At 64.1% G+C, this 114,589-nt stretch carries 102 protein-coding genes (2 of these 102 only partly in view); 50 read left to right on the forward strand and 52 right to left on the reverse strand.

Going from position 1 to position 114,589, the window contains the following annotated elements:
- The 13 genes in view from GCM43_RS17230 to GCM43_RS17290 are tightly spaced (at most 40 nt apart) and all read left to right on the forward strand, a layout consistent with a single transcriptional unit that may run on beyond the window.
- Positions 1-1,079, forward strand: the 3' portion of a protein-coding gene (locus GCM43_RS17230; protein WP_152246504.1) for an XrtA system polysaccharide chain length determinant. Its footprint begins 451 nt before the window's first position; only the last 1,079 of its 1,530 coding nucleotides appear in the window; the start codon falls outside the window, past its left edge; its stop codon occupies positions 1,077-1,079.
- Between the two features lie 15 nt (positions 1,080-1,094).
- A complete protein-coding gene (locus tag GCM43_RS17235) occupies positions 1,095-1,937 on the forward strand; it encodes an XrtA-associated tyrosine autokinase (protein ID WP_152246506.1) in 843 nt (280 codons plus the stop codon).
- Positions 1,938-1,977: 40 nt separating this feature from the next.
- The gene (locus GCM43_RS17240; RefSeq protein WP_193315656.1) at positions 1,978-3,462 is read left to right on the forward strand and encodes a TIGR03016 family PEP-CTERM system-associated outer membrane protein; all 1,485 of its coding nucleotides are present in this window, start codon (positions 1,978-1,980) and stop codon (positions 3,460-3,462) included.
- Between the two features lie 8 nt (positions 3,463-3,470).
- Positions 3,471-4,622: a non-hydrolyzing UDP-N-acetylglucosamine 2-epimerase gene (wecB, locus tag GCM43_RS17245; protein WP_152246510.1), complete on the forward strand. Its 1,152-nt coding sequence runs from the start codon at positions 3,471-3,473 to the stop codon at positions 4,620-4,622.
- Position 4,623: 1 nt separating this feature from the next.
- Positions 4,624-5,487 carry an XrtA system polysaccharide deacetylase gene (locus GCM43_RS17250; protein ID WP_152246512.1) on the forward strand — a complete coding sequence of 288 codons (864 nt, stop codon included), beginning with the start codon at positions 4,624-4,626 and terminating at the stop codon, positions 5,485-5,487.
- Positions 5,480-6,562 carry a FemAB family XrtA/PEP-CTERM system-associated protein gene (locus tag GCM43_RS17255; RefSeq protein ID WP_152246514.1) on the forward strand — a complete coding sequence of 361 codons (1,083 nt, stop codon included), beginning with the start codon at positions 5,480-5,482 and terminating at the stop codon, positions 6,560-6,562. The genes GCM43_RS17250 and GCM43_RS17255 overlap by 8 nt, the downstream gene beginning before the upstream one ends.
- A gap of 2 nt (positions 6,563-6,564) precedes the next feature.
- On the forward strand, positions 6,565-7,812 hold the full coding sequence (locus GCM43_RS17260) for a TIGR03087 family PEP-CTERM/XrtA system glycosyltransferase (RefSeq protein ID WP_152246516.1): 1,248 nt from the start codon (positions 6,565-6,567) through the stop codon (positions 7,810-7,812).
- The gene (gene xrtA, locus GCM43_RS17265) at positions 7,809-9,380 is read left to right on the forward strand and encodes an exosortase A (RefSeq protein ID WP_152246518.1); all 1,572 of its coding nucleotides are present in this window, start codon (positions 7,809-7,811) and stop codon (positions 9,378-9,380) included. Before GCM43_RS17260 ends, xrtA begins: the two co-directional genes overlap by 4 nt.
- Positions 9,373-10,557 (forward strand): TIGR03088 family PEP-CTERM/XrtA system glycosyltransferase, encoded by a 1,185-nt coding sequence (locus GCM43_RS17270; RefSeq protein ID WP_152246520.1) that lies wholly within the window; start codon positions 9,373-9,375, stop codon positions 10,555-10,557. Before xrtA ends, GCM43_RS17270 begins: the two co-directional genes overlap by 8 nt.
- Positions 10,558-10,566: 9 nt before the next feature.
- Positions 10,567-12,525: an XrtA/PEP-CTERM system amidotransferase gene (locus tag GCM43_RS17275; protein WP_152246522.1), complete on the forward strand. Its 1,959-nt coding sequence runs from the start codon at positions 10,567-10,569 to the stop codon at positions 12,523-12,525.
- A gap of 3 nt (positions 12,526-12,528) precedes the next feature.
- The gene (locus GCM43_RS17280; RefSeq protein ID WP_152246524.1) at positions 12,529-13,791 is read left to right on the forward strand and encodes a TIGR04063 family PEP-CTERM/XrtA system glycosyltransferase; all 1,263 of its coding nucleotides are present in this window, start codon (positions 12,529-12,531) and stop codon (positions 13,789-13,791) included.
- A complete protein-coding gene (locus GCM43_RS17285; RefSeq protein ID WP_226929533.1) occupies positions 13,692-16,229 on the forward strand; it encodes a glycosyltransferase in 2,538 nt (845 codons plus the stop codon). Before GCM43_RS17280 ends, GCM43_RS17285 begins: the two co-directional genes overlap by 100 nt.
- A 10-nt stretch (positions 16,230-16,239) precedes the next feature.
- A complete protein-coding gene (locus GCM43_RS17290; protein ID WP_152246526.1) occupies positions 16,240-16,998 on the forward strand; it encodes a class I SAM-dependent methyltransferase in 759 nt (252 codons plus the stop codon).
- On the opposite strand, the gene GCM43_RS17295 is transcribed toward GCM43_RS17290, so the two are convergent.
- The 6 genes from GCM43_RS17295 to GCM43_RS17320 form a co-directional block, all read right to left on the reverse strand.
- Positions 16,991-17,461 carry a MaoC family dehydratase gene (locus GCM43_RS17295; RefSeq protein WP_152246528.1) on the reverse strand — a complete coding sequence of 157 codons (471 nt, stop codon included), beginning with the start codon at positions 17,459-17,461 and terminating at the stop codon, positions 16,991-16,993. The two genes, GCM43_RS17290 and GCM43_RS17295, sit on opposite strands and share 8 nt — an antisense overlap.
- Positions 17,462-17,609: 148 nt before the next feature.
- Positions 17,610-18,818 (reverse strand): hypothetical protein, encoded by a 1,209-nt coding sequence (locus tag GCM43_RS17300; protein ID WP_152246530.1) that lies wholly within the window; start codon positions 18,816-18,818, stop codon positions 17,610-17,612.
- Between the two features lie 2 nt (positions 18,819-18,820).
- Positions 18,821-20,380, reverse strand: a complete 1,560-nt coding sequence (locus GCM43_RS17305) for an MBOAT family O-acyltransferase (protein WP_152246532.1) — start codon at positions 20,378-20,380, stop codon at positions 18,821-18,823.
- A 9-nt stretch (positions 20,381-20,389) separates the two neighbouring features.
- Positions 20,390-21,526, reverse strand: a complete 1,137-nt coding sequence (locus GCM43_RS17310; RefSeq protein ID WP_152246534.1) for a glycosyltransferase — start codon at positions 21,524-21,526, stop codon at positions 20,390-20,392.
- Positions 21,517-22,998 carry an oligosaccharide flippase family protein gene (locus GCM43_RS17315; protein ID WP_152246536.1) on the reverse strand — a complete coding sequence of 494 codons (1,482 nt, stop codon included), beginning with the start codon at positions 22,996-22,998 and terminating at the stop codon, positions 21,517-21,519. The genes GCM43_RS17310 and GCM43_RS17315 overlap by 10 nt, the downstream gene beginning before the upstream one ends.
- Before the next feature lie 4 nt (positions 22,999-23,002).
- The gene (locus tag GCM43_RS17320) at positions 23,003-25,087 is read right to left on the reverse strand and encodes a glycosyltransferase (protein WP_226929534.1); all 2,085 of its coding nucleotides are present in this window, start codon (positions 25,085-25,087) and stop codon (positions 23,003-23,005) included.
- Positions 25,088-25,185: 98 nt separating this feature from the next.
- Here GCM43_RS17320 and GCM43_RS17325 point away from each other — a divergent pair, with 98 nt between their 5' ends.
- Positions 25,186-26,484 carry a putative O-glycosylation ligase, exosortase A system-associated gene (locus GCM43_RS17325; protein WP_152246538.1) on the forward strand — a complete coding sequence of 433 codons (1,299 nt, stop codon included), beginning with the start codon at positions 25,186-25,188 and terminating at the stop codon, positions 26,482-26,484.
- Positions 26,481-27,416: a polysaccharide deacetylase family protein gene (locus tag GCM43_RS17330; protein ID WP_152246540.1), complete on the forward strand. Its 936-nt coding sequence runs from the start codon at positions 26,481-26,483 to the stop codon at positions 27,414-27,416. The genes GCM43_RS17325 and GCM43_RS17330 overlap by 4 nt, the downstream gene beginning before the upstream one ends.
- Here GCM43_RS17330 and GCM43_RS17335 read toward each other — a convergent pair.
- Genes GCM43_RS17335 through GCM43_RS17345 form a run of 3 tightly spaced genes read right to left on the reverse strand, consistent with a single transcriptional unit; the run spans position 27,352 to position 32,269 of the window.
- Positions 27,352-29,328: an asparagine synthetase B family protein gene (locus GCM43_RS17335; protein ID WP_226929535.1), complete on the reverse strand. Its 1,977-nt coding sequence runs from the start codon at positions 29,326-29,328 to the stop codon at positions 27,352-27,354. The two genes, GCM43_RS17330 and GCM43_RS17335, sit on opposite strands and share 65 nt — an antisense overlap.
- Positions 29,325-30,602 carry a pyridoxal-dependent decarboxylase, exosortase A system-associated gene (locus GCM43_RS17340; protein WP_413770960.1) on the reverse strand — a complete coding sequence of 426 codons (1,278 nt, stop codon included), beginning with the start codon at positions 30,600-30,602 and terminating at the stop codon, positions 29,325-29,327. Before GCM43_RS17340 ends, GCM43_RS17335 begins: the two co-directional genes overlap by 4 nt.
- Positions 30,599-32,269: an acyl-CoA ligase (AMP-forming), exosortase A system-associated gene (locus GCM43_RS17345; RefSeq protein ID WP_152246542.1), complete on the reverse strand. Its 1,671-nt coding sequence runs from the start codon at positions 32,267-32,269 to the stop codon at positions 30,599-30,601. Before GCM43_RS17345 ends, GCM43_RS17340 begins: the two co-directional genes overlap by 4 nt.
- A 154-nt stretch (positions 32,270-32,423) precedes the next feature.
- On the opposite strand from GCM43_RS17345, the gene GCM43_RS17350 reads away from it, so the two are divergent.
- Genes GCM43_RS17350 through GCM43_RS17375 form a run of 6 tightly spaced genes read left to right on the forward strand, consistent with a single transcriptional unit; the run spans position 32,424 to position 37,140 of the window.
- A complete protein-coding gene (locus GCM43_RS17350) occupies positions 32,424-33,197 on the forward strand; it encodes a hypothetical protein (RefSeq protein ID WP_152246544.1) in 774 nt (257 codons plus the stop codon).
- A complete protein-coding gene (locus GCM43_RS17355) occupies positions 33,152-33,421 on the forward strand; it encodes an acyl carrier protein (protein WP_152246546.1) in 270 nt (89 codons plus the stop codon). The genes GCM43_RS17350 and GCM43_RS17355 overlap by 46 nt, the downstream gene beginning before the upstream one ends.
- Entirely contained in the window at positions 33,418-34,326 is a 909-nt protein-coding gene (locus tag GCM43_RS17360) for a hydrolase 2, exosortase A system-associated (protein WP_152246547.1), read from the forward strand. The genes GCM43_RS17355 and GCM43_RS17360 overlap by 4 nt, the downstream gene beginning before the upstream one ends.
- Positions 34,323-35,198, forward strand: a complete 876-nt coding sequence (locus GCM43_RS17365) for a hydrolase 1, exosortase A system-associated (protein ID WP_152246548.1) — start codon at positions 34,323-34,325, stop codon at positions 35,196-35,198. Before GCM43_RS17360 ends, GCM43_RS17365 begins: the two co-directional genes overlap by 4 nt.
- Positions 35,192-36,502 carry a glycosyltransferase family protein gene (locus GCM43_RS17370; RefSeq protein WP_226929536.1) on the forward strand — a complete coding sequence of 437 codons (1,311 nt, stop codon included), beginning with the start codon at positions 35,192-35,194 and terminating at the stop codon, positions 36,500-36,502. The genes GCM43_RS17365 and GCM43_RS17370 overlap by 7 nt, the downstream gene beginning before the upstream one ends.
- Positions 36,499-37,140 (forward strand): tetratricopeptide repeat protein, encoded by a 642-nt coding sequence (locus GCM43_RS17375; RefSeq protein ID WP_193315657.1) that lies wholly within the window; start codon positions 36,499-36,501, stop codon positions 37,138-37,140. The genes GCM43_RS17370 and GCM43_RS17375 overlap by 4 nt, the downstream gene beginning before the upstream one ends.
- A gap of 22 nt (positions 37,141-37,162) precedes the next feature.
- Here the strand turns inward: GCM43_RS17375 and GCM43_RS17380 are convergent, their stop codons facing one another.
- The 4 genes from GCM43_RS17380 to GCM43_RS17395 all read right to left on the reverse strand — a co-directional run bounded on the left by GCM43_RS17380 (position 37,163) and on the right by GCM43_RS17395 (position 41,516).
- A complete protein-coding gene (locus GCM43_RS17380) occupies positions 37,163-37,939 on the reverse strand; it encodes a hypothetical protein (protein WP_152246549.1) in 777 nt (258 codons plus the stop codon).
- 47 nt (positions 37,940-37,986) lie between these two features.
- A complete protein-coding gene (gene purT, locus GCM43_RS17385) occupies positions 37,987-39,228 on the reverse strand; it encodes a formate-dependent phosphoribosylglycinamide formyltransferase (protein WP_152246550.1) in 1,242 nt (413 codons plus the stop codon).
- 47 nt (positions 39,229-39,275) lie between these two features.
- A complete protein-coding gene (locus GCM43_RS17390) occupies positions 39,276-39,815 on the reverse strand; it encodes a CPBP family intramembrane metalloprotease (RefSeq protein ID WP_152246551.1) in 540 nt (179 codons plus the stop codon).
- 123 nt (positions 39,816-39,938) lie between these two features.
- Entirely contained in the window at positions 39,939-41,516 is a 1,578-nt protein-coding gene (locus tag GCM43_RS17395; protein ID WP_152246552.1) for a methyl-accepting chemotaxis protein, read from the reverse strand.
- Positions 41,517-41,783: 267 nt separating this feature from the next.
- Here GCM43_RS17395 and GCM43_RS17400 point away from each other — a divergent pair, with 267 nt between their 5' ends.
- Both GCM43_RS17400 and lpxO read left to right on the forward strand, forming a co-directional pair.
- A complete protein-coding gene (locus GCM43_RS17400) occupies positions 41,784-42,626 on the forward strand; it encodes a helix-turn-helix transcriptional regulator (RefSeq protein WP_152246553.1) in 843 nt (280 codons plus the stop codon).
- A 94-nt stretch (positions 42,627-42,720) separates the two neighbouring features.
- Positions 42,721-43,620, forward strand: coding sequence for a lipid A hydroxylase LpxO (gene lpxO / locus GCM43_RS17405; RefSeq protein WP_152246555.1), 900 nt, complete (start codon positions 42,721-42,723; stop codon positions 43,618-43,620).
- A gap of 1 nt (position 43,621) precedes the next feature.
- Here the strand turns inward: lpxO and GCM43_RS17410 are convergent, their stop codons facing one another.
- The 5 genes from GCM43_RS17410 to GCM43_RS17430 all read right to left on the reverse strand — a co-directional run bounded on the left by GCM43_RS17410 (position 43,622) and on the right by GCM43_RS17430 (position 50,302).
- The gene (locus GCM43_RS17410) at positions 43,622-44,185 is read right to left on the reverse strand and encodes a DUF1439 domain-containing protein (RefSeq protein WP_152246557.1); all 564 of its coding nucleotides are present in this window, start codon (positions 44,183-44,185) and stop codon (positions 43,622-43,624) included.
- A gap of 203 nt (positions 44,186-44,388) precedes the next feature.
- Positions 44,389-45,363: a hypothetical protein gene (locus tag GCM43_RS17415; RefSeq protein ID WP_152246559.1), complete on the reverse strand. Its 975-nt coding sequence runs from the start codon at positions 45,361-45,363 to the stop codon at positions 44,389-44,391.
- 117 nt (positions 45,364-45,480) lie between these two features.
- The gene (prsR, locus tag GCM43_RS17420) at positions 45,481-46,833 is read right to left on the reverse strand and encodes a PEP-CTERM-box response regulator transcription factor (protein ID WP_152246561.1); all 1,353 of its coding nucleotides are present in this window, start codon (positions 46,831-46,833) and stop codon (positions 45,481-45,483) included.
- 32 nt (positions 46,834-46,865) lie between these two features.
- Positions 46,866-48,905, reverse strand: coding sequence for an XrtA/PEP-CTERM system histidine kinase PrsK (gene prsK, locus GCM43_RS17425; RefSeq protein ID WP_226929537.1), 2,040 nt, complete (start codon positions 48,903-48,905; stop codon positions 46,866-46,868).
- Positions 48,902-50,302 (reverse strand): TIGR03013 family XrtA/PEP-CTERM system glycosyltransferase, encoded by a 1,401-nt coding sequence (locus tag GCM43_RS17430; RefSeq protein WP_152246563.1) that lies wholly within the window; start codon positions 50,300-50,302, stop codon positions 48,902-48,904. Before GCM43_RS17430 ends, prsK begins: the two co-directional genes overlap by 4 nt.
- 176 nt (positions 50,303-50,478) lie before the next feature.
- On the opposite strand from GCM43_RS17430, the gene nadB reads away from it, so the two are divergent.
- On the forward strand, positions 50,479-52,092 hold the full coding sequence (gene nadB / locus GCM43_RS17435) for an L-aspartate oxidase (protein ID WP_152246565.1): 1,614 nt from the start codon (positions 50,479-50,481) through the stop codon (positions 52,090-52,092).
- A 153-nt stretch (positions 52,093-52,245) separates the two neighbouring features.
- On the opposite strand, the gene GCM43_RS17440 is transcribed toward nadB, so the two are convergent.
- On the reverse strand, positions 52,246-53,895 hold the full coding sequence (locus tag GCM43_RS17440; RefSeq protein WP_152246567.1) for a 3-(methylthio)propionyl-CoA ligase: 1,650 nt from the start codon (positions 53,893-53,895) through the stop codon (positions 52,246-52,248).
- Between the two features lie 188 nt (positions 53,896-54,083).
- Between GCM43_RS17440 and GCM43_RS17445 the strand changes: the two genes are divergently transcribed.
- The 6 genes from GCM43_RS17445 to GCM43_RS17470 all read left to right on the forward strand — a co-directional run bounded on the left by GCM43_RS17445 (position 54,084) and on the right by GCM43_RS17470 (position 58,752).
- A complete protein-coding gene (locus GCM43_RS17445) occupies positions 54,084-55,562 on the forward strand; it encodes a protein adenylyltransferase SelO (protein WP_152246569.1) in 1,479 nt (492 codons plus the stop codon).
- A gap of 9 nt (positions 55,563-55,571) precedes the next feature.
- Positions 55,572-55,973 carry a peptide-methionine (R)-S-oxide reductase MsrB gene (gene msrB, locus GCM43_RS17450; protein WP_152246571.1) on the forward strand — a complete coding sequence of 134 codons (402 nt, stop codon included), beginning with the start codon at positions 55,572-55,574 and terminating at the stop codon, positions 55,971-55,973.
- A gap of 82 nt (positions 55,974-56,055) precedes the next feature.
- Positions 56,056-56,688: a septation protein A gene (locus tag GCM43_RS17455; RefSeq protein ID WP_152246573.1), complete on the forward strand. Its 633-nt coding sequence runs from the start codon at positions 56,056-56,058 to the stop codon at positions 56,686-56,688.
- Positions 56,685-56,966 carry a BolA family protein gene (locus tag GCM43_RS17460; protein WP_152246575.1) on the forward strand — a complete coding sequence of 94 codons (282 nt, stop codon included), beginning with the start codon at positions 56,685-56,687 and terminating at the stop codon, positions 56,964-56,966. Before GCM43_RS17455 ends, GCM43_RS17460 begins: the two co-directional genes overlap by 4 nt.
- A gap of 108 nt (positions 56,967-57,074) precedes the next feature.
- The gene (locus tag GCM43_RS17465) at positions 57,075-57,854 is read left to right on the forward strand and encodes a peptidylprolyl isomerase (protein WP_152246577.1); all 780 of its coding nucleotides are present in this window, start codon (positions 57,075-57,077) and stop codon (positions 57,852-57,854) included.
- A 121-nt stretch (positions 57,855-57,975) separates the two neighbouring features.
- On the forward strand, positions 57,976-58,752 hold the full coding sequence (locus GCM43_RS17470; protein WP_152246579.1) for a peptidylprolyl isomerase: 777 nt from the start codon (positions 57,976-57,978) through the stop codon (positions 58,750-58,752).
- A 176-nt stretch (positions 58,753-58,928) separates the two neighbouring features.
- On the opposite strand, the gene GCM43_RS17475 is transcribed toward GCM43_RS17470, so the two are convergent.
- A complete protein-coding gene (locus tag GCM43_RS17475; RefSeq protein WP_152246581.1) occupies positions 58,929-59,273 on the reverse strand; it encodes a nuclear transport factor 2 family protein in 345 nt (114 codons plus the stop codon).
- 105 nt (positions 59,274-59,378) lie between these two features.
- Here GCM43_RS17475 and GCM43_RS17480 point away from each other — a divergent pair, with 105 nt between their 5' ends.
- The 3 genes from GCM43_RS17480 to GCM43_RS17490 all read left to right on the forward strand — a co-directional run bounded on the left by GCM43_RS17480 (position 59,379) and on the right by GCM43_RS17490 (position 63,293).
- The gene (locus GCM43_RS17480; RefSeq protein WP_152246583.1) at positions 59,379-61,928 is read left to right on the forward strand and encodes an excinuclease ABC subunit UvrA; all 2,550 of its coding nucleotides are present in this window, start codon (positions 59,379-59,381) and stop codon (positions 61,926-61,928) included.
- A 28-nt stretch (positions 61,929-61,956) separates the two neighbouring features.
- A complete protein-coding gene (gene ypfJ / locus GCM43_RS17485) occupies positions 61,957-62,844 on the forward strand; it encodes a KPN_02809 family neutral zinc metallopeptidase (protein ID WP_152246585.1) in 888 nt (295 codons plus the stop codon).
- A gap of 71 nt (positions 62,845-62,915) precedes the next feature.
- On the forward strand, positions 62,916-63,293 hold the full coding sequence (locus GCM43_RS17490) for a hypothetical protein (RefSeq protein WP_152246587.1): 378 nt from the start codon (positions 62,916-62,918) through the stop codon (positions 63,291-63,293).
- A gap of 27 nt (positions 63,294-63,320) precedes the next feature.
- On the opposite strand, the gene GCM43_RS17495 is transcribed toward GCM43_RS17490, so the two are convergent.
- The 4 genes from GCM43_RS17495 to GCM43_RS17510 all read right to left on the reverse strand — a co-directional run bounded on the left by GCM43_RS17495 (position 63,321) and on the right by GCM43_RS17510 (position 67,897).
- On the reverse strand, positions 63,321-64,100 hold the full coding sequence (locus GCM43_RS17495) for a substrate-binding periplasmic protein (protein WP_226929538.1): 780 nt from the start codon (positions 64,098-64,100) through the stop codon (positions 63,321-63,323).
- Entirely contained in the window at positions 64,100-64,966 is an 867-nt protein-coding gene (nadC, locus tag GCM43_RS17500) for a carboxylating nicotinate-nucleotide diphosphorylase (protein ID WP_152246589.1), read from the reverse strand. The genes GCM43_RS17495 and nadC overlap by 1 nt, the downstream gene beginning before the upstream one ends.
- Entirely contained in the window at positions 64,963-66,096 is a 1,134-nt protein-coding gene (gene nadA / locus GCM43_RS17505; RefSeq protein ID WP_152246591.1) for a quinolinate synthase NadA, read from the reverse strand. Before nadA ends, nadC begins: the two co-directional genes overlap by 4 nt.
- A gap of 202 nt (positions 66,097-66,298) precedes the next feature.
- Complete coding sequence (locus GCM43_RS17510; protein ID WP_152246593.1) at positions 66,299-67,897, reverse strand: ABC-F family ATPase; 1,599 nt, start codon at positions 67,895-67,897, stop codon at positions 66,299-66,301.
- A gap of 173 nt (positions 67,898-68,070) precedes the next feature.
- On the opposite strand from GCM43_RS17510, the gene GCM43_RS17515 reads away from it, so the two are divergent.
- A complete protein-coding gene (locus GCM43_RS17515; protein ID WP_193315658.1) occupies positions 68,071-68,616 on the forward strand; it encodes a DUF2939 domain-containing protein in 546 nt (181 codons plus the stop codon).
- Positions 68,617-68,654: 38 nt separating this feature from the next.
- Here the strand turns inward: GCM43_RS17515 and GCM43_RS17520 are convergent, their stop codons facing one another.
- Positions 68,655-69,296: a DUF3334 family protein gene (locus GCM43_RS17520; RefSeq protein WP_413770963.1), complete on the reverse strand. Its 642-nt coding sequence runs from the start codon at positions 69,294-69,296 to the stop codon at positions 68,655-68,657.
- Between the two features lie 298 nt (positions 69,297-69,594).
- Between GCM43_RS17520 and GCM43_RS17525 the strand changes: the two genes are divergently transcribed.
- A complete protein-coding gene (locus tag GCM43_RS17525) occupies positions 69,595-71,253 on the forward strand; it encodes a DUF6138 family protein (protein WP_152246599.1) in 1,659 nt (552 codons plus the stop codon).
- A gap of 7 nt (positions 71,254-71,260) precedes the next feature.
- On the opposite strand, the gene GCM43_RS17530 is transcribed toward GCM43_RS17525, so the two are convergent.
- Positions 71,261-71,635 (reverse strand): response regulator, encoded by a 375-nt coding sequence (locus GCM43_RS17530; RefSeq protein ID WP_193315659.1) that lies wholly within the window; start codon positions 71,633-71,635, stop codon positions 71,261-71,263.
- Between the two features lie 283 nt (positions 71,636-71,918).
- Entirely contained in the window at positions 71,919-73,538 is a 1,620-nt protein-coding gene (locus GCM43_RS17535; RefSeq protein WP_152246603.1) for a methyl-accepting chemotaxis protein, read from the reverse strand.
- Between the two features lie 143 nt (positions 73,539-73,681).
- Between GCM43_RS17535 and GCM43_RS17540 the strand changes: the two genes are divergently transcribed.
- On the forward strand, positions 73,682-74,524 hold the full coding sequence (locus GCM43_RS17540; RefSeq protein ID WP_152246605.1) for an AraC family transcriptional regulator: 843 nt from the start codon (positions 73,682-73,684) through the stop codon (positions 74,522-74,524).
- Here the strand turns inward: GCM43_RS17540 and GCM43_RS17545 are convergent.
- Positions 74,499-74,759 carry a DUF1488 family protein gene (locus tag GCM43_RS17545; protein WP_152246607.1) on the reverse strand — a complete coding sequence of 87 codons (261 nt, stop codon included), beginning with the start codon at positions 74,757-74,759 and terminating at the stop codon, positions 74,499-74,501. The genes GCM43_RS17540 and GCM43_RS17545 overlap by 26 nt on opposite strands.
- Positions 74,760-75,074: 315 nt before the next feature.
- On the opposite strand from GCM43_RS17545, the gene GCM43_RS17550 reads away from it, so the two are divergent.
- From GCM43_RS17550 to GCM43_RS17560, 3 genes are all read left to right on the forward strand, one after another.
- Positions 75,075-75,974: an alpha/beta hydrolase gene (locus GCM43_RS17550; protein ID WP_226929539.1), complete on the forward strand. Its 900-nt coding sequence runs from the start codon at positions 75,075-75,077 to the stop codon at positions 75,972-75,974.
- 114 nt (positions 75,975-76,088) lie between these two features.
- The gene (locus GCM43_RS17555) at positions 76,089-76,937 is read left to right on the forward strand and encodes an undecaprenyl-diphosphate phosphatase (RefSeq protein ID WP_152246609.1); all 849 of its coding nucleotides are present in this window, start codon (positions 76,089-76,091) and stop codon (positions 76,935-76,937) included.
- A 113-nt stretch (positions 76,938-77,050) separates the two neighbouring features.
- Complete coding sequence (locus GCM43_RS17560; RefSeq protein ID WP_152246611.1) at positions 77,051-77,320, forward strand: hypothetical protein; 270 nt, start codon at positions 77,051-77,053, stop codon at positions 77,318-77,320.
- Between the two features lie 24 nt (positions 77,321-77,344).
- Here the strand turns inward: GCM43_RS17560 and GCM43_RS17565 are convergent, their stop codons facing one another.
- Positions 77,345-77,575 (reverse strand): hypothetical protein, encoded by a 231-nt coding sequence (locus GCM43_RS17565; protein WP_152246613.1) that lies wholly within the window; start codon positions 77,573-77,575, stop codon positions 77,345-77,347.
- A 159-nt stretch (positions 77,576-77,734) separates the two neighbouring features.
- On the opposite strand from GCM43_RS17565, the gene GCM43_RS17570 reads away from it, so the two are divergent.
- On the forward strand, positions 77,735-78,475 hold the full coding sequence (locus tag GCM43_RS17570; RefSeq protein ID WP_264372660.1) for an SOS response-associated peptidase family protein: 741 nt from the start codon (positions 77,735-77,737) through the stop codon (positions 78,473-78,475).
- Here GCM43_RS17570 and GCM43_RS17575 read toward each other — a convergent pair.
- The 8 genes from GCM43_RS17575 to queE all read right to left on the reverse strand — a co-directional run bounded on the left by GCM43_RS17575 (position 78,472) and on the right by queE (position 87,081).
- The gene (locus GCM43_RS17575; RefSeq protein ID WP_152246617.1) at positions 78,472-79,644 is read right to left on the reverse strand and encodes a DUF418 domain-containing protein; all 1,173 of its coding nucleotides are present in this window, start codon (positions 79,642-79,644) and stop codon (positions 78,472-78,474) included. The genes GCM43_RS17570 and GCM43_RS17575 overlap by 4 nt on opposite strands.
- Entirely contained in the window at positions 79,644-80,561 is a 918-nt protein-coding gene (ldcA, locus tag GCM43_RS17580) for a muramoyltetrapeptide carboxypeptidase (RefSeq protein ID WP_152246619.1), read from the reverse strand. The genes GCM43_RS17575 and ldcA overlap by 1 nt, the downstream gene beginning before the upstream one ends.
- Positions 80,562-80,590: 29 nt before the next feature.
- Positions 80,591-81,511: an alpha/beta fold hydrolase gene (locus tag GCM43_RS17585; protein WP_152246621.1), complete on the reverse strand. Its 921-nt coding sequence runs from the start codon at positions 81,509-81,511 to the stop codon at positions 80,591-80,593.
- 128 nt (positions 81,512-81,639) lie between these two features.
- Entirely contained in the window at positions 81,640-82,800 is a 1,161-nt protein-coding gene (locus GCM43_RS17590) for a hemin-degrading factor (RefSeq protein WP_152246623.1), read from the reverse strand.
- 47 nt (positions 82,801-82,847) lie between these two features.
- Positions 82,848-85,208, reverse strand: a complete 2,361-nt coding sequence (locus tag GCM43_RS17595) for a TonB-dependent hemoglobin/transferrin/lactoferrin family receptor (RefSeq protein ID WP_152246625.1) — start codon at positions 85,206-85,208, stop codon at positions 82,848-82,850.
- A gap of 263 nt (positions 85,209-85,471) precedes the next feature.
- Positions 85,472-85,999 (reverse strand): tRNA adenosine(34) deaminase TadA, encoded by a 528-nt coding sequence (gene tadA / locus GCM43_RS17600; RefSeq protein ID WP_152246627.1) that lies wholly within the window; start codon positions 85,997-85,999, stop codon positions 85,472-85,474.
- Positions 85,992-86,438, reverse strand: a complete 447-nt coding sequence (gene queD, locus GCM43_RS17605; RefSeq protein ID WP_152246629.1) for a 6-carboxytetrahydropterin synthase QueD — start codon at positions 86,436-86,438, stop codon at positions 85,992-85,994. The genes tadA and queD overlap by 8 nt, the downstream gene beginning before the upstream one ends.
- A gap of 7 nt (positions 86,439-86,445) precedes the next feature.
- Complete coding sequence (queE, locus tag GCM43_RS17610; protein WP_152246631.1) at positions 86,446-87,081, reverse strand: 7-carboxy-7-deazaguanine synthase; 636 nt, start codon at positions 87,079-87,081, stop codon at positions 86,446-86,448.
- A gap of 202 nt (positions 87,082-87,283) precedes the next feature.
- Between queE and GCM43_RS17615 the strand changes: the two genes are divergently transcribed.
- Positions 87,284-90,172, forward strand: coding sequence for a M16 family metallopeptidase (locus GCM43_RS17615; protein ID WP_226929540.1), 2,889 nt, complete (start codon positions 87,284-87,286; stop codon positions 90,170-90,172).
- 58 nt (positions 90,173-90,230) lie between these two features.
- Here GCM43_RS17615 and GCM43_RS17620 read toward each other — a convergent pair whose 3' ends face one another.
- Both GCM43_RS17620 and GCM43_RS17625 read right to left on the reverse strand, forming a co-directional pair.
- Entirely contained in the window at positions 90,231-90,485 is a 255-nt protein-coding gene (locus GCM43_RS17620; RefSeq protein WP_152246633.1) for a hypothetical protein, read from the reverse strand.
- 9 nt (positions 90,486-90,494) lie between these two features.
- Positions 90,495-91,280, reverse strand: coding sequence for a DNA/RNA non-specific endonuclease (locus GCM43_RS17625; protein WP_152246635.1), 786 nt, complete (start codon positions 91,278-91,280; stop codon positions 90,495-90,497).
- Between the two features lie 159 nt (positions 91,281-91,439).
- Here GCM43_RS17625 and GCM43_RS17630 point away from each other — a divergent pair, with 159 nt between their 5' ends.
- Entirely contained in the window at positions 91,440-91,970 is a 531-nt protein-coding gene (locus tag GCM43_RS17630) for an SRPBCC family protein (protein ID WP_152246637.1), read from the forward strand.
- Positions 91,971-91,984: 14 nt separating this feature from the next.
- On the opposite strand, the gene GCM43_RS17635 is transcribed toward GCM43_RS17630, so the two are convergent.
- The 6 genes from GCM43_RS17635 to GCM43_RS17660 all read right to left on the reverse strand — a co-directional run bounded on the left by GCM43_RS17635 (position 91,985) and on the right by GCM43_RS17660 (position 99,063).
- Positions 91,985-92,998, reverse strand: a complete 1,014-nt coding sequence (locus GCM43_RS17635) for a response regulator (protein WP_152246639.1) — start codon at positions 92,996-92,998, stop codon at positions 91,985-91,987.
- Positions 92,991-94,172, reverse strand: coding sequence for a response regulator (locus GCM43_RS17640; protein WP_152246641.1), 1,182 nt, complete (start codon positions 94,170-94,172; stop codon positions 92,991-92,993). The genes GCM43_RS17635 and GCM43_RS17640 overlap by 8 nt, the downstream gene beginning before the upstream one ends.
- On the reverse strand, positions 94,159-95,526 hold the full coding sequence (locus tag GCM43_RS17645) for a sensor histidine kinase (protein ID WP_152246643.1): 1,368 nt from the start codon (positions 95,524-95,526) through the stop codon (positions 94,159-94,161). The genes GCM43_RS17640 and GCM43_RS17645 overlap by 14 nt, the downstream gene beginning before the upstream one ends.
- Complete coding sequence (locus tag GCM43_RS17650; RefSeq protein WP_152246645.1) at positions 95,526-96,932, reverse strand: class I SAM-dependent methyltransferase; 1,407 nt, start codon at positions 96,930-96,932, stop codon at positions 95,526-95,528. Before GCM43_RS17650 ends, GCM43_RS17645 begins: the two co-directional genes overlap by 1 nt.
- 196 nt (positions 96,933-97,128) lie before the next feature.
- Positions 97,129-98,151, reverse strand: a complete 1,023-nt coding sequence (locus tag GCM43_RS17655; RefSeq protein WP_152246647.1) for an AraC family transcriptional regulator — start codon at positions 98,149-98,151, stop codon at positions 97,129-97,131.
- A gap of 3 nt (positions 98,152-98,154) precedes the next feature.
- Complete coding sequence (locus GCM43_RS17660; RefSeq protein ID WP_152246649.1) at positions 98,155-99,063, reverse strand: GGDEF domain-containing protein; 909 nt, start codon at positions 99,061-99,063, stop codon at positions 98,155-98,157.
- Positions 99,064-99,377: 314 nt separating this feature from the next.
- Here GCM43_RS17660 and GCM43_RS17665 point away from each other — a divergent pair, with 314 nt between their 5' ends.
- Both GCM43_RS17665 and GCM43_RS17670 read left to right on the forward strand, forming a co-directional pair.
- Positions 99,378-101,930, forward strand: coding sequence for a TonB-dependent receptor (locus tag GCM43_RS17665; RefSeq protein ID WP_226929541.1), 2,553 nt, complete (start codon positions 99,378-99,380; stop codon positions 101,928-101,930).
- Positions 101,930-103,783, forward strand: coding sequence for a phytase (locus GCM43_RS17670; RefSeq protein WP_152246651.1), 1,854 nt, complete (start codon positions 101,930-101,932; stop codon positions 103,781-103,783). Before GCM43_RS17665 ends, GCM43_RS17670 begins: the two co-directional genes overlap by 1 nt.
- Positions 103,784-103,821: 38 nt before the next feature.
- Here the strand turns inward: GCM43_RS17670 and GCM43_RS17675 are convergent, their stop codons facing one another.
- Positions 103,822-104,361: a hypothetical protein gene (locus GCM43_RS17675; protein WP_152246653.1), complete on the reverse strand. Its 540-nt coding sequence runs from the start codon at positions 104,359-104,361 to the stop codon at positions 103,822-103,824.
- Positions 104,362-104,863: 502 nt separating this feature from the next.
- On the opposite strand from GCM43_RS17675, the gene GCM43_RS17680 reads away from it, so the two are divergent.
- Together GCM43_RS17680 and GCM43_RS17685 are read left to right on the forward strand one after the other, a co-directional pair.
- Positions 104,864-105,733, forward strand: a complete 870-nt coding sequence (locus GCM43_RS17680; RefSeq protein ID WP_193315660.1) for an EamA family transporter — start codon at positions 104,864-104,866, stop codon at positions 105,731-105,733.
- 84 nt (positions 105,734-105,817) lie between these two features.
- Positions 105,818-106,282 (forward strand): c-type cytochrome, encoded by a 465-nt coding sequence (locus tag GCM43_RS17685; RefSeq protein ID WP_152246655.1) that lies wholly within the window; start codon positions 105,818-105,820, stop codon positions 106,280-106,282.
- A 305-nt stretch (positions 106,283-106,587) separates the two neighbouring features.
- On the opposite strand, the gene GCM43_RS17690 is transcribed toward GCM43_RS17685, so the two are convergent.
- The 3 genes from GCM43_RS17690 to GCM43_RS17700 form a co-directional block, all read right to left on the reverse strand.
- Complete coding sequence (locus GCM43_RS17690; protein WP_152246657.1) at positions 106,588-106,851, reverse strand: DUF378 domain-containing protein; 264 nt, start codon at positions 106,849-106,851, stop codon at positions 106,588-106,590.
- Positions 106,852-107,013: 162 nt separating this feature from the next.
- Entirely contained in the window at positions 107,014-107,535 is a 522-nt protein-coding gene (locus tag GCM43_RS17695; RefSeq protein ID WP_319636964.1) for a GNAT family N-acetyltransferase, read from the reverse strand.
- 17 nt (positions 107,536-107,552) lie between these two features.
- Entirely contained in the window at positions 107,553-108,116 is a 564-nt protein-coding gene (locus GCM43_RS17700; protein ID WP_152246659.1) for a helix-turn-helix domain-containing protein, read from the reverse strand.
- A gap of 133 nt (positions 108,117-108,249) precedes the next feature.
- Between GCM43_RS17700 and GCM43_RS17705 the strand changes: the two genes are divergently transcribed.
- The 3 genes from GCM43_RS17705 to GCM43_RS17715 all read left to right on the forward strand — a co-directional run bounded on the left by GCM43_RS17705 (position 108,250) and on the right by GCM43_RS17715 (position 111,117).
- Positions 108,250-109,335: a flavodoxin family protein gene (locus GCM43_RS17705; RefSeq protein WP_152246661.1), complete on the forward strand. Its 1,086-nt coding sequence runs from the start codon at positions 108,250-108,252 to the stop codon at positions 109,333-109,335.
- Positions 109,336-109,449: 114 nt separating this feature from the next.
- Positions 109,450-110,418 carry a MerR family transcriptional regulator gene (locus GCM43_RS17710; protein WP_152246663.1) on the forward strand — a complete coding sequence of 323 codons (969 nt, stop codon included), beginning with the start codon at positions 109,450-109,452 and terminating at the stop codon, positions 110,416-110,418.
- Between the two features lie 57 nt (positions 110,419-110,475).
- Positions 110,476-111,117 (forward strand): LysE family translocator, encoded by a 642-nt coding sequence (locus tag GCM43_RS17715; protein ID WP_152246665.1) that lies wholly within the window; start codon positions 110,476-110,478, stop codon positions 111,115-111,117.
- 13 nt (positions 111,118-111,130) lie between these two features.
- Here GCM43_RS17715 and GCM43_RS17720 read toward each other — a convergent pair whose 3' ends face one another.
- Positions 111,131-111,889, reverse strand: a complete 759-nt coding sequence (locus GCM43_RS17720) for an alpha/beta fold hydrolase (RefSeq protein ID WP_152246667.1) — start codon at positions 111,887-111,889, stop codon at positions 111,131-111,133.
- Positions 111,890-111,974: 85 nt separating this feature from the next.
- Between GCM43_RS17720 and GCM43_RS17725 the strand changes: the two genes are divergently transcribed.
- Positions 111,975-112,742, forward strand: a complete 768-nt coding sequence (locus tag GCM43_RS17725) for an AraC family transcriptional regulator (protein WP_152246669.1) — start codon at positions 111,975-111,977, stop codon at positions 112,740-112,742.
- 19 nt (positions 112,743-112,761) lie between these two features.
- On the opposite strand, the gene GCM43_RS17730 is transcribed toward GCM43_RS17725, so the two are convergent.
- Positions 112,762-113,967, reverse strand: a complete 1,206-nt coding sequence (locus GCM43_RS17730) for an MFS transporter (RefSeq protein ID WP_152246671.1) — start codon at positions 113,965-113,967, stop codon at positions 112,762-112,764.
- Positions 113,964-114,589: the 3' portion of a cupin-like domain-containing protein gene (locus GCM43_RS17735; RefSeq protein ID WP_152246673.1), read on the reverse strand. The gene runs 328 nt beyond the window's last position; the window shows 626 of its 954 coding nt (coding positions 329-954); its start codon lies beyond the right edge, outside the window; it ends in the stop codon at positions 113,964-113,966. Before GCM43_RS17735 ends, GCM43_RS17730 begins: the two co-directional genes overlap by 4 nt.

The following is a 114,589-nucleotide window of genomic DNA, read 5'->3' on the forward strand; positions in this document are numbered from 1 at the left end:
TTTTTGTCGAAGGCAGCTTCCAGGGCAAGAAAGGCGATACCGAAAAAGCCGTGCAGTTTATTGACGAGCAGATCAAGAATTACGAAGACAAGCTCAGTGCGGCGGAAAACCTGCTGAAAGAGTTCAAGATCCGCAACAATATGCTGCTGCCGCGCCAGGGCATCGACTATGGCAGCCAGTTGCTGATGATGTCCGACAGCCTCAACAATGCCAAGCTGGAATTGCTGGAAGCGGAGCAATCGCGACGCGCCATCGCAGCCCAGATCGAAGGCGACGAGCCGGTGCTCGACCTCGAACCAAGCGCGGCTGCCATCAGCAACCCGGAACTCGACGAGCGTATTGCCACCATCAACAAGAACCTCGACAGCCTGCGCCTGCAATACACGGAATTGCATCCCGATATCGTGGCCTCGAAGCGCCTGATCACCCAGCTTGAAGAGCGCAAGGTGGCCGATAGCAAGCTGCGCGCCGCCTCAGGCGACCCGGGCAGGAACTACAGCCCGATGCTGCAGCAGCTCAAAGTTGCCTTGACCGAGGCCGACGCGCGCGTGGCCGCCATCAAGGCGCGCGTGGCTGAATTCCAGGTGCGCAACGAGCGCCTGCTGGCCCACAGCAACGCCGTGCCCGAGATCGAATCGCAACTGGCCCAGCTCAATCGCGACTACGTGATTAACAAGGAAAACTATGAAAAGCTGATCGGCCGGCGCGAAGCGGCCAAGCTGTCGGGCGAACTCAGTTCCACCACCGACATGATGGCCTTCAAGATTATCGATCCGCCCACCGTGCCGTTGACGCCGGTCGGCCCCAACCGTCCGCTGCTGTTCAGCGCGGCGCTGGCCGCAGCGCTGGGTGCCGGCGTGGCCGCAGCGCTGCTGGTAAGCCAGATCCGTCCGACCTTTCTCAGCCCGGGCGAACTGCGCGACGCTACCGGCCTGGCGGTGCTGGGCACGGTGGCCATGAACTGGACCGCGCAACAGCAGGTGCGCCGCCGGCGCGACCGCTACGGCTTCGGCTTGTGCCTGGGCAGCCTGGCGCTGCTGTACGGCGGCGTGCTGGGCGCGGCCCTGTTCAAATTCTAACCACGGGAGCACGGCATGGCACAGGACAGCCAGGGCGCAGGCAACCCTTCCCCCCATCCCTTGGGCGTGGCCGAGGCGGCTCAGCCGTATAGCGTGGAGGCCGGCGCCGGCAGCGAGGCCGACAGCACTTCGCCGCACTATCGCCAGCTCAACCTGGCCAGGCTGCAGACGCAAGGCATGGTGGTGCATGACGGCGGGCGCACCTCCGTGGCCGAGGATTTTCGCATTATCAAACGGCCCCTGCTGCGCAATGCGCGCGCCAGCGGCGCCGAGGCCATCCGTCATGGCAACCTGATCGTTGTCACCAGCGCCCTGCCCGGTGAAGGCAAGACCTACTGCGCCGTCAACCTGGCCATGAGCATCGCCATGGAGATGGACATGACGGTGCTGCTGGTCGACGCCGATGTGGCGCGGCCATCGGTGCTCAAGGTGCTGGGCCTGCCGCCCGAACCGGGGCTGATGGATGTGCTGCTCGACGAACAGGTGGCCATGTCGGATGTGATCCTGAAAACCAATATCCCGGCACTGAGCATTTTGCCGGCCGGGCGCAGCAACCGGCACGCCACCGAACTGCTGGCCAGCCGCGCCATGAGCCGGCTGCTTAGTGAAATTGCCAGCCGCTACGCCGACCGCATCGTCGTGTTCGACTCGCCGCCGCTGTTAATTACCAGCGAAGCGCATGCGCTGGTAGGGCAAATGGGACAAGTGGTAATGGTGGTCGAAGCCGAAACCACCACCCAGCACGCGGTCAAGGAAGCGCTGCGCCAGATCGAAGCTTGCGAACACATCCACCTGATCTACAACAAAACGCGCGCCTTTCCCGGCAACGACTACTATGGTTACGGCGATTACGACTAGCCAGCGCACCCCTTTTTGCCGGGGCTGCTGGTGGCCCTGGTTGCCGCTGCTGATATTGCCGGCGCCGGCCTGCGCACTGGAATGGCTGGTGCAGCCCTCGCTGCGCCTGCGTGAAAGCTATACCGACAATGCCTTGCTGGCCCCGTCCGGCCAGCAGCAATCCGATTTCATTACTGAAATTGCCCCCGGCCTCGCCTTGCTGGGCAACGGGCCGCGCCTGCAGGTGCACCTGGACGCCAGCTGGCGCAAACTCGTGTCGCAGCGCAGCGCCGACAGCAGCCGCCAGCAGTTGCAAGGGGCCGGCCATGCCGACCTGATCGGCGATTGGCTGCAGCTCGATGCGCGCGCCAGCATCAGCCAGCACAGCATCTCGCCGTTTGGCGCGCCGGCCATTGGCGACCTGCCATCGTCGGCCAATCACAGCACGGTGCGCGTCGCCAGTATCAGCCCGGTGCTGCGCCATGCCTTTCGGGCGCTCGGTACAGCCGAACTGCGCTATACGCGCAGCCAGGTCAGCAGCGACGACGCGCTGCTGTCCAGCCATGGCGACGAACTGGCGCTGCAACTGGCGGGTGCACCGCGCGGAGGCGGCTGGAACTGGAACGCCGGCTATGAAGTGCGCCGCACGCAGGACAGCCGGCTGGCCGCGCAGAGCATGGAACGCGCCAGCGCCGGGCTGCGCTACCCGTTCAACCGCAGCTGGGCCGGCACCGCCAGCGCCGGCACGGAAAAGGAAAGCTATGAAAGCGGCAGCGGCAGCCATCCGCGCGGACGCTTCTGGTCGGTAGGCGCAGTCTGGACGCCTTCCGCGCGCACCAGCGTGGCGCTCAGCACCGGCCGGCGTTTCTTCGGGCGCACCTACAGCCTCGACGCTCGCCTGCTGCAACGCCATACCAATTGGTCGCTGCAGTACAGCGAAGACATCACCACCATGCCGGCGCAGTTTCTACGCCTGGGCAACCGCGACGCCGCCAGCCTGCTCGACCAGCTGTGGCGCGGCGCCTACCCCGATGCGCAGGAGCGGCGCCTGCGCATCGACGCCTTTTTGCGCGACGCCGGCAGTCTCGGTGGCGAGCTGGGCGCGCTCAATTATTTCAGCCGCCGCTATTTCCTGCAAAAGCAGCTGAGCCTGAACATGGCGCGCGCCACGCCGAAAACCACCTGGCTGGCCAGCTTGCACGCCACCGACCGCACGGCCCAGACCGCCAGCGGGGTCGACAGCGGCATATTGCCCGATATCGATCTGGCCAGCCTTGAGCGCACGCGCCAGCTCGGCGCCAATAGCAGCTGGCAATGGCGCGCCTCGCCGCGCGACAGCCTGCGCCTCGACGCCGGCTACGCCAGCGTCCGTTCGCTGAGCGCACTGCGGCGCGACGATAACCTCACTTTGACCGCGGGCTTTAACCGCGTGGTGCAAAAAAACATGACGGCGTCGATCGACGTGCGCCACACGCGCCACCACAGCAACCGTGGCGGCAGTTTTCGTGAAAACGGCATGGTGGCCACCTTGACCATGCAATTTTAGGAGCGAATATGCAACAGGACAACGCCGCCAGCCCTCGCCCACACCTGCTGTGCGTGGTCGCAGCCAGGCCCAACCTGATGAAAATGGCGCCACTGCTGGCCGCTTTTGCCTGCAGCGCGCCGCAAGTGCGTATCAGCCTGGTCCATACCGGCCAGCATTATGACGTGGCCATGGACGCGCAGCTATTTGCCGAGCTGGGCCTGCGCGCGCCCGATATCAACCTTGGCGTCGGCTCGGCCAGCCATGCGCGCCAGACGGCCGAGATCATGCTGCGCTTCGAGCCGGTGATGCGCGAGCTGCAGCCGACGGCAGTGCTGGTGGTGGGCGACGTCAACTCCACCCTGGCCTGCGCGCTGGTGGCAGCCAAGCTGGCCGTGCCGGTTATCCATGTCGAGGCCGGGCTGCGCAGCGGCGAGCGCGACATGCCCGAGGAAATCAACCGCGTGCTGACCGACCAGTTATCCAGCCTGCTGTTTACCAGCGAAGCGGGCGCGGCCGACAATTTGCTGCGCGAAGGCATCGCTGCCGAACGCATCCATTTTGCCGGCAATGTCATGATCGACGCGCTGTTGCAGCAACTGCCCAGGGCCGTGCCGCCAGCACAGACCTTGCGCACCCATGGCCACGACTGCCCACCCGCTTTTGCCTTGCTGACCCTGCACCGCGCCAGCAATGTCGACGATCCGCTGCGCCTGGCTGCCCTGCTGCGTACCATGGCCACGCTGTCGCGCCAGTTGCCGCTGCTGTTTGCCATCCATCCGCGCACGCTGGCCGCGCTGCAGCGCGCCCGGCTGGCGCCCTTATTGGCGGACGCGGCCATCGTGCCGCTGCCGCCGCTGGGCTACCTGGAAATGCTGGGCCTGATGCAGGCGGCGCGCCTGGTGCTGACCGACTCGGGCGGGGTGCAGGAGGAAACCACGGTACTGGGTGTACCCTGCCTGACCCTGCGCGAGGCCACCGAACGCCCGGTGACGGTGACGACCGGCAGCAATACCCTGGCCGGCACCGAGCCGGAGACCATCCTGGCGCTGGCGCGCGCACAACTGGCTACCGGCGGCAAGCCCGGCGGCCGGCCGCAATACTGGGACGGCCACGCCGCCGGGCGCATGGTGTCCATCTGCGCCGGCTGGCTGGCGCAGCAGGCAGGACCAGGCGGCTGAGATGGCCAGGCATCTCAGTGAACGTTTGAGCAATGCCTTGACCATTGATGTCGAGGATTACTTCCAGGTCTCGGCCTTTGCGCCGCTGATCGCGCGCGACAGCTGGCCGTCGCGCCCGTGCCGCATCGAAGCCAATATCGAGCGTATCTTGCTGTTGCTGGAAACACGCCACATCCACGCCACCTTCTTTACGCTGGGCTGGATCGCCGAACGCTACCCGGTCATGCTGCGCCGCATCGCCGCTGCCGGGCATGAAATTGCCAGCCACGGCTATGGCCATCTGCGTGCCTGGGAGCAGGACGCCGACGCCTTCCGCAACGATGTGGTGCTGAGCAAGACCATCCTCGAGCAGCTGGGTGGCCAGACCGTGGCCGGTTACCGCGCGCCCAGCTTCTCCATTGGCGCGGCCAATCTGTGGGCGTTTGATGTCTTGCAGGAAGCCGGCTACCGCTACAGTTCCAGCATCTATCCGATCCGCCATGACCACTACGGCATGCCCGAGGCGCCGCGTTTTGCCTGGCGCCCGCGCGGCGCCAGCGGCCTGCTCGAGCTGCCGATCAGCACCGTGCGGCTGGGGCGTCGCAATATGCCGGCCGGCGGCGGCGGCTACTTTCGGCTGCTGCCGTATGCGCTGTCGCGCCAGCTTTTGCGGCGCATCAATGCGCGCGATGGCCAGGCTGGCATATTCTATTTTCATCCTTGGGAACTCGATCCCGGACAACCGCGCCCGCCCGGCCTGCCACTGAAAACGCGCTTTCGCCACTATCTGAACCTGGGGCGCATGCAGGCGCGGCTGGAGCGCCTGACGGCCGACTTTGCCTGGGACCGCATGGACCGCATCTTCCTGAAAGCCGACTATGCCTGACGCACCCAGCCAATATGCACCGCCCTCGCACCAGCGCAGCGACACTGCGGTCGCGGTGCATGCGCTGCAGTTGCATGAGCATGCGCGCTGGGATGACTTCGTGCAGGCATGTCCCGAGGCCACCTTCTTCCACCGCGCCGGCTGGCGCACGGTGCTTGAGCAAGGCTTTGGCCATCGCTGCCATTTCCTGTACGCCGAGCAGCAGGGCGACATCTGCGGCGTGCTGCCGCTGGCCCATATGCGCGGCGTCCTGTCGGGCAAGGCACTGGTCTCACTGCCGTTCTGCGTATATGGCGGCGTAGCTGCCGCCAACGGTACCGCGCGCCAGGCGCTGCTGGCGGCAGCGCAGGCGCTGGCGCGCCAGTTGCAGGTGGGCCACCTCGAGTTGCGCCAGCGCGATGGCGTGGTCGGGAGCGGCTGGCTGGCCAGGCCGCTGTACGCCACCTTTCGCCAGCCATTACCGGACGACGACGATGCAGCGCTGCTGGCCATTCCGCGCAAGCAGCGCGCCGTGCTGCGCAAGGCCATGGCCAGCGGCCTGCACAGCCGCCTCGAAGACGGTCTCGAGCATTTTTTCCCGCTGTACGCGGCCAGCGTGCACCGGCTCGGCACACCGGTGTTTGCGCGCCGCCATTTTGCGCTGCTGCGCAGCACCTTTGGCGACGATTGCGACGTGCTGACCGTGTTTCAGGGTGAGCAGGTACAAGCAAGCGTGCTGCAATTTTATTTCCGCGACGAAGTACTACCCTATTACGGCGCTGGCAGCGTGCTGGCGCGCAGTACCGGCGCCAATGACTTCCTGTACTGGGAAGCGATGCGCCGCGCCCGCGCGCGCGGCGTTCGCCGTTTTGACTTTGGCCGCAGCAAGGCCGGCACCGGCGCCTTTGACTTCAAGAAAAACTGGGGCTTTGCGCCGCAGCCGCTACCCTACGCCTACCAGTTGATCCGGGCCGCCTCGCTACCGGAAGTAAACCCGCTCAACCCGAAATACGCGCTACTGATACGCGCCTGGCGCCGCCTGCCGCTGCCGCTGGCCAATCTGCTGGGGCCGCATATCGTGCGGCAGTTGGGCTAGCCATGCGCGAACTGCTGTTTCTTACCCATCGCCTGCCGTATCCGCCCAACAAGGGCGACAAGATACGCTCATGGCATATGCTGCAATACCTGAGCCGGCATTTCCACGTGCACCTGGGCTGCTTTATCGATCAGGAAAGCGACTGGCGACACACGCACGCAGTCAGCGCGCTGTGCGCCAGCAGCCGCTTTGTCCAACTGCACCCCATCCAGGCCAGATGGCGTGCCGCGTGCGCCTTACTGGGGCACCAGGCCATGAGCGTGCATTATTACCGCGATGTCCGCCTGCAGGCCTGGGTCGATGGCGTGCTTGCTGGCGCACGCGTGCACCACGGCCTGGCCTTTTCCGGCGCGATGGCGCAATACCTGGACAGCGGCGCCGCCTGCGCGCTGACGCGGGTGATCGATTTTGTCGATGTCGATTCCGATAAATGGCGCCAGTACGCGAGCAGCAAGGCGTGGCCGCTGTCGCTGCTGTACCGGCGCGAGGCGCAGTCGCTCTTGCAGTACGAGCGCCATATTGCGCGTCAATTTACAGCCAGCTGCCTGGTGTCGCCAGCCGAAGCCGAACTGTTGCGTCAGTGCGCGCCGATGGCGCGGCGCAAGATTCACCATGTCAGCAATGGCGTTGACGCCAGCCACTTTGCGCCACAGCCCACGCTGGTCTCGCCTTACCCGGCCGGCGCGCAGGTGATGGTATTTACCGGCGCCATGGATTACTGGCCCAATATCGACGCCGTGCAATGGCTGGTGCGCCATGCCTGGCCGGCGCTGCGGCGCCAGTTTCCCGCGCTGCAGCTGTATATCGTCGGCAGCCGGCCGACCGCCGCAGTGCGTGCGCTGGCGCGCAGCGCCGGCGTGGTCGTGACCGGTACGGTCGACGATGTGCGTCCCTACCTGGCCGGCGCGGCGCTGGCCGTCGCCCCCTTGCGCATTGCGCGCGGGGTGCAGAACAAGGTACTCGAAGCCATGGCTATGGGCAAGATCGTGCTGGCCTCGCCGCAGGCGCTCGAAGGCATCGCAGCCCAGCCCGGACGCGAACTGCTGCTGGCGCGCGACGAGGCCGAATTTATCCACCAGGCAACACTGGTTTTGAACCAGACAGTCTTGCGCGACGACTTGCGCGCGATCGGCGCACGCGCGCGCCAGTTGGTGCTGCGCGAGCACGACTGGCAGCGCAACCTGCAGGCGCTGGGCGGCCTGCTCGATGTGAGCGCTGCTGCGGGTGCGTTGGCGGAGCCGCAGGCATGAAGCGCGAACCCCAGGTCCTGCTGACCGCGCAAGGCGCAACGACGCCAGCGCGCATGCCGCCGGCCCTGGGTGCGCTGCTGCTGGCCCTGGCCGCCGTGCTGACCCTGCACCACGCGACCTTGCTGAGCATGCTGCATATCTGGTGGCGCTCGCCGACTTTTGCGCATGGCTTCCTGATCCTGCCTGTCAGCGCCTGGCTGGCCTGGCGCCGGCGCGCGGCGCTGCGGCATCTGGCCGAGGCCGACCAGGCGGCCCGGCCCAGCGGCGCCGGCTTGCTGCTGCTCGCTGCGCTGGGCGCGGCCTGGCTGCTGGCCGAACTGGCCCATGTGCAGGTGATGCAGCAACTGCTGGTTGTCACCATGCTGCCCGCTTGCGTGCTGGCCGTGCTGGGCTGGCGCGCCCTGGCGCTGCTGGCTTTTCCGCTCGCCTACCTGTTTTTGTGCGTGCCGTTCGGCGCAGTGCTGATTACACCGCTGATCGACTTTACGGCCGGCTTTACCGTGACCGCCTTGCAATGGTCGGGCGTACCGGTGTATCGCGAAGGCAGCTATTTTTCCCTGCCCAGCGGCAACTGGTCGGTGGTGGAAGCGTGCAGCGGCCTGCGCTATCTGATCGCCTCGCTGGCCTTGGGCGTGCTGTTTGCCCATCTGCACTTCCAGCATGCGGGCAAGCGCGCAGCCATCGTGGCCGCTGCGCTGCTGCTGCCGATCCTGGCCAATGGCGTGCGCGCCTACCTGATCGTGATGCTCGGTCATTACAGCGATATGCGCGTGGCAGTCGGTGTCGACCACCTGATCTACGGTTGGTTGTTCTTTGGCCTGGTGGCGCTGCTGCTGTTTCTGGCCAGCCGCCGCTGGCGCGCGGCGCCCGGGCCAGTGTGTCCATTGTCGGTGGCGCCGGCCGCAGGTCTGCCGCGGGCCAGCAAGGCGAACACGCTGGCGGCGCTGCTGTGCCTGCCACTGTGCGCCCTGTGGCCGGCGCTGGCGCAGGCCATCGAGCAAGAACAGCAGGCAGGCTTCACCACCACCCTGCCGGCGCTGCAGGTACGTCAGATTTCCGGCTGGCAGCGTGTGCCGCCCCAATCCTGGGCCTGGCGCGCGCCGCTGGCCGGTGCGCCGCGCGAATTGATCGCCAGCCAGGCCGGGGAGGATGGTGCAGTGCAGTTGCAACTGGCCTGGTATCGGCGCCAGGCGCGCGCCAGCGAGCTGCTCAGCCACCTCGACCAGCCATACGGCCCGCACAGCCTGCTACTGGACAGCCGCACACGGCGCGTAGCGCTGCCCGCCGGCAGCCTGCAGGTACGCGAAAGCCTGCTGGCGCGGCCTTCACACCGGCTGCTGGTGTGGCGCTTCTATCGGCAAAGCGGCGTGACGACGGCCAACGGCGCGCTGGTCAAGCTGCTGCTGGCGCGCGGCAAGCTGCTGCACAGCCGCCAGGACGGCACGCTTATTATCGTGTCAGCGCCCTACGAAGAGCTCGGCGCGCCGCCGCGCGCGCTGCTGCAGGCCTACCTGCGCGCGGCGCTGCCGTCCATCGAGCAGGCCATCGAGGAGATGCCGCATGACTGAACAGTTGGTATCGAGGGCGCCATTGATCGTGCATGTGATCGACCAGCTGGAGATGGGCGGGTTGGAAAACGGCCTGCTCAACCTGCTCAACCATATGCCGCCCGGCCGCTACCGGCACGCCATCGTCTGCCTGAAAAACGCCAGCGCCTTTGCCGACCGGCTGAGCGCGCCCGGCGTGCAGGTGCTCAGCCTGTACAAGCGCGCAGGCAAGGACCCGGCCCATTACCTGCGCCTGTACCGCACCTTGCGCCAGTTACGGCCCAGCCTGGTGCACACGCGCAACCTGGCCTGTATCGAGGCGCAATTGCTGGCGGCGATAGCCGGCGTGCGCCTGCGCGTGCATGGCGAACATGGGCGCGATATCGGCGACCTCGACGGCAAGAACCGCAAATACCGCTGCCTGCGCAAGCTGATGCGTCCACTGGTCCAGCACTTTATTGCCGTCAGCGACGACCTGCGGCGCTGGCTGGTCGAGGCGATTGGCGCTGCGCCGGCCACGGTGACGCAGATCGGCAACGGTGTCGACAGCCTGCGCTTTCATCCGCGCATCGCCTCAGCCAGCAGCGCGCCAGTCGGCCCGCCCGGTTTCTCGTGCGCAGGCGCTTTTGTCATCGGCAGCGTGGGCCGCATGGCCGAGGTCAAGGATTATCCGACGCTGGTGCAGGCCTTTTTGCTGCTGTTGCAGCAGGCCGGACGGGGCGTGCCGCTGCGCCTGATGCTGATCGGCGACGGCCCTGCCCGCCAGCAATGCCTGGGCCTGCTGCAAGCTGCCGGCGCGGCGCACCTGGCCTGGTTGCCGGGCGCACGCGACGACGTGGCGCAACTGCTGCGCGCCATGGACGTCTTCGTGCTGCCGTCGCTGGCCGAAGGCAGCTCCAACACCATCCTGGAGGCCATGGCCAGCGGCCTGCCGGTGGTGGCCACGTGCGTGGGCGGCAATGGCGAGCTGGTGCAATCGGGCTGGAACGGCACGCTGGTGCCGCCGCGCGCACCGGCCTTGCTGGCCGACGCGCTGCTGGAATACGTCAAGTTGCCCGAACTGGGCCTGCGCCAGGGCGCGCGCGGACGACGCCGGGTGCTGGCCGGGCACAGCCTGGCCGCGATGGCCGGCGCCTACCTGGCCGTCTACGACAGGCTGACCGGTACGCCGGGCGCCAGTTTTCATCCACCGACCTGAGAGGCAACCATGTGCGGCATCGTCGGCATTTTTGACCTGCAAGGCCAGCGCGATATCGATGCGGCGCTGCTGGCGCGCCTGAACCATAGCCTGCGCCATCGCGGCCCGGACGAGGACGGGCTGCACCGTGAACCGGGCGTGGGCGTGGGCCACCGGCGCCTGTCGGTAATCGACCTGGCCAGCGGCCAGCAGCCGCTGTACAACGCCGACCGCAGCGTGGTGATTGTCTTCAATGGTGAAATCTATAACTACCGCAGCCTGATGGCCGAGCTACGCCGGTTTGGCCACCAGTTCCGCACCCAGAGCGACACCGAAGTGATCGTCCATGCCTGGGAACAATGGGGCGAACAGTGCGTACAACGCCTGCGCGGCATGTTCGCCTTTGCCATCTGGGACCGGCGCCGCCATCTGCTGTTCCTGGCGCGCGACCGGCTCGGCGTCAAGCCGCTGTACTACGGCCAGGCCGGCGACGGCACGCTGCTGTTCGGCTCCGAACTCAAGGCGCTGCTGGCGCACCCGGCCATGCCGCGCGAACTCGATCCGCTGGCGGTGGAAGAGTATTTTGCCTATGGCTACGTGCCCGAGCCGCGCAGCATCATGCGCCACGCCGCCAAGCTGCCGCCGGGCCATACCCTGTGCGTACGGGCCGGCCAGCCGCTGCCGGCGCCGCGCCAGTACTGGGATATTCCGTTTGCGCCGCACCCGCCACTCAAGCAGAAGCAGGCGGCCGACGAGCTGCTGGCGCGCCTGCGCGAGGCGGTGCAGATCCGCATGGTGGCGGAGGTGCCGTTGGGCGCATTCCTATCCGGGGGCGTCGATTCGAGCGCGGTGGTGGCGCTGATGGCGGGGCTGCAGAGCCGGCCCGTCAATACCTGCTCGATCGCCTTTGCCGACCCGGCCTACGATGAAGCGCCGTACGCGGCCATGGTGGCGCGTCGCTACGCCACCGCGCACCATGTGCAGCAGGCGCAGCACGACGATTTCGAGTTGATCGATCATCTGGCCACGCTGTATGACGAACCGTTTGCCGACAGTTCGGCCATGCCCACCTACCGCGTGTGCCAGCTGGCGCGCCAGCGCGTGACTGTAGCGCTGTCCGGCGACGGTGGCGACGAGAATCTGGCCGGCTACCGGCGTTACCGTTTGCAGGTACGCGAAGACAAGGTGCGCGCGCTGCTGCCGGCCGGCCTGCGCCAGTCGCTGTTCGGTGCGCTGGGCCGCCTCTATCCCAAGGCTGACCGGGCGCCGCGCTTCCTGCGCGCGCGCACCACCTTCGAAGGACTGGCGCGTGACAGCACCGACGCCTATTTTCACGCCGTCTCCATTGTGCCCGACGACATGCGCGCGCGCCTGTTCAGCCTGGAAATGCGGCGCAGCCTGCAAGGCTACCGCGCCGTCGACGTGCTGCGCCGCCATGCGCAGGCGAGCCCGGCGCAAGATGCGCTGTCGCAGCTGCAATACCTGGACCTGAAGACCTATTTGCCCGGCGATATACTGACCAAGGTCGACCGCGCCAGCATGGCCCACGCGCTCGAGGTGCGCTCGCCGCTGCTCGACCATGAACTGGTGGCGTGGATCTCGGGCCTGCCGCCGCATTTCAAGCTGCAGCGTGGAGTCGGCAAGTACCTGCTGAAGCAGGCGCTGCAGCCGCTGCTGCCGGGCGAGGTGCTGAACCGGCGCAAGATGGGCTTTTCGGTGCCGCTGGCCGACTGGCTGCGTGGCCCCTTGCGCGGCCGGCTGCAGCAGCGCCTGTTGGGGCCGACGCTGGCGCAATGCGGCCTGTTCGACATGGACTATATCGGCCAGTTGATCGAACAACACGGCTCCGGCCGGCGCGACTACAGCGCGCCGCTATGGTCGCTGCTGATGTTCGAGTCCTTCCTGCGCCAGGTACTGCCGGCCCCGGCCTTCGCTGCGGCGCCCACCAGCGCAGCAAAAAGCGTTGCACCGGCCAATATAAGTGCATAAGCCATGCGCATCCTGCATATTTTTGATCATTCGCTGCCGCTCCATAGCGGCTATGCGTTTCGCAGCGCCGCCATCCTGGCGCAACAGCTCGCGCTGGGCTGGCAAACGCTGCACCTGACCGGCGCCAAACAGGGCTGGCCTGCCGACGCCACGCATTCAGCTACGGCTGAGGCCAACGAGGGCGACGAGGGCGACGAGGCCGACGGCTGGCAGTTCCATCGCACCGCACCCGCGCGCCAGTGGTGGGCGCGCCTGCCGCTGCTGCGCCAGTATGCGGTGATCGATGGCTTGGCGCGGCGCCTGCTGCCGCTGGCACGCGACTGGCGTCCCGACGTGCTGCATGCGCATTCACCGGTGCTCAACGCCGTGGCGGCGCTGCGCGTGGGGCGCCAACTGGGTATCCCCGTGGTCTACGAAGTGCGTGCGCCGTGGGAAGATGCGGCGGCCGACCACGGCAGCAGCCGGCCCGGCGGCCTGCGCTACCGCCTGACGCGCGCGCTGGAAACCTGGGCCCTGCGCCGGGCCGACGCCGTCACCACCATCTGCGAGGGGCTGCGGCGCGAACTGGCGATGCGCGCGCCAGCGGCGCACATTACCGTGATTCCCAATGCGGTCGACCCGCTGCTGCTGGCGCAGAGAACTCAAGCAAATGGCCTGGAGCGCCCGCCCACCATCGGCTTTATCGGTTCCTTCTATGCCTACGAAGGCCTGGCACTGCTGCTGCAGGCCATGCCGCGCCTGCTGGCGGTGCGGCCGATGCTGCGCCTGCTGCTGGCCGGCGGCGGGCCGCAGGAAGACGCCTTGAAAGCACTGGCGCAGCAGCTCGGCGTTGCTGGCCAGGTGACGTTTGCCGGGCGCGTGCCGCACGCCCAGGTGGCGCAGCTTTACCAGCAGATCGATGTTTTGGTCTATCCGCGCCTGCCGATGCGCCTGACCGAACTGGTCACGCCCTTGAAACCGCTCGAAGCCATGGCGCAGGGCCGGCTGGTGCTGGCTTCGGACGTGGGCGGACACCGCGAACTGATCATCGACGGCCAGACCGGCGTGCTGTTTCGCGCCGGCCACACCGATGCACTGGTCGCCGCGCTGCTGGCCTTGCTCGATGCGCCGCACAGCTGGCCGCGCCTGCGCGAGCAGGCGCGATTGTGGGTGGAACAGGAGCGCCTGTGGCCGCACAGCGTGGCGCGCTATGCCAGCGTGTACGGCCCACTCACGGTGCGCAGCGCCGGCGCACCGTCATCGCCGGCTGCAGGCCTGCAGCCATGAAGCTGGCCGGCCTGCGCATCGTGCTGGTGGGGCCGCTGGCGCCGCCCGCCGGCGGCATGGCCAACCAGTGCGCGCAACTGGCCGCGCTGCTGCGCGCGGAGGGCGCCAGCGTGCAGCAGCTGTCGCTGCACGGCTGCCACCTGCCGCACTGGCTGGCGCGCGTGCGCTATCTGCGCGCCGTGCTGCGCCTGCCCGTCTATCTGTGGCGGCTAAGGTGCGCGGCGCGCACCGCCGACCTGTTTCATGTGCTGGCCAATTCGGGCTGGTCCTGGCATATGCAGGCCGCGCCGGCGCTGTGGCTGGCCAGCATGGCTGGCAAGCCGGCGCTGCTCAACTACCGTGGCGGCGAGGCCGGCGCGTTCTTTGCGCGCAGCGCGCGCCTCATTGGCTGGAGCCTGCGCCGCGCCAGCGCCATCACGGTGCCGTCCGGTTTTCTGGCCGAGCTGTTCGCCCGCTACGGCCATGTGGCCCATATCGTGCCCAATGTGATCGACCTGCAACGCTTTGCGCCTACCAGCCACCGCGTCGATCCGCACGCGCCCGTGATCCTGGTGGCGCGCCATCTGCAGGCGCTGTACGACAACGCCAGCGCCGTGCGTGCGTTTGCCATCGTGCGCGCCAGCGTGCCGGGCGCGCAGCTGGTGCTGGCCGGCGACGGCCCCGAACGCGGTGCGCTGGCACAATTGGCGCAGCAACTGGGCGTGGCCGACGGCGTGCGCTTTGCCGGCCATGTCGACAACGCCGCCATGCCGGCCCTGTATGGCGCCTGCACGATCGCGCTCAATCCCAGCCTGGCCGACAATATGCCGATTTCGGTACTCGAGGCGCTGGCCAGCGGCGTGCCGGTGGTCAGCACCGATGTCGGTGGCATTGCCGCGCTGCTGCAGCATGGCGTGACGGCGCTGCTGGTGCCGCCCGGCGATGCGCCAGCCATGGCGCGCGCGCTGCTGTCGCTGCTGCGCCAGCCGCAGCGCGCACAAGCGCTGGCGCACAACGGCCTGGCGCATGTGGCGCAGTTCGACTGGCGCCATGTGGCGCCGCTGCTGCTGCGCCATTACCGGCGTATCCTGCGCGCGCCGCGTCCGCGCGGCTATACGCGGCTGGTGGCGCACTGGCTGTTTCCGCTGCACGAGCGGCTCAAGCGGCACAACAGCGTGCGCCTGCTGCGTCGCCTGGAGCGCTCGCAATGGTGGAGCGCGGCGCAGCTGCAAGCCTGGCAGATGCAGCGCCTGCGCGCACTGCTGGCGCATGCGGCGCGACACGTGCCGCATTACCGCGCCCTGTTCGCGCGCCTGCAGCTCGATCCGGCCGCCTTTCGCCAGCCGGCCGACCTGGCGCGCCTGCCGCTCTTGCATAAAGCCGATATCGCTGCTGCGCGCACCAGCTTTGTCTCGGAACGCGCGATCGGCCTGCGCGCGTTTGCCACCGGCGGCTCCAGCGGCGAACCGCTGCAGTTCATGCTGGGCCGGCGCCGCATCAGCCACGATATTGCCGCCAAATGGCGCGCCACGCGCTGGTGGGGCGTCGATATCGGCGACCGCGAAGCCGTGCTGTGGGGTTCCCCCATCGAACTGGGCGCGCAGGACCTGCTGCGGCGCTGGCGCGACCGCCTGCTGCGCTCGACCCTGCTGCCCGCCTTTGCCATGTCGTCGGCGCGCCTCGACGGCTTTATCGCGCAATTGCGTCGGCTGCGTCCGCGCATGCTGTTTGGCTATCCGTCGGCGCTGTGCCGTATCGCTGCACAGGCCGGCGCAGGCGGCGTGGCGCTCGACGGCCTGGGCATCAAGGTGGCGTTTGTGACGTCCGAGCGGCTGTACGACGAGCAGCGCGCGCAGATTGCTGCCAGCTTCGGCTGCCCGGTGGCCAATGGCTATGGCGGGCGCGACGCTGGTTTTATCGCCCACGAATGCCCGGAAGGCGGCATGCACGTAACGGCCGAAGACGTAATCGTGGAAATCGTCGATGCACAGGGCCGGCCGCTGCCCGCCGGCAGCAGCGGCGAAATCGTGGTCACCCACCTGGCCACGCGCGACTTTCCGTTTATCCGCTACGCCACCGGCGACATGGGCGCACTGGGCCAGTCGCCGTGCCCCTGCGGACGCGGCCTGCCGCTGCTGCAGCACATTGAGGGCCGCAGCACCGATTTCGTCACCGCCACCGACGGCACCGTGATGCACGGCCTGGCGCTGATCTATATCGTGCGCGAGTTGGCCGGCGTGCAAAGCTTCAAGATTGTCCAGGAAAGCCTGCTGCGAACGCGCGTGCTGCTGGTGTGCCGCAGCCCGCTGGAGACGGCCGCGCGCGCCGGCCTGGCCGAGGCATTCCGGGCGCGTCTGGGGCGTGATGTGGCGATCGATATCGAAGAAGTGGCCGAGATTGCCGCCGAAGCATCGGGCAAATACCGCTATGTGGTCAGCAAAGTCCCACTCTTGCCCTGAAAGGCGCGCCATGCATGTCACTGTCCTCCTCGTTTTGCTGCTGAGCTTGTTATTGGTGTCAGCCACGCTGGCCTTGCTGCTGCACAAAACGCGCCGCATGCACCTGATGCTGTATTCGCTGCAGAACCGGGCCGACAGTGCGCCGGCACAGCTGTACCGCCAGCTCGAAGCACTAACCGGCCTGCAGCAGGAACTGCAACTGGCGCGCAGCCTGCCGCCCACGCGCGGCTGGGCGGCTTCGCCCGACTTCCTGCTGGCGCTGGTACACGAGGTGCAGGCCAGCAAACCGCGCACGGTACTCGAATGCAGCAGCGGCGCCTCGACCGTGGTGCTGGCGCGCTGCCTGCAGCAGCTGGGTGCCGGCCGTGTGCTGAGCCTGGAACATGATGTCCATTTTGGCGCGCAGACACGGCGTGAACTGGCACGCCACGGCCTGTCGGACTGGGCCCAGGTGATCGACGCGCCACTGTGCGAACACGCGCTCGACGGAGAAAGCTGGGCCTGGTACGACATTAAAAACCTGCCGGCTGACCTGGTGATCGACCTGCTGGTGATCGACGGCCCGCCGCAGTCCACGCGCAGCCTGGCGCGCTATCCGGCCGGCCCTCTGCTGTTCCCGCTGCTCGCAGCCGGCGCCGCTGTCTACCTGGACGATGCGGCGCGCGCCGACGAACAGACCATCGTGCGCCGCTGGCGCGCTGCCTTTGCGCCGCTGCAACTGACCATGCTGGCCTGCGAAAAAGGCTGCGCGGTCATGCGCCTCAATTAACGCCCGGCGCTGATGCTGGCCGGCGCTGCACCACCAGGCTGCCGACCGACACTTGTACCAATTCATTGTGCTGGTTATACGTGCTGGTGCGCAGCCTGACCAGTCCCTGCTGCGGCCGCGACCTGGACGCACGCACTTCCAGCACCTCGCTTTCAACGCGCAGTTCGTCACCCGGACGCACCGGCAGCGGCCAGCGCAGCTCCTCGAAACCGGCGCCCACGATGCCACCGGCCGGCTTGAAGTCGCTGTCAACCAGCAAACGCATGGTGGCCGCCGCCGTATGCCAGCCACTGGCCGCCAGCCCGCCAAACAGCGTCTGCGTGGCCGCCTGCGCATCGAGGTGGAAAGGCTGCGGATCGAATTCCGTGGCAAAACTGGCGACACGCTCGGGTTCGATCCGAATCCGGGCAGCGCCGCCAAAACACTGGCCTGGTGCCAGATCATCGAGGTAAAGTACGGTCATGGCGGTCTCCTAGTCGTCCGTTACACACCAGTGTAACTCAGCGATGCACCGATGGCCCCAACCTGGCGCGCACGGCAACGATATCGAAAAACGCAGCAGACAGCGCAGTGCTTGTCGGCCGCTGCACCCGCTGCCAAAGGTTGTGCGCCTACGGCTCCTGCCTGGGTATAGTCAGCAAGTGCTGCACGAACGCCGTTTCCTCAGGGTGGCTGGCATGATAGCGGTCGCGTGCGGCGCGCATGGCCTGGTGGTGCGCGGCGATTGTGTGCGGCGTGAGTTCGATGCCGAAATCGTCGGGTACGGCAGCCTCGCCGCCAAACAGGCGCGCCAGGATCATGCGGCCGACATTGTCGCGGTAGTGCGATGCTTCCCAGTAATAGCGCATTTCGCGCGTGCCGCCAAATTGCGGAATGGCTTCGCTGGTAATGCTGTTAAAGCCGGAAAAATCATAGACGCGCACATTGCAGCCCTGCTGCCGGTAGCGTTCGGCCAGCGCCGCCAGGTCGCCCTGCCAGCGTTCCATGTCGGCCCAGCGATGGCGCCGGTGCAGCACGTCCATGGTCATCGCGTGGGTGGGATTGATATAGAGACGCAGGCGCAGGCGCGAGCTGCTGCGGCACAGTTCGTCTACGGTGGCGTCGAACGTCTGCAGCGCCTCGGGCGTGGGACCGACGCCGGCGCCAAATTCCTGCAGCCGCGGGATCATGGCCTTGGCCGTGCCGCCCCAGCCGTGGATACGGTCGCTGACGCAGCGCTGGTCGCGCTGGCCATAGAGGGCCAGGCTGGAACGGCACACCTGGCCATAGCTGCCGTTCAGCAGGCGCAGGGTGTCCTGCGTCATGTCGAGCGTCAGGCCGCGCTTGATGTTGAGCAAGGCACGGCGCGCGAAAAAGGCCGGGCCGGCCTCGAGCAGGCCCGGCTCGATGCCGGCCGAGCCCTGCTCCATTGAAAACGACGGCGCATCGATGCCCCATATCATGGTGTCAACCCGGCTGACGCGGGCCGCGTGGCGCGCCAGCTGCATGGCGTCGCCGATGGACGCGCCCGACACTGCGCTGTTGAACACGCTCATGCCCGGAAAAAGCTCGTGCGCCTCAGCCGACAAGCCCATTTCCGTGCGCGAATTGCCGATATAGACAACTGCCGGCCGGTAGCGCGCCACCGCATAGGTCTTGCCCCAGACGCTCAGTTTTTCATGCGTTGGGCGCAGGCGCTGCAGCAAGGGACTGTCCCACTGGTGCAGCAGGTACGGGTCGACCAGGTAATTGAGGGTCGCCACGATGACCAGCGCGGCGGCGGCGCTGGCGCAAAACAGCGCGACGTAACTGCGCGCCTGAGGCTGTGCAAGGTTGTCCATGGCTAGAATTGAAAGTAGAGAAATTCGGTGACGCGGTTCATGCCGAAGATGCACAGTACGAACAGCGCGGCAAAGCCCATGCTCCAGCGCCGCGTCGGACGCCATTGCCAGCGTTGGCCCTGCACTATTTTTTCAATGCAAGGCGCGTAGTGCGAGAATATTTGCTGCGTATTCGGTGCATAAAAAGCCAGCAGCATGGCCAGCAACAGCACCGGCAGGCCTGGCCCGGCCAGCTGTATCCAGCGTACGCCGTCAAACGCCGGCTGCCAGCCCAGTTCGCCAAACAGCGCAGCCAGGCCGGCTGTCTGGCGCGGCAGGCTGACGCCGTTGGCGCCAAACAGCGCGCCCACGATATTGCAGGCGGTGGCCAGGTCGGGCGCGCGAAAAAAAATCCAGCCCAGCATCACGGCAAAAAATGTCAGCGCCTGTGGCCACCAGCGCGCCTGCGAGCTGCCGGCCAAGCGCTGCCAGAGCAAATGCAGCACCAGATAAGCGCCATGCAGCGCGCCCCACATGACAAAGGTCCAGCCGGCGCCATGCCACAGGCCGCCCAGCAGCATGGTCAGCAGCAGGTTGCGGTAGCGCCTGGCCTCGCCATGGCGGCTGCCGCCCAGTGCAATATATAAGTAGTCGCGCAAGAAGCGCGACAGCGTCATGTGCCAGCAGCGCCAGAATTGGGCGATATTGGCGGCCTTGTAGGGCGAATTGAAATTGAGCGGCAGCTTGACGCCAAACAGGCGCGACAGGCCGATGGCCATGTCGCAGTAGCCGGAGAAGTCGAAATACAGCTGGAATGTGTAGGCCAGCACGCCGATCCACGCCTCGATCAGCGTCGGCTCGGCGCCGGAGGCAAATACCGGCACGGCCAGCGGGGACAGAGAATCGGCAATCAGCACCTTCTTGGCCAGGCCGACCACGAAGATCGACAGGCCGATGGCAAAGTTGGACGCCTGCGGCCGATGGCTGGCGGGATCGGCAAACTGCGGCATCATATCGCGGTGATGCAATACCGGCCCGGCGATCAGGTGGGGAAAATAGCTGACAAACAGCAGATAGTGGATAAAGCGGTATTCGCGCACCTCGCCCCGGTAGCAGTCGACCAGAAAAGCGATCTGGGTAAAGGTGAAAAAGGAGATGCCGATCGGCAGGATAATATCGAGGCCGGGCCATGGCTGACTGCCCCGCTCGGTCATGACGGCCAACGCATTGACGCTGTCGACAAAGAAATTGGCGTATTTATACCAGGTCAGCAAGGCCAGATTCAGTATCAGCGCGGCCACCAGCACGCGCCGGCGCGCAGTCCCGGTGCAAGCACCGATCAGGCGCCCGCCGGCATAATTGATGCTGATCGAGGCCAGCAGCAGCGGCAGGTAGCGCGCATCCCACCAGCCATAGAAAAACAGCGAGGCGCAGGCCAGCCAGGTCGCTGGAGCCAAGCGGAGCCAGGCAACAGGCTGGTTGACAGCGTTGGCGCCGGCCAGCGCCAGCCGTCCCAGCAAAAAATAGCCCGCCAGCACGATGGGCAGATAGAAAAACAGAAAACTGAAGGAATTGAACAGCATGCGCGCTCCTTATGCAGGCATGCTGTCGGTATCGCGCAGGGCGCCGCCGTAATGCAAGCGGACAGCCCCGGCATGCACCTGCAGGTAAGCCTGGGCTATCTGCGCCGCGACATTGTCCCAGCTGAACTGGCGCACCAGCGCCTGCACTCGACTGCGCGCCGGCGGCTGCGCCAGCAGCCCCATAATGGCCGCGCGCAGGCCGGCACCGTCGTCCCAGCGCACCTGGCGCAGCGCAAAGCCGGCATCGGGCAGCTGCAGCGCGCTTTGCTGCGACATCACCACCGGCGTGCCGGCGGCCAGCGCTTCGAGCACTGCCAGCGGAAAGACCTCGCCCTGGCTGGGCAGCGCCAGCACGCTGGCCGCATGATAGGCGCTGGCCAGCAGCGGATCGGCGTGCTCAAGCGCACCGAGCCAGCGCACATGCGGCATGGCCTGCAGTTGCTGCAGATACGGCTCTTGCTCGCGCGCTGCGGCGCCCACCAGCACCAGTGGAATATCCTGCCCGGCGTCGCAGGCCAGCGCCTGCGCCAATCCCAGCTGGTTCTTGTACGGCGAAATGGCGCCCACCATCAGCACGAAAGGCTGCCTGAGGCCAATCTCGCGTGCAAACAGGTCGCCGTTGGCGCTGAAAAAATGCGGATTGATACCGTTCGGGAACACGCGTATCTTGTCGCGCACGGTGCCGAAACCGTGCACGATGGCGTCACGTTCGCGCTCGCCCAGCGCAATGACCAGGCTGGCCAACTGCAATGCCCGCTTGGTCTGCGCATAACTGGTTTGCACCATCCAGTCGGTCATGCGCCCGGCCAGACGGTCGGCCAGCTGGGCGCGCAGACCGGCGCTGCGGGTCCAGCCAGGAGAAATCAGCGGCGACAGGACGACCGGCACCCCGAGCTCGCAGGCCGCCTCGACAATGCGCACATTGCCATTAATCGCAGAAAATACATGGATCAGGTCGTAGTCGTCCAGCCGGTCGTGGTTAGCGTCCACCAGGCGTACCTGCACGCCGCGCGGACCCGTGCCGACAGGCAGCATGTTGGGGAACAAGGACAGCCGGTTCATCGCCGCCACCGTTTCGCGCACCTGCACCTGCAGGCCGCCGTCGCGCTGGAACAGCATGGGATAAGACAGGATACCTACACGCATGACTCTCCTTTCGATGCCGGCGCTATGCGGCCGAACAACCGTTGCTGCAACAACAGCAGCTCCCCTTTCAGTTCGTGCTGCAAACAGACGATGGCGCCCAGCCAGCACAGCAAGCTGGCCAGCCCCGCCGCCGCCAGCGCCAGCAGGCACCACAGCGCCGGCAGATCGGCGGGCAGCCACAGCATGGCCAGCGGCGCCGGACTGGCCAGCAGGCACACGCCGAGGCTTTTTCGCACGCTGGCCAGCGTGGCACTCGCGTCGATACCATGCACCTGACGCAGACAGCGATAGCTGAGCCAACTACGCCACAGCAAGGCCAGCCCCGCCGCACCGGCCAACGCCATCAGGCCGAATGGCGCGGCAGCGAGCACCAGCGCCACCTTGACCAGCGCCGACCAGCCGTCGATACGGACCTGTAAGCGCAGCTGGCCGCCAGCGACCAGCAGATAGCGTCCCATGCTGAACATGCTATAGACAGCGCAAGGCAGGCACATGATGCGGATCAAGGGTGCGCACGGCGTCCATTGGGCGCCGTACAGCAGTTTGACCAGCGGCAAAGCCAGGCAGCCCAGAAACAGGAAGAACGGCCAGGCCAGCGCCGTCATGTAACTGATGGTGCGCAGATACAGGGCCTTGCTGTTGCCCTGCCCGCCTTCGCGTTCGCAGGCGGCAAACAGCGGAAAGATCACCGGCGAGACGGCGCTGGTAATGGCCTGGTTGAACAGATTGAGCACGCTTTGCGCCTTGCCGTACAGCGCCAGGCTTTGCAGATCGAGCAGCTTGCCGATAATCAGCTCGGGCGCGGCCACGCCGGCTTCGTCAAACAGACCGCCGCCGGTCGCCAGAGCGCCGAAGCCCAGCACCGTGCGCAGGCCTTTCAGCGAGGGCAGCCACGGCAGGCCACGCGGACGCAGCAGCAGCCCCGTCAGCAGCGAGGCCAGGTTGCCGGCCAGCGCTGCCCATACCAGGCTCAGGGCGCCGTATCCCAGCAGCGCCAGGCCGGCCGCCACCAGCAGATTGACCACGGCGTTGCTGACATTGATGGCGAAAATGGCGCGAAACCGCAACTGCCGGCGCAATACGGCCAGCGTCAGGGAGCCGAGCGGTAACAAGACAAAATTGATCGACAGCAATTGCAGCACCTGCTGCAAACGCGCCTCCCGATACCAGACGGCCAAGGGAAAGCCCAGCAGCCAGACCAGCAGCGCCAGCGACCAGGCCACCAGCATGCTGGCCGCCAGTGCAGCGCGCAGTTTCTGGCGCTCCAGCACTTTTTCCTGGATCAGATATTGACCTACGCCAAAATCGCGCAGCACCTGGGCCAGCGACACCAGCACCGCGCCCAGCGCATACAATCCGACCTCGGCCGGTGACAGCAGCCGCGACAGCACGATGCTGCCTGTCACGCCCAACAGCAGCACCGTATACTTCTCGGCAAACGACATCAGGAACGGGGAACGCGGCGCAGCCATATAGTTACATCAGTGAGGCATAGAACTGGCGCAGCTGGCTGGCCAGACGCGTCATGGAATAACGCTGTTCTGCCTCCGCGCGCGCCGCCAGCGCCATGCGGGCGCGCCGGGGTGCGTCGCGCAGCAGCGCCGCCACGGTGTCGCAGGCGGCCCCTTCATCGTCCACCGGCAGCAGCAGGCCGCCCTGGCTGGCGCCCAGGATATCGGCCGTGCCCGGCACATCGGTGCCCAGCGCCGGCACGCCGCAGGCCATCGCCTCGATGGTGGCAATGCCAAAGCCTTCGTTGCGACTGAGCAGCAGATGCAGGTCAAACGCCGGCATCAGCAATTCGACCTGTGCCTGGAAGCCGGCAAAGATCACGCGCTGTGCCATGCCGGCCGCTTGCACCTGTTCGTGCAACATCGCTTCCAGCGGCCCGGCGCCGGCCAGCACCAGATAGAGATTGGGAAACTGCGGCTGCAGGCGCAGGAACAAGGCCAGCAAGGCCAGCGGACGTTTTTGCACGGCCAAGCGCGCCACCGCGCCAAGTACCAGCGCGTCCTGCGGCAGGCCCAGCTTCACGCGCGCCTGCATGCGGCGGTCGGCCGAGACGATAAAGCGCGCCGTATCGACGCCGTTGGCAATGACCGCCAGCCGCGTGCCGGGCGCCAACAGCGGCTGGTACAGTGCCAGGAAATGCTGCAGCGCCGAGGGCGAGACGGCATAGACGCCTTTCACGGCGCGAAACGCCTGCGCCAGCAAAGGCTGCTGCCAGCGGCTGAACGGCGCAGCGGGAAAGGCGTTGTGTACGCTGATTACCACTGGTATGCGGCAGCGCTGCGCCAGCCAGACCAGCGAGGCGCCATAGGTGGTCCAGCAGAACGCCACATGCAGCAGATCGGGCCGCAAACGGCGCAAGCGCCAGGCCCCTGTCAGCCTGGCGCGCAGCAAATTGCAGCGGCGCCAGGCCCAGTGCTCGATAAACAGTGGCGGCTCGTAGATCTGTACGGCCAGGCCTTCGGTTCGCAGCCGCTCGCGCCAGTGTTCAAACCCGGGAAAGCGCCGCAGCGCCAGCGTGCTGCGGTAGCCGGCGGCATCGAGCAGCTGCGCTTCCTGCGCCATGCGCAACTCCATGCCACCGAGCTCGCCCGAATAACTGCTGATCAGCACGCGCGTTTGCCGCTTGCGCTGGCCGCGCCAGGCTTCATGCAGATAGCCGCGCAGATAAGCCAATTGCCAGCGCCGCAAAAAAAACTGCTGGCGATCGCGCCGCAGCCATGCCGCCATGGCGCCGATAGCGTCGCGCAGCAGGCGCGCCAGCATCCAGCGCGGCACGCCCAGCCATTCCGGTGCGCCGCCGACGAGCTGCTGGCGGCACTGTCCGCGTCCGAACAACCAGGCCCGGCGCAGAACCCAGGCTGGCTGGACCTGCGCCGGCCGTATGATGTGCGCCACCTGGGCTGCGCGGCAAAACAATGCCCGGTGGCCGGCCTGCGCCAGCTGCAGATTGAAGCTCACTTCGCTGCCCATGGCGTAACTGGCGCCGCGCGGCCCCACGCTGTCGTCAAAGCGCCAGCCTTGCGCAAAGATGCGCCGCCGCACGGCCATATTGGCGCCCCAGACCAGCCCCGGGTAGACCGGCCCGTCGGGCAAGCTTATATCGGTCGCGCCCCAGGTGAGTCCGTGCGGCGCCAGCGCCAGCAGCCAGGGTTCAGGGGCCTGCCGCCAGGCCGGCACGATGGCACCGCCAAACACTGCATGGCCGGGCTGGCTGCGCGCGCACGCCTCCAGCCGCAGCAGCCAGTCCGGGCGCGGCACGGCGTCGTCGTCGCTGAACACAAACAACTCGGCGCCGTCGCCGCCGGTTTGCAAGGCCAGCGCCAGCGCCCGGTTCAGCGCGGCGTTCTTGCCTGGCTGCGCCAGCAGCAGATGCTGCAATGGCAAGCGCCCGCGGAAAGCCGCGATCACCTGCGCGGTGGCGTCAGTGCTGGCGTTGTCGGCAATAATCAGGCGCCAGCCGCCATGGGGAACCTGCAAGTGCGTATAAGCGAGCAGTACCGCCGGCAAGGTGCTGGCGCCATTGCAGCTTGCCATGAGAACGGTCAACAAGCGCGCCTCTCCTGTGTTTTATCATCGAACGATAGGGCCAGCGTCCAGTCTAGCGGGACGAGCCACCAGGATTTTGAGCGGAATCAACCGAAGCGGCCATGCGTGACATACTGATTACCCTGATCATTTTCGGCTCGCTGCCCTTTATCCTGAAGGAGCCTGCCATCGGCGCGCTGATGTGGGTCTGGGTCAGCGTAATGAACCCGCATACGCAAGGCTGGGGCTTTGCCACGCAACTGCCGTTCGCCTACATCATTGCGCTGGCCACGATGTTGAGCATGCTGATGTCGCGCGGCCCCAGGAATCTGCCGCTTACGCCGGTCAGCCTGTTGCTGCTGCTGTTCGTGCTGTGGATGAATATCACCACCCCGTTTGCGCTGCTGCCGGGGCCGTCCTGGATACAGTGGCAAAAAGTCATGAAGATCATGCTGATGAGCTTTGTGGTCATGATGCTGATCCGCAGCCAGCGCGATATTGTGCGCCTGGTATGGGTGCTGGTCGCCTCGATCGGCTATTACGGCGTCAAGGGCGGCGTGTTTACCATCCGCAGCGGCGGCACCGAGCGCGTCTGGGGCCCGACTGCCACGTTTATCGGCGACAACAATGCGCTGGCGCTGGCCCTGATCATCACCATTCCGCTGATGTATTACTTGCAGCAGGGTAGCGACAAGCGCTGGCTGCGCCACGGCCTGACCTGCGCGATGGTGTTGAGCGCCCTGGCCGCGCTGGGCTCCTACTCGCGCGGCGCCCTGCTGGCGATCGCCGCCATGGGGCTTTTCATGTGGATCAAAAGCGGTCGCAAGGTCGTGCTGGGGTCTCTGCTGTGTCTGCTGGCACCGCTGCTGCTGGCTTTTATGCCGGAACGCTGGGGCGAGCGCATGGATACCATCCACAGCTACCAGGACGACAGCTCGGCCCAGGGCCGTCTCAATGCCTGGCGCATGGCCTATAACCTGGCCTGCAACCGTTTTATCGGCGGCGGCTTCGAAGTGTCCGATGGAGCCATCTTTGCCCAGTACGCGCCCAACCCGCTGGCCGTGCACGCCGCGCACAGCATTTATTTCCAGGCCCTGGGTGAGCACGGCTTTGTCGGCCTGGCCATCTATCTGGCGCTGGGCCTGGCCACCTGGCGCACCGCCAGCGCGATTATCCGCCTGGCGCGCGGGCGGGCCGAGCTGCGCTGGGCGCTGGAATTGGCCACCATGAGCCAGGCCAGCATGGTCGGCTTTGCCGTTGGTGGCGCCTTTTTAAGCCTGCTGTATTTCGATATGCCCTACTACCTGATGGCGGCGCTGATCGCTACCCGTATCCTGGTCGAGCAACATGTGCGGAAAACTCAACCACAAACCCCGGCGGCGCGCATCAGGCAACCGCCATCGGCACGGCACCTGCAATGAAGCCCGCCGTCGCCTCCAGCTTGTCCATCCTGATCTACCACCGTGTGCTGGCGCGGCCCGACCCGCTGTTTCCCGGCGAAGTCGACGCGCGGCGCTTTGCGCAACACCTGCGCCTGCTCAAGCGCTTTTATACGGTATTACCATTATCACATGCCGTGCAAGGCTTGCAGGACGGCAGCCTGCCGCCACGCGCAGCCTGCATCAGTTTTGACGACGGCTATGCCGACAATGCGCAGCTGGCTTTGCCGCTATTGCAACAATATGGCCTGCATGCAACCTTTTTTATTGCCTCGGACTACCTCGATGGCGGGCAAATGTGGAACGACCGGTTGATCGACTGCGTACGCCAGGCCAGCGGTGACGCGATCGATCTGCGGCGCCTCAATCCTGAGCTGAACTTGGACTTGGGCAGGCTGCCAATTGCCAGCCTGGCACAGCGCCGCGCCGCCATCGGCAAGCTGCTGAGCCAACTCAAGTACCTGCCATTCGGGCAGCGCCAGCACCTGGCCGATGCCATCGCCAGATTGATACCGGTCAGGCCGGATCACAGCGCCTTGATGCTGAGCACGGCGCAATTGCGCCAGTTGCAGCACGCGGGCATGGCTATCGGTGCGCATACGGCCCGCCATCCGATTCTGGCGAACCTGTCCGACGATGCGGCAGCGCAGGAAATCGTCCAGGGCCGCAGCGCGCTGGAGCAGTTGCTGCAGGCACCGGTCGACCTGTTTGCTTATCCAAATGGCAAATTTGGCCAGGATTATGGCGCGCGCGACGCGGCGCTGGTGCGCACGCTGGGATTCAAGGCAGCGCTGGCTACCGATCCTGGTGCGGCCAGGCCGGGCGACGACCCGTACCGCCTGCCGCGCTTTACGCCGTGGCGCCCAGGCGCACCTGGCTTTCTGTGGCAGCTGTGGCAGAACCGGCGCCGCTGATGTTGCCGTCGATGGTGCCGCTGACATCTACCGTGCGCACGGTGCCTGCCATCGGTGCAGGATGCGCCTGCAGCCATTGTTCGAGCATCATCAAGATCCACACCATGGTGCCGTGGTAGGCCGGATGCTCGCGCAGCAGTGGCCCCTGCAGCATCTCGATAAAGTCCGCGCGCACGATGCCGCGCCGGCGCAACGCACTCAGGCTGTCAAAGGCAAACGCACGCAAGGGAGCATGCTGCGTCAGCCACAGCCCGAACGGCAGGCCAAAGCCATGCTTTTGCTTGCGCACGATCGCCGGCGGCAAGACGCCAAGCAGCGCGCGCTTGAAAAACGGCCGCAACTGGCGGCCATGCAATTTGTCGCGCGGCGACAGGCAGGCGGCAAACGCCATGAGCTCATCGTCAAGCATGGGAAAGGCCGCCTCCACGCCGGCCAGCTCGCACGCCTGGCGCACCTTGGGCAAGTCGTTGTCGGCCAGTGTAAAGCGCATGTCGAGCGCCAGCAGCGCATTGATCTGGCTCAGTTGCCCTGGCTGCCTTTCCGGCCGCTGCCACCAGGCGCCGGACAGGCTGGCCAGCGCCCCGTCCGGATCGATACTGGCCAGAAAAGCCGGATCGAGCACCGTGCGCGGCCCATGGTGCAGCAGCAGGTTATGGCTTTCCAGCCGCCTTGGCAAAGGCGTGGTAGCCAGTTCGATATAACGGCGCGCCTTGGCGAACAGTCGCCAGGGTCCGGCAAAACCGCGGCAAAAGCGCTGCTGAAACAGCAATGGCTCGATGCAACCCTGGCGCAGCAGCGCCGGCACACGCTCGTACAGCGACAGCAAGGCCTGGTGCGCATAGCGCGTGTTGCCGCCAAACAGTTCATCGCCGCCATCGCCGCCGAGCATGCGCGTCACGCCGTCTTCGCTTGCCATGCGCGCGCAATAATAGGCCGCCACGGCCGAAGCGTTGCCGAACGGCTGGTCAAAAGCGGCCGCCATGGCCGGTATCGCCGCCAGCACATCGCCGGGCGTCACATAGTATTCATGGTGAACACTGCCGACATGGCGTGCTGCCAGGCGCGCATAAGCCATCTCGTCGTAGCCGGGCGCATCGAAACCGATCGAGTAGCTGCGCGCCGGCTGGCCGCTTGCCTGGCGCACCATGGCGGCAATGGTGGTGCTGTCGGTGCCGCCGCTGAGAAATACGCCGCAGGGCGCGGGATCATTACCCAGGCTGCGCTCGACCGCCTGGCGCAGCAGGCGCAAGAAGCTCTGCTGCCGGCTGGCAAACGAGTCGCTCTGATGCTCCTGGAAGCGCAAGGCCCAGTAGCTGCCGATGCAGACGTTGCCATCGCGGCAATGCAAATATTGCCCCGGTAGCAGGCGCTGCCAGCCACGGTAGATGCTGGCAGGCGCCGGCACCATATGGAAAAACAGGTAGCTGTACAGGGCCTGCGGCTCGATTACGGCGTGGACCTCGCTCTGGGCCAGCAAGGCTTCAGGCGAGGAGGCAAAATACAGCGCCGGCCCCTGTCGTACATGGTGCAGCGGCAGGCTGCCGGCCCGGTCAACGGCCAGCAGCGCTTCGCCGGCCGTACTGTCGAGAATGGCCAGCGCAAACGACCCGGACAATGCCTGGCAGGCCTGTGGCCCGCGCGCGCGCCACAGCAGGGCCAGACGCTGCGCCACGCCCTGGTCGTCCTCCTGTTCCGTGCAGCCCTCGATACGGGGATGGCCCCATAACGCCACCAGCAAGCCGTCGTGCCGGTAAATATGGTGCACGCCGCCCGCCTGCGCTACCGCCACCGCGCAGCCATCGGCCAACAGCAGTTGCACTGGAGCCCGGTCAAAGCGCGACAGCAGCGCGACCATGGCCGACAGCGCAGCCTGGTCGTGATCGCTGCCCCACCAGCCGCACAGGCCGCTCACAGCAGCACCTCGGCAGGCAGTGGATGGCCGAGAAACGCGGTCGGACTGGCGCTCAGGCCGTAGGCGCCCGACTGCAGCACCACCACCAGGTCGCCTGCCTGCGCCCGCGCCAGCATCATCTGGTCGGCCAGCAGGTCCAGCGGCGTGCACAGCGGACCGACCACGGAGGCGATTTCGCGTTCGCCATGCATGCGGTTGCCGATTATCACCGGATAATTCTTGCGCACGCGCTGGCCGAAATTGCCGGACGCCGCCAGGTGATGGTGCAGGCCGCCGTCAGTAATCAGGAATACCTGTCCATGCGACAGCTTGCGCTCGAGCACGCGGCAGACATAAATACCGGCCTCGGCCACCAGATAGCGGCCCAGTTCGAGCTGCAGCCGCGCGCCGGGCGCAGCCAGCGCCAGGCGGCCCAGCTGGCGTTGCAGGCTGTCGGCCAAAGGCGCCAGCGCCAGCGGCTGCTCGCCTGGAAAATACGGTACGCCCAGGCCGCCGCCGATATTGAGCGAGCGCAGGGGCGCCGGCGCCACCTCGGCCAGGCGCAAGGCCAGCGTCATGCAGCTTTCCTGCGTTTCGGCCAGGGCGCTGGCCGACAGGTTTTGCGAACCGGCAAACAGATGCAGGCCCTCGAACGCCAGCCCCAATTGCCCGATGCGCGCCAGCAGCGCCGGCGCCTGCTGCGCGTCCACGCCGAACGGCTGGGCGCCGCCGCCCATGCGCATGCCAGCCCGGCGCAGCGCGAAATCGGGATTGATGCGCAGCGCCACCCGTGCCGGCAGGCCCTGGCGTTCGCAAGCTTGCGCCAGCTGTTCGAGTTGGTTGCCGGACTCTACACTGACCAGCACGCCGGCGGCCACTGCCTGCGCCAGCTCAGCGGCGCGCTTGCCCGGGCCGGCAAAACTGATCTGCTGGGGCGCCATGCCGGTATCGAGCGCAACGGCCATCTCGCCGGCCGAAGCGACATCGAGTCCATCGGCCAGTCCGGCCAGGCACTGCACCACGGCCGGCATGGGGTTGGCCTTGATGGCATAGTGGACCTGTACGCCAGCGGGCAGCGCCGCGCGCAACTGCGCCACCCGCGCAGCGATCCGCGCGCGGTCATAGGCGTAGAACGGCGTGCCGCCTACGCGCGCCGCCAGCCGGTCCAGGCGCATGCCGCCAAACAGCAGCATCGCGCCATCGCAGGCGCAGTCGGCCAGCGCAGCATGGACAGGCGCAGAAGCAGGCTTGGTTGGCGCAGGAGCGGCATGCACGCTGGCGTCGGGCGCGTTCATGCCGGCTCTCCCGCCACGCCGACGGCACTCGCCTGGCCATGATCGTCACCACGCAATTCGGCGCGCAGTTCTCCGCGCAGTTCAGTGCGGCCATACGCTTGCGCCAGTTCCTGCGCCAGCAGCGCCCGGTCGATCTTGCCGTTCGGATTGCGCGGCAGCAGATCGCCGCGCAGTATGATCCACAGCGGCACCATGTAATTGGGCAACCGCTCACGGCATGCCGCCAGCAGCGCCTCGCGCGACAGCTCCACGCCAGGCGCGGCCGTCACCAGCAACGCGATGGCCTGGCCCAGCACCGCATGCGGCACGCCCAGCGCCACCGCTTCGCCGACCAGCGCACTGGCGTAAGCTACTTCTTCCACCTCGGCCGGGCTGACCCGGTAGCCGGAGGTCTTGATCATTTCGTCGTTGCGGCCAATATAATAAAGATAGCCTTGCGCATCGCGGCGCACGATGTCGCCCGACCAGACCGCCAGTTCCGGCAGCACCAGCCCATCCTGGCGTGGCGGCAAGGGTCTGAAACGTTCGGCCGTGCGCACCGCATCGTTCCAGTAACCCTGGGCGACGAGCGCGCCACGATGCACGAGCTCGCCCGGCTCATCGGCGCCACACTCGCTGCCGTCTGGCCGCAGCACCAGGATTTCCGCATTCGGAATCGCCTTGCCGATCGAATCGGGGCGCGCTGCCAGGTCCTGCGGCGGCAGATAGGTCGAGCGAAACGCTTCCGTCAGTCCGTACATCAAAAATATCTGCGTGCACGGCAAGGCTGTTTGCAGGCGTTTGAGCGTGCCCGGCTGCATCACACCGCCGGAATTGGTGATGTAGCGCAGCGTGGTGGCTGCCGGCCAGTGCAGCTGCGACAGCTGTATCCACAACGGCGGCACGCACGCCAGGCCCGTAATGGCTTCCTGCACGACCGTTTCGATCATGTCGCGCAGCAGCAGGTAATTCATCAGCACCGCACAGGCGCCGCTGGCAAAAGCGGTGGTCAGCTGGCTCAGGCCGTAATCAAAACTGAGCGGCAGCACGCACAGGATGCGGTCCTGCGGCGTATTGTGCAGATAGCCGGCTACGCTGAGCGCACCGGCCAGCAAGTTGCGATGCGACAGCACCACGCCCTTGGGCCTTCCGGTACTGCCCGATGTATACAGGATGGCCGCCATGTCGGTATCGACCAGCACCTGCGCAAATGCCGGCTGATCGGCGCCGAGCGCCATCACCGAAGGCCAGCTCAGCACGTCGGCGCCATCGGGCCGGATCTCCTGCAGGCGTTCACCGGCAACGATCACCGTGTGCAGTTGCGGGCAGCCGGCCAGCGCCACCGCCAGCTGCGCCAGGCGCTCGCGCGACGTTACCAGCACGGACACGGCGCAGTCGGCCAGGATATACGCCACCTGTTCGGGCTTGAGCAGCGGGTTGACCGGCACAAAAGCGCCGCCGGCAGCGGCAGCGCCAAACATGGCGATGACGTTTTCCTCGCGCTTTTCCAGGTAGACGGCGACCCGTTGGCCCCGTTGCAGCCCCAACGTCAGCAAGGCGCCGGCAAAATCGCGCACGGCCCGTGCCAGTGCGCGATAGCTGAGCGTGGCCCCCTGATACGACAAGGCCGGCGCCAGCGGCGCGCGGGAAGCAGACTCGAAAATCAGATCGTGTATCAGTATCGGCATGGCGTCTCCCTGGTCATCCTGCATGATTGGGATATTTGCCGCTGGTGATATTGAGATGGATCAAACAAGCGCATGCGAATGCTTTATTTGATACGCCGCAAAGCCGCACGCCGGCGCTGCGCTCTAATGGACGCACTGCCTTGATTGTGACGCCATGATGCCAACCTTCCTTGCCCGCCTGCGCAGCAGCATCTCCCGCCTCGGCTGGCGCGCCAGCGCCTGGCTGGCCGTGGCGCGCCTGTTGCAGGCACTGCCAGCAGGCACAGCTTGCCTGCAGAGCTACCGTTTCGTGGCGCAAGCGGTGACGCCCGGTTCCTTGTGCCACGGCCATGGCCAGGCCATCACTGTTGCGCCGTGCACCACGCCGCATGCACTGGCGGGGCGTCCGCCGCGACCGCCAGCGGTACTCGCACAGCGGCAGGCACAGGGCGCAATGTGCCTGGCCGCGCACAAGGGCGCAGGCAGGCCGCTTGCCGGCTGGCTGTGGCTGCTGCGCGACGGCTGCCTGGAAGACGAAGTCAGGGTGCGCTATGTGCTGGCATCAAAACAATCATCATGGGATATCGATGTCTGGGTCGATCCCGAACAGCGCACTGGACTGGTGTTTGCGCGCCTGTGGGAGTCAGCCAATACCTTGTTGCATGCGCAAGGCGTGCGCTGGTCGTGCAGCCGTATTTCGCGCTTTAACGCCGGCTCGCTGGCTGCCCATGCGCGACTGGGCACGGTCAGCCTGGGTACGGCCACCTTCCTGCGCTGGGGCAACTGGCAATGGATGCTGGCCAGCCTGCCGCCGTATCTGCATCTGTCGCGCCATGCCGGCAGCGTGCCGGAACTGCATTTCGATACCAGTCAATTGCCCTACTTTCCTTCCCTGGAGCTTACATGCCGCCTGTTGAAACCGACCACACAGCCGTCGCCCAAGCCGTAAAGACCATCCTGGCGCGCACGCTGGGTCTGGGCCAGCGCGCGCTCGAGGCCAACACGCCCTTGCTGGGCAGCTTGCCGGAACTCGATTCCATGGCCGTGATTGCCGTGATCACCGCGCTGGAAGAACACTTCGGCATTACCATCGACGATGATGACATTCATGCGCGCCATTTCACCACGCTCGGCGCGCTGCAGGCCTTCGTGGAGCAGGTGCTGGCGCCATGAACGGCACCAGCCGCGCCACGGTTGAAGTCGAGGCCGGGGCCGAAGCGGGAGTGGGGGCCGGGAAAGCGCCTGGCCTGCTGCCGTTTTACCTGCCCACCGGCGACGGTCAGCGCTTTTGCCTGCTGCACCTGCCTGCGCCAGGCGAGGCGCCGCGCGGCGGTATTGTCTACCTGCATCCGCTGGCCGAGGAAATGAACAAGAGCCGCCATATCGCAGCGGCCCAGGCGCGCGCGTTTGCGCAGGCGGGCTACAGCGTGCTGCAGTTTGACCTGTATGGCTGCGGCGACAGCAGCGGCGACTTTGCCGAAGCGCGCTGGGCCATCTGGCGCAACGATGTGCAACTGGCCTGCGCCTGGCTGGCGGCGCGCGTGGGCGGGCCGCTAACGTTGTGGGGCTTGCGCCTGGGCGCCCTGCTGGCGCTGGATCTGGCGGCGCAGTTGCCAACGTCATCGCAAATAAACCGGCTGCTGCTATGGCAGCCTGAACTGGACGGCCGGCGCTGCCTCGCGCGCTTCCTGCGCCTGCACCTGGCAGCCGGCATGCTGCAATCTGCCGACGCGCGCGCTGATGCGCGCCAGGAGCTGGCGGCAGGACGAGCGGTCGAGGTAGCTGGCTACTGCCTGTCCGCCGCGCTGGCGCACGATCTTGAGATGATCGCGCCGGCGGCCCCGCGCGTGCCGGTCTACTGGCTGCAACAAGAAAACGGTGGCAGCTTGCCGCCGGTAATCGTCAGGCAGGCGGCAAGCTGGCGCGACGCCGGCGCCACGGTACACTTGGCCGGCTTTGACGACGGCGCCTTCTGGCAAAGCGGCGAACTGCTGGCTTGTCCGCACCTGTTTGAGGCCACGCGCAAGCTGTGCGCCGACTGGCTGGCCACCAAGCTTGACGACGAAGGCTGTCCATGAACGCCAGCGCAGACTTTCCCAGCCACCTCGCCGCGCCTGTGGTCACGGAACGCGCGCTGTGTTTTGCCTGCCCACCGCCGCAGGGCGCCGAACGCCTGGTCGGCGTGCTGAGCTTGCCGGCTGTGCCTGGCCCACGCGGCGTGCTGATCGTTACCGGCGGGCCGCAATACCGTGCCGGCAGCCACCGCCAGTTCGTGCTGCTGGCGCGCACCTTGGCGGCGCGCGGCGTACCGGTGCTGCGTTTTGACTACCGCGGCATGGGCGACAGCGAGGGGGCCATGCGCGACTATCGCGCCATCGGCGATGATATCGACAGCGCGCTGGCACAGTTTTTCAAGAGCGTGCCGACCCTGCGCGAGGTGGTGCTGTGGGGCCTGTGCGACGGCGCCACAGCCGCCGCCTGCCACGCGCCGCGCGACGATCGCATTGCCGGCCTGATCTTGCTCAACCCCTGGGTGCGCAGCAATAACGGCCTGGCGCGCGCCACTTTGCGCCACTATTATCTGCCGCGCCTGCTGGAGGTTGCATTTTGGCGCAAGCTTGCTGGCGGCTGCGTGCGGCTGCAGGCCAGCCTGGCCTCGCTGCGCCAGACGGCCAATGCGCTCGGGCAGCGCAGCGACGAAGCGGCGCCAGCTGCGATGTACGCGGCGCTGCGCCAGTTCCGCGGACCGGTGCTGCTGATACTGGCCGGCGCCGACCTGGGCGCGCGCGAATGGGATGCGCTGCTGGCCGGCAGCCGGCCATGGCGCCGCCTGTGCGCCCATCCACAATGGCAGCGCGCCAGCGTGCCGGGCGCCAACCATACTTTTGCCAGCGCAAGCTGGCGCGCGCAGGTGGAGCGGCTATGCGGCGACTGGCTGGCAACATGGTAAGCGCCGGGCCGACGCCAGGCATCGCTCCACGCCGCGTGCTGATGATCGCCTTTCATTACCCGCCTCTGCAAGGCGGCAGCGGCGTGCTGCGCACAGAGAGCTTTGCGCGCTACCTGCCGCAGTCAGGCTGGCAGCCGCTGGTGCTGTCGGCCAGGGGCCCGGGCCATGGCGCCAGCGCAACGCAAACAACGCAGGAGACGCACGAATCCGCCGTGATGGTACGGCGCAGCATCACGCTCGATACGGCCCGCCATCTGGCCGTTCGCGGCCGATATCCGGCCTGCCTGGCGCTGCCCGACCGCTGGAGTTCGTGGTGGTTTTCTGCCGTACCGGCCGGCCTCGGCCTGATACGCCGCTACCGGCCCGCCGCAATCTGGTCGACCTATCCGATCGCCAGCGCCCACCTGATCGCGCTGGCGCTGCAACGCCTGTCGGGCCTGCCCTGGATCGCCGACCAGCGCGACCCCATGCTCGACGACAGCGACCCGGCCCAGCCCTACCCGCCCGATGCGCACCGCCATCGCCTCCATGGCTGGATCGAGCAAGGCATCGCCGCCCGCTGCGCGGCGCTGGTCTGCACTACGCCTGGCGCCGTGCAGGCCCATCGCGCGCGGCTGGCGCGGCTCGATCCGGCCCGCATTTGCCTGATTGAAAATGGCCATGACGAGGCCGACTTTGGCGCCGATACGGGCGAAAAGCGCGCGCGCAGCCGTTTTCTGTTGCTCCATAGCGGCGTGATTTACCCTTCCGAGCGCGATCCGCGGCCATTTTTTGCCGCCCTGGCTCGCTTACGCGAACAGGGCGCTATAGATCGGCACAATTTCCAGCTGCGCCTGCGCGCCACCGGCCACGACGGCTGGCTGGACGCACTGCTGTGGCAATACGGCATTACCGACCTGGTCACGCTGGCGCCTTTGCAGCCGCACGCGGCGGCGCTGCTGGAAATGCAGGCGGCCGATGGTCTGCTGTTGCTGCAGGCAGCCAACTGCAATGCGCAGATACCGGCCAAGCTCTACGAATACCTGCGCTGCCGGCGCCCTATTCTGGCGCTGCTTGACGCGGCCGGCGACACCGCAGCCAGGCTTCGCAGCTGCGGCGTCGACACCATCGGCCAACTGGCCGACAGCGACGACTGCGCACGCGCGCTGCTGCATTTTCTGGCGCTGGCGCGCGCCTGCCACGCGCCGCTGGCCGACAGGGTAACCATTGCGCTGCAGTCGCGCCAGCAACGCAGCATCGCGCTGGCGCAACTGCTCGATACGGTCACGTGCGGCCAGGTGCGGCCATCAACCGGGGAAACATGATGCTTACTTCGAGAACTTTCCTGCTTGTCTCCCTCGTGTTTTCCACGGCCACGCTGGCCGCCTGCCCGCCGTATCTCAAACACGATCCGGGCGGCGACTACACCAGCAGCGACGACCGCGCTGGCCTGCCGGTGGTCGAGCAGTATCATTTCAACAAGGGCGTGGAGAACTTGGTCAAGGGCATGACAGGCAGCCTGGGCGGCGATATCAGCTACACGCTCGAGCACTTCCCCAACCACCACCGGGCGCTGTCATCGATGGCCAGGCTGGCCCTGCGCGACAAGACCGTGCAACCGATCGGCGCGCGCTATACGGTGAGCTGCTATTTTGAACGCGCCATCGCTTATGCGCCGCACGACGCGACGGCCCGCATGGTCTTTGGCAACTATTTACTGGCCGGCAAGCAGGACGCCGCCGCGCTGGCGCAATTGCGCGCTGCAGCCGAACTGGCCCCCGAACACGCCACCATCCAGTACAACCTGGGCCTGCTGTATGCCAGGCAAAAAGACTACCCGCAAGCCATGCAATATGCTGAAAAAGCCTATGCGCTGGGCTTTCCGCTGCCGGGCCTCAGAAACCAGCTGAAAAAAGCCGGCCACTGGCGTGAGCCGGCAACATCGCCCGACGCTGCAGAGTAGCTACAGCGTCACTACGGGCTAGCTACAGATTAACTGCCGGGCGCTGCGCCACGCTCAGCAGGCCGGTGGGCGAGGCAGCGAGTTGTTCGACCAGCGCTGTACGCGCCTGCGCCTTGTCATCGGCCGCACCGATGGCGTCGAGCTCGGCCGGCTGCAGCACGGTGGCCACCAGCAGCATCACGGGGCCATACGGCGTGTCGAACTGCGCCGGCAGACGGCCGGCGCCCTGCGTCAGCACCACCCCCACTTGCTCGTATTCATTTTCAAGGCCGGCCGGCGGCTGCTGCAGGTCCAGCGCCAGCGACACGCTGCCATGGCGCTGCACCAGCAGGTCGATCGAGCCATGGTCGGCCACATTCTGGCTGACCTGATAGACCAGGTCGAACAACCAGGAGGCGCTGATTTCACCGCCATCGAGCGCAGCGACGGGAAACTCGACACACACTTCCAGCAAATGGCCAAGCGGCTCGAAGATATCGTCGTCGTCCTCGAACGGATCGGACAGGCCGTCGCTGGCGATAATCATGGTGTCCGCCGTGCGGATCACGCGCCAGGCCTGGCGCAGCGACGGCCAGCGCGGTCCGCCCATAAAGGCAGGATTGACCAGCGGCGCCAGCACGTCGGCGTCAGGCGTACCGAGCGTGGCGTAAAACGCATCGCGCGCAGCGCAGGCGGCAGCGAGCATCTGCGCGCCGGCCTGCTTGCCCTTAACCGCATGCTGCGACGGCGGTACAGGGGGAATGTCTTCCTGCACGGGCGCCTGCGCGGTTTTGCCCAGTATCTTTCCCAGCCAGTTCATGCACTCTCCTTTTTCAACGCATAATCAACGCATAATCCAACGCATAATCAACGTACCACCGGGCGCACCAGGCTGGCCGCCAGCACGGCGCGCTGGCGCGCCGTTTCGGCATCGTCGGCCGTGGCCAGCGCCACACCCATGCGACGGCGCGCAAACGATTCGGGCTTGCCGAACAGGCGCAGGTCGGCGCCCGGCACGCGCAAGGCTTCGGCCACGCCTTCAAAGGCGATGCCTTTGGCTTCCAGCTGGCCATAGATCACGGCCGAGGCGCCCGGTGAGCGCAGCGCCACATTGACCGGCAGCCCCAGGATGGCCTTGGCATGCAGCTCGAATTCGCTTTGCATCTGGCTGGCCATGGTCACCATGCCGGTATCGTGCGGACGCGGGCTCACTTCCGAGAACCACACCATATCGTCCTTGACGAACAGCTCCACGCCAAACAGGCCCAGGCCGCCCAGGTTGTCAGTTACCTTGCGCGCAATCTCCTGCGAGCGCTGCAGCGCCAGCGGCGACATGCGCGCGGGCTGCCACGACTCCACATAATCGCCCTGCACCTGGCGGTGGCCGATCGGCTCGCAGAATTGCGTCTCGATCTGACTCGACTCCCCCACGGCGCGCACCGTCAGCAGCGTAATTTCATAATCGAAGTCGACAAAACCTTCGACGATCACGCGGCCCGAATTGACGCGCCCGCCGCTGGCTGCATAGGCCCAGGCTGTTTCCACATCCTGCGGCCCATCGAGCCTGGACTGCCCTTTGCCCGACGACGACATGGTCGGCTTGACGATGCAGGGAAAGCCGATTTCCTGGCACGCCAGTTGCAGCTCGGTCAGGTTGCTGGCGAAACGGTAAGGCGAAGTGGGCAATTGCAGCGTTTCGGCCGCCAGGCAGCGTATGCCTTCGCGGTTCATGGTCAGCATGGCTGCGCGCGCATTGGGTATGCAGGTGATCTGGCCAGCCGCTTCCAGCGCGGCCAGGGTGTCGGTTGCGATGGCCTCGATTTCCGGCACGATCAGGTCGGGCTTTTCCAGTTCGATCAGGGCGGCCAGCGCCACGCCGTCACTCATGTCGATCACGTGCGAGCGGTGCGCCACCGGGTGGCCGGGCGCGTTTGGATAACGGTCGACGGCAATCACCTCCACGCCCAGGCGCTGCAGGGAAATAATCACTTCCTTGCCCAGTTCGCCCGAGCCGAGCAGCATGACTTTGATGGCAGTGGACGACAGCGGCGTGCCGAAGGTGCGTGGGCTGGCGAAAGATGTCACGGCGGAGCTGGTGGTGTTGGTCATGGCAGGGAGCGAGTGGAAAGATAGCCGAGACTATAACAAAAACTGATTCAGGCATCCAAACCGTAAGCAACCGCGATCAGCAGCAGGATATTGTTGCAGGCGCGCGCCAGCGTGGTGGTGGAATATGCCGCCGCCACGCCGGCGCTGCGATAGCGCAGATAGACCAGGCTGAACAAGGCGCCCGAGCCGAGCGCCACGATGCCGTGCAGCAGGCCGCCACTGAGATAATGCACGACAAACCACAGGATGGCGCCAGCCGCCACGCTCAGGCGTTCGTCGACGCGCAGGCGCCTGAGGAGTTCCAGCGGCAGCAACTGGCCGAGAAACGTTTCCAGGATAGGCGAATAAATCACCACCCAGAACACCAGCAGCGGCAACGACATCTCGCGCTGGAAGCGCGCCAGCCCCGTATGCACGCCCCAGTATTGCGGCGGCAACAGCCATTTGGTGACAATCAGGATGATCAAACAGACCACAAAGGTCATGGCCGCCCAGGCCAGGGCGCCCAAGGCATAACGCAAAACCGGCGGTCGCGGCTCGCGCAAGCGGCCTGCGCCGTCAAATTCCTGACTGCCATGGGACTGCATAGCGATTCCTTCGAGGCCGGGAAGCAGGCGGAGATGCACTGTTCCGGTCTTTATTGTAGCGCCTAAAACGGCGCTTGCACGTCCGTTTGCTTCAGGAATCGCCGCAGCATCAGATCTACTACATCAGGCAGCGAGCCGCAGCGGCGGCTGGCCATGCGCCAGCTTGAAAATGCCCACCTGCTGTTCCAGCTGGCGCGCCTGCTCCTGCAGTTGCATGGCCGCTGCCGACGCCTGTTCGACCAGCGCCGCATTCTGCTGTGTCACTTGATCCATGTCGCCGATGGCGCGGTTGACCTGTTCGATCCCCGTGCCCTGCTCCTGGGTAGCGTGGCTGATTTCAGCGACGATGCCCGACACGCGGGCAATGCCGGCCACCACATCGTGCATGGTGGCGCCGGCCTGCTCGACCAGCACCGTGCCGGTGCCGACCTTGCTGACGGAGTCGTCAATCAGCGCCTTGATTTCACGCGCAGCGGCGGCCGAACGCTGCGCCAGGCTGCGCACTTCCGACGCCACCACGGCAAAGCCACGGCCCTGCTCACCGGCCCGCGCCGCCTCGACGGCCGCATTCAAGGCCAGGATATTGGTCTGGAAGGCAATGCCGTCGATCACACTGATAATATCGACAATCTTGTTCGACGACGCATTGATCAGGCCCATGGTATGGACCACTTCGGCCACCGCCTTGCCGCCCTGCTCGGTCACCTCGGTGGCCTGGCGCGCCAGGTGGTTGGCCTGCTGCGCGTGTTCGGCGTTCTGGCGCACGGTGTTGACCAGCTGCTGCATCGACGAGGTCAGCTCTTCGAGCGTGCCGGCCTGGTGCTCGGTACGCTGCGACAGGTCGAGGTTGCCGTGTGCAATCTCGTTCGAGGCGGTAGCGATGCTTTCCGCTCCCTGGCGTACCTTGCTGACAATCGCAGCGAGGTTGTCGCGCATGGTCTTGATGGAAAACAGCAGGCTGCTGTCGTCGCCGTGGGCCGTGACGACCTCGACCGCCAGTTCGCCATGTGCAATGCGGTTGGCTACGGCCGCCGCCAGCGCCGGCTCGCCGCCCAGCTGGCGCAGCAGGCCGCGCGTGATCACGGTGGCCACCACGATGCACAGCAGCACGCTGGCCGCTGCCAGCAGCGATACCCAGGTGACCGTATGGCCATAGATGGCGTGCGCGCTGTCGCTGGCCAGTTTCGCTTCGCGCTGCACGCTTTTAAGCAGCACATCGATATCGCTGACGATCTGGCGCCGCAGCGGGCTGCATTCGTTGACCAGGAAGGCGCCGTACTGTTCCATCTCGCCGGCGGCGCGGTAGCGCGCCGGGCGCTGCAATTCCTGCGCCATCTGTTGCAGGCCGCGGCTGACCTTGTCGAACTGGGCGTTGCCGGCAAACACGGGCGACAGTTGTTCCAGCGCGTTCAGGTACAGCGCCTTTTGCTGGTCGAGCACGGCCAGTTCGCGCGTGGCGGCGGCCTCGTCATGGAAGATATAGGCGTTGCGCGCGGCCAGGCCGGTCTGGTCGAGCGCCTCGCGGGCAACATAGAGCGGGTCGAGCTTGCGCTGATGCACCTGTTCCTGGGCTGTCATGGCCTGCGAAATGGCGCCGATGCGCAGCAATGCAAACGCACCCAGCACCAGCATCAGCAGCACCAGCGTGGCAAACCCAAGCGACAGGCGCATGCCTATCGTAAGCGTATTCAAAGACTTCATGGTGTACCTGTACCCGTGAATGAGCATGCCGGCAGATCGCACTGGCAAGATTACAATAAGGAGTCTGGCAGGGCGTGGCCAGGATAAGGACGAGCAGAAACAGCAGAGAGCGGGGTCAAGGCTGCCTGGCGTGTCGCGCAAACGGCCGCGATAGCGTATCGTGCGGTCGCTGATACTTGAAACTATATCCTATTGGAAAGATAAAAAAGTTCCTAGAATCTATTTTTAATGTCTTAAAGTACAGAACATTGACCTATAACAAACTTCATGGACAAACTTTCACCCTGGTTCACGCCCCATCAATATCACGCCGAGGTTTTTTATAACGGCGTTTTTTGCGGCAATAACGCCTTTGACGACGATGCAGCCAGCGGCCAGCTGCATCTGCTGCGCGCCGGGCGCGTGGTCATGCATCATCAGCAGGCGCCGGCGCTGGCGCTCGACGAGCCGGCGCTGGTGTTTTATCCGGCCGGCATGGCCCACGGCATGCAGGCCGATGCCGCCGAACCGGCCCGTCTGCTGTGCGCGCGCATCCAATATGCCCGGGGTGCCCAGGATGGCCTGCCACAGGCGCTGCCGGCCATGCTGCATGTGCGCCCGGAACAGGTCGACGGCCTGGCGCCGTTGCTGGCCTTGCTTTATGCGCAGGCCGACAGCGCCCTGCCCGGCCAGCAACTGCTGCTCGACCGGCTGTGCGACGTGGTGCTGGCGCATGTGCTGCGCCATGCCTATCTGTCAGGCCGGCTCGACGCCGGCGTGCTGGGCGCACAGCGAGGGCACGGCGATCCTGGCGAGCGCGGCATGGCGCGCCTGCTGGCCTCGCTGCATGCGCATCCGGAGCAATTATGGGACCTGCCGCGCATGGCGGAAGTGGCCGGCATGTCACGCAGCAAATTCTCGCGCCTCTTCCACGACACACAGGGAGTCACCCCAGCCGACTACCTGAGCGAGCGGCGCATGCTGATGGCGCAAAAGCTGCTTGGCAACGGCGGCACGGTGCAGTCGGTAGCGCACAAGGTGGGCTATGCCAGCCAGTCGGCGTTCAGCAAGGCCTTCACCGCGCGGCGCGGCATGTCGCCGCGCGCCTGGCTGCAGTCGCGTCCGGCATAAGGCCGCTGCCAGCCCGTGAGAAGCCTTGCCCGGGGCAAGGAGCCCATGTCATTAACTGGTTATAATGGGTCTGTTTTTTCACATCGAGGTTGGTATGAAGTGGGCCTTACTGGGCATTTTTGTTTTTTCCGTCTTACATATACATTTCCGTGGCAAGGTGCGCCTGCCGTTTCGCCGCCAGATTTTCGACCATTCGTCGTTCATGGCGCCGCTGAACCTGTTCATGCACACCTTTTCCAAAGTGCCGGCCACGCCGTATCTCGCTGTCGAACAGTTTCCTGAACTGGCGCCGCTGCAGCAGAACTGGCAGATCATCCGCGACGAAGCGCTGCGCTTGCACGAGCTGAAAAAGATCAAGGCGGCCGAAAAGAACGACGACGTCGGCTTCAATTCCTTCTTCAAATACGGCTGGAAGCGTTTCTACCTGAAATGGTACGATGCCAGCCACCCATCGGCGCAGCAGATGTGCCCGCAGACCTATGCGCTGCTGCAATCGATTCCTTCGATCAAGGCCGCCATGTTTGCCGAACTGCCGGCCGGCGGCAAGCTCAACCCGCACCGCGACCCGTTTGCCGGCTCGCTGCGCTACCACTTGGGCCTGGAAACGCCGAACGACGACCGCTGCTTTATCGACGTCGATGGCGAACGCCACAGCTGGCGCGACGGCCAGGCGGTGATGTTTGATGAAACCTATATCCACTGGGCACGCAACGACGCCGACAGCAACCGCATCATTTTGTTCTGCGATATCGAGCGGCCGATGCGCTTTGGCTGGGCGCAAGGCCTGAACCGCTGGCTGGGCCGCACCCTGATGACGGCAGCTGCCTCGCCCAACGAACTGGGCGACCAGGCTGGCGGTATCAGCAAGCTGTTCCGCATCTCGTGGGCCATGGGCCAGTATCGCCGCCGCTTCAAGGCCTGGAACAAGACCGCCTACAACCTGACCCGCATTGCGCTGGTCGTCGGCGTGATCGCCCTGATTTACTACATCTGAGTTATTTAGCCGGCTCGAATCGCACCACCAGCCCCGCGCTGGTGGTGTTGATGCTCACCGGCACAAACTGCACCCCCGCATAACGCAATTCGTCCGGCTTGAAGCTGTAGATCGGCGTTTCATGCATCAACTGGTCGGCCACCAGGCTGGCAATCTTGGCAAACTGGCGCTGCTGCGCTTCATCCATGCCGGCTATCGATACCTTGTCCACGCTGGCCTGGCTCAGATAGACTGCGTTGCGCTCGGCATTGAGCACCAGATGCCCCGACAACTGCAGGTTGCCGCGCCACTGACGCATAAACGGCGGCGCCACGCTGGCGTCGACCGACAGCGCGACGCGCTCGGCTTCAGGCTGCAGCGACAGCTGCGGATTGAACAGCTTCACCTCCACCACCGACAGCACGCGCTTATCGATCGGAAAGCGCCGCTCCAGCCCCTGCTGCATCTTGCCTAGCGACACCGTCACATCGCGCGGCCCGATCAGGGTCGAACACGACGCCAGCATGGCGCAGGCGGCAACAGCGATCAAGGTGGTTTTAAGCAGGCGGCGACGGGTCGGGTGCATGTTATTTTCTCTGTTGAAATAAAAATCCGGCGCCACCTTGCGGTGCGCGCCGGATATTTTAACTGCCGGACAGGCCAGGCGTCACTTTAACGTACAAACAGCGCAATCAGAATCACGATCGGCAGCGGGATGCCCAGCAGCAGCAAGAGGATGGAACGCATAAAATTCTCCTTTATCAGTAGATTCGTTAGTAGATGGCAAGATCAGATCGATACATGGCGCAGCACGCGCTCATGGTCACGCTGGCGGCCGCCAAAGGTTGCAGCCAGGGCAGCCACAAAAGCGCCCAGCAGCAGGGCCACGAACATCCACAGGGCGGTATGGGCGCCGGCCTTGCGGGCGGTGTCGGCAGCTTGCTGCGCCTTGGCTTTGGTGTCGGCGGCCAGTTTGGCGGCACGGCCGTAGACGGCGTCGACGCGTGCTTCGGCGTCAGCCTGGGACAGGCCGGTACGCTTGGCAATCAGTTGACCCAGGTAAGCGCGGTCGTCGGCGGCCAGGCTGCCGTTGCCGATGCTGGTGGCAAAGATCCTGCCGATTTCAACGCGCTGGTCGGCTACACTCGCATTGCCATTGGCCAATGGCGCCGCCGGCATGCCGGTGGTGGCGGTGGCGGTGGTGGTGCCGTCAGCAGCGGCCGCTGGTGCAGGTGCAGCGCGCAGCAGCATATCCGAGAAGTAATCGAGCGGATTGGCGCCGCTGCCAGCGCCTTCGCTGGCATTGGCAGCTGCTGCACCGGCACCTGCCGCAGCAGCAGGCGCCACGGCAGCGGCCACGCCGGTACCGGCATCGATGGCGCCGCTCAGCACGGCGCGCGCGCCGCCGGCCATCACGGCCACCGTAATCAGCGTCGCCACCGCCCAGGCCAGCAGGCCGTGCGCGGTGTCGCGGAAATGCACTTCATCGGTATGCACCGAGCTCCATTTCATGCGCAGGCGACCGGCCATATAGCCGCCGATGCCCGACGCGGCCAGCTGCATGAAGGCCAGCCAGACGATGGTCGACACGCCGATGGCGGTGGCGTTGAACGACCACGGCGACATCGACGACAGACCCAGGCCGACGCCCAGGATCAGCAGGATAAACGACAGTGCGGCTGCCGCCGCAGCGCCAGCCAGTACTGCGCCCCAGGACACGCCCGGTTGATTGAGGTCCGACACGGACAATTGCGTAGCTTGCATGGATTTCCCCTTTTTTATTGACGTTGAGCTATCTGTAAGCTGTGACGCCAGCATGCCGCGCAGCGCACTGGCCGTATGTGCGGCGCCATACAAAAGCCTGATATTCATTAGTGGGAACTATTTCACGCCGTGATGGCGCATCAGGTCGTACAGGGTCGGCCGGCTTATGCCCAGCAGAGCGGCGGCCCTGGCGATATTGCCGTCGCTGCGTGCCAGCGCGCGCACCATGGCGCCGTATTCGGCCGCCTCGCGCGCCTGGCGCAGGCTGTAGTCCGGCCCGGCCTGCGCCTCGGCGCCGCCCGGCAAGCCCAGGTCGGCCGCGTCGATTTGCGCGCCGTCGCACATGATGACGGCGCGCCGGATGCAGTTTTCCACTTCGCGTACATTGCCGGGCCAGTCATGGGCCTCGATCTGCTGCAGCGCCTCGTTGCTGAAGTGAAGCTGGCTGCGCCCTTCGCTGGCGCAATAGCGATTCCTGAAATGATGCGCCAGCAGCAGGCTGTCGCCGCTGCGCTCGCGCAATGGCGGAATGCGCAGCACGATTTCCCCCAAACGATAGTACAGGTCGTCGCGGAAGCGGCCGCTGGCCGCCAGCGCCTTGACATCCTGATGGGTGGCGCAGACGATGCGCACGTCAACCGCGATTTCTTCGCGCCCGCCGACGCGCTCGATCACGCGCTGCTGCAGGAAGCGCAGCAGCTTGGCCTGCAGTACCAACGGCATGTCGCCGATCTCGTCGAGGAACAGCGTGCCACCCTGGGCCAGTTCGATCTTGCCGGGCGTCTGGCGCACAGCACCCGTAAAAGCGCCCTTTTCATGGCCGAACAGCTCGCTTTCCAGCAGCGCCTCAGGTATTGCCGCGCAGTTGATCGCCACGAAACGTTGCGCGCTGCGCCCACCCAGCGCATGCAGCGCACGCGCGACCAGCTCCTTGCCGCTGCCCGATTCGCCCAGCAGCATCACGCTGGCCATCGATGGCGCCACCTTTTCCACGCTGCGACAGAGCTTGAGCATGCCGGCGTCGCGGCTGATCATGCCGGCCAGCGGCGAGTCCTGCTGCGTCTGCAGCATGCGGCGGTTTTCCTGCTGCATCGCATGCAGATAGAAGGCGCGCGCCAGTACCAGCGCCAGCAGGTCCGCGTCGAACGGTTTCTGGTGAAAATCGCAGGCGCCCAGCGCGATGGCTTTCAGGGCATGCACGCGGTCCTGGTTGCCCGACAGGATAATGATGCGCGTATCGGCGGCGATGGCCAGCATCTGCTGCAGGGTGGCCAGCCCTTCGCTGGCGCCGTCCGGGTCGGGCGGCAGGCCCAGGTCCAGCGTGACGACTGCCGGCGCATGGCGCCGCAGCTGCGCCAGCGCAGCCTCGCGGTCGCACGCCAGCAACACCTCGTAGTCGTCAAAGCGCCATTGCAGTTGCTTTTGCAGGCCCGGATCGTCTTCCACCACCAGCAGTTTGGGCTTGCCCATGCGCTTGTCCTTGTATTCGGCGATCCGGCGATTCAGGCGGGATGCAACGGCAGCACCACGCGAAAGGTGGTACCCACCGCCGGCACGCTGTGCACGTCGAGCCGGCCGCCCACTTCGTGCAGGTATTCGCGGCTTTCAAACACGCCGATGCCCATGCCGGCCGTCTTGGTGCTGTCAAAGGGCCTGAACAGGTGCTCACGGATAAATTGCGCACTCATGCCCTGCCCCGTATCGTTCAGTTCCACTACCGCCGTGCTGTTTTCGCGGCGCAGCCGCACGCTGACGCAGCCGTCGCTGGCGGTGGCCTCGATGGCGTTCTGCAGCAGATGGCCCAGCACGCGTTCGAGCCGGGCGCGGTCGGCCAGTACCGTCAGTTCGCCGTCGACAATCTCGAGCCGGGGCGCCGGCGCCAGGCTGGCCTTGTCGGCCACTGCCTGCTGCAGCACGCGGTCCAGCCGCAAGGGCGCCGGTGCCGATACATCACCGCGCGCCAGTTTCTGCAACAGGGTTTTCATTTTCTGCACCGAATGGTCGAGCGTGGCCAGCATATCCTGCTGGAAGGCCGGATTGGCGCGGTGCTTTTCAGCGTTGGCGAGCAGCAGCGACAGCTGGAACACCAGGTTTTTCAGGTCATGCACCACAAAGGCGGACATGCGGCTGAACGACTCGAACTGGCGCGCCACGGCCAGCGCCTCCTGCGACTGGCGATGGGCCAGGCAACTGGCTGCCTGGCTGCCAGCAATTTTCAGCAGGTCGCGCGTTTCCCAGTTCAGGCTGATACGCGTGCGCGGACGCGCCAGCACCACCATGCCAAACAGACTGCCCTGCAGCAGCAGCGGCGCCACCAGCCAGGCCGACGGCAGCGCCAGCACGGCCTCGGGCAACGCCATGCCGCCGTAATGCTGCGGCTGGCGCCGGCAATCATCGACCTCGATCACCCATTGCCGCGCTGCCAGGAACTGCTGCAGCGCTGCGCTGTCGGGCGCTCTGTCAGCGGGCATGGGCCAGTTCCAGCTGGCCAGCGGTGCCAGTTGCCGCCCGTCGCGCACCAACCACAAGGCGCCGGCTGGGCTCTCCACCAGCTGCGCCATGGCCGCAATGGCGCGTTCGGCCAGCCCGGGGCACGCTAGCCCGGGGCCCTCGTGCGACAGCGCACGCGTCAGCTTGAGCCACTCATCGCGGTAGTCAAAGCCGGCCTGATAAAAATGTTTGTTGATAAACACTTTCAGGCGCGCGCGCAGTGCACCGGAAAACAGCATGCCCACCAGCAGCAGCGCCGCGCCGCCCAGGAACGCCATCTGCATCAAGCTGCCCCAGGCGCCGCCCACATGGCGCAGATAATAGGCGCAGGCCGCCATGGCCAGCAGATAGACGGCGGCGCCCAGCATGGCTGCAGAACCGAGCAGCATCTGGCGCGACACCAGCAGGCCCGGCGCCCACGAAGGATGGCGCGCCGCGGCAAGCGCCAGCAAGGGCGCGCACAGGGCGTCGGCCACGCCGCGCGCGCGCCACAGTTCGCCATTCATCTGGCGCAGCAGCAAGGCCTCGCTGTATAGATAGAAATCATAGACAAACAGCGCACCCACGCCCAGGCAGGCAAACTTGACGCCCCAGCGCTGCGCTGCCGGCGTATTGCGGTACCACTGTTCGACCAGCAGCAGGCCCAGCACGGCCAGCAACAGCCGGCAGGCGGTGGCACCGGTCAGCAGCCCGAGTGCCGACAGCAGCAGAGCCAGCAGGCAGGCCAGCAATACGCCCAGCATGGCGGCCAGGCGCTGGCGCCGCTTCGATGCAAGCAGCCACAGCAGAAAGGCCAGCCAGGCTGCCGTGCGCAACAGGTCGAGCGCTTCAATCGCCAGCACGGCCGCTGGGATCTGCGCCATGCCGGCCAGCAGCAGCGTGCCGAGCGCCCAGACGCTTGTTGCCAGGCAGGCCGCCAGCAAGGCGCGCGCATTCTGGCGCGCGCGCCAGTTGCCGATCAATAACAGGGCAAGCAGGCAAAACGCCAGCGCCGCCACGCCGTGACTGAGCACGGCAGCCCCGCTGGAAGCCAGCAAGGCCGGCTGATTCACCGGCTACCCTTGCCAAACAGTACCACCTGCACCGTATCGAGCAAAATCAGCAGGTCCAGGAACAGGCTGTTGTTCTTGACATAGTACAGATCGTATTGCAGCTTCTTGACGGCATCGTCCACCGAGGCGCCATAGTGATAGCGCACCTGTGCCAGCCCCGTGATGCCGGGCTTGATGCTATGCCGGATGTTGTAGTACGGCACCAGCGCTTTCAGTTGCTCGACAAAATAGGCGCGCTCTGGGCGTGGCCCGACAAAGCTCATTTCGCCGCGAAACACATTAAACATCTGCGGCAGTTCATCGATGCGCAGCTTGCGGATCAACGCACCGACCCGCGTCACGCGCACATCGTTGATGCTGGCCCAGGTCGGCGTGCCGCCCGCTTCCGCATCGCAGCGCATGCTGCGCAGCTTGAGCACCTTGAACAGCGCGCCATCGCGCCCGACCCGCTCCTGCTGATAAAACACCGGACCGCCGTCTTCGAGCCGGATGCACAACATGGCCAGCAACAGCAGCGGCAGCGTCAGCAGGCAGATGGCCGCGCTGGCAAGCAGGTCGAACAGGCGCTTGGAGGCGGCGCGCACCAGGCTCTGGTCAAAGCCGCCACCGTAGATCAGATAACTGGGCTGCAGCGAATCGATGCGGATCTGGCACGCTTCGCGCTCGAAAAAGGTGGCCGCGTCAATCACTCTTACCCCACCGAGCGCGCACTCAAGCAACTGGCGCACCGGAAAAGCGCCATTGCGCCGGTCCTGTACCGACACCACGATCTCGCGCGCATCATAGCGCTGCGCCATGGCCAGCAGCGAGCTTTCCATCGGCAAGACGGCCGATTGCGGCACGCAGCACGGCTCGCCCGCCACCGGCAGGCAGCCGACCACCGTAAATTGATGGAACCCGGCCTTGCTGGCGGCCAGATCCATGCACTCGCGCGCCAGCGCGCCGCCGCCCACCAGGATCAGCCGCCCTTCCATCAGCGCCGACTGTGACGACTTGAACACCACCAGCCGCGTCAGCAGCACGCCGATGGCGCCGACACCAAAGATCATCACGCTGCCACGCCCGAATTGCAGCGACGGCATAAAGCGGTTCAGGAGGCTGAACACGGCAAAGCCCAGCGCAAAAGCCGGCACGATGCGCAGCACGGTGTTGCGCATATCCTCGTGGGCATCTTCGCGCGAACCGTGCCGGTACATGCCCAGCGCGCTCATGGACAACACAATCACAAGGGCAAATAGGGCCGCCGGCAGATACACCTGACCGATGCGGACGATGGCGTGACTGTCAACCAGCCACAGCATCGACACCAGCGCCGCCGACGTGAGCAGGATCGAGATTTCCAGCAACAGCAGGATAAACGCGGTTTTCGACACATAGTGGCTGAAGATGCGGATCATCACGTTCTCCTGTGCAAGCGCCCGGTCTTGCCATCATGGCCAACTGCCCGGCGCCAGCCTTGACGCGCCGCAAACGGCAGCGCCAGCGATCCGTTGTGATCAGAATTTATCTCAACACATGTCCGTTTGAGGTGAAATGGACTATAGTATGCTTCCCCTGAAAAAAGATAAATGTCATGAAATTTGATGTAGCGATTGTCGGCAGCGGCCTGGCGGGTTTATCGGTGGCACTGCATTTAGCTGAAACGCGCACCGTCGCGATCATTTCCAAACGCGAACTGCTGGACGGCGCCAGCAACTGGGCCCAGGGCGGCATCGCGGCCGTCCTCGATTCGGGGGACAGCCACCAGCAACATATCGAAGACACGCTGGTGGCAGGTGGCGGCCTGTGCGATGAAAGCGCGACGCGCTATATCGTCGAGCACGGCCGCGAAGCGATCGAATGGTTGATCGAGCAAGGCGTGCCGTTTACCCGCGACGCCACAGCCGAGCTGGGTTTCCATCTGACGCGCGAAGGTGGCCACAGCCAGCGCCGCATCATCCATGCGGCCGACGCCACCGGTCACGCCGTGCAGGTCACGCTGGAAGAAAAGGTGCGCGCCCATCCGAATATCACGCTGTTCGAGCATCACTGCGCAATCGACCTGATTACTTCCGACAAGCTGGGCATGAAGCCGATCCAGCGCAACGCCCAGCCGCATTGCCACGGCCTGTACGTACAGGACGAACGCACCGGCAAGGTGCATACTTTTGCCGCCGAGCATACCGTGCTGGCCACCGGTGGCGCCGGCAAGGTCTATCTGTATACCACCAATCCCGACACGGCCAGCGGCGACGGCATTGCCATGGCCTGGCGCGCCGGCTGCCGCGTGTCGAACATGGAATTCATCCAGTTTCACCCGACCTGCCTGTACCATCCGTATGCCAAGTCCTTCCTGATTACCGAAGCCATCCGTGGCGAAGGCGGCCTGCTCAAGTTGCCGCCTGAAGCGGGCGCTGCCGCTGGTCAGCGTTTTATGCTGGCGCACGACGAGCGGGCCGAACTGGCGCCGCGCGACGTGGTGGCGCGCGCCATCGACTTTGAAATCAAGAAACGCGGCCTCGATTACGTCCACCTCGATATCAGCCACAAGCCGGCCGAATTCCTGATCGAGCATTTCCCGACCATCTATGCGCGCTGCCTGGAGCTCGGCATCGACATTACCAAACAGCCGATTCCCATCGTGCCGGCCGCCCACTACACCTGCGGCGGCGTGGTGACCGACCTGGCCGGGCGCGCCGACCTGCCCGGCCTGTACGCGGTCGGCGAAACCGCCTGCACCGGCCTGCATGGCGCCAATCGCCTGGCCAGCAACTCGCTGCTCGAATGCATCGTGATTGGCCGCGCCTGCGCGCAGGATATCGAAAGCAAGGAAAAGCTGGGCACGCCTTACCTGCCCGACTGGGACGAAAGCCGTGTCTCGGACGCCGACGAGGAAGTGGTGATTGCCCATAACTGGGACGAACTGCGCCGCTTCATGTGGAATTACGTGGGCATCGTGCGCACCACCAAGCGCCTCGAACGCGCCCAGCATCGCATTGCGCTGCTGAAAGAAGAAATCGACGAGTACTACCGCAACTTCCGCATCACGCATGACCTGCTGGAACTGCGCAACCTGGTCGACGTCGCCTCGATGATCGTCAACAGCGCCCTGTCGCGCCGCGAAAGCCGTGGCCTGCACTTTAGTCGCGATTATCCGGAAACCTTGCCCAAGGCAATCGCCAGCGTGCTGACGCCGCCGCATCGGTAATAGGGCGATGGTATCAGGGGCTAAGTTAGCGCCTGAGCGCCACAAGCACACCGGCAAAAAGTGACAACATTCTGGACGCCAATACAGGCTCCCCGGGCCAAGCGGAGCTGAAGCTCGCGTCTCCGGCCCGCCATTTTTGCCTTGCGAATTGCGTTACGCCGGCAACTGATACCCCTTGAACTGCTCGCGCAGCTTGTTTTTCTGAATCTTGCCGGTCGCCCCCATCGGCAATGCATCGACAAACAACACATCGTCGGGCGTCCACCATTTGGCGATCTTGCCGTCGAAAAACTGCAGCAGCTCGGCGCGCGTGACATTCATGCCCGGGTGCAGCACCACCACCAGCACCGGGCGCTCATCCCATTTCGGGTGGAACAGGCCGATACAGGCGGCCTGCTGCACGGCCGGGTGGGCCATGGCCAGGTTTTCCAGGTCGATCGTACCGATCCATTCGCCGCCCGACTTGATCACGTCCTTGCTGCGGTCGGTAATCTGCATATAGCCATCGGCATCGATGGTGGCCACGTCGCCGGTCGGAAACCAGCCGTCCTGCAAGACGTCGCCGCCCTCCTGCTTGTAATACGAGGCAATAATCCATGGCCCCTTGACCAGCAGATGGCCGTAGCTGACGCCGTCCCACGGCAACTCCTTGCCGTCGTCATCGACGATCTTCATGTCCACGCCAAAGATCGCATGGCCCTGTTTTTGCAGGATTTTGCGCTGTTCAGACTGTGACAGGGCCAGATGGCGCGTCTGCAGGCCGCCGGTGGTGCCCAGCGGCGACATTTCCGTCATGCCCCAGGCATGGATCACCTGCACGCCGAACTGGTCCATCAGCGTGTCCATCATGGCCGGCGGACAGGCGGCGCCACCGATCACGGTGCGGCGGAAGCTGGAAAAGCGCAGGCCATTCTGCAGCACGTAGTTGAGCAAGCCCAGCCAGACGGTCGGCACACCGGCCGAGAACGTCACCTGCTCGGATTCGAACAATTCGTACAGCGACTTGCCATCGAGCGCAGCGCCGGGAAACACCATGCGCGCGCCGGTCAGCGGCACCGCATACGGCAAGCCCCAGGCGTTGACATGGAACATCGGCACCACCGGCAGCACCGTGTCCGAGGCGCTGACGTTGAGCGCGCCCGGCATGGCCGCCGCATACGCATGCAGCACGGTCGAGCGGTGCGAATACAGCACGCCCTTGGGGTTGCCGGTGGTGCCCGAGGTGTAGCACAGGGTGGCGGCGCTGTGCTCGTCGAACAGCGGCCAGTCGTACTGGTCGGAATGGCTGGCAATCAGGTCTTCATAGCACAGCAGGTCGGGGATCGCTGTGCTGTCGGGCATGCGGTCGCGATCGCACATCAGCACGAAATGGCGCACAAACGTGCACTGGCTGGCGATCTTTTCCACAATCGGCAAAAACGTCAGGTCGAACATCAACACCTGGTCTTCGGCGTGATTCGAGATATAGGCGATCTGGTCGGGAAACAGGCGCGGGTTGATAGTATGGAGCACCGCGCCCGAGCCTGACACGCCATAATACGCTTCCAGATGCCGGTAGCCGTTCCAGGCTAGCGTGGCCACGCGGTCGCCGATGCGCACGCCCAGGCCGTGCAGCGCATTGGCCAGCCGCCGCGCCCGCTGGTGGCAGTCGCGGTAGGTGTACCTGTGCAGATCGCCCTCGACGCGCCGCGAAACGATTTCGCCCGCCCCATAATGCCTCGACGCAAATTCGATAATGCCAGAAATCAGCAGGGGTTGGTCCATCATCTGCCCCATCACCGGGCTGGGCGGGAAAGCGGCCATCGTATCTCCTTTGTTAATTGGTTGAGAACAGTTTCGACCGGTCGTGCTAAAACGGTCAATCATTTTCGATATTGCGTCGCAGCATGGAGTAATGCCTTCCATTTTCTGCATGACGCGGACACAGCACGCAACGATGGCCTGCGGTAAAATCAGCGTTCCAGCCGGCTCCTTGCTGCCGGCGCCTCGACATGACTGGAACTGCCATTAGCGCCTCGACCCTCCCCCTGAATAACTCGTTTGCCACTCTGCCGCCGGCGTTCTTCACGCGCCTGATGCCTACGCCGCTGCCAGCGCCCTATTTCGTTGCTGCCAGTGCGCCGGCTGCGGCACTGCTGGGACTCGATCCGGCGCGCCTGGCTGATGCCGATTTTGTCGAGCTGCTGAGTGGCAACGCCGTGGCCGAACGCTCCAAGCCGCTGGCGGCCGTGTATTCGGGCCACCAGTTTGGCGTGTGGGCCGGGCAGCTGGGCGACGGGCGCGCCATTCTGCTGGGCGATATCGATACCGCCAACGGCCCGCTGGAACTGCAGCTGAAAGGCGCCGGCGCCACGCCGTACTCGCGCATGGGCGACGGTCGCGCCGTGCTGCGTTCGTCGATCCGCGAATTCCTGTGTTCGGAAGCGATGGCAGCGCTCGGCATTCCCACCTCGCGCGCGCTGGCCATCATGGGCTCGAACCAGGGCGTGCTGCGCGAAACGATGGAAACGGCGGCGGTGGTCACGCGCATGGCGCCCAGCTTTATCCGCTTCGGCTCGTTCGAGCACTGGGCCTCGAGCCGCAAGACGGACGAACTGAAAATCTTGGCCGACTACGTGCTTGCGCAGTTCTACCCCGAGCTGCAGGCCGCCGACAATCCCTACCAGGCGCTGCTGGCCGAGGTCTGCCAGCGCACGGCGCGCCTGATGGCGCAGTGGCAGGCGGTCGGTTTCATGCATGGCGTGATGAATACGGACAATATGTCGATCCTGGGCCTGACGCTCGATTACGGCCCGTTCGGCTTTATGGAAGCGTTTGACGGCCAGCATATCTGCAACCATACCGACCAGCAGGGTCGCTATTCGTACGCCAACCAGCCCAAGGTCGGCCACTGGAACTGCTACGCGCTGGCGCAGGCGCTGCTGCCGCTGATCGACGACCTTGAAGGCGCGCAGGCAGCCGTCGACAGCTACCAGAGTACCTTTGCCGACAGCATGAATGCACAGCTGCGCGCCAAGCTGGGGCTGCTGACCGAGCAGCCAGACGATCCGGCCCTGTTTGACGCCATGTTTGGCCTCATGCAAGCGAACCATGTGGATTTCACGCAGTTTTTCCGCGCGCTGGGCAATCTGCAGCTGGCTGCGCCGCAACTTGACGCGCCGCTACGCGATATGTTTATCGACCGCGACAGTTTTGACGCCTGGGCCGCCACCTACCGCGCGCGCCTGCAGCAGGAAAACAGCGTCGACGCGCAACGCAAGCTTGCAATGGACCGCGTCAACCCCAAATACGTACTTCGCAATTACCTGGCTCAGGTTGCCATCGAGAAAGCCCAGCAGCACGATTACTCGGAAATCGCCCGTTTGCTCGCTGTTTTGCAAAAGCCATTTGACGAACAGCCCGAACACCAGCACTATGCGGCCCTGCCGCCCGACTGGGCCAGCCACCTTGAAGTAAGCTGCTCATCCTAAGGAGTCATGATGACCGTCAATAAAGTACAGAAAACCGACGCCGAATGGCGTGCCATGCTCGATACCATGGAGTATCAGGTCACGCGCCATGCCGCTACCGAACGCGCTTTTACAGGCAAGTTCTGGGACCACCACGAACACGGCATCTATACCTGCGTGTGCTGCAACACGCCGCTGTTCGCGTCCGACACCAAGTTCGACTCGGGCTGCGGCTGGCCCAGCTATTTCCAGGCGCTCGATCCGGCCAATGTGAAAGAAATCGTCGACCGCAGCCACGGCATGGTCCGTACCGAGATCATCTGCGCCGTCTGCGACGCCCATCTGGGCCATGTATTTCCGGACGGCCCACCGCCCACCGGCCTGCGCTATTGCATCAACTCGGCTTCGCTGCGTTTCGATCCGCAGCCATAAAGCGGATCAATCGCATGGCCATAAGACGTGGCCATAAGCCTATCCTAAGAAGATTTTTTGTTGTCTATAGTAAAGTCTCACCATGAAATTCTTATTCGACCTCTTCCCGCTGATTGCGTTCTTTGTCGCCTTTAAACTGGGCGGCATTTACGAGACGGCCACGCACGAGTTCGTGCAGCAATATCTGTCGGGCATCGTCTCGGGCGGCGTGATCCAAGCCGAGCAGGCGCCGTGGATTATCGCCACGCTGGCCGGCATCCTGGCCACCGCCGGCATGGTCACCTACCTGTTGGCGCGCGGGCGCAAGGTCGACGGCATGCTGTGGGTGTCGCTGTTTATCTTCGTGGTATTCGGCGGCGCCAGCATCTATCTGCACGACGACTACTTCCTCAAATGGAAGCCCACCCTGATCTACTGGGTCGGCGCACTGGCGCTGCTGATCGGCCAGTTCGGTTTCAGGAAAAACCTGATCCGCAAGACCATGGAAGCGCAGGTGCAGTTGCCCGACGCCGTGTGGAACCAGTTGCTGGGCGCTTGGATTATTTTCTTTGCCGCCCTCGGCGCCATCAACCTGCTGGTCGCCTTCGTGCTCTACAAGGGCGACATGGCAGCCTGGGTCAGCTTCAAGGCGTTTGGCGCGACCGGCATTTTCTTTGCCTTTATCGTCGCGCAAACGCTGTTCCTGGCCAAACATATCAAGGAAGACGCACCATGAGTACCGATACCCGAATGGAACGCATTCGTAGCCGCATCGAAGCGGCCCTGGCACCCGTCGAATGCGTGCTCGAGGACGACTCGGCGCGCCATCGCGGCCACGCTGGCGCGGCCTCGGGCGGCGGCCACTATAACGTGCGGATTATTTCCAGCCGATTTGAAGGGCTCAGACTCGTCATGCGCCATCGTCTGGTGTATGATTCCGTGCACGATATGATGCATAATGAGATCCATGCATTGGCTATTGTTGCATTGGCGCCGTCGGAAGTTCCGCAATAGCGGAATCGATGGCGTTTTTGGCGTAGGCCTTGGCCTCGCTGCAGCAAAGGCAATCAACCGTGTTCTTTAATGTGTTTTTTACGAAACTTTCCCTAACAGGATTTAATAATGACTTTTAAGCCAGCCCGCTTGCTGATCGCACTACTCTCCGTCGCCGCGGTACCTGTTTTTGCGCAAAACGCTGCCGTCGTCAATGGCAAGCCTATTCCAACATCGCGTGTTGATGCAGTCGTCAAGCAAGTCGTCGCCCAAGGCCAGCAACCGGATTCGCCGCAACTGCGCGATGCGATCAAGAAAGACCTGATCGGCCGTGAAGTGTTGATGCAAGAAGCGGAAAGCAAGGGTTTCGGTAAGGATGCAGCTGTCAAGCAGCAGATCGAAAATGCACGCCAGGCCATCGTGATTAACGCCCTGGTAGGCGACTACATCAAGAAGAATCCGGTGACCGACGCCGAGATCAAGGCTGAATACGACCGTTTCGTGGCACAGACCGGCGACAAGGAATACCACGTACGCCATATCCTGGTCGGCACCGAAGCTGAAGCGAAGGATATCATTGCCAAGCTCAAGGGCGGCGCCAAGTTCGAAGACCTGGCCAAGCAGTCGAAAGACAGCGGTTCGGCCGACAACGGCGGCGACCTGGACTGGGCAGCGCCTTCGTCCTTCCCGAAAGTGTTCTCGGACGCCTTCGTCAAGCTGCAAAAAGGCCAGATCACCGACACCCCGGTACAAACGCCTAACGGTTTCCACGTGATCAAGCTCGACGATACCCGCGCCGCCAAACTGCCGACGCTGGAAGAAGTCAAGCCACAGATCAATGAAGCGCTGCAGCAGAAAAAACTGCAGGCGTATCAGGAAGAAATGATCAAGAAAGCAAAAATCCAGTAACAACTGACCTGCCCGGCGCCATTTTTGGCGCCGGTGGTGTATTGTGCGTCTGCATGCGTCGCGTAATGACATACAGCGCGCCGTGACCGATGCAAACTATCGTATTTTTATAGGAATGAACATGATTGTGAAGCCAGCCCGTTTGATTTTAGCCCTGGCAGCGGTTGCCGCTGCGCCTGCCTTTGCGCAGAACGTGGCCACTGTAAACGGCAAGCCGATCCCGGCCTCGCGCCTCGACCAGGTCGTCAAGCAAGTCGTGGCGCAAGGCCGCCAGGCCGATTCGCCGCAACTGCGCGATGCCATCAAGAAAGACCTGATCGGCCGCGAAGTGCTGATCCAGGAAGCCGACAAGCAAGGTTACGGCACGCGTCCTGAAGTCAAGGCACAACTGGACAACGCCCGTCAAAGCATCATCATCAACGCCCTGCTGGCCGACTACGTGAAGAAAAACCCGGTCAAGGATGCTGAAATCAAGGCCGAGTACGACAAGTTCAAGGCCCAGGCCGGCGACAAGGAATACCACGCGCGCCATATCCTGGTTGCCACCGAAGCCGAAGCCAAAGACATTATCGCCAAGCTCAAGGGCGGCGCCAAGTTCGAAGAGCTGGCCAAGGTGTCGAAAGACGGTTCGGCAGCCAATGGCGGCGACCTGGACTGGGCCAGCCCATCGTCCTACGTCAAGCCATTCTCGGACGCCATGGTAGCCCTGAAACCAGGCCAGATCACGCAAACGCCAGTGCAGTCGCAATTTGGCTACCACGTGATCAAGCTGGAAGAAGTACGCCCGACCAAGCTGCCGTCGCTGGAAGAAGTCAAAGGCCAGGTGACGGAATCGCTGCAGCAGAAGAAGCTGGCAGCTTACCGTGATGAGCTGGTCAAGAAAGCCAAAGTGCAGTAATCGCTGCCAGGTATTGAAAAGCGCCCTTTGGGGCGCTTTTTTTATGCGCAACCCGTAGGTCGGATTAGGCCCCAAAGGGGCCGTAATCCGACAACATTGTTGGCGTCAGCGGTGTTGTCGGATTACGGCCCGGAGGGCCTAATCCGACCTACGACCCTGTCCCGATTAAGACCGGCTCACCCCGTAAAACAGAACCACGCGCGCGCAATCCTGCCATCGACCACCTCATAGGTTGCCACCAACTCCTGTTCGCTGCTGCCGGCTTCGCCGAAACTGGTCACGATTTCATGGTCGATCACCAGCTTGCCGCAGGCGATGCGGTTGAGCAGGCGCGCCTGCGGGCGGCTGGCGGCAAAGCGCGCCGTGAACCGTTCGGCAATCTGCGCGCTGCCTTGCGCCAGCAAGGTATCGGGATGGGCAAAGTGCTGCACATCATCGGCGTAAATGGCCAGCAAGGCTGCCACATCGTGGGCGTTATAGGCGTCAAGTTGGGCCTGGACAATGGCAACGGGGTCGGTCATGAATTCTCCTGTCAAAGAATGGTGATTCTATAATGTGCGTGGCACAACGGACAAGCGCGGCGCCATCGGCCAGACTGGCCTTTTACGCCAATAATACTTACCGCCATGCCCAAGCCACTCCAACCGACTTCCCTGCCTGGCCATGTCAGCGTGCGCGGCGCGCGCGAACATAATCTGAAAAATGTCGACGTCGATATCCCGCGCGACGCGCTGGTGGTATTTACCGGCGTATCGGGCTCCGGCAAGTCTTCGCTCGCGTTCGGCACGCTGTACGCGGAAGCGCAGCGGCGCTACCTGGAGTCGGTCTCGCCCTATGCGCGCCGGCTGTTCCACCAGATGGCCGTGCCCGAGGTCGATTCGGTCGAAGGCCTGCCGCCGGCGGTAGCTCTGCAGCAGCAGCGCGGCGCAGCTACCACGCGCTCGTCGGTGGGCAGCGTGACGACCTTGTCGAACCTGCTGCGCATGCTCTATTCGCGCGCCGGCGACTACCCGCCGGGCCAGGCACTGCTGTATGCGGTATCGTTTTCGCCCAATACGCCCGAGGGCGCCTGCCCCGAATGCCATGGCCTGGGTCGCGTCTATACCGTCACCGAGCGCTCGATGGTGCCGGACGACAGCCTCACCATCCGTCAGCGCGCCGTGGCCGCCTGGCCGACCGCCTGGCATGGCCAGAACCTGCGCGATATCCTGGTCACCATGGGCTACGATGTCGATACGCCCTGGCGCGACCTGCCGCAAAAAGTGCGCGACTGGATATTGTTTACCGACGAACAGCCGGTGGTACCCGTGTATGCCGGCCTCAAGCCCGGGGAAACCAAAGCGGCCCTGAAAGCCAAGCTGCCGCCCAGCTATATGGGCACCTTTACCGGTGCGCGCAAATACGTGCTGCAGACCTTTGCCGGCAGTCCCAGCGCGCAGATGAAAAAGCGTGTTTCGCAATATATGCTGGGCGCCGATTGTCCGCTGTGCCAGGGCCGCCGCCTGCGCCAGGAGTCGCTGTCGGTGACGTTTGCCGGCCATGATATCGCCGCCATCGCGGCGCTGCCCCTGATGCAGCTGGCACAGCTGTTTGCGCCCTATGCGACCGGCACGGCCACCATCCATGGCAGGCGCGCGCATCCGGAAAAAGCCGTAGTTACCCAGCGCATAGCGCAGGACCTTGTAGGCAGGCTGGAAGTACTGCTGGAACTGGGCCTGGGCTACCTGAGCCTTGACCGCGGCACGCCCACGCTGTCGCCAGGCGAACTGCAGCGTTTGCGCCTCGCCACGCAGGTGCGCTCGAACCTGTTTGGCGTGGTGTATGTGCTCGACGAGCCGTCGGCCGGCCTGCATCCGGCCGATACCCAGGCGCTGCTCGGTGCGCTGGCGCGCCTGAAGGCGGCCGGCAATTCGCTGTTCGTGGTCGAGCACGATCTTGATGTCATTGCCAAGGCCGACTGGATCGTCGACGTGGGCCCGCAGGCGGGCGAACACGGCGGCCAGATCCTCTACAGCGGCGCGCCCGAGGGCCTGCGCAAGATCGAGGCTTCGCAAACGCGCCATTACCTGTTCGACCGCGCAAAGCCGGCGCCACGCACGCTGCGCGAACCGGCCGGCTGGCTGCGCCTCGAAGGCGTCACGCGCCACAATCTGCGCGGCCTCGATGTACAGTTTCCGCTGGGCGTGCTGTGCAGCGTGTCGGGCGTCTCCGGTTCCGGCAAGTCCAGCCTGGTCAGCCAGGCGCTGGTGGAACTGGTGGCGACGCAGCTGGGCCAGGCGCCAAGCGAAGACGAGGCCGACTCGCCACTGGCGTCTGCGCTGGCCGTCACCGGCGGGCGCATCGTGGAGGGCATGGAATCGCTGCGCCGGCTGGTGACGGTCGACCAGAAGCCGATCGGGCGCACGCCACGCTCGAATCTGGCCACCTATACTGGCCTGTTCGACCAGGTGCGCAAGCTGTTTGCCGCCACGCCAGCGGCCAAAAAACGGCGCTTTGACGCCGGACGCTTCTCGTTTAATGTCAGCAAGGGCCGCTGCGCCAACTGCGAAGGCGAAGGCCAGGTCATGGTCGAGCTGTTGTTCCTGCCCAGCGTCTACAGCCCCTGTCCGGTGTGCAACGGCAGCCGCTACAATGCCGACACCCTGGCCGTGCACTACCGCGACAAGGATATCGCACAGGTGCTGCAACTGACGGTCGACCAGGCGCTGGTCTTCTTTGAAGGCGAGACAGCGCTCGAGCGACCGCTGGGCGTGCTGGCCGAGGTCGGCCTCGGCTACCTGCGCCTGGGCCAGTCGGCCACCGAACTGTCGGGCGGCGAAGCGCAGCGCGTCAAGCTGGCCACCGAACTGCAGCGCACGACACGCGGCGATACGCTCTATATCCTCGACGAGCCGACCACCGGCCTGCATCCATCCGATATCGACCGTCTGCTGCTTCAACTCGACAGGCTGGTCAGCGCCGGCAATACCGTTATTACCGTCGAACATGACATGCGCGTGCTGGCCGCCAGCGACTGGGTGATCGACGTGGGACCGGGTGCCGGCGACGACGGCGGCGCCATCGTCGCCAGCGGCCCACCGGCGCAGGTGGCACGGGCAAAAGCCAGCCGTACCGCACCGTATCTGAAAAAGACGCTGGCGCAGGTCAAACACAGCGATAATAGCAACCATCAGTAATACTTTACCAAGTGACAGGAGCAGCATCATGAAATGGGAAGGCAACCGCGAGAGCGACAATGTGGAAGACCGCCGTGGCGAAGGTGGCGGCGGAGGCGGTGGCGGCTTTGGTTTCGGCGGGCGCTCGATCGGCATCGGCACCATCGTCATTGCGCTGGTCGGTTCGTGGATATTCGGCGTCAATCCGCTGACCATGCTCAACCTGCTGAGCGGTGGCGGCGGCCAGGTCAGCACACAGCAGTCGCAGCGACCGGCACCCCAGCCACCCGAGTCCGACGATATGGCGCGCTTCGTAAAAACCGTGCTGGCCGACACCGAAGACGTCTGGGGTCAGCAGTTCAAGGCGCAAGGCGCCAGTTATGCCAGGCCCAAGCTGGTGTTATTTACCGGCAGCGTGCCGACCGCCTGCGGCGCAGGCGAGAGCGCCACCGGCCCCTTCTACTGCCCTGGCGACCAGAAGGTCTACCTCGATCTCGATTTCTTCAACCTGATGCAGCAGCGCTTCAAGGTTACCGGTGAATTTGCCGAGGCCTATGTGATCGCGCACGAGGTCGGACACCATGTGCAGAACCTGATGGGCATCAGCGAAAAAGTCGACAACGCGCGCCGCAGCCAGTCCGAGCGCCAGGCCAACGCCATGTCGGTGCGCCTCGAACTGCAGGCCGACTGCTTTGCCGGCGTGTGGGCTTTCCATGCCAATACCGAACGCAAGATCCTGGAACAGGGCGACGTGGAAGCAGCGCTGAAAGCCGCCACGGCGATTGGCGACGACGCGCTGCAGCGCCAGGCCCAGGGCCATGTGGTGCCAGATTCGTTTACCCACGGCACCTCCGAGCAGCGTGTGCGCTGGTTTAGTCGCGGCCTGGAATCGGGCCAGGTGGCGCAGTGCAATACGTTTGAAGCCAGGCAGCTGTAAGCAGCCTGGCTGTGGGGATATTGCCTGACCGGTGATATCCTGCTGCTACATCAGTTCGATGGAGTATATAGATGAGCACGATTACGTCGCCCCAGGAAAAAAAGAAACTCAGTCTTCAGAAAGACCGGCGCAACATGTATGGCGAAAGTCCGCATGCAAGCCGAAAGAACATCAAGCGGGGCAAGCAGAACCAGCACCAGGAGGAACGTCGTGCATCAAATCAGGCGCTCGCGCTGATAGATTCGCATTGCTCGGAAGAACAAATGATCGCCTCCGAGATCGCGGCGATTACCACAGCAAAGATACATCGACTGGATGGCTTCAAAAAAGACGCAGATCGCCCACTGGGCGACTTTATCGAACGCCAGCAGCATCGGCGTCTACGCGCAGGCATGCACAAGGCAGGCCTGACAGGGGAGCATGAAGCAGGCGTCTCGCAAGAGCAGTAAGACGCCGGACCAGCTACCCGCAGTGTTTTACGGCACCGCCACGTCGAAACGCCGGCCCAGCTTTTTCAGCTCGCCGCTATCGATCAGGCTATTGAGCTCCTGGTCGAACTGCAGGCGCAGGCGATCAAATTCGGGCGAGCGCGGGAAGGCAAAGTAACCATTCTGCACGTCGATCACGCGCGCCAGCGGCCGTACCTGGCGCTCGAAGCTCAGGCGCGTGATCACTGGGTCGGTATTGCGGCGGTTGGTAATAAACAGGTCGACATGGTTATGCACCAGCATCTTCAGGCCGCTTTCGACCGTATTGGCCACGCTGATCTGCAAGCCCGGACGCGCGCGCTGCCAGTCTGTGCCATAAGCCCAGCCATTGAGCATCACCAGGCGCCGGTTCCTGAGCGATGCATAGTCGCCCTCCCAGGCAAAGCCGGCGTCCTGGCGCGCATAGAAAACAATCTGGTCCTGGTAGAACGGCCGCTCCGAGAATGCCATGCTGGCCAGCCGCTCGGGCGCCTTGTAGGGGCCGATCAGGATATCGGCCTGGCCTTGCGCCAGCATGGCCTGGGCGCGCGCCCACGGCACCATGCGAAAACGCACCGTATTGCCGGTGCGCGAGGCAAGATAGCGCACCAGTTCCGCGCCCAGGCCCGTGTATTCGCCACTGGCCTGGTAATCGAAGATGCGCTCGAACTGGGCGCCCACGGCCAGCAACTCGCGCGCCTGGGCATGCAAGGGCATGGCCAGCGCCGGCAAGAGCAACGCCAGGCCTGCCAGACGGATGCGCCAGCGCTGCATCCCTGCCCTGCTCATCAGCCGACGATACGCAAGGAGTAGTCGGTGGCGCGCACGTCCTTGGTCAGGCTGCCGATGGAGATGCGGTCCACGCCGGTTTCGGCAATGGCGCGCACGGTGTCGAAATTGACGCCGCCCGACGCCTCGAGCAAGGCGCGGCCAGCCGTGATGGCCACCGCTTCACGCATCATGTCGTTGGTAAAGTTGTCGAGCAGCACCGAGACGGCGCCGGCAGCCAGCGCTTCTTCCAGCTGCGCCAGCGTTTCCACCTCGATCTGCACCGGCACGCCGGCGTCGAGCGTACGCGCGTTGGCCAGCGCCTGCGATACGCCACCGGCCGCTGCGATATGGTTTTCCTTGATCAGGATGCCGTCATACAGCGCCAGGCGCTGGTTCTGGCCACCGCCCACGCGCACCGCGTATTTTTGCGCCAGGCGCAGGCCCGGCAGCGTCTTGCGCGTATCGAGAATGGCCGCCTTGGTGCCGGCCACCACTTCCACGTAGCGGCGCGTCTGCGTGGCCACGGCCGACAGCAGCTGCAAAAAGTTCAGCGCACTGCGCTCGGCCGTCAGCAAGGCGCGCGCCGGTGCCGTGATAGTGACCACGGCGCTGTCGGCTGCCATCATGTCGCCTTCGGCGTAATGCCAGTCCAGCTCGATGCTGCGATCCAGGCTGTTCATCACGCCTTCAAACCACGGCGCGCCGCACAGCACGGCCGCTTCGCGCACGATTACGCGCGCCGTCACGATCTCGTCCGGCGGCACCAGTTCGCCCGTCAGGTCGCACTGCCCCACGTCTTCCAGCAGCGCGGCCAGCAGGTTCGCTTCAAAGGCGCGCGCCAGCGCAGGATCGAATGGGGCGAAAGAATTGACCAGTTTGCTCATGCGGGACCTATTCCTTGAAACAGTTTGCCTTCCTTCGACAGGTCGGCGCCCGGCTGCACACCGGCCTTTTTGGCGGCGGCAAAGTCGAGCATGCGGTTAATCGAGCGCACAGCCAATTGGCCGACGGCGGGCTCGACATGGATTTCATTGTGCATGTTTTCCAGCGTCTCGGCCAGGTTGCGCAGGCCGTTCATGGCCATCCACGGGCAATGCGCGCAGCTCTTGCAGGTGGCGCTGTTGCCGGCCGTGGGCGCTTCGATAAAGCGCTTGCCCGGCGCCGCAGCGCGCATCTTGTGCAAAATGCCGTTGTCGGTGGCAACGATAAAGGTGTCGGCGTCCATGGTTTGCGCAGCAGAAATCATCTGCGAGGTCGAGCCGACCATATCGGCCAGCGCCACCACGTTCGCTGGCGACTCCGGGTGCACCAGTACTTTGGCGTGCGGATACTCTTCCTTGAGCAGGTCCAGTTCAATGCCCTTGAACTCGTCGTGCACCAGGCACGAGCCCTGCCACAGCAGCATGTCGGCGCCGGTTTCCTTCTGGATATAGGAGCCCAGATGCTTGTCGGGCGCCCACAGGATTTTCTTGCCCTGCGCATGCAGGTGGGCCACGATATCGAGGCCGATCGAGGACGTCACCATCCAGTCGGCGCGCGCCTTGACGGCTGCACTGGTGTTGGCGTACACCACCACCGTACGGTCGGGATGCTGGTCGCAAAAGGCCGTGAATTCGTCGGCCGGGCAACCCAGGTCGAGCGAACAGGTGGCGTCCAGGTCGGGCATCAGCACGGTTTTTTCCGGGCTCAGTATCTTGGCCGTTTCGCCCATGAAGCGCACACCGGCCACCACCAGGGTTTTGGCCGGATGGTCGCGCCCGAAACGGGCCATTTCCAGCGAATCGGACACGCAGCCGCCGGTTTCCTCGGCCAGGTCCTGCAGGTCGGCGTCAACATAGTAATGGGCGACCAGCACGGCTTCACGCTCGACCAGCAGGCGCTTGATGCGGGCGATCAGTTCGGTTTTTTCTGCAGCAGACGGCGTCGCTGGCGTGCGCGCCCAGGCATGGGCGGTACAGCTGGCGCCGTCTTGCGGGTGTTCGTACTCGACGGATTTGATGGCTAGGGTTTGCATGGCTGGCTCAAACAAAACGGATGGAGAATATGGCGGGATGTTGGGGTGGTGGTTGTGGTGGTGTTGTCGGATTACGGCCTGCGGCCTAATCCGACCTACGCCTAATCCGACCTACGCCGACCATCGCCAACCATGTATCGACCACGACCGGTAGGTCGGATTAGCGCACCGCGCGTAATCCGACAACCACCACCAAAGCTGATTAATCGATACCTTGGCTCTTCAGGTAATCCTCGTAGTTGCCATGGTAGTCAACCACTTCGTTTTCCTTGATCTCGATAATGCGGTTGGCCAGCGAGGAAACGAATTCGCGGTCATGCGACACAAAGATCAGGGTGCCGGCGTATTTTTCCAGCGCGATATTGAGCGACTCGATCGATTCCATGTCCATATGGTTGGTCGGTTCGTCAAGCAGCATCACGTTATGGCGGCCCAGCATCAGCTTGCCGTACATCATGCGGCCCTTTTCACCACCGGACAGCACGCGCACCGATTTCTTGACTTCATCGCCGCCAAACAGCAGGCGACCGAGGATCGAGCGCACGGCCTGGTCGTCGTCGCCTTCCTGCGTCCACTTGCCCATCCAGTCGGTCAGGATGGTGTCGGTGGCAAATTCTTCGGTCGGGTCCTGCGGCATATAGCCGACGTTGGCGTTTTCGGCCCATTTGACGCGGCCCTGGTCCGGTTGCAGGCCGGCGATCTCGCCTGCGATACAGCGCAGCATGGTGGTCTTGCCGGCGCCGTTGGCGCCGATAATGGCGATACGCTCACCGGCTTCGACCATGATGCTGAAGTTCTTGAACAGCGTGCGGTCAAAGCCTTTGGTGATGTTTTCCACTTCCACGGCCAGGCGGTGCAGCTTTTTCTCGCCTTCGAAACGCACAAACGGATAGGCGCGCGACGACGGTTTGATATCGTCGACCTTGATTTTCTCGATCTGCTTGGCGCGCGAGGTTGCCTGGCGCGCTTTCGACTTGTTGGCGGCAAAGCGGCGCACGAAGTCCTGCAGCTCGGCCACTTTCTCTTTCGCCTTGGCGTTGTTGGCCAGTTGCTGGTTGCGCGCCTGGGTCGAGGCAAACATGTACTCGTCGTAGTTGCCCGGATAAATCTTCAGCGTGCCGTAGTCCATGTCGGCCACGTGGGTGCAGACCTGGTTCAGGAAGTGGCGATCATGGGAAATAATAATCATGGTCGAATTGCGCTCGTTGAGCACATCTTCCAGCCAGCGAATCGTGTTGATGTCCAGGTTATTGGTCGGTTCGTCGAGCAGCAGGATGTCGGGATTCGAGAACAGCGCCTGAGCCAGCAGCACGCGCAGCTTCCAGCCTGGCGACACATTGCTCATCGGGCCCTGGTGCAGGTCGATCGATACGCCCGCACCCAGCAGCAGTTCGCCCGCACGCGATTCGGCCGTATAGCCGTCGTATTCGGAGACTTTGCCTTCCAGTTCGGCCGCCTGCATGTAGTCGTCATCGGTCGCATCCGGATTGGCGTAGATGGCGTCGCGCTGCTGGATGGCGGCCCACATTTCCGTATGGCCCATCATCACCACGTCGAGCACGCGCATGTCTTCAAACGCAAACTGGTCCTGGCGCAGCTTGCCCAGGCGCTCGTTGGTGTCGAGCATCACGTTGCCACCCGACGGATCGAGGTCGCCACCGAGGATTTTCATGAAAGTCGATTTGCCGCAGCCGTTCGCGCCGATCAGGCCGTAACGGTTGCCGTCGCCGAACTTGACGGAGATATTTTCAAACAATGGCTTGGCGCCAAACTGCATGGTGATATTTGCTGTAGAGAGCATTGTGGGTCTTTATCCAATGAAATCAGGTGTGACTACTTTTCCACCATTATACAGTACGCATCCAAGCCTCCGAAGCCAGTCCACCCCATGCAGAGCCATGCCATAAAAATAGCGTTGCCGATTCTTCATTTCGGCGTTAGGCTCCGACTATCGACATTTTTGGCAGGTTTCAATTGAAAAAACTTGGTGTTGCGGCCACTGCCGCTGCAGTCGTCGTTATCGCGACTGTGTATGCCTCCCCCTATCTCGCCGTGCGCCAGATCAAAACTGCGCTGGCCGAACGCGACGCCGTGGCGCTGGCGGACAAGGTGGACTTTCCTGCGCTGCGCGAGAGCGTCAAGCAACAGATGAATGGCGCCATGGCCGACAGCGTCAAGGCTGTGGGCGCCAGCGACAACCCGTTTGCGGCCATGGGCCAGGCCGTGGCCGGCGCCATGCTGGGCAAGATGGTCGACGCCATGGTCACGCCGGGCGGCGTGCTGGCAATGGTCAACCAGAGCGCGCTGGGACGCAGCGCAAAGAGCGACGGCGTCCAGGCTGACAGCGCGCCCGCCAGGGAGCGAACCGACTACACCGCCGGCTATGCCGCCTGGGACAAATTCGTGATCCGTGCCAAGCAGGACGGCGACAACCATAACGGCAAAAGCGGCGCCCTGGTGCTGCGCCGCCACGGCCTGTGGACCTGGAAGCTGAGCGCGATCGAGGTGTCACGCGGCTGACAATCCTCCATCGGGCTTTTGATCCCGGTTGTCAACCGTTACATGCCCAGCGACTTGAGCAGGTCGGCGTTATCATCATCGTCCGGCTCAGCCGCGGGGGCCGCTTCGGCGCCCTTGTGGGCCGCTTCGCTGTCCATCAGCGAGTCGGCGTCGTATTCGCGCGAGTCGAAGTCATGCAGCTTGATGAACTCGGTACGATCGATCGCCAGTTCCAGGTAAAAGATATTGTTCTTTTCGGTATAGAAGGTCACACGGCGCATTTCCGGGCGGTCCAGCGGCGTATCGACGCTCAGCATCACCTGCTTGTTAAGCACCAGCATCTTGGGCTGGCTCTGGGTAATATTGGTTTGCAGTTCGCGCCGCACCTTGCCGGTAAAGTCGCCGACGATCTGGTTCATCAGCTCGCCCATGATGTTCGACACTTCGTCCGAGGTGTAGAAACTGGCCAGCTCGGACTTCGGCATGCCCATATGCAGCATATAGCGCTCGTAGATTTCCATGGCCGTGTCGGCGGCGAAGTTCAGCACCACCAGGCCGGTAAAACCGCCGTCGAACATCACGAAACAGCCGATGTCGGGTTTCAGGCCGGTCTTGGTAATGCGCTGTACCATGCCGGAATAATTGACGCGGCTTTGCGTGGCCACGTTGAGCACGCGCACCACCGAGTTACACAAACTCATCAGCAGGTCTTCGGTGCCGTACACCACCACTTGATTATCTTTATCTTCGTTCACGAACTACCCCTTATCAACCTTATCAACCTTGTTTTGTGCTGCCCACTTTATTTCTATGTAGAAATAGGTATCAGATGCGCAGAATACCGGGGCGCGTCTGCTGCGTCCAGCCATACATGCATTTACTTGATGCAATATCGCCCGTGGCGCAGCGGCGCAACAGCCTGCGCCAGCAGGACGGGGCAAAATCACCATTTCAGGCATGATGCGCCTTTGCAAAGTTGCGTAAAGGACCAATATGGGCATGGAACAGGCAAGCAGCCAAGCCATGGATGAAATGCTGGCGGCAACCCACGACTGGTTCGACCGGCAACTGGCGCGCGACGACCTGGCCGACATCACGAACCGCAGCACGCTGCAAGTGGGCGTGTTCGACGATATCCTGCTCGACTACCAGCCTGGCCGTACCTCGGTCGATATCGATCTGCGCTTCGGCTTTGACGACGGCGAGCGGCCGCGCCCCACGCTGCGCGCAGCCGAGGTGCACGAGCATATCGCGCCAGCACTGGCCGCCGCCGTGCAGGCCAGGCTGGCCGAGTTGGGTGCGTCGCCGCTGATCGACTACCGCTTTACCTTTCGCGCCGAGATTGCCACGCTCGACGGTTTGCTGACGCCCACCATCGTCGCCCATCTCGATGAGACCAAGCGCGCGCATCTGCTGGCCAATATTGCCGACTATATCGACCGCGAACTCGTGCACGGCGCGCAGCCGACCAACGAACTCGACACGTTTTTCCTGTCGCGCCACCTGCTCGACCCGGGCCTGTTTCCGCTGCTCGACGCCAACTGGACCATTGCGCAGTTCCAGCGCATCGAAGAGCTTAACCAAAGCGAGCCCAAGATCCTGGCGCAACACCGCTCGCATATCATACGGCGCGGCGTGGACTGGGTGGAAAACCTGTTCTTGCCGCGCTATTTCAGCGTGCAGCGCTCCCTCTATAGCGGCAATATCTATACGCAAAAGCCCGGCGCCACGCTGGCGCCGCCGGACCCCGGTACCAGCGAGGTCGAACTGCTGCTGTTCGTGGCCGTGATGGTACTACGCCACGAACCGAGCTACAGCAAGCCGGCCGGCCGCCAGTTCCTGGAACTGGCCAGGCTGCTCGGTAACCGGCGCGCCGGGATGATGATAAAAGAAGGCAGCGGCAGCTATGCGCCGCAAGTGAGCCGGCTGGACACTGAGCAGATGAGCTTGTCGGCCAACGATGTCTTTGCGCAGGTCGATATCGTGATCCGCGAGGACAGCGCAGACGCCTACGGGCAGGCGCTGCGCGGCCTGATCCGCCTGCTGGAACTGGGCTTTCCGAAGAGTTATAAAATCAAGCTCAAGTCAGCGCACAAGCACTTCCTGCCGCTCAAGGGACTGGCCAGGACCGACACGCATCGCTTCTTTGCCAATGCGCTCGCCTACCCGGAACTGCATGCACTGCTTGAAAGCTATGCGCGCACGGCCATGGCCGAATTTGAATTCTATGCCGACGTCGACGACGAGCGCAACTGCATGCCCGGCAGCTACGCCGTGTTTGGCCTGGCCCTGCACTCGCCGCAGCACTTTGGGCTGCTCGAGCACTACATGAGTCAGGTCGATGAGGAACACCAGTCGGTGCAGGACCGCATCACCGCTGCGCTGGTACAGCAGTACGGCGTGACACTGGCCATGCTGCCAACCCTATTAGCTTGCCTGCTGCGCTGCACCGACAACTTCAAGCTCAAGCTGGCGCCAGCCTTTGAAGACGAGGCGCTGCTGGCCAGCCTGGCGGCGCTGTGCCAGGGGCGTCCTGCTTATGAAGTTGAAAAAGTGCTGTCCGCGATCTGGGGCGCGCCCGACAAGCTGGCTGCGCTGGCGCGCAAGGCGCAAGGCAGGCGCCAGCAGCTGCTGCAAACCCTGCTGGCGGCAACATAGCCGCAATTTAAGCTCCCGCCACCGCGCTCAGTATATCGTCGAGGCTGGCCGGCTTGACCAGGTGTCGCTCGAAGCCGCTGCCCTCGGTGCGGGCGAGCATCACGGGATCACCCCAGGCCGTCAGCGCAATCATGCGCGTATGGGTGTGGCGCGGCGCCTGGCGCAGCGTTGAAATCACGTCGAAGCCGTCCACATCGGGCATGCCCAGGTCGAGCAACATCACATCGGGAGCAAATGTGTCGGCCGCCTTGATGGCGGCGGCGCCACCATAGACGGACAGCGCATCGTGGCCGCACATCTGGAGAAATTCGGCGATCAGATCGGCGGCGTCGCGATTATCGTCGACCACCATCACGCGCAAGGGGGAAAGTAATTTTGCCATCATAGCCTGCTGTAGGGATAAGCATGACCCTCAAGGGTCAATGCCATTCTGCCAGCAGATTCGAGGCGGCAAGAAAAGAGCCGCTCACGCGGTAGGGGTGAACGGAAGAGATTACTTTCCGGCAATTATACATAAAAAGCTATCCTTTGCGTGTTTTTACTGACTCACGGACAGATTTTATCAATTTCCCCCAGTGCACCATGTAGGAGCGGACGCTAGCGTTGTGTAGCCCTGCCCCTTGCTGGCGCCCTGCAGACCACCCTGCATGCCGCCTGGAGTCAGCTTAATGACTCAACAGCATCCCCAACAGCGGCCTTGTTGCAGCCGGGCTGACGCGTTGCGCCGGCTTGGGATTGTTGTCGCTGATATGAAACACCTGCACCGCCTGCGACAAATGCGCCGCCTGCTCCTGCATGGCGTTGGCCGCGGCTGCCGCCTCTTCCACCAGCGCCGCGTTCTGCTGGGTTACCTGGTCCATTTGTGTAATGGCTTCGTTGACCTGTTCGATGCCGAGCCGCTGCTCTTCGCTGGCGTCGGTAATTTCATTGATCAGCGTCGTCAGGCCCTGCACGCTGCCGACCACCTCCCGCATGGTGGCGCCGGCGCGATCGACCAGGCGGCTGCCGGCGCCCACGCGCTCGACCGAATCGTCGATCAATCCCTTGATTTCCTTGGCCGCCGCGGCGCTGCGCTGCGCCAGGTTGCGTACTTCGGTGGCCACCACGGCAAAGCCGCGGCCCTGTTCGCCAGCGCGCGCCGCTTCCACCGCCGCATTCAAGGCCAGGATATTGGTCTGGAAGGCAATACCGTCGATCACGCTGATAATGTCGGCAATCTTGTGCGACGACTCTTCGATCGCGCCCATCGTGTGCACCACATCGGCCACCACGGTGCCGCCCTGCTGCGCCACGGCCGAAGCCGATGCGGCCAGCGTGCGCGCTGCCTGGGCATTGTCGGCATTCTGCTTGACGGCCGAGGTCAGCTCTTCCATCGACGACGCGGTTTCCTCAAGCGAGCCGGCCTGCTGCTCGGTACGTGAAGACAAATCCATATTGCCGGCAGCAATTTCTGCCGACGCCGTGGCGATGGTGTCGGTGCCGCTGCGCACGCGGCCGACGATGTCGGCCAGCGCTGCATTCATGTCGCGCAGCGCCGTCATCAGCTGACCCGTCTCGTCACGCGAACGTACCACGATCTGCGCCGTCAAGTCGCCCGACGCCACCTGGCGCGCCAGCGCTACTGCCTGGTGCAGCGGCAAGGTAATGTTGCGCGCCAGCAGCCAGGCCAGGCCCATCGCCAGCGCCGCCGCCAGCGCGCCGCCGCCCAGCAGCACCCAGGTGGTGCGCGTGCGCAGCGCCACCACCTCTTCGGTGCGCTGCGCCAGCAGCATCCGCTCGCCTTGCGCAATCTCGGCCAGCAACGCACGCATGGCGTCCATGCCGGCCTTGCCTTTGCCGGCCTGTTCGGCAGCGACCACCGCATCAAGGTTGCCGTCGCTGGCGCGGCGCAGCGCGATCACCGGATCGATGGCGTCGGCCAGCCATTGCTGCTGGCTGGCAAGCAGGCGCTGCAGGCGGGCCTGCTGGTTTGGGTTGTCGGCCGTCAGATTGCGGATCGTCTCAAGATGCGCAAGAAAGCGACGCTTGCCTTCATTTAAGGGGTCGAGCGAACTTTCCTTGCCGGTCAGCGCAAAACCGCGCTCGCCGGTTTCAATATCGATCAGGTTTTCCTGCAGGCTGGCCGCTTCCCCCAGCACTTCATAGGTATGCACATTCCAGCGGCTTGCCTCGTCCAGGCTGGCAAAGTTGGCCTGGGCGCTCAGCACCAGGATAGCCAGCAGGGCGATGACGGCCCCGAACGCCATATACAGGCGGGTGCCAATTTTCAGATTCGACAGTGCCACGTCATTCTCCATTTCACAATAGTTGCAGTGTCCGTATGTTTGTCCAGGACAATGTTCAGGAGGCCGATCATAGCGATAAAAATGGAAACAAAAGTTGCTGTTAGTCTACAATACATACCTTTCCGTCTTTTTACCTACCTGCCATGGATGCGCTTTCCGCCTTGCTGCTGCGCCTGGACTTTGGCGCCGACACCTTTTTTCACGGCGACTTTTGCGGCAGCAACCATTTTCCCGCGCAGCCCCTGCGTACCCAGTTGCACCTGGTGCGGCACGGCCTGGTCAGATTTACGCACGACGACGGCAGCAGCGTGCAGGTGCAGGGGCCGGCGCTGTTGCTCTATCCGCGCCCCTGCGCGCATGCGCTGGCAACCGATGGCGCAACAGTCCAGTTGCTGTGCGCGCATCTGCAGGTAACCGGTGCGCAAGACGCCGTGCTCGATACGCTGCCCGATCGCCTGCATCTGTCGGCCGCGCACATGCCGGCGCTGGCCGGCCTGCTGGAACTGCTGTTTGACGAAGCGCAGCGCGCCGGACTGGGCGGCAAACTGATACTGGACCGGCTATGCGAGGTGCTGATTATCCAGTCGCTGCGCCAGGCATTGACGCAGGACGAACAGGCGGCTGGCGAGCTGTTCGGCCTGGCCGATGCAACGCTTGCACGGGCCATGCGGGCCATGCGCGAGCACCCCGGCAAGCACTGGTCGGTCGCGGCGCTGGCCAGCCTGTGCGGCATGTCGCGCAGCCGCTTTGCGCGCCAGTTCCATGCCGTGGTCGGCTGTCCGCCGGCGCAGTACCTGAGCGGACAGCGCATCGCCCTCGCGCAATCGCTGCTGCGCCAGGGCAAGCTGGTGCAGGATATTACAGCGGCGGTGGGATACCGCAACCAGCCGGCCTTTACCCGCGCGTTCGGCGCCGCCACCGGCCTGTCGCCACGCGACTGGCTGGCGCGCGACAGCCAGCTTAAAAATCCAGCGCGCGCAAGGTAATGCCGGGCAGCAGCAGGTCGCGGCTCAGGCAGGCAAATGCGCGCTGGGCAATGCGCAGCTGGTGCAGTTCGAATATCTGCAAGGGTTCGCCCGGCGCCTCACCGGCGCCGAGGCACTGCAGCGCCGTGGCCGTGACGCGGCAGGTCTTGTCGGCGCCAAATACGGCCAGGTGGAATGTCACGGCGCCTTCAGCCGCATCGAGTCTGATGCTGTCGCGCACGATCTCATAGGGCATGTGAGGCTCCCGTCAGGCGCCGGTTGCCGGCATGCAATGTAGATAAGGAAAGGTTCATGGCGGCGCGCTATCGGGGGCAGAGTGATGAAATAACAGCTTAAGGCCAGTGCGTGGCGCCGACCGTTTGTTGCCACACACTTGGCACAGACTTAACGCACACGCCGCCAGTTTTTATCCGAAGCCCGTTTTCGATACGAAGGCAGCAGTGCCTGAATTTTAACAAGACCATTTTAACAATAGATTGCGTTAGAATTGCTTGCAGGCATGCCTTACCAGGTGCATGCCGCCTTACCGTCAGTCACCCACAAGGAAATCATGTTGCGCTTGCCCCTGTCCGCCCGCGCCTTTGGCGCCGTTCTGTTTTGCCTGTCGTCCACCCTGCCCGCCATGCTACCGCTCGCACAGGCGGCCACCACAGCTACTGCAACTGCTGCAGCATCCGCCGCCAGCACCACGCCGCTGGTGATCGGCGAGAGCTTCACCCTGGCGTCGCAGGCGCTGGGCGAAACGCGTCGCCTGAATGTGTATGTCGCGCGGGCCTGGGATACGCCGCCCGACGCGCCGCTGCCGGTGCTGTATATGCCCGACGGCGGGGTGCAGGAAGACTTTCTGCATGTGGCCGGTCTGCTGCAGGTGTCGGTGGCCAATGGCACCATGCGCCCATTCATGCTGGTCGGCATCGAAAATACCCAGCGCCGGCGTGACCTGACCGGTCCGACCGACAACCCGGAAGATCGCAAAATCGCGCCGGTGGTGGGCGGCTCCCAGGCCTACCGTAACTTTATCCGCGACGAACTGATGCCCGAAGTGCAGCGCCGCTACCGCACCACCGGTGAAACCGCGATTGTCGGCGAATCGCTGGCCGGCCTGTTCGTGGTCGAGACCTTCCTGCAAGAGCCGACCCTGTTCAACCACTACCTGGCGTTCGATCCCAGCCTGTGGTGGAACCGCAGCGCACTGGGCGGCAAGGCCGGCGCCGCGCTGGCCACCCACAAGGCGGAGCTGGCGCAGCGCAGCCTGTACCTGGCCAGCAGCAGCGAAAAAGGCATCGCGGTGGAAGTGCAGCGATTGCAACAGGTGCTGGCCGATGCGGCGCCGCCCGGCCTGGCCTGGAGCGTCAATCCGATGCCTGAAGAAACCCACGGCACCATCTATCACCCGGCGGCGCTGAAAGCCTTCCGCAGCGTATTCAAGCCAGCCCAGCCGGCTAACTAGCCCGGGCATCGGCACGTCGCACAACATGGACAAACTGTAATCGTCCGGGCGGCTGGCGCAGCAGGCGGCAGCGGTAGAATGCAGGCCGCCCCGACACTTGCCACTGCCTTTGCCATGACGCTCCTGCAATTAACCATTCTGTCCCTGGTCCAGGGATTTGCCGAACTGCTGCCCGTTTCCAGCTCCGCCCATGTGATCATGGCCGAAAAGCTGATGGGCCTGGACCCGACTTCTCCGGCACTGACGATGCTGCTGGTGATGCTGCACACCGGCACCATGTTTGCCGTGATCGTGTATTACTGGCGCTCATGGCGCACCACCTATTTCAGCTCGCCGCAGGCCATGCGCAGCAATGTGCTGCTGCTGGCAGCGGCCACTGCCGCCACCGGGCTGGTCGGCTTCGGCTTGCTCAAGCTCATTACCCACCTGATGTTGGCCAGCCATCCCGGCTTCGAGATCGAGCATCTGTTTGGCAACGCAAAACTGATGGCCGGCGCGCTGGCGGCGGCCGGCGTGCTCATTATCGTTTCGGCGCGGCTGCAAGCGCGCGCTGCCGGCCGCGAACGCGAGCGCCAACCTACGGTGCCGCAAGCCATGGTGATCGGCGCCGTACAGGGCCTGTGCCTGCCGTTTCGCGGCTTCTCGCGCTCCGGCGCCACCATTTCAGCCGGCATCGCCATGGGCGTGTCGCAAAGCCGCGCCGAGCAATTCAGCTTTGCGCTGGCCGTCGTGCTGACGCCGGCCGTGATCGTCAAGGAAGGCTGGCGCTTTTACCAGGCTGCAGGCACCGCACATCAGGATCTGCTGACGCTGCTGGCGCCGAACCTGATCGGCATGCTGCTGTCGTTCGGCGCCGGACTGCTGGCGCTGCGCTGGCTGTCGCGCTGGCTGGAACAGGGACGCTGGCACCTGTTTGGCGGCTACTGCCTGTGCGCGTCGCTGTTTGTTCTGTGGGTTGGATAGCTGAGCGGGTGCACGCCAGCGGCGCGCTGTCATGCTGGCGTTTATGCTACATTGGTTTTGCTGCCAGAAACACCCGGACGTTGGCAGGCACCTTACTGGAGCAGGCCTGAACCATGGATCAGCATCAAAAACACGATATCAAGGGGTATGAATTCCATGTCACCGGCGCGCTGGAAAAAGACGGGCGCTATCGCGGCATGATCTTGCTGAGCCGCCGCGGCGATACCGGCGAATCGTTCGCCAAGCCGCTGCTGATTGAAACGCAAAGCAGCTTCAAGTCGGTGCATGCAGCGCAGATCGAGGCGTCAGCCTATGCGCATGAACTGATCCACCAGGGCGCCATGCCGGCGCTGCTGCCAGCACTGGCCGGCAGCACGGAATAGATCAAGGCGAAATCTAAGCGCAATTTAGCGCATCTGCATCACGGGCGCGCTATCGGCCAGACGCCAGCCGATCGACAGCGCCAACTGCTGGGCTTCCTTCTCGTTGCTGCAGTCAAAATCATCGCAGGTGTCTTCATAGGCGCCGCAATCGCGGTTCTGGCTGATATAGGAGCCGACCCAGCGGCCGTCGCGGCGTTGGGAGGCGGTCGCCGTAATGATGAAGCCCTTGTGGATGGTTGGATTTTCCAGCAACATATTTCCTCCGTAAAAAAAATGTCAGCCACCTGACTTGGAGCCAGTATGGCCGCACACTACGCTGCGGTCTGTACGCTCCCCCACACAGCAGCCTCGACATTTGCCTGTCGTGCAGCCGATGCCTCGCCGTCATGCCTATAATGGGCCATGTGTGGACGATTGGATCAAAACGAACCGGCGCGCTCGCAAGCCATGATGTTTGGCTGGGCCGACGCCATCTTTGACAGCGAGGCAGAGCCGCGCAGCAATGCTGCGCCCGGCACCTACCGGCCGGTGCTGCATATTGTCGATGGCGTCAGGCGCGTCGACGACCTGTTCTGGGGCTATCGCCCGGCCTGGGCGGCTGCCGCCACGCCTGCGCCGGGGCGCAGGAAAATTCCGATTGCCATCAACGCGCGCCTGGAAAAGCTGGCCGGCAGCTACTGGAAGCCGCTGCTGCGCGCCGGGCGCGGCATCGTCTGCGTATCGGGCTGGTATGAATGGACCGGTGAAAAAGGCGCGCGCCAGCCGTGGCATATCCACCGCACCGATGGCGAACCGCTGTTTTTGCTGGTGTTGGCCAATTTCGGCCCGTTCAAGCACAGCCGCGAAGAATCGGGTTTTGTGCTGGTCACGGCCGACAGCCTGGGCGGCATGCTCGATATCCATGACCGGCGCCCGATCGCCGTCTCGCGCGAAGACGCCGAACGCTGGCTGGCGCCCGAACTGGACTGGGAGCAGGCCTTACACCTGGCGCGCACCTGCATGCTCGACACCAGCCTGTTCAGCTGGCACCCTGCCGACAACCTGCCCCATCCTGCGCAGGCGCCAGATATGTCCGTACATTCAGCACATTCAGTACCTTCGGCACAGGCTTCGCTGTGGCTAAGCGACAGTGACAGCAAGAACGATGGCAACTAGCGCGCCAGGCGCCGCCACCATGCTTCGCATGGGCCCTGCGCAAAGCGCGCCAGCCACCAGCGGCTCAGCAGGATTTGCGCCACCATAATCAGCACGGCCAGAGCCAGCAGTTCTATCGGTCGCAGCCGCGCGCCCCAGCCCAGCCCCCAGCCTTGCAGCAGCCAGGTGCCCAGCAGCGACTGCAGCAGATAATTGGTCAGCGCCATGCGGCCGACCGGCGCCAGCACGCTGGCCAGCCTGTGCAGCACCGCCGGCGCGGCCAGCACCAGCGCCGCCACATAGCCGGCGGCCAGCAGCGGCCCGCCCGCATACAGCATCAGGCCCAGCAAGGAGGTATTGAAGGTGTGCTGGTACGGGTCCACCGTCTGCCACAGGATGGCCACGCCGCACAGCAGATTGAATGGCAAGCCTGCGCCCAGCCCCACCAGGCGCACGCGACGCCAGAACAGCTGGTGCCTGCCTGGCGCTGTCAGCCAGCCCAACCGTACCGACAGGATACCGAGCAGGAAAAAGACAATAATGTGCGGCAGCATCACGATCACAAACAGCATCTGCATGCCATAGTCGCGCGCACGCAGCGCGGCGATCTCGAGGTAGCTGCCCTGGGTATAGATGGCGTAGCGCTGGGCAAAATCGTGCAGTTCACGCGCCGTCTCGGCTGCGCTGCCGCCAGGGCTGACCGGATACAGCAGGCACATGAAGAGCAGAAAGCCGCCAGCCAGCAGCCAGGCCAGGTTGCGCACCAGGGCGGGCCTGCTCGAAGCCAGCGATACGATCAGCAGGCCGCTCAAAGCGTAAGAGCTGAGCACGTCGCCGCTCCAGATCAGCAAGCCATGCAGCAGGCCGATCACCAGCAGCCAACGCAGGCGCCGCCGGTAGGCCGCCTGCGCGGCATCCCAACTGCCCAGGCGTGCTTTGAGCGAGCGCGTCTGCAAGGCAAAGCCGGCGCCGAACAGGTAGGCAAAGATGGGATAGAACTTGAACTCGGCCAGCGCCGCCACCAGCAAGATGGCAGCCTGGTCCGCCAGTGGCGCCGGCTGGGGCAACGTGCCATAGCGCAGCGACAGCGTGCCCCAGGCAAAGCCCCAGATATTGACCAGCAAAATACCGAATACGGCCAAGCCGCGCAGCACATCGAGTTGCAGCAGCCGGCCCGCTGGTGCTGTCACTACTTACCCAGCGTTGGATAGTTGCCGACCTGCAGCGAGAACGCGCCGCTGGCATCCGAGCGCAGCTGGGCCTTGCCACCAAAAGGCAAGCTCACGCGGCGGCGGATATGGCCGAACTCCAGGCCGGTCAACACTGGCACGGGCAGGCGCTGGCGCACATAGGCCAGCATGGCGTCAAAATCGTAGCCGTTCTCCATCGGCCCGAGCTTGTAGCCTGAAAAGTCGCCAAGCACGATAGCCTGCTGGCGTTCGATCACGCCCGCGTGCAGCAGTTGCAGCAGCATGCGCTCGACCCGGTACGGATGCTCGTTGACGTCTTCCAGAAACAGGATGCCATTGTCCACCCGTGGAAAATACGGCGTGCCCAGCAAATGCACGATCATGGCCAGGTTGCCGCCCCAGAGCGTGCCTTCCAGCGAGACAACCGGATTGCCCTGCCCCGTGCCGGTCACGGTATGCGTGGGGCCGGCCAGGCAGGACCACAGCTGGTCGAGCGTAAACGCATCCGTTTCGTCACGCGTAAAGTCGTCGCAGATCATCGGGCCGGCAAAGCTGGCGCGGCCGGTCTTGGCCAGCAGGCCCATATGAAAAGCCGTAAAGTCGCTGTAGCCGACAAACAGCTTACCGCTGTCGGCCATCAACTGAAAGTCGATCTCGGGCAGGATGCGGCTGATGCCATAGCTGCCGCGCAGCGCCATCACCACCTGCACTTGCGGGTCGCTTGCTGCCGCATGCAGCTGCGCCAGGCGGCCGGCGTCGGTGCCGCCAAAGCGCTGGAACTTGTGTGCCGGATCATAATAATTGTGAACGGTGGCGCCTTGCGCCTCGAGGCGGGCGATACCGCGCGCCAGCGCCGCTTCATCGGGCGCATAACCGCCGGGGGCCACGATGGCGATACCAATTTCAGGAGTAATCAAGCGAAATCCATGCGATGAGAGTGTGCGCCTCAGGCAAATTGCCGGGGCTGCAGTTGCGCGGCCATCTTACCGTGCACATGTGCATCGATCAAGGCCAGCAGGCGCTCGATCAGTTGCGGCGGCAGATTGTGGCCCATGCCCTCGATCACCCTCAGTTGCGCGCCCGGGATCAGCGCCGCCGTATCGATGCCGCACTCGACCGGTATCAAGATGTCTTGCGCACCGTGAATCACCAGCGTCGGACAGGTAATGGTGGGCAGCAGCGCCTCGCGCGAGCCCGAGGCGGCAATCGCCATCATCTGGCGCGCCACGCCTTGCGGACAATTTCCGCGATCGAGCGCGGCGGCAATGCGCTGCTGCAGCAGTTTTTCCGGCACCGGATAGGCCGGACTACCCAACAGGCGCACGGTGGCGGCCATATGGTCGATCAGTTCGGCGCGGCTGGCGCCCGCTTTCGGGCGGCGCATCAGCGCCTGGCGCGCCGCGCGCGTGGGCCCGGGCAGGCCGCGCCTGCTGCTGCTCGACATGATCGACACCAGGCTCAGCACCCGCTGCGGCGCGCGCGCCGCCATCAGCTGCGCAATCATGCCGCCCATCGAGGCGCCGATCACATGCGCGTGGCCGATATCGAGCGCCGACAGCAGCCCCAGCGCATCGTCGGCCATATCGTCGAGCGTGTAGGCACTGCGCACGCGCAGGCCCAGCTTGCTTTTCACATACGCCCACACCACGCTGGGCTGGCCACCGGCCTCGATCTTGTCCGACAGGCCGCTGTCGCGGTTATCGAAACGCACCACCTGCAGCCCCTGCTCGACCAGCCCTTCGACAAAATCGTCAGGCCAGGCGATCAGCTGCATGCCCAGCCCCATCACCAGCAACACGCACGGATCGCGCGGATCGCCGTGGCGCTGGTAGCACAGTTCAAGACCGTTTACCGTGGTGGTTGCCATGCTTGCCCCCTCAAAAGACTGTGTTGCGGCCATCGCCGCAACCTGGGAACGAGCATAGCATTTTGCAGCCCGGCCAGCATCGCCGGCCTGCACAGTGTTGCTATCCGTGCACTGGGTGGCACATGCGCCTATTTGGCCCGAGGCAACTTGTCAGCCAGGTCCTGCCACGCCTGCGGCTGCGCCTTGCCGCGTTCGCGCACGCCAAAGAAAGACAGCACCTGCACGCCATCGTTGTCGAAAAATTCCACCGAGGTCACGCCGCCGCGCTTGACGACCCAGCCGCTGCGTAGCGCCGAATCGCGGATATGCAGGTTGAAATCTGGATCGAGCACATTGAAAAAGCCGCCCGCTTCCATGGTCTTTTCAATCTTGCCGCTATAAATCTGCGTGAGCCCATCATTGCCCAGGAACACCATGATGGCGACTTTATCCCTGGCTGCGCCTTCCAGCAGTGTGCGCAGCGCCTGCGGCGTGACGCGCTCAACCAGACCAGCCGGTGCCAGGCGCAGCGCTTGCTCACGCGTCAGGTGGAATTCACGCAGTATCCGGGCAAACTGGTGCACGTCCGTCATGTCTTTCCAGGCCAGCTGGAATTCCTTGAGGTCGATCTGGCTGTCGGGCTTTTCCTGCGTCTTGGGCGGCGCGGCGCGCACGGCCAGTTCGCCGCTTTGCTCGGGCAGGCGGAACTTGGCCACGATCTGCTCGAACACGGCTACGCCGGCATCGTTGCGCAGATAGACCTTGTGCACCGAATCGCCCTGAGCATCGAAGAACTGCAGGCTGCGCGTCAGCTTGCCGTCGCGGCCGGGCTGGACCACGGCAAACGCATATTTCCAGTTTTCAAAGTGAAAGCGCAGGTCGATCTGGCCGCCCAGGTAGCCGCCGGCAATATTGCGCTCGCGCGCTTCCTGTTCCGGGTCTTTCTGCTTCGTTTCACCCTGCTCCGACTTGTCGCCAGCCTGCTTGAACTTGCTGGCCGTGCCGGTGGTTTCAATCACGCCGTTTTCATTGCGCGTAATGGCCTGCACCACACCCAGATCGAGCGCGGCGCGCATGATTTCGCGTGGCTGATTGCCATCGGCCTGCAGCCGCGTGACGCCTTTGCCGATATTGGTGGCCAGCAATTGGGCTTCGGACGCACCGAGCGCGCGCGCCGCATCGCGCACCTGCAGCTTGGGCTGCTCGGCGCGCAAGGTGGCCCAGCGCTCGGCCAGGTCAGGCGCAGCGGCGTGGGCCTGAGTGATCAGAAAGCTGCCAAGCAGGCAGAGAACGAGTTTTTTTGGTGTCATGGCAATTTGTGTAAAAAGTTGAAAGGACCGGGGTCAGTCGGCGACGCTTAAAAATTGACTTCCAGGCTGGCCGCCACATTGCGGCCCGGCTTGGCGTAACGCTCGATATCGGCGCGGGTAATGGCAGTGGTGCCTGCCGGCAGCGCGCGCGAGGCGGCATAGTCCCAGTACTTGCGGTCGCTTAGGTTGTAGACGCCCACGACCACGCGCGCGTTCTTGTTGACGTTCCAGTAGGTCGACAGGTCGAGCACGGTGTACGACGGCACCTTGAAGCGGGGCGTGGTCACGCCCGAGATCACATCGTCCGGCGCCTGCCTGGCATCGGCATGCGAGACACTCAAGGCCAGGCCGAACAGCTCGCTGGCGTGGTCGTAGCCGAAGGTCAGCGACGATTTGGCCGGCGCTACCGACGCCATGCCCGACGTCTTGCCGGTCTGGCGATTGGTGGCGCGGCCATGCGCCACCCCGGTGGCGGCGTCGATATGGTAGCCGGTCAGCGCCGGCGCCCAGGCGCCCAGTTCGGCGCGCAGCAACAGCTCACCACCCCAGGTGCGCGCATTGCCGATGTTTTCGGGACGGAACAGGCCAAAGGTAATGGTCGGGAAATTGACCGGATCGGGCGCCTGCGCCGCATACTCGATCATGTCCTTGTAGTCGGTGCGGTAGGCCGAAGCGTTCATCAGCAGGCCCTTGACCAGATGGCCTTTGAGACCGACTTCCCAGGCGTTGCTGGTTTCCTTGCGCAGGCCCGAGTTGCCCAGCACGGCATAACCGACGCCGGCGCCGGTATAGCTGAACGAGTCGTAGGTGCCGGTGCGCTCGGCCGCCGTCGGCAAACGCGTGCCGCGCGTGTAGGTAACGTAGGCGTTGAGCTGCTGCGTCAGGTCGACCGACAGGGCCAGGCTCGGGGTGAAATAGCTGTCGCTTTCCTCGCGCAGTTCCCTGGCGGCATTCGGCACGGCCACCACGTAGTTCTGCAGGTTTTTCGGCTCGAGCTTGCGGTAGTCGCCGCGCAGGCCCGGCGTCAGCACGGCCTTGCGTCCGCCCAGGTCGAACGTATAGTCGTCGCGCAGGTACAGCGCCACCTTGGTAGCGTCGATGTCGGCCATGCGGTTCTTGTTGGTGATCTGGTGCACGCCGGTGGCAATCACCGTGCGGTCCTCGCGCCATGGGCGGCGCGACTCGGTCTGGTCCAGTTGCAGCCCATACACCAGCGCGTGGGCGCCGGCCTGCTTGAACGCTTCCGTGGTCAAACCGGTGCTGTCGTTGGAGAACGCCGTGTCGATGGCGCGCTGGTAGTTGACGCCGCCGGTGATATAGCGCGCGTTGGTCTTGTCATGGATCTTCGAGTCCTGCAGGTAGAGCTTGGAGCTGAGGCGGTCGAACAGGGCGAAATTTTTCAGCACGATGTCATGGCCGACGCTGACGCGCGTGCGGCGCGTGGTCGAGTCCTGCAGCACGCCATCGGGATACGAGGCGCCGACCTTGTTATCCACTTCGCGCTTGTTTTTGCGCTCGAACATGTCGATCGTCAGATCCAGCTTCTGCTCGCCCGGCAAAGCCCATACCAGCTTGGACAGCAAGGCGTTCGAGTGCCAGTCATCGGGATTGACGGGCGCGCTGCCGCGGCTGTCGGTCTGTTCGCCATCGCGGTGCACATACACGGCCAGCGCCTGCAGCGTGCCGAGCTTCGCGGCGCCGGTCAGCGTGTGGGCATTGCTGCGGTTCGAGGTGGTGCGGCCGTACTTGTAGCCGACATAGCTATCGCGCCCGGCCGTCAGGTAGTCCTCGGGCGACTTGGTCATAAAGCTCACGCCGCCGCCCAGGCCGGGACTGGCGCCGTTGATCGCGGTCGAACCGCCATCGATGCGGATCTCGCGGAACGTTTCAGTATCAAAATACTCGCGTCCCGTGCCAAACGCGTTCAGGGTCGAGGCGTCCGGCTTGGGCGCTGCATCGGGCAACGCAATGCCGTCCACGTCCAGGCTGACGCGGTTGCCTTCCAGGCCGCGGATATTGTAGCCGGTGTTGCCGGCGCCATCCCACACGTTGCCGCTGCCCGAGCCCGACATCGGCGCGCTGATCAAAGGCTGGTAACGCACTATATTGGTCATGTCGGTGACATTGAGGCGCTCCAGGTCGCTGCTGCGGATCACCGCATGGCTACCGGCGCGGCGCTCGTAGTCCTGGGTGGCGTTGACGACAATCTCGGGGAACTGCGGCAATTTTGACGGTTCCTGCGCGGCCGTGCCGGCGTTAATGGCGGCAGGCGCCTGCTCTTGCGCATGCGCAGGCAGGGGCAGCAGCGGCGCGGCAAACAAACCGAGCAATGCTGCGTGCAAAACGCGATTACGGCGAACGGAAACAAGCGGGGATGCAGCCGATGGCTGCATGGGCATATTGGTCATGATGGTCCGGGTTCAGAGTGAAAGGCTGGCTCTGGGTTCCGGATCGCGACATGGCGCGTGCAGATTGATAGCTGGCGAAGGCAGAAACTGTAACACGAATCATTCTCATTTGAAAATGATTAAAATGGCTAAAATGGTTCGTAGGTCGGATTAGCGGGGCGCAGCCCCGCGTAATCCGACAACATTGTTGGCATCAGAGGTATTGTCGGATTACGGCCCGCAGGGCCTAATCCGACCTACGCGCTGGTGCGACGATCAGCAAATTACGATTGCCCCGCATTGCGCGCTGCCGCCTGCGCCCGACGCCGCTCGACAAAGAACTGCCGCAGGAAAGCGCCGCATTCGTCCGCCAGCACGCCGCCTTCAATGGTGGTCTGATGGTTGAGCGCCGGCTGCTCGAACAGGTTCAGTACCGAGCCGCAGGCGCCGGTTTTCGGGTCGGAGGCGCCGAACACCACGCGCGACAGGCGCGCATGCAGCATGGCGCCCGAGCACATCACGCAAGGCTCCAGCGTCACATACAGCTCGCAACCGGGCAGGCGGTAGTTGCCGAGCTTGTCGGCGGCCGCGCGCAGCGCCTGGATTTCCGCGTGGGCGGTGGGGTCATGGCGGCCGATCGGCTGGTTGTAGCCGACGGCAATGACTTCGCCGTCTTTTACCACCACCGCGCCGACCGGCACCTCGCCCAGGTCCCACGCATGTTGCGCCTGCGCCAGCGCCAGCTGCATAAACTGCCGGTCTGCGCTCGCAGCAGCAGCAGCAGCCTCAGCAGTAGCCGCGACTTTAGTCATTGGTAACTTCGGCCCAGCAGTTCGGCGTTTCATGCAGCACCAGCTTGTGCAGGTGCAATCCGGTGCCGAAATGGTCGGTAAAGGCCGCTTTCAGGATATCGAAAGCGATGCGGGCCAGGTTTTCAACGGTGGGAATGCGGTCGATCACCACGGTTTTATGGTCAGGCAGGCTGGACAGGAAGTCGCGCACGGCGCTATCTTTCTCGTAGACCAGGAAAGCATGGTCCCAGACATCGACCAGATGCTGCTTGGCCAGCGTTTTTACGTCCGAGAAATCCATGATCATGCCATTGTCGGAATTGCCTTCGGCTTCGATTACGTTGCCAACCAGCGTGATTTCCACCGTATAGCGATGGCCGTGCAGGTTGCGGCATTGGCTTTTGTGATCGGGAATGCGGTGGCCCGCGTCAAATTCAAGCTTGCGTGTAATGGTCAGCATGTGTTTCTCAAGGTATTTGCAGCAGTTTATGGGTTTGCAGGCTCAGCTTCCACTGTGGCCGGCTCTTGCAGGTCTCGATCGCCAGCCGGATATTGTGTTCGGCCAGTGGGCCGTCCATGGCCTGCACGAAATAATTGTCGAAATCGAGGCCTTCATAGGCAGCCAGGTCCTGCCCCGTTTGCGGGATCACCACCTTGATTTCATTGCCTTTGTGGACCACCAGCGTTGAGCCCATTTTCGGGCTGACGCAGATCCAGTCCACGCCGTCGGGCACCGGCAAGGTTCCATTGGTCTCGATGGCAATCGTGAAGCCGACCGCATGCATGGCTTCGATCAGCGCGGTATCGAGCTGCAGCAGCGGCTCGCCGCCGGTAAACACCACGTACTTGCTGGCCGGATAGCTTTGCGGCCACAGGCTGTCGATGCGCGCGGCCAGTTCAAACGGCGTCCTGAACTTGCCGCCCAGTTCGCCGTCAGTGCCGACAAAGTCGGTATCGCAGAACTGGCAGATGGCGCTGGCGCGGTCGCTTTCGCGCCCGGTCCACAGGTTGCAGCCGGAAAAGCGGCAGAACACGGCCGGTCGGCCCGCATGCGCGCCCTCGCCTTGCAGCGTGTAAAAAATCTCTTTGATGCTATAAGTCACGGTATTTCCCAAGAGCTGGCTGGCGCTGCGCGGGCCTCATATAAGCCTGGCGCACATCACAACAGCCAATTGACAACCCTCTATTATAAGCTGGCGCCGGCTTTCTTGCGCAAGCGAGCTGCCTTCCACTAGGCATGGCGACGTGAATATTCTATGCTGCGTTGTTGCACTTCATTACAACCAGAGCATCCCAGGAGCCCACGTGTCAAAAATACGTCACCATCTACTGCCCGCCTTTGCGCTGACCATCTCGGCGATGGCTTCATCAAGCCTGGCCCAGCAAACCGCGCCGGGCAAACCGGCGCCGGTCAAGGCCACCGCCAGCAGCGCCGCCAAAACCGATCTGCTGCCATTCAAGGCCACCGAGAAAACCCTGGCCAACGGTCTGAAAATTATTATCGTGCCGACCGGTTTTCCCAATATTGTTTCCTTGCAGATCCCGGTACAGACCGGTTCGCGCAATGAAGTCGAGCCGGGCAAGTCGGGCTTTGCGCACTTTTTCGAGCATATGATGTTCCGTGGCACCAAGGCTTATCCGCCCGAGAAATACCAGGAAATCATTACCAAGGCCGGCGCGCGCCAGAACGCCTATACCAGCGACGACCTGACCAACTACCACACCACGTTTGCCAAGGATGACCTGGAAACGGTGCTCAAGGTCGAAGCCGACCGCTTCCAGCACCTCGACTATCCCGAAGACGCGTTCAAGACCGAATCGCGCGCCGTGCTGGGCGAATACAACAAGAACAGCGCCAATCCGGTCTCCAAGCTGTTTGAAGTGATGCGCGACAGCGCCTACACCACGCATACCTACAAGCATACGACGATGGGCTTTATCCAGGACATCGAAGACATGCCCAACCAGTATGCCTACTCGAAAATCTTCTTTGACCGCTGGTACCGCCCCGAGCGCACCACCATCATTATTGCCGGCGACGTCGAGCCGCAAAAAGCCATTGCGCTGGTGGAAAAATACTGGAGCGGCTGGCAGCGCGGCAAGCAACAGGCGGCCGTACCGGTCGAGCCAGCACCGCATGGCCCCATCTACAAGCACGTGGCCTGGCCGACGCCGACCCTGCCATGGGTAGCGGTGGGCTTCCATGCGCCGGCGTTTTCCGTCGTCAACAAGGACCAGGCGGCGCTGGCCACCGTGCTGTCGCTGGCCTTTGGCCGCACTTCCCCGCTGTACAAGCGCCTGGTGCAAAATGAACAGAAAGTCGACCAGCTGTTTGACATGACGCCCAACCGCGTCGATCCGACCCTGGCCGTGATCGGTGCACGCGTCAAAAACATCAGCGACACCGTGCTGGTGCGCGACGCCATGCTGGCCACTGTGGCCAGCCTGCGCGAGTCGCCCATCAGCGAACAGGACCTGGCAGACGCCAAATCGGCGCAGAAATACGGCCTGATCCGCTCGCTCGACAATACCGAGCAGATTGCCGGCACGCTGGCCTCGTACGTGCATTTCGACCGCTCCTACGCCACCATCAACCAGTACTACCGCCTGATCGACAGCTTGACGCCAGCCGATCTGCAGGCAGCAGCGCGCAAATACCTGACCGACGAGCGCCTGGTGGTGACCACGCTGTCGAACCAGGCCATGCCCGAAGCGATGGCCACCACGCCCAAGCTGGCCAGCCTGCTGCCACCGGTGGCGAACGTGAAATTCGATATGCTGGTGCAAAAATCAACCCTGCCGCAAATCCGCTACAAGCTGTTGTTTAATGTGGGCTCGGCGCAGGATCCCAAAGGCAAGGAAGGCCTGGCGGCGCTGACGGCGGCGATGGTGACGGCCGGCGGCTCGCGCGAGCGCAAGATCGACGAAGTGAACCAGGCGCTGTTCCCGCTGGCCGGCAGCTTTACCCAGCAGACCGACAAGGAAATGACGACCTTTACCGGCTCGATCCACAAGGATAACTGGCAGCAGTTCAACCAGATCGCCCTGCCGCTGCTGCTCACGCCAGGCTTTCGCGAAGACGATTTCCGCCGTCTGAAAGACGCGCAGAAAAACGCGCTGCTGCTAGACCTGAAAGACAACAACGAGGAAGAGTTCGCCAAGGAGCGCCTGCAAACCAATGTGTATGCGGGCACGCCGTATGGTCATCCTGTGCTGGGCACGGCGGCCGGCATCGACGCCATCACGCTCGACGATGTCAAGCAATTCTGGCAGCAGGCTTATACCCAGGGCGCAGTCAAGATCGGCATCTCGGGCGACGTCAGCGACGCCATGACCGCCTCGCTCACGCAGTCGCTGGCGCAACTGCCGGCCGGCAATGGCCTGGCCAAGGTAGCCAAGCCGGCCGGGCGCCAGGCGCAAGGGCTGGAAGTGGAAATCATCGAGAAAAACACGCGCGCCACCGCCATCTCTTTCGGTCTGCCGCTCAACGTCACGCGCCGTGACCCGGACTTTGCCGCACTGTGGCTGGCCAAGACCTGGCTGGGCGAACACCGTGCGTCGAACTCGTATCTGTACCAGCGCATCCGTGAAATTCGCGGCATGAACTACGGCGACTACGCGTATATCGAAGCCTTCCCGCGCGGCATGTTCCAGTTCTTCCCGAACCCCAACCTGGGCCGCCAGTCGCAGCTGTTTGAAATCTGGATCCGCCCGGTCGCCCCGGAAAACGCCCACTTCGCACTGCGCGTGGCGCTGACCGAACTGGGCAAGCTGATCGACAACGGCTTGAGCGAAGAACAGTTCGCCACCACCCGCGACTACCTGATGAAAAACGTGTTCGTGATGACCTCGACGCAGGACCAGCAACTGGGCTACGCGCTCGACTCACAGTGGTATGGCACGCCGGAATTTACCAAACTGATGCGTGACGGCCTGTCGAAGCTGACGGTGGCCGACGTCAACCGCGCCATCAAACAGCACTTGTCGGTAAAAAACCTGTCGGTGGTGATCGTGGCCAAGGATGCGGCCGGCCTCAAAGACAAGCTGATCAGCGACGCCTACTCGCCCATCAAGTACGACGGCAACAAACCGCAGTCGCTGCTTGATGAAGACAAGGTGATCGGCGCCATGAAACTGGGCATCGCGCCCGAGTCAGTGCGCGTCACGCCGGCATCGGCCGTGTTTGAAAAGTAAACGCAAGGTGTTCGCCGGCAGCGTCCTGCTTGCCGGCAATCAGGCACCCGCCCTGGCTTTACTCAAACGGATTGTCCACCGTCTTTACCTCGGGCGGTGGCAGTTCCTTCGGCAAGTCTTTTTTCTCCAGTTCCGCCACCACCTCGCCCAGCAGTTTCTGCAGCTGGCGCGCCAGTGCCAGGCCGGCCTGGTCGCAGGTGAGATCGAGGTCGCCCAGCAGACTGATGCGGTCGAGGCGGTTTTCCACCGACAGCGTGGCCAACTGGAGCACGTCGCTTTCATTGGCAAACGGCACGAATTTTTTAGCGCTCATGAGTTCTCCTTATTTAAACTTCTTGCTGTTAATTTTAGGCAGTTTGAGCATCGCCAGTTTCTGCTGGCGCGTCAATGACGGTAGCAGATTGATGCCGAGCTTGTCTTCCAGTTGCGCAATGCTCAGCACCTCATAATCCTTGGTATCCGTATTTTCAATAAAGTAGGCGGCGCCGGCGCGCTGGCGCGGGCTGTAGACGGCCTTGTACAAATGGCTGGGCACGATCACGCGGCCGACCTTGCGCAAGTTGCCACCGATAAAGGCCGGTCCCGTAATCACGTACAGATCGCCCTCTTTCTTGGCCATTTTGCGCACGGCCCCTTCGATGCCGGCCCACACATAGCGGTTGTTGCGCGAGTCCTGCGGCACCATATTGGCCAGCGTAAAGCTGTCTTGCTGGCTGCGCCGGTCCGGCATGTCGCCGTTGGGCGCCATATGGCCACGGTCGAAGCCGCTGCGCGCGTAGTCGGACAGTTCGGCGCGCTGGCCCACCGGCAGTTTCGGCTCGGCATGGAACGAATTCTCGCGCGACAGGTCCTGCGCCGCTTCGACATTGCCAGCCGTCAGGTGCTCGGCCGACCACAACGGCGTGCGCGTGACGCCCGAATGCATCACGCCAAACACCTTGTAGCACAGCGCCGTGGTGGCCCTTTCCAGCTTGGGATTGGTAATTTGCGGCGCCTGGCCGTCCATATAATGGGTGGGGCATGCCTCGGCATGCGCGAAGTTGGCGGCGAAGGCGGTGGCCAGCACGCCGCACGCCAGCGTCAGCCTGGCGATCGATCGTTCAATCATAAGTCCCTGGATTAAGATTCGCAAGATTCTTGCAGGCCAGCATTCTAGCGGAGGATGGCCGCGCTTCACAAACCGGACGCTGCGGCACATGTCTGCACGGTGCTTCTCTACTAAGATGGTTGCGATTTGTTCGCGTCACCGTCTCGCCATGGAGAGCACATGATCAAGAAAACCCTGTTGTTTATCGCCATCGCCGTGGCCGTCATCCTCGGCTACGCCACCACCAAACCCGACACCTTCAGCGTGCAGCGCCATGTTTCGATCGCCGCGCCGCCACAGAAAATTGCCGCCCTGATCAATGACTTCCGTCAGTGGCCAAACTGGTCGCCATGGGAAAAGCTCGATCCCGACATGCGCCGCAGCTATGGCGGCCCGGCCAGCGGCCAGGGCGCCAGTTATGCCTGGCAAGGCGATGAAAAGGTCGGCGTAGGCCGCATGGAAATCCTTGAGGCAGCCGATAGTGGGCGCACGGTGATCAAGCTGGACTTTCTGAAACCCTATGAAAGCCACAACACCACCACGTTCGAACTGGCGTCCGAAGGCGAGCAGACGCGCGTAAGCTGGACCATGACCGGTCCCAGCCCCTATGTCAGCAAGGTCATGACGGTGTTTGTCAGCATGGACCGCATGATCGGCAAGGACTTTGAAAAAGGCCTCGCCAACCTCAAGACTGCCGCCGAGCAGCCTTGAGGCCCCATCGCTGACTAGAAATGCTCGATCCAGGCCGCCAGATGGTTGGGCGTCAAGGCCGGCTCGGCCTGCGCCAGCCGTCCCTGCAGTCCCTGCTCGCTGCGGCTCAGCTGCAACGCCCAGCCGCGCCGCGCCAGCCACAACAAAATAGCCAGCCAACTGGCGTGTGCATGCGACACGGCGCTGCCGGTCGGCGTTTCCAGGAACTCCGTCAGCTTGCCCGCCTCCAGGAACAGCGCGCTGCTGCCCGCCTGCTGCAGCGATGCACCGAACGCCGCCTGCAGCAGCTCGAAGGCCGGTTCGACGCCGCGTCCCGCATAGTCGCGCTCGATAATGTCGAGCTGCAGGCGCACTGCCGCGCCAAACGCGGTGCTGCGGAACGCTTCGGAACTGACCAGGTCGGCATAATCCATCAGCAGCCAGTCCGGCTCGGGCGGCGTGACGCCGGCCGTCAGCGCTGCCGACAGATAAGCTTCCACCGGCAACTGCTGTTCCGGCCCGGCCAGGCTGGCGCATAGTGCGTACAGCGCACCGATGCGGTTGGCCACGGCCTGGCGCTGGCGCACCAGCAATTTTTCACGCAGCAGCTGGGCGTGTTCGGAGCGCAGCTGGGCCAGCGCCAGCGCCTGCTTGAGCTCCATGCGCAGCGCCGCGATATCCCACGGTTTCTGGATATAGCGGTGGATCTGGCCCTGGTTGACGGCCTCGACCGTATGCTCGATCTCCGAATAGGCGGTGGTCAATATGCGCACGATATCGGGATAGCGGTCCCAGGCGTAGGACAGCAACTCATTGCCATAGGCGCCGGGCATGCGCTGGTCCGATACCAGCACGGAAATGCGGCCGGCGTTTTCATCGAGGATGCGCTTGCCTTCCTCAACCGACATGGCCGTCAGCACTTCGGCCAGCGGTGCAATGGCACGCTGGAAATACTTGAGGGCGTTGGCCTCGTCATCGACATACAAAATGGTCGGCAGCGCCGGCGCCGGCGGCTCGCTTGCCGGCAAACGCAGATGGGCGTCAATCATGCTCGCTCCTTGGTTGGGCTGGGAAATTGGTTACGGAATCGTGTGAATTGTCGTGTACGCTGTCGGGTGCGCTGCACTGCAGCGGAAAATGCAGGCTGATGCAGGTCGACAAACCAGGCTCGCCGCCGATATCGATGGCGCCGCCAAACGACTGCATCATGCGCTGGCAGAAAACAAGGCCCGCCGCCTGCTCATCATCTTCATCCTCGCCATCGGCGCCGTCGCCGTGCGGATCGGCCAGCATGCGCCGCACGGTAGCCGGCTCCATGCCGCCGCCATTGTGGCACAGCGTCATGCGAGCGCCATCGATCGTGAACAGCAAGGCCGGCGCGCTCTCGCCCTGCACGGCCTGCAGCGCATGGCCCAACACGCAAGAGAGAATCAGCGCCACGCAGTTGGGCGACTCGGTCACGGCAAAGTCCTGCGTGACGCGCACCTGCACGGCAGCGCGCTGGGCCGCGCTCATGGGATAGCTGTCCAGTACCTGCGCCAGCAGTTGCGAGGCGCTGGCGGCCTCGCCAGCGGCGCCGGCTTGCAGGCCCAGGCCATTACCGGCCAGCCGTACCGTATCGACAAAGCGCGCCAGCAGCGACAGGCAATAACGCGCATGGCCGTGCATCAGCGCCGCCGCTTCGCCGATTTCCGCCTCGAGCGGACTGCTGCTGGCGGCGCGGTGCTCGATGCCACGCGCAAAATTGGCCATCGCCGCCAGCGGCGCATTGAGTTCGTGCGCCAGGAAAGCGAGCGATTCATCGATGGCCATCAGGCCCTGGCGGCGCGCCGCGCGCTGGCGCCCCGCCTGCGCCGCCTGTTGCAGCGCGACCAGCAGCGTGGCAGTATCGAGCGGCTTTTCAAGCAACCGGAACGGCGTGCCGGCATTGATCAGCTCAAGCAGCACCTGCTTGTCGGCATAAGCGGTCAGCATCAGGCAGACGATATGCGGATAGCGGCTGGCCACTTCCTGCAGCAGCTCGCTGCCGAGCCGCTCGGGCATGCGGTAGTCGGTCACCAGCACGTCGACGCGCTGGCCCGGCACCGCCAGCACGGCCAGCGCTGCGGTCACGCCGACGGCGGTCAGCACGCGGTAGCGCGAAGACACGGCCTGCTCAAAATACTTGCGCGCCATGGCTTCATCATCGACATACAGCACCGTTGCGCGGCTATCGAACTGCATCGGCGTCCTCCCAGTTGGCGCGCTGCAAATCAAAATTCATGCTGGCCCAGGCGCCGTATTCGCTCTCTGCCGACAAGGTGCCGCCATGGCGCTCGATCACGCCATAGCTGATGCTCAGCCCCAGTCCCAGGCCCTGCCCCACTTCGCGCGTGGTAAAGAACGGCTCGAACACGCGCGCCAGGTTTTCCGGCGCGATGCCGGGCCCGTTGTCGCGCACGCTGACATGCAGGCGATCAGCCTGCCAGCGCGCACTGACGTGGATTTCATATGGCGGCGTATTGCCCTTGCGCATGGACAGCGCGGCGTTGCCGAACAGGTTGATCAGCACGCCCACGATGGCCGCCTCGTCGCCGCGCACCAGCGTATCGTCGGGCAGGTCGTGCGTCATGCTGACATTCTTGGTTTCATGGCCGACCAGCCGGATCGCCGACTCCAGCGCGCGCTGGAACAAAAACTGGCCATGTTCGAGCTCGTTACCGCTCTTGCGGTAGGCAAAGGTTTTCAGGTCGGACACGATATGCTGCACGCGCAGCATGCCCTCCTTGGCGTCGGCCAGGCATTCGCTGACCAGCGCACTCTGCTGCGCCGCCGGGTCTTCGATGGCCACTTCGATGGCCATCATGCAGTAATTGACGGGATTGTTGACTTCATGCAGCATGCCGGCCGCCAGCGTGCCGATCGCCGCCATCTTTTCCTGCTGCAGCATCTGGCCCTTGATATCGGCCAGGCTGCGGTTGTTGTCTTCCAGCTGCAAGTTCTTCTGCGCCACTTCGGCCTTGAGCTGGAACAGCATAAAGCGCGCGCGCTCGTTAAAGTAGGTAAATACCGCGCTGACACAGGCCGACATGATCAGAAACAGGCTGTTGACGACAAACCCGGCCTGCTGCTGCAGGCTGCCCGCATGCCAGACGCAGGCGGCCACGTACAGCAAAAAGGAAATCGCACCAAACACAATGTTCTGCCACAGGCCGAAGGCCAGCACGATGCCCGACGAATAGATGGCCAGCGTCATGCCGACATAATAGATCGAGTCGGCGCCTTCGGTCAGCGCAATCATCCAGGCAATCATCAACTGCGGCAGCAGCAGCCAGACAAAGGTCAGCCACTGGATGCGCTCTTGCGCCCACGGCGTGCGCAGCGAGCGCAGCACCAGATAAATCAATGCGGCAACCACCACGCGCGCCGCCGTAAACGGCACCAGCATGGCCGGATACAGAGCCGAATCTAGTCCCATGCCCAGCAACACCAGCACGATGCCGGTCCAGGCGCCGCCACGGCTGAACTCGACCCGGAAGTCGCGCAGCACATCGCTGTAGCTGGCCTGCAGCGCGGGACTGGCGCTTTGACTGACCATCAGGCAATGCTCGCTTCGGCAAATACGTTGACGCCGGTGGCGTCGACATAAATGGCCAGCTCGCTGGCCTGCTCCGGCAGCAAGCCGGCCAGGCCCGCTTCATCGCGATAGATCAGATGCCATTCGAGCAGATGCTCCATGCCGTGCTTGCCGGGATTGCTGGCGTGCACATTGGTCACCAGCAGGCGCCCGCCCGAGCCCACGCGCGAGGCGAAGTGCTGCAGCAGGCGCGCGCAGACCTTGTCGGACAGATAGTCGAACAAGCCGGCGCAATAGACAGCGTCGAAATTGCCCGAGCTGCCGTCCGGACTGGCGCCTGGCAGCCCGCCGGCGCGCCGCTTGAGCAGGTTGTGCACCGAATCGTGCACATAAGCGACACTGATTTCACGCCCGCTGCGCTGCATCACGCTCGCCAGGCGCGCGCGCGTCCAGTCCAGCGTCTCGGCGCTGAAATCGACCAGCTCGAAGGCCAGCCACTGCGCGTCGTCGCAGGTTTCGATAAAGCGCTGCACCTCGACAGCCGGGCCGCAGCCCACATTGAGCACGCGAAACACGCGCCCGGCCGCGCGCGCCTCGGCCGCCTTGTGCGACAGAAAGCGCGTGAGGATATCGATGCGATTGCGGTGGGCGGTGGCGACGGCCGCCTGCAGAAAGGCCGCATTGACGATCTGAAAGTAGGTACTGGGCCCCTGGCGCGGATCGTCGAGCAACTGGTTGACCATCTGATAATCGCCAGCATAGCCGAGCGGCTTGGTAAAGGTGCGAAACACGAACGGCGCGCGCAGGATCAGCGGATGCAGCGCCGCCTGCGCAAAGGCGCGGTGGGCCGGCGCCAGCTCGGGGTCGACCAGCGCAGCGGCCGCTTCGAGCTGGCGCAGGTAATGCTGGGTCTGCTCCATCAAAGGCTGGGCCAGCTCGTCGAAGATATCGGCGCGCAGGCGGCCGTTTTCCTTGGGCAGCGAGTCGCTCAGGTCGACCTGCTCGACCCAGCGCGCCACCTCCGACAAAAAGGCGCGCATTTCATTGACCACGATCTGGTAGTCGCGGTCGATGCGAAAGCGCTCGCTCCAGCCGGCAACAAAGGCGCTCGATTCGCGCCGCACCGCCCCTTCGATCACCACCACGTCGCTCAGTTCGCGCCACTCGTCGATCAGCGTGACCGACACGATAGCGGTCAGCCCCGTATTGACGCTGCTGATGACCACCGCCTTGCCGACATAGGCATTCTTGGTTCCCATGCGCACGGTCAGTTCGCTCAGCACCTCGCTGACCTGCACGATGGAATACGGGTTATAGACTTCCATCACCAGCGAATTGCGCTGGAGATTGAAAATCGTGCCGCGCACCGCTTCACCCTGGGTGTTGCGGAAACTGACGACCGGATCGATTTGCGATTGTGAATACACGGATGGACTTGATCAAGTTATCAGGCCCCAGGCCTCGGCAGGGTCATGACTGGCATCACGGATGATGGCTGACAGCATGGCTGACCATCGGGCTGGACAGGGTCGGAAAAGCGCGTCTGCACGCTTTGTTGTCGAGTGTACTATGGATATAAAACGCCGGGCAATTATTCCTGGAGGAAAAATCCGGCGCTCGCCATCAGGCGGCGCCAAACAGCGCCAGCGCATGGCGCAGCAACTGCGGCGTCTGCCCGGTCCAGCGCTTGAAGGAGCGGCGAAAGTTGGTCGCATCGTGAAAGCCCAGGTAGGCGGCCACGGCGTCATTGTCATAGCCATGCGCCTGGAACAAATAGATGGCCTTGTGCGCGCGCACCTGGTCCAGTTCGGCCTGGAAGTGGCTGCCGTGGCGCGCCAGATGGCGCTTGAAGGTAGCCGGGCTGACGCCGAAGTGCAAGGCCGTGCGCTCCAGCGTGGGGGCGCAGCGGATATGCTCGAGCAGGTAGTCGTACAGCCCAGACAACAGGCTGGGTGCCACTACCGCTTCCTGCGCCGCCTCGCGCAGCGCCAGCGCGCAGGCGTTGGCGTTACCGCGCGGCCAGGGACGGTCGAGCCAGTGGCTGTCGATCAGCATGGCGTCGAGCTGGCAGTCAAAACGCAGCCCCTGCCCCAGGTGCACCTCGTGCTGCTCCACATGGCGCGGGCGCGCGCGGTTGAAGCAATAGCGCCATGGCAGCGGCTCGCCGGCCAGCCAGCGGCACATGGCCGCCAGCGCCGTCATGTGCATCTCGACCAGGAACGGCAGCTGGCTCGGTGCGCCGTAGGTGTCGGTCCAGTACAGCACCAGCAGTGGCCCCGCTTCGCGCAGGCGCGGCTGCAACAGCGGACACAATCGCGCATGGTAAGTGCACAGGATAGCCAGCGCCTGGCGCAGGCTGGGCGCCTGCAGCAGCGCATGGCTGAGCGCGCCGTCGCGCCCCGGCAGCAGTTGCTGGCCGAGCATGAAACTGGTGTCGGCGCTGTCGACGCTGCGCGCCGCATTGGCCAGCAGTTGCAGGTATTGCGCGGCACTGAGGCGGGCGTCGGCGCCCTGCCATGCAGTCTCATCGAGACCGGTGCCGCGCAGCAGCGTGCTTTGGCAGGCATCGCGCGTCAATGCATAATCAAACACCAGCGCCGGCTGGTGCCGCGCCGCGATGCTGGGCTCGTTCGCATGCAGAAACACGGTTCAGGCCGCAGCTGGTGCCGACGCCGACCCCGGTGGTGCCGCGCGCAGCGGCGTTTCCACCGCCCGGCTCAGTTCGGCCAGCACCACTTCGGGCACGCCGTCGGTCATGGAGCAGGCGTGGCGCAGGCTCAGGCAGAGTTCGGCATCTTTGGCGAAATAGCGCATCTGCCCCACCATATGGCACAGGTGGCGCGCCACCGACATGGCCTGCTCGCGCGACACGCCCGGCATCAGCACGGCAAAGCGGTCGCCCGCATAGCGGCACAGCAGGTCGTCATTGCGCAGGTTCAGCAGCAGCATATGGCCGACGGCCTGCAGCACGCGGTCGCCTTCGGCATGGCCGTGTTCGCGGTTAATCAGGTGGAAGCGGTCGATATCGAGCAGCACCAGCGCACAGTCCAGGCCGGGACGGCGCTCCTGTTCCAGCCGGATCTGCGTGCGCAGATAGCTGGCGTCGGCCAGCTGGGTAATGCGGTCGAAAGCGCGGTGGTCGCGAAACAGGCGCTCGCGCTTTTGCAGGTGTTCGTTCAGACGAAATTGCTCGTGGCGCCAGTAATACATGCCCACCGTCACCAGCAGCATGCCGAACGGAATCAGCGCTTCGAGCCAGTTGTCCCACAGGTCGCGTTTGTCGACGGCAAAAAACTCATCGAGGCAATCTGCCCACGAGCCGAGCATGATCGCGCACAGGCCGCCTGCCAGCAGGCGCGTGACCAGCCCGCGCGGCCGGCTGCTGAGCGTAAACAGAAACCATATGCCGGCCATGACGGCCGTGCCGCCCTCGCAGACGATGTCCATCCACTTCCAGGCAGCAAACGGCTTGGGCGTGCCCAGCGTGGAATACAGCAGGAAGAAAACCGGCAGCGCCACGATGGCGACGACCAGGCTGTTGCGGTGCAGTTGCAGCATAACCAAGACCTTTACATAGTATGCAACAACGATACCGCTTGCGCGTGACAGGACGATGACAGCCATGCGCCACAACAGACAGAGATACGCACAGGGGTGCAAACGGCTCACCGGCAACCCGTAAAAGATGGCAAAACAGCTATTCCAAGAGACGCCAGCGCGCCAGCACAGGTCATTTCAGCTCATGGCCCCCCGCTTTTCGCTGGCAACGGCAGGTTTTGCCGGCGTTTCGCACACGAGCCCGGAAAGCTGTCACGGATTAGTCATATTTGCTGCCTAGAATCCGCCCGTCTCCTTCCACTACCGAGCCTGTCATGACCTACCCTTCTCCGATGTTTGCCTCCCCTACTGCCGCCCCGCTGCGCCGCTCTGCACTGGCAGCGGCCGTCCTGGCGCTCTTCAGCGGCCACGCCATGGCCGAAGGCCAGGCCTTTATCGCTGCCGAGGCGGGCAGCACCGTTGTCGTCAGCGGCCAGCGCGCCAGCCTGCGCAATGCGATTGCCGCGCAGGAAAAGGCCGATAATATTATCAGCGTGGTCAGCAGCGACGATATCGGCGGCCTGCCCGACAAGAACGCGGCCGAGGCGCTGGCGCGCCTGCCGGGCGTATCGGTGCAGCGCGACCAGGGCGAAGGCCGCTATATCACCGTGCGCGGCCTGGGCCCCGACCTGAACGCCGTCACCATCAATGGCGCACTGGTGCCCTCGCCCGAAGCGGGCCGGCGCGCGGTGGCGCTCGATATCCTGCCAGCCGGGCTGATCCGCACGCTGGAAGTATCGAAAACGCTGCTGCCGGAAATGGACGCCAATTCGCTGGGCGCCACGGTGGAAGTCAAGTCGCTGTCGGCGTTCGACCTGCCCGGCACGCTGTTGTCGGGCAACGTGGGCGCCAGCCACGACGGCAAGACCGGCAAGACCAGCCCCAGCGCCGGCGCGCTGTGGGCGCAGCGCTTTATGGACGGCAAGCTGGGCGTGGCGGCCGGTGTCTCGGCCGAAAAGCGCTCGTTCGGCTCGGACGACGTGGAGACGGGCGGCGCCTGGAGCAATGGCCGCCTGTCCAGCCTGGAACTGCGCGACTACCTGCCGGTGCGCAAGCGCGCCGCCTTTGCCGTCAATCTCGATTATCGTCCGGAAGCGGGCAACAGCTGGTTTTTGCGCTCGTTCCTGAGCGAATTTTCCGACAATGAAGTACGCGACCGCCTGACCATCAGCAATATTGCCGGCGGTAGCCTGGCCGACGGTGAAACCGGCACCGCGCGCGCCGAGCGCCGCCTGCGCCAGCGCAAATACACGCAGCAGGTGCGTTCACTGGTGCTGGGCACCCAGCAAAAATCGGGCGACTGGACGCTCGACATCAAGGGCGGCCTGAGCCGCGCTACCGAAGATACACCTGAAGCGCTCAACGATGGTCGTTTCCGCGGCCTCAGCAACTTTGCCGGTGTGAAATTCACCGACACCGAGCAGCCGCTGCTGACCGGCCCGGCGTCGCTGTACGATCCGGCCAGCTATGCGCTGAACAGCATTACCCTGCAAAAACGTTATTCAAAGGACGACGAACACCACGCGCGCATCGACCTGGCGCGCAAATTCGATGTCGCCACGCTGAAATTCGGCGCCAAACTGAGCCGCCGTGAAAAATCCAACGACACCGATCAGTGGGCATACAACAGCAGCAAGGCCACCAGCGGCAACTACTGGGGCGCCGGGCCCGTATCGATGAGCAGCTTCGTCAAGGGCGGCAGCCTGGACTTCGACCTGGGCGCCATCGGCGTGCCGCTCGATGCCGCGCTGATCCGCGCGTGCGTGGCCGGCCTCGACCGCGACAAGGCACGCCTGGCGACCGAGTCCGTCATCAACGACTACCGCATGCACGAAGACATCAACGCCATGTATGTGCAGAACGCCTATGATTTTGATGCCTGGCATATCCTGGGCGGCGTGCGCGCCGAGCGCACCAGTTTTGAAGCGGCCGGCTCACAAGTTGACAGCGTCGGCGTGGCCACGTCGCTGTCGCGCGAGCGGTCCTACACCAACTGGCTGCCCAACCTGCAGACACGCTACGACCTCGACCCGCACACCAGCGTGCGCGCGGCCTGGACGCAGGCGGTAGTACGCGCCAATTTCAGCCAGCTGGCGCCGGGCGTCAGCCTGCCCAGCAATACCGAAGCGGTGATCGGCAACCCCGACCTGAAACCGCTGAAAGCCAACAACCTCGACCTGGGCGTCGAGCGCGTGCTGGGCAATGACGGCGTGGTATCGGCCTATGGCTTTTATAAAGACATCAAGAACTTTACCTACACCACCAACCTGGCTGGCACCGGCCAGTGGGCCGGCTATACCAGCGCCACCTCGTACGCCAATGGCGACACGGCCAAGGTCAAGGGCCTGGAGCTGTCGTATATGCAGCCGCTGCGCATGCTGCCGGCGCCGTTCAACCGCCTTCTGCTGGGCGCCAACGCCACCTTGAGCAATTCGAGCGCGCAGATCGGCCGCTACGACAAGGCCGCCGGCCGCCAGGTCAACCGCACCATCCGCCTGCCGGGCCAGTCCAATCAGGTGATGAACCTGATGTTGGGCTATGAAGCCGGCCCCATCAGCACGCGTCTGGCGCTCAACTATAAATCGCCTTACTTGCTGGAAATGGGCGGCGATATCCTGCAGCAAAGCCAGGACCATATCGTCGACCGCCAGAAGCAGCTTGATTTCTCGCTGACCTGGCAGTTGTCGAAACAGCTGGCCGTCACGTTTGAAGCGGCCAACCTGAACAACGAGAAATACTATGTTTACCAAGGAACCAAAGCCTATAACGTGCAAAACGAACAATATGGCCGCACCTACAAACTGAGCCTGAAAGCGAGCGCATTCTGATGGCATACCAACATACCGTACTGGCAGCCGTGCTGCTGGCCGCGTTTTCCCTGCCGCTGCAGGCTGCCCTGCCCGCCGTGCCTATCATCATGGCGCAGGCCGAAGAACTGGCGCGCCTGCCCGACGGGCGATGGCTGACCGTCGACAAGCACGGCCTGCATCTGCTCGACGCCGGCGGGCGCGAACTGGACCGCATCGCGGTGCGGGCCAAGCAGCTCGACACGCGCATCGCCGCCGGCCAGGTGCTGGCGGTATTCCTGGAAGCCGATACCCAGCGGCCAGTGCCGGTCTCGGTCGACCTGCAGGCAGGCAAGCTGGTGCGCCTGGCGCCGTTTCCCGACGCCACCTTCTCGGTCGAGGCCTCATGCCTGTACCGCGACGCCCAGCAGCTCGACCACCTGTTTTTGATCGGCAAAGACGGCCAGGCCGAACAGTGGGTGATGCAGGGCGAACAGCGTCAGCTGGTGCGCAAGCTGGCGCTGCCGCCGCATGTCAAGCACTGCCGGGTCGACGATGCCAGCAAACGCCTGCTGGTCAGCGAAGGCAATATGGGCCTGTGGAGCTATGACACCGAGTCCGAAGGCATGGGCCAGCGCCAGGCCGTGGCGTTGAAGAAGCCCTATGGACAGCTGGACGGCGGTGCCGGCGCGCTGGCCGTGCTGCCAGGCGGCGTGGCCGTGCTGGACGCCAAAGCGGGCAAGTTGCATCTGCTGCGCGACGAGCATGGCGCCTGGCGCGCGCTGACGCCCCAGCCAGTGACGCTCCATGCCCACAAGGGCGAGAGCCAGTTGCTGCTCGACGGCGATACGCTGCTGCTGCGTGGCAAGGACGGCTGGCAAAGCCGCGCCTTGTCGTGGCAGGGCAAGGCCGCGCCGCAAACACCGCTGGCGATCATTGCGCCGCGCGGCCAGACCGAGCCGATGGCGCGCCAGGGCGACGCGGCCGACGATCCGGCCATCTGGCTGGCAGCCAACCGCGCCGATTCGCGCGTGCTGGGCACCAACAAGAAGCAGGGCTTGCTGGTGTACGACCTGCAGGGCAAGCAAACCCAGTTGCTGGAAGTGGGCCGCCTGAACAATGTCGACGTGCGCCAGGGTATCAGCCTGGACGGCGCCAGCGTCGATCTGGCCGTGGCGACCCAGCGCGATGACAACAGCATGATGCTGTTTAACATCGACGCCAGTGGACACGTCACCGAGGCAGGCCGTTTCCCGACCGGCCTGGCCAGCATCTACGGCATGTGCCTGTACCAGCCCGCAGGCGGCGGCGTGGAGGCGTTTATCAACGACAAGGACGGCACGTTCCAGCACTACCGGATCGCAAAAAAAGGCGCGCAATACAGCGCCAGCCTGCTGCGCACCTTCAAGGTCGCCAGCCAGCCCGAAGGCTGCGTGGTGGACGACCAGCGCGCACGCCTGTTCCTGGGCGAAGAGCGGCGCGGCGTCTGGACCACCTCGGCCGATGCAACCAAACCCGATGCGCTGCAGATGGTGCTGCCGGTCGGCGCCAACCTGGCTGCCGATGTGGAAGGCATGGCCATCTACCGCAGTGCGGACAAGGTGGGCGGCGATTATCTGGTCGTATCGAGCCAGGGCGACAGTAGCTATGTGGTGCTCGACGCCACGGCGCCCTACAAGCTGCGCGGGCGTTTCAGGGTCGGCTTTAACCTGGCCGAGCGCATCGACGGCACCTCGGAGACCGACGGCCTGGAAGTGACCTCAGCCAACCTGGGTGGCCCGTACGCGCGCGGCATGCTGGTGATCCAAGATGGCTACAAGCGCCTGCCCGACGGTCCGCAGAACTTCAAGTATGTGGCCTGGGATGATGTGGCCAAAGCCTTGAAACTCGATTAGTCGCGGGCAAGGCAGGTATGAACCGAGCTCTGCCGTGCTCAGAAACGTATCGGGCAAGGCGCCACTCTTGCTTCGCCAAACGAGGCGTGGCCGGAGCGCGCGCTGAGGTTTTCGCTCATCGAGCCCTTGTCGGCGTAATAGACGCAGTATTCGCCGGCTGCCGTGGTGACCTTGTAAATACGTTTCGGGTCGTTGGGAGCGCTGAACAGTTCCATGCGTGCGGGCTCGAACCAGCCCGGCTTGACGGCCGCATGCGCTTCGGCCATGCCCTTGGCCAGGCGCGACTGTGATGTTTCAACCGGCGCCGTAAACTCCTGCGGGTGCTCGGCGCGCAGTTGCCGGTCAATCGCGCCAGCCGACTTCAGTGCCTGCGCCAGCAAACCTGGTGGCAAGGCCTTGCCGGCATCGGCGCTCGATGCCGGCTTTGCAGGCGTCGCCGGCAACAGCCAGTCATCGGCTGGCAAGGCGCTGGCGGAGACGGCATTGTTGGCCGGTGTGGATGCCGTTTTATCGGCGCCGGTATTTGGCGCGCTGTCTTGTGTGCTGTTTTGTACGCTGTTTTGTACAGGTTTGTGCACCCTGTCCTGTTTGCCTGAGTCCTTGTCGGGCACCGGTCGTTTGTCCACACGCGGTGGTGCAGGCTGCTGCAGATAAACTGGCACGACTTCCCTCTGTAGCAATAAGGGCGTCCACACACGATGGTCAGCCTCCGGCGCAATAACAGATGGCCGCGTGGCCTGCCACACAATGGCCAGATGGATGGCCAGCACCAACCCTATGGCGGTACCGGAACGGCGGGAAAAACGGGGCCGGTAAAAATAGGGATCGGTACTGCCACGCAAGGATATCGTCATATGTGCAAATAAAGCGGCCTATAAAGTCAGCGACTATGCCGCCTGGCAATAGCCAGGCTGTGCAAGGGCTACGCTAACATTAATAATGACACTAAGGCAAATAACAGCGAAGGTATTGCCGGCCGATACCTCGCAGCCTAAGCCGTGCTACCTGCTGCTCCTTGGCAAGCCTGTGCGACAAATCCTTGGCTGTCGACACTGCCTTGCCGTATTAAAATAGCGGCCCATGAGCTCCCCCACCACCTCCCCGCCACTGTCCGACAGCCTGCTTTTTCCGTCCCTTGCCGTACTTGGCGGCCAGATTTCCGTCAATCTGGGCGCGGCGATTGCCAAACAGCTGTTTCCCGTGATCGGCGTGGAAGGCATTACCGCCTACCGGGTGGGCTTCTCCGCCCTGATATTGCTGGCTATTTTCCGCCCCTGGCGCTTTCGCCTGACGCGCACCGACGTGCTCAACCTGCTGGTCTACGGTTCGGTGCTGGGGATGATGAACCTGCTGATTTATCGTGCGTTTGCATTGATCCCGATCGGCGTAGCCGTCGCCATCGAGGTGACGGGGCCGCTGGCAGTGGCGATGCTGTCCTCGCGCCGCCCGCGCGACCTGGTGGCGGTGGCGTGCGCGGTGCTGGGGCTGTATCTGCTACTGCCGCTGCAAGGCAGCCCGGGTAGCCTGAATCCGGTCGGCGTGGCCTATGCGCTGGGCGCCGCCACCTGCTGGGCGCTGTATATTGTGTTTGGCAAGCGCGCGGCCAGCCTGCAGGGCGGCCAGGCCGTGGCTTGGGGCATGACGGTAGCGGCCATGCTGACGGTGCCCATCGGCGTCGCCTATTCAGGCGCAGCGCTGCTGGCGCCAGGCCTGATACTGACCGGACTGGCCATTGCCCTGTTGTCGAGCACGGTGCCCTATACGCTGGAAATTTTTGCCCTGCGTCGCTTGCCGCAAGGCGTCTTCGGCATGTTCAGCGCCGCCGCGCCAGCCGTCAGCGCGCTGGCAGCCATGGCGGTGCTCGGCGAACACCTGAGCCTCATGCAATGGCTGGCCATCGCCTGTATCGTGTTTGCGTCCGCACTGGCGGCGCTGGGCGTGCGGCGCTAATGTTGCCAGTGCGCTGGCCCTTTGTTTCCGACGCCGCTGGCCTGTGCGCCTTGTCACTGCCAGAATTTGAAGTAAAGTCCAACTATGCCTACCTCTTTTATCTCCCCCGCCGCCACTGCCAACGTCCGCAACGCGGTTGAGCGGCGCGCATTACGCCGCCATCGCACGGCGCTCGGGCTTGCTGCGCTGCTGCTGAGCTGTACCCCGCTGCTGCACGCGGCGCCCACGCCTGCTGCGCCCCTGAAAGGCGACCCTGTTGCTGGCAAGGCGGTCTTCTACCGATGCGCGTCCTGCCATCAGGTAGGGCCATCGGCGCGCGGCGCTTTCGGGCCGCAATTGAGCGGCGCTATCGGCCGCAAGGCCGGTTCCACCACCGACTTTCGCTATTCTGCCGCCATGAAGAACGCCAATATCGTCTGGACCGAGCAAAACCTGGCCAGCTTTTTAAAGGCGCCTTCCGATTTCATCCCCGGCAACAAGATGCGCTTCTGGGGCCTCAGCAACGCACAGCAGGTGGCTGACCTGCTGGCCTACCTGCGCACGCAGTAGCGCGCCGTTTTCCACGCTCATCTGCCGGGCAAACGTCAGCCGGACAACTCAGGCCCTGGCCTTGATGCCGCTAAGTTAGCGCTCCGGCGCCAAAATCACACTGGCAAACGCATTAAAGCCACAGTCGTGCGCATAGGTTCTCCGGGCCAAGCGGGGCTGAAAAATGTCGAGGGCAAGGCGTAGGTCGGGTTAGCCCGCAGGGCGTAACCCGACAACACCACCATCGGCATTTTCTCAGGCGCGCTTTTGCACGCCATTTTTCGCCTTGCGACTTTCAATGCTCGAAAAAGCTTAACTTAGCGGCATTAGGCCCTGGCCGGCAGCTTGCGCACGCACAGGTAGATAGCATAGACGGCGCACAAGCCGACAATGACATACACGGCGCGTGATGCAGCGGTCATGACGCCAAAGATGCTGGCCACCAGGTCGAACTCGAACAGCCCGACCAGCCCCCAGTTCAGGCCGCCAATGATCAGCAGGGCCATCGCCACCCAGTCCAGCATAGTCAGGCGTGCACTGGCCAGCGGCACATGCGCCGCACCGTCCGTTCCCGATTGAATATTCGCCATTACTTCCTCCCTGTTCAGGTGCAAATCAACGAGCAAATCAGACAGCCTGAAGGAAGTGTAGCGAGTCGATGTCAGAACGGCACTCGGACGATGCCGCGATTTTCAGTCGGCGCTGTCCTGATCGGCATGGAGAAAACTACCGACCAGGCTGCCAGCAGAGACTTAAAGCTGTTTGTACATAATGGTGGTGGCATCCAGGCTGTCGCAGGCTGGTGCCAGCGCGTACGCCGGAATGCTGCCCGCCACCTGGTAGCCCAGCGAGGCATACAGCGGCTGGGCATGGTCGCCGCTGCGCGTATCGAGCGTCAGCAGCCGGCACGGCAGGCGCCGTACCTGCACTTCGAGCTGCACCATCAACTGGCGCGCCAGGCCGCGCCGGCGAAAGGCCGGCCCTACCAGCAGCTTGCGCACTTCGGCCCGGTGCGCCTGGTTGGGTGGCGTGTCCCAGTCGAGCTGTACCGAACCGGCTATCTGCCCGTCGATCTCGGCCACCAGCAGCAGGCGCACGCCGCGCTCGACGGCCGGCAGCACATTGTGCAACCAGAACCGGTCGCTGGCAGAGCGCTCGAACGGCAATATAAAGCCGATACTGGCGCCGTCATGCACGCAGGCATGCAGCAAGGCGGACAGTTCGGGCAGGCGCTCGGCAATGTCTGCCGCAGAAAACGTTCGGATGGACATCATCAGCCTTTCATCATCATTCAAACCAGAAACAGGAAATAGCGCGCGGCGCTGTCGGCCGGCGTGGCAAAGGCACTGGCGCCATTGAGCTGGTAGCGCAGGCAGTCGCCGGGCAACAAGTGATACGACACGCCTTCGATGGTAATGTCCAGCTTGCCCTCCTGCAGCAGCAAATGGTGTTCGAGTCCCGGCCGCGGCGTGGCCGGGTACGCAATCGTGCTGCCGGGTGCCAACTCGCAGTCAAGCACCTCGCCTGCCAAAGCGCGCGCCGGCGGCGACACACTGCGGCGGCGAAAGCCGCTGCTCTCATCGTCCCAGACCGGTTGCTGAGCGCGCGTGAGCAGCGGCGTAAAATCATCTTCCACCATCCGCATCAGGCGCGACATGGGCAATCCGTAGGCAGCGCACAACCGTCCCAGCACGCTGGCAGTGGGGCTGACTTCCGCGTTTTCCAGCCTTGACAAAGTAGCGCGGCTGACCTGACTGAGGCCGGCAAGCTGGTCCAGCGACCAGCCTTGCGCCGCGCGTAATTGCCGCAGGCGGAGCGCCAGGCGCTGGTCGATATCTTCGATTATTTTTTCCATAAATGGGAATTTATTTCATAATTGGGAATTATGCCAGCAGTTTTTCAACCGTTGTGCAACGCACAGACCCGCTCGCCGACCCGGCACACCATGAGCCGACCTGCTCAACAATTCCCTTTTGATCGGAAACGCCATGCCCGCCCCCACCATTCCCCCATCGCGCCTGGGCCAGGCGCCCGCCAAGCTGGACCGCAATGAATTCCACCTGCAGTTCGTGCGCTCGTTTGCCGACCCTAATTTTGATACCGTGCGCGATGCGCTGGAGCAAGTTGAAGCCGTGGCCTGGCAAAACTATACCGACAGCCGCAAAGCGCCCGTCACGCAAAAGGCCGGGCCCGGTTTTGCCGACCCCGACTATGATCTGTCGGTGGAGTGGAAAGCCACGCACGACAAGCTCAAGGCGGCAGAAGCGCGCCAGAAAGACGCCAGCACGCCCTCGCGCGTACTGCTGATCTGCGCGTCGGCGCGCAATGACGGCACCTGCCCCGGTGAAATTTCAAAAACCTGGCGCATGAGCAAATGGGCCAGCGAAATACTGCAGGCGAACGGCATCGAGGCCGATCTGCTTGACCTCAGCCTGCTCACTTCGTCGTACGACCTGCATATCCACCCGTGCAAGGGCTGCGTGTCGACTGCCATGCCGCTATGCCACTGGCCATGCAGCTGCTACCCCAACCATGGCGAGCGCCAGACCAATGACTGGATGGCCGACATCTATGAGCGCTGGACGGCGGCGCACGGCGTCATCATCCTGACGCCCGTGTACTGGTACCAGACGCCGTCCGTGCTCAAACTGATGATCGACCGGCTGGTGTGCGCCGACGGCGGCAATCCCGATCCCACCTCGACCCACGGCAAGAAGTCGCGGGAAGCCAAGGCGCTCGAATTGCAGGGCTGGGATTATCCCAAGCATCTGGCCGGACGCGCCTACGGTCTGGTGGTGCATGGCGACGTGGCCGGCATCGAAGGCGTGCGGCGCGGGCTGTCGGACTGGCTCGACTGGATGGGGCTGGTGGACGCCGGCGCCAAGGCGCGCCTGGACCGCTATATCGGCTACTACGAAAGCTATGCCGACAGCCACGCCACGCTGGACCGCGATACCGCCATGCAGGAGGAAGTACGCAATGTGGCGCGCGCCGTGGCCGAAGCCGTGAAGCGCCAGCGGGCCGGCACGCTGGCGCCGCCCGACGCCGGGCTGCAACCGGCCCGGCCCAAATGAGTGCACGGGAGGTGCGCTGGCCCACATAGTGAATTAAAAAACAAGAATCGTGCTTGCGTCGCTGCTGTCAGCATCTAGAATAAAAAGCAATACCGGACAGACCAGCGGGGCACCATGCCAATATTGCTCGATATGCCAGACCAGCCAGACCACCAGTGCGGCCGCCGCCAGCATAGCGGCAGCGGCATCACGCTACATTATGCGCCGCGCCCGCCCGATCGGCGCCAGCCGGCGTTTGCCAGCCAGGCGCAGCGGCTGGTGCTGATACGGCGCCTGGCCGGCTACGGCCACCCGCCCGGCCTGTTGGCGCGCCTGCCGCTGGCCAGGCTGCAGGACATGCATGCACCGGCCCATACGGTCAGCGCGCCGCTGTGCGCGCGTCCGTTGAGAGTCGCGCTGGTCGGGCCGAGCCTGATCATGCGTCTGTCAAGCGACCTGCGCGGCTCATCGGCCACACCGGCCTGCGACGTGGTGCGCGTGTGCGACAGCTTGGCCGACGCCGCCAGCCAACTGAGCGACGCGCGCGCCGACATCGTCATGATCGAAGTCGGTGAGTTACTCGATGAACACTTGCCGCTGATTGGCGCCGTGCAGCGGGCCGCCGCAGCGCGCACGATAGTGGTGCTGTACCACTTCAGCACCAGCAGCACGCTGGAACGGCTGCGCATGCAGGACTGCCTGCTGGCGCGCGAGCCGGTGCCGCTGGCCGATGTGCTGCGCCTGTGCGCGATGGCATTGGCGGCCGTCCGCCGCGGTAGTGCGCCGACCGCCGCTGCCGATGTGCAGGCGGCGCGCCCGACGGCACCGCCGATCCGCTTCAGCCAGGCAGCGCTGACTGCCATTACCACCGCCGCCACCGATATCGAATGCGAATGTCCGCGCCACCTGGCCGATATCCTGCGCATGGTCGGCAGCTTCGAGCGCTACAGCCAGCAATGCGCGCTGCGCAGCCCGCAAGACGGCCTGCTGCACGAAGAACTGGCGCAGATCGCCGGCCAGGCCCGCGCGCTGCTCGAAGCGGCAATGGACAAAGGCGCGTGCCGACGGCTTGCCGCTGCCGCCATCAAGCGAAACATTGCCTGAATAAAAGAAAATAAAAGAAGAGTACAATCGGGCCTGTCTTTCCCGTACAGGCTTACCATGCACTTTTCAAACTGGCTGCTGTTTTGTGGCGTTGCCCTGCTAGTCACTTTTTCTCCTGGCCCGGCAGTATTGCTGGCCATTTCCAACGCCATTGCCGTGGGCGCCAGGCGCGCCATGATCAGCAGCCTCGGCAATGGCGTGGGCCTGTTCATTATCTCCGGCGTGGCCATGGCCGGCATGGGCGTGGTGCTGGCCACGTCAGCCACCGCCTTTATGCTGCTCAAACTGGCCGGCGCACTGTACCTGGTGTACCTGGGCGTGAAGCAATGGCGCAGCAAGACCAGTATTGCCGACAGCGTGACCAGCAAGACCGGCGCCGTCGTGCCCCATTCGGGCTGGAAGCTGTTTCGCCAGGGCCTGACAGTGGCGCTGACCAACCCCAAGGCCATTTTGTTTTTCTCGGCATTGTTCCCGCAATTTATGGTGCCAGGCGAACCGGTCGCACTGCAGTTTGTCGTGCTGACAAGCTCGTTTGTCGCCTGCGCCATGCTGGCCCATCTGTTTTACGCCTGCCTGGCGCGCCTGCTGAAAAATCAACTGGCCAGCCCGGCGCGTGCGCGGCTGTTCAACCGCATCTCGGGCGGCGCTTTTGTGCTGCTGGGGCTGAGCCTGCTGCGCCTGCGCAGCAAGGCCGCATAACAACTGTCGTTTGCTAGCGCAGGAATGTCTCGATGGCGCCAGCCAGCGCCAGCGGCGTTTCATTCATCGGATAGTGTCCGGCATTGGCGATGACCTGCAGCTGTGCCTGCGGGTACCAGGCCAGGGTGCTGCGCTGCATCAGCGCCACATCGAAACGCGGATCGTGCTGGCCAATCAGTACCAGCAGCGGTAGCGGCAATGCGGCGCGCCTGACTTCGTCACTGAAGTCCGCGTTGCTCCAGTCGTTCAGGCAGGCGGCAAAGGCAGCCGGATCGACACTCTTCCACGAACATGACGCCTTCCAGTCCAGCCATGCTGCCGGCAGGCGCCCACCGGTACTGCGGTCGATAATCGTTCGCCGCGCCGCCTGGCTGCCCACCGCGCTGTCAAACAGCAACCGAGCCGGTGCATCAAACTGTACGCCGCAGCTTGGCACAGGCGCGACCGCCACCAGCTTGCGCAGGCGCCCCGGCGCCAGCAGGGCCAGCCGCTCCATCGCCATCGCGCCCATCGAATGGCCAATCACGCTGAACGACACCAGCCCGAGCGCATCGGCCAGCGCCAGCGCATCGCGCGCCACTTCATCCATCGTGTACTGGCCTGCCACGCTACGCATGGCACCGAACCCACGGCCATCCATAAAGATATAGCTGTACGCGTTGCGGTCGAGGCCAGGCGCCATCGGCTCAAACGCATGCGCGTCGCCAAACCAGCCATGCAGGACGATAACCGCATGCGGGCCATGCCCCACCCGATGATAAGTATTGTGCATCGCTTCTCCATTCAAAAAACCGATGGTAACGATTGCAGCAGTGGCCTGCTTTCAGCTGGAGGTCAAATACTGTAGAGTTTGGGCCATGTCTGATTTTTATACAGAGGTACCGCGCGCCCTGCTGGCCACCACGCACCAGTATCGTGCCGGCAGCGTTTTCCCCAGCCACGCCCACCGGCGCGGGCAATTTGCCTTTGCCGCCAGCGGCGTCATCAGCGTCCATACGCCGCAAGGCAACTGGCTGGTGCCGCCGCAGCGCGCCTGCTGGATACCGGCGGGTCTGGCGCACGGCATGCGCATGCAGGGCAACGTCACCATGCACAATATCTTTATCGACAGTGACGCCGCGCAGCAGGCAGGTCTGCCGCCACAATGTCAGGTACGCCAGGTGTCGCCGCTGCTGCGCCAGCTGCTGGCACAGGCAGTCACTATTGCACCGCTGTATGCCCCGGACTCGCGCGATGCGCGGCTGATGGCGCTGCTGCTCGATGAAGTGGCCGCAATGCCGATGCTGCCTCTGAACGCGCCGCTGCCGCAAGATCCCAGGCTGGTGCGCCTGTGCAACGCCCTGCTGCTGCAGCCGCAGCAAGGCGGCGACCTCGATGCCATGGCAGACCTGGCCGGCATGAGCCGGCGCAGCTTCACCCGGCTATTCCGGGCCCAGACCGGGCTGGGTTTTGCACAGTGGCGCCAGCAAACCTGCTTGCTGGCGGCAATCACCCGCCTGGCCGATGGCCAAGCCGTGACCCGCGTGGCGCTCGATCTCGGTTATGCCAGCCCCAGCGCCTTCAGCGCCGCCTTCCGGCGCGTCCTGGGCCAGACGCCGAGTGCCTACCAGGCGAATCTCTGCTGAACGAATCTCGGCTTAACTATCACGCTTCGACAGCGCGCTGTACCCGCCACGATAACGGCAGCGTCAATAGCAAGGTCGCGGCCAGCGTGGCCAGCGCCACCGTGATGCCGGCAGCATCGCCCAGTGCGCCAAACAGTACCGGCGCGATGGCGCCGCCGCCAATGGTGGCCGTATAGAACAGCGCAAAGGCATGCTCGCGCCCGCCCGCCTCGGCCAGCTCGGGCACTACGCCGTACAGCACCGACGACGTGCCGTTCAGGGCCAGGCCCAGCAAAGGCAGCATGGCCATCATGGCCGTCAACGGCAGCCAGATAGCGGCCAGGATCAACAGCGAGGTGGCCGATTCGGTCAGCCAGACTGTTTTCATGGTGCCGATGCGTGCGCCCAGATAGCCGCACAGCAGCTTGCCGAAGGCGCCGCCGACAAACAGCAGCGACAGCGCCATGCCGATACCGGCCGTGCCGGCGCCCTTGCTCTTCAACAAAAACGGCAGGAAGGTCAAAAAACCCATGCGCGCAGCGCTGTCAAACATGCCGGTCGCCATCAAGGCTGCAAAACCGCCGGGCGAACGCTTGCCCATTACCTGCTTGCCCGCCTTCTTGCGCTGCGTCTGGGTGCCGTGCCTGGGCAGCAGCCACCACAGCAGGCCGGCCGCGCCTAGTCCGAGCAAGCCCACTACGCTGACGCTGGCCTGCCAGCTGCACACCACCAGCAGTAAACCGATGAGTGCCGGGATCAGTGTCTTGCCGATATCGCCGGCAAAATTGTATTGCGACAGCGCTTCCTTCACGCCGCCACCGGCTTCATGGGTATCGGTCACGATCGATGACGCCAGCGGATGCTGCACGCTGGCGCCCAGGCCGCCCAGCACCAGCGCCAGCAGCAACACCGGCAGTCCGGCCGCCAGGCCTGCAATCAGATAGGCCAAGCCGGCCAGCGCGGTGCCGGCTATCAGCACGCGCTCGCGGCCCCACCGGCGCGCGATGCGGCTGGCCAGCAGCTGGAAGCCGGCCATGGTGCCCGCATAAGCGCCGCGCAGCAGCCCGACCAGCGCCAGGCTGATGCCGAACTGCTGCTGCCAGACCGGCAGCAGCACATAGATCACATCAGTCAATCCATCATGCACGGCATGGGCGCTGCAGGCCGCAAACAGCGAGCGGCGCCGCACGCTGCGCTCGGACACGGTAACTGGCTCGGCGATCTCTTCTGCCACCACGGGTTTCATGCAGGCTCCTTCAATAATGCGGCCGCTGTCGCGTCCAGCACCTGCGGCATGGCGCGCGACCAGCGGTTCGACGACAAGGAAAAATCGAGTGAGCGCACCTGGTGGTACCAGCCGGCCGGCACATACAGCATCTGGCCCGGTTCGACGATGCATTCGACCATGCTGGCCTGGCGCGCCAGCGGATAGGCGTCGAAATCAGGCGCTTCAGGGTCGAAAGGCGAACCGAACAGGATGGCGTTGGCCTGGCTCGGGTAAAGAAACGCGTCGTGATGCGGTGGCGACAGGATAATGCGTTTGCGGCCCCAGATTTGCGCGAAGATATTGTCATCATAGTCGCAATGGAGCGGCGTGACGGTACCGGCTGGCCCCACCCAGTAGCGTGGCGGGCCCATTTTGCCAAGGTAGGCTGGCCAGTGGCACAGGCTGTTCAGCTCGCGCAATTCCAGGTTGCCCAGGTAGGGCGGCAGGTTTGCCGGTGCACTCTCGCCCTCGACCCAGTCCAGGTATTCCAGCATGCGCATGTCGCGCATGGCGCGGTCAGGGGCAAACGCCGTATTGACATAGTCGCCCACGCGCGCCCGCACCGGCACGTGGCCAAAGCGCTCGCGCAGCGTGCTTTGCG

The organism is Janthinobacterium aquaticum (assembly GCF_009208565.1).
Lineage (GTDB): Bacteria > Pseudomonadota > Gammaproteobacteria > Burkholderiales > Burkholderiaceae_D > Janthinobacterium.

Bases quoted from the DNA above. Each gene is read 5' to 3' on its own strand.
- GCM43_RS17255 (WP_152246514.1), top strand. From the start codon at position 5,480: ATGCCTGACGCACCCAGCCAATATGCACCGCCCTCGCACCAGCGCAGC.
- GCM43_RS17495 (WP_226929538.1), bottom strand. From the start codon at position 64,100: ATGAGCAGGGCAGGGATGCAGCGCTGGCGCATCCGTCTGGCAGGCCTG.
- GCM43_RS17480 (WP_152246583.1), top strand. From the start codon at position 59,379: ATGCCCAAGCCACTCCAACCGACTTCCCTGCCTGGCCATGTCAGCGTG.
- GCM43_RS17410 (WP_152246557.1), bottom strand. From the start codon at position 44,185: ATGCACCCGACCCGTCGCCGCCTGCTTAAAACCACCTTGATCGCTGTT.
- nadA (WP_152246591.1), bottom strand. From the start codon at position 66,096: ATGCAAACCCTAGCCATCAAATCCGTCGAGTACGAACACCCGCAAGAC.
- GCM43_RS17685 (WP_152246655.1), top strand. From the start codon at position 105,818: ATGCCTACCTCTTTTATCTCCCCCGCCGCCACTGCCAACGTCCGCAAC.
- GCM43_RS17620 (WP_152246633.1), bottom strand. From the start codon at position 90,485: ATGAGCGCTAAAAAATTCGTGCCGTTTGCCAATGAAAGCGACGTGCTC.
- GCM43_RS17380 (WP_152246549.1), bottom strand. From the start codon at position 37,939: ATGAACTGGCTGGGAAAGATACTGGGCAAAACCGCGCAGGCGCCCGTG.
- GCM43_RS17355 (WP_152246546.1), top strand. From the start codon at position 33,152: ATGCCGCCTGTTGAAACCGACCACACAGCCGTCGCCCAAGCCGTAAAG.
- wecB (WP_152246510.1), top strand. From the start codon at position 3,471: ATGCAACAGGACAACGCCGCCAGCCCTCGCCCACACCTGCTGTGCGTG.
- GCM43_RS17360 (WP_152246547.1), top strand. From the start codon at position 33,418: ATGAACGGCACCAGCCGCGCCACGGTTGAAGTCGAGGCCGGGGCCGAA.
- GCM43_RS17365 (WP_152246548.1), top strand. From the start codon at position 34,323: ATGAACGCCAGCGCAGACTTTCCCAGCCACCTCGCCGCGCCTGTGGTC.
- GCM43_RS17690 (WP_152246657.1), bottom strand. From the start codon at position 106,851: ATGGCGAATATTCAATCGGGAACGGACGGTGCGGCGCATGTGCCGCTG.
- GCM43_RS17395 (WP_152246552.1), bottom strand. From the start codon at position 41,516: ATGAAGTCTTTGAATACGCTTACGATAGGCATGCGCCTGTCGCTTGGG.
- GCM43_RS17280 (WP_152246524.1), top strand. From the start codon at position 12,529: ATGCGCATCCTGCATATTTTTGATCATTCGCTGCCGCTCCATAGCGGC.
- GCM43_RS17635 (WP_152246639.1), bottom strand. From the start codon at position 92,998: ATGATTGACGCCCATCTGCGTTTGCCGGCAAGCGAGCCGCCGGCGCCG.
- tadA (WP_152246627.1), bottom strand. From the start codon at position 85,999: ATGACTAAAGTCGCGGCTACTGCTGAGGCTGCTGCTGCTGCTGCGAGC.
- GCM43_RS17310 (WP_152246534.1), bottom strand. From the start codon at position 21,526: ATGCGTGTAGGTATCCTGTCTTATCCCATGCTGTTCCAGCGCGACGGC.
- GCM43_RS17525 (WP_152246599.1), top strand. From the start codon at position 69,595: ATGGAACAGGCAAGCAGCCAAGCCATGGATGAAATGCTGGCGGCAACC.
- GCM43_RS17350 (WP_152246544.1), top strand. From the start codon at position 32,424: ATGATGCCAACCTTCCTTGCCCGCCTGCGCAGCAGCATCTCCCGCCTC.
- GCM43_RS17300 (WP_152246530.1), bottom strand. From the start codon at position 18,818: ATGGACAACCTTGCACAGCCTCAGGCGCGCAGTTACGTCGCGCTGTTT.
- GCM43_RS17640 (WP_152246641.1), bottom strand. From the start codon at position 94,172: ATGCAGTTCGATAGCCGCGCAACGGTGCTGTATGTCGATGATGAAGCC.
- ypfJ (WP_152246585.1), top strand. From the start codon at position 61,957: ATGAAATGGGAAGGCAACCGCGAGAGCGACAATGTGGAAGACCGCCGT.
- GCM43_RS17540 (WP_152246605.1), top strand. From the start codon at position 73,682: ATGGATGCGCTTTCCGCCTTGCTGCTGCGCCTGGACTTTGGCGCCGAC.
- GCM43_RS17680 (WP_193315660.1), top strand. From the start codon at position 104,864: ATGAGCTCCCCCACCACCTCCCCGCCACTGTCCGACAGCCTGCTTTTT.
- msrB (WP_152246571.1), top strand. From the start codon at position 55,572: ATGACCGTCAATAAAGTACAGAAAACCGACGCCGAATGGCGTGCCATG.
- GCM43_RS17455 (WP_152246573.1), top strand. From the start codon at position 56,056: ATGAAATTCTTATTCGACCTCTTCCCGCTGATTGCGTTCTTTGTCGCC.
- GCM43_RS17710 (WP_152246663.1), top strand. From the start codon at position 109,450: ATGCCAATATTGCTCGATATGCCAGACCAGCCAGACCACCAGTGCGGC.
- xrtA (WP_152246518.1), top strand. From the start codon at position 7,809: ATGAAGCGCGAACCCCAGGTCCTGCTGACCGCGCAAGGCGCAACGACG.
- GCM43_RS17340 (WP_413770960.1), bottom strand. From the start codon at position 30,602: ATGAACGCGCCCGACGCCAGCGTGCATGCCGCTCCTGCGCCAACCAAG.
- GCM43_RS17390 (WP_152246551.1), bottom strand. From the start codon at position 39,815: ATGCAGTCCCATGGCAGTCAGGAATTTGACGGCGCAGGCCGCTTGCGC.
- GCM43_RS17565 (WP_152246613.1), bottom strand. From the start codon at position 77,575: ATGTTGCTGGAAAATCCAACCATCCACAAGGGCTTCATCATTACGGCG.
- GCM43_RS17545 (WP_152246607.1), bottom strand. From the start codon at position 74,759: ATGCCCTATGAGATCGTGCGCGACAGCATCAGACTCGATGCGGCTGAA.
- GCM43_RS17630 (WP_152246637.1), top strand. From the start codon at position 91,440: ATGATCAAGAAAACCCTGTTGTTTATCGCCATCGCCGTGGCCGTCATC.
- GCM43_RS17720 (WP_152246667.1), bottom strand. From the start codon at position 111,889: ATGCACAATACTTATCATCGGGTGGGGCATGGCCCGCATGCGGTTATC.
- GCM43_RS17715 (WP_152246665.1), top strand. From the start codon at position 110,476: ATGCACTTTTCAAACTGGCTGCTGTTTTGTGGCGTTGCCCTGCTAGTC.
- GCM43_RS17555 (WP_152246609.1), top strand. From the start codon at position 76,089: ATGACGCTCCTGCAATTAACCATTCTGTCCCTGGTCCAGGGATTTGCC.
- GCM43_RS17595 (WP_152246625.1), bottom strand. From the start codon at position 85,208: ATGACCAATATGCCCATGCAGCCATCGGCTGCATCCCCGCTTGTTTCC.
- GCM43_RS17705 (WP_152246661.1), top strand. From the start codon at position 108,250: ATGCCCGCCCCCACCATTCCCCCATCGCGCCTGGGCCAGGCGCCCGCC.
- GCM43_RS17295 (WP_152246528.1), bottom strand. From the start codon at position 17,461: ATGACCGTACTTTACCTCGATGATCTGGCACCAGGCCAGTGTTTTGGC.
- GCM43_RS17250 (WP_152246512.1), top strand. From the start codon at position 4,624: ATGGCCAGGCATCTCAGTGAACGTTTGAGCAATGCCTTGACCATTGAT.
- GCM43_RS17275 (WP_152246522.1), top strand. From the start codon at position 10,567: ATGTGCGGCATCGTCGGCATTTTTGACCTGCAAGGCCAGCGCGATATC.
- GCM43_RS17510 (WP_152246593.1), bottom strand. From the start codon at position 67,897: ATGCTCTCTACAGCAAATATCACCATGCAGTTTGGCGCCAAGCCATTG.
- GCM43_RS17315 (WP_152246536.1), bottom strand. From the start codon at position 22,998: ATGGCTGCGCCGCGTTCCCCGTTCCTGATGTCGTTTGCCGAGAAGTAT.
- GCM43_RS17665 (WP_226929541.1), top strand. From the start codon at position 99,378: ATGACCTACCCTTCTCCGATGTTTGCCTCCCCTACTGCCGCCCCGCTG.
- GCM43_RS17725 (WP_152246669.1), top strand. From the start codon at position 111,975: ATGTCTGATTTTTATACAGAGGTACCGCGCGCCCTGCTGGCCACCACG.
- GCM43_RS17345 (WP_152246542.1), bottom strand. From the start codon at position 32,269: ATGCCGATACTGATACACGATCTGATTTTCGAGTCTGCTTCCCGCGCG.
- GCM43_RS17305 (WP_152246532.1), bottom strand. From the start codon at position 20,380: ATGCTGTTCAATTCCTTCAGTTTTCTGTTTTTCTATCTGCCCATCGTG.
- GCM43_RS17645 (WP_152246643.1), bottom strand. From the start codon at position 95,526: ATGGTCAGTCAAAGCGCCAGTCCCGCGCTGCAGGCCAGCTACAGCGAT.
- GCM43_RS17550 (WP_226929539.1), top strand. From the start codon at position 75,075: ATGTTGCGCTTGCCCCTGTCCGCCCGCGCCTTTGGCGCCGTTCTGTTT.
- purT (WP_152246550.1), bottom strand. From the start codon at position 39,228: ATGACCAACACCACCAGCTCCGCCGTGACATCTTTCGCCAGCCCACGC.
- GCM43_RS17400 (WP_152246553.1), top strand. From the start codon at position 41,784: ATGGACAAACTTTCACCCTGGTTCACGCCCCATCAATATCACGCCGAG.
- GCM43_RS17625 (WP_152246635.1), bottom strand. From the start codon at position 91,280: ATGATTGAACGATCGATCGCCAGGCTGACGCTGGCGTGCGGCGTGCTG.
- GCM43_RS17325 (WP_152246538.1), top strand. From the start codon at position 25,186: ATGCGTGACATACTGATTACCCTGATCATTTTCGGCTCGCTGCCCTTT.
- GCM43_RS17430 (WP_152246563.1), bottom strand. From the start codon at position 50,302: ATGATCCGCATCTTCAGCCACTATGTGTCGAAAACCGCGTTTATCCTG.
- nadB (WP_152246565.1), top strand. From the start codon at position 50,479: ATGAAATTTGATGTAGCGATTGTCGGCAGCGGCCTGGCGGGTTTATCG.
- GCM43_RS17520 (WP_413770963.1), bottom strand. From the start codon at position 69,296: ATGAGTTTGTGTAACTCGGTGGTGCGCGTGCTCAACGTGGCCACGCAA.
- GCM43_RS17670 (WP_152246651.1), top strand. From the start codon at position 101,930: ATGGCATACCAACATACCGTACTGGCAGCCGTGCTGCTGGCCGCGTTT.
- GCM43_RS17460 (WP_152246575.1), top strand. From the start codon at position 56,685: ATGAGTACCGATACCCGAATGGAACGCATTCGTAGCCGCATCGAAGCG.
- GCM43_RS17660 (WP_152246649.1), bottom strand. From the start codon at position 99,063: ATGCTGCAACTGCACCGCAACAGCCTGGTCGTCGCCATCGTGGCGCTG.
- GCM43_RS17695 (WP_319636964.1), bottom strand. From the start codon at position 107,535: ATGATGTCCATCCGAACGTTTTCTGCGGCAGACATTGCCGAGCGCCTG.
- GCM43_RS17375 (WP_193315657.1), top strand. From the start codon at position 36,499: ATGATGCTTACTTCGAGAACTTTCCTGCTTGTCTCCCTCGTGTTTTCC.
- GCM43_RS17470 (WP_152246579.1), top strand. From the start codon at position 57,976: ATGATTGTGAAGCCAGCCCGTTTGATTTTAGCCCTGGCAGCGGTTGCC.
- prsR (WP_152246561.1), bottom strand. From the start codon at position 46,833: ATGGGCAAGCCCAAACTGCTGGTGGTGGAAGACGATCCGGGCCTGCAA.
- GCM43_RS17235 (WP_152246506.1), top strand. From the start codon at position 1,095: ATGGCACAGGACAGCCAGGGCGCAGGCAACCCTTCCCCCCATCCCTTG.
- GCM43_RS17730 (WP_152246671.1), bottom strand. From the start codon at position 113,967: ATGAAACCCGTGGTGGCAGAAGAGATCGCCGAGCCAGTTACCGTGTCC.
- nadC (WP_152246589.1), bottom strand. From the start codon at position 64,966: ATGAGCAAACTGGTCAATTCTTTCGCCCCATTCGATCCTGCGCTGGCG.
- GCM43_RS17330 (WP_152246540.1), top strand. From the start codon at position 26,481: ATGAAGCCCGCCGTCGCCTCCAGCTTGTCCATCCTGATCTACCACCGT.
- GCM43_RS17445 (WP_152246569.1), top strand. From the start codon at position 54,084: ATGACTGGAACTGCCATTAGCGCCTCGACCCTCCCCCTGAATAACTCG.
- GCM43_RS17490 (WP_152246587.1), top strand. From the start codon at position 62,916: ATGAGCACGATTACGTCGCCCCAGGAAAAAAAGAAACTCAGTCTTCAG.
- lpxO (WP_152246555.1), top strand. From the start codon at position 42,721: ATGAAGTGGGCCTTACTGGGCATTTTTGTTTTTTCCGTCTTACATATA.
- GCM43_RS17370 (WP_226929536.1), top strand. From the start codon at position 35,192: ATGGTAAGCGCCGGGCCGACGCCAGGCATCGCTCCACGCCGCGTGCTG.
- GCM43_RS17700 (WP_152246659.1), bottom strand. From the start codon at position 108,116: ATGGAAAAAATAATCGAAGATATCGACCAGCGCCTGGCGCTCCGCCTG.
- GCM43_RS17560 (WP_152246611.1), top strand. From the start codon at position 77,051: ATGGATCAGCATCAAAAACACGATATCAAGGGGTATGAATTCCATGTC.
- GCM43_RS17590 (WP_152246623.1), bottom strand. From the start codon at position 82,800: ATGACACCAAAAAAACTCGTTCTCTGCCTGCTTGGCAGCTTTCTGATC.
- GCM43_RS17290 (WP_152246526.1), top strand. From the start codon at position 16,240: ATGCATGTCACTGTCCTCCTCGTTTTGCTGCTGAGCTTGTTATTGGTG.
- GCM43_RS17415 (WP_152246559.1), bottom strand. From the start codon at position 45,363: ATGCAAGCTACGCAATTGTCCGTGTCGGACCTCAATCAACCGGGCGTG.
- GCM43_RS17440 (WP_152246567.1), bottom strand. From the start codon at position 53,895: ATGGCCGCTTTCCCGCCCAGCCCGGTGATGGGGCAGATGATGGACCAA.
- queD (WP_152246629.1), bottom strand. From the start codon at position 86,438: ATGCTGACCATTACACGCAAGCTTGAATTTGACGCGGGCCACCGCATT.
- GCM43_RS17585 (WP_152246621.1), bottom strand. From the start codon at position 81,511: ATGGCAACCACCACGGTAAACGGTCTTGAACTGTGCTACCAGCGCCAC.
- GCM43_RS17475 (WP_152246581.1), bottom strand. From the start codon at position 59,273: ATGACCGACCCCGTTGCCATTGTCCAGGCCCAACTTGACGCCTATAAC.
- GCM43_RS17465 (WP_152246577.1), top strand. From the start codon at position 57,075: ATGACTTTTAAGCCAGCCCGCTTGCTGATCGCACTACTCTCCGTCGCC.
- GCM43_RS17270 (WP_152246520.1), top strand. From the start codon at position 9,373: ATGACTGAACAGTTGGTATCGAGGGCGCCATTGATCGTGCATGTGATC.
- GCM43_RS17530 (WP_193315659.1), bottom strand. From the start codon at position 71,635: ATGGCAAAATTACTTTCCCCCTTGCGCGTGATGGTGGTCGACGATAAT.
- GCM43_RS17260 (WP_152246516.1), top strand. From the start codon at position 6,565: ATGCGCGAACTGCTGTTTCTTACCCATCGCCTGCCGTATCCGCCCAAC.